Below are 113238 nucleotides of genomic sequence, written 5' to 3' on the forward strand. Positions count from 1 at the left end.
TGGCGCAGGATGTCGTATGCCGTCGTCACGTGGAAGAAGAAGTTGGGCAGCACGAAGTTCAGCAGATACGACTGGCCGGTGAACTCGATCGGGCCGACGCGCATCTTGAGCACGACCTGGCGCGCTTCGCTGCCATCGATCTGCGCGGCGTCGAAGCCTTTCAGATAGTCGATCGTCTTCTGGATGCGCGCGTGCAGTTCGTCGAACGTCTGCTCGACGTCGGGATAGCTCGGGATGTCGACGCCGGCGAGCCGCGCGGCGCAGCCCTTGGCCGTGTCGGTCGCGATATACACCTGGCGGACGAGCGGCAGCATGTCCGGATAGAGGCGTGCGCCGATGAACACCGACGGGTCGATCTGCTTCTCGGCCGCATGCGCCTGCGCCTTGCCGAGGATGTGCTGCAGGTTGGTGAGGCCGCGGATCAGGACGGGCAGCGAAGCCTGGTACATCGAGATGGACATGGGACGACTCCTGGAGGAAAAGGGGGGCAGCCGGTACGCGGCGCACCGTGTGTCGCGGCGCCGAAACCGCTGCCGTTGCATCTTAGCGCGACGGGATGACCCGTGCGCGTCGTTGGCCATCAGGTCAGGTGCCGGGCCGCACCGCCGGCTGCCATTTACCATCCAGGGGGCGGAACAGTCTGGTCAGTCCTGATGCACGCCCTGCGATGCCGACATCATCCGCTCCACATACCGCGCGATCATGTCGATTTCGAGATTGACCTTGTCGCCGGCCTTCACGTGACGCAGTGTCGTGACCTCGACCGTATGCGGGATCAGGTTGATCGAGAACTCGCAGCCGTCGGCGCGATCGTCGACCGTGTTGACGGTCAGGCTCACGCCGTTGACCGTGATCGAGCCCTTGTACGCGAGATAGCGGCCGAGCTCGCGCGGTGCGACGATCCGCAACTCGTGCGATTCGCCGACCGGCGCGAAGCGCGTCACGGTGCCGAGGCCGTCGACGTGGCCCGACACGATGTGCCCGCCGAGGCGGTCGTGCGCGCGCAGCGCCTTCTCGAGGTTCACTTCGCCCGGCTGCGCGAGACCGACCGTGCGGTTCAGGCTTTCGCGAGACACGTCGACGTCGAAACCAGTGTCGGTCTTTTCGAGCACCGTCATGCACGCGCCCTGGATCGCGATGCTGTCGCCGAGCGCGACATCGGCCAGGTCGAGCCCGCCGGCCTGCACGGTCAGCCGCACGCCCGCCTCGGGCGACGCGCCGAGCGGGTTGATCGCCTCGATGCGGCCGACGGCCGCGACAATTCCGGTAAACATCCTGACGGCTCCGTTCAAAGAGTGGCGGGGGGCGGTGCGACACGCGCCAGGATTCGCAGATCGTCGCCGATCCGCTCGACGCTGTGGAACGCGAGCCGCACGCGGGCGTCGAGGCTCGCCGGCGCGGCGAGGTCGAACATGCCGGCCGCGTCGCTGCCGAGCAGGCTCGGTGCGAGATAGACCAGCAGCTCGTCGACGCACTGCTCGCGCAGCAGCGAGCCGTTCAGCTTGTGGCCGGCCTCGACGTGCAACTCGTTGACGCCGCGCGCGCCGAGCGCCGCCAGCATCGCGGGCAGGTCGACCTTGCCGTACGCATTCGCGAGCGGCACGATTTCCGCGCCGCGCGACTTCAGCACGTTCGCGCGCACTTCGCCGGCGGCATCGAGCCGGCCGCAGAAGATCAGCAGCGGCGCGCCTTCGAGCAGGCGCGCATCGAGCGGCAGGTCGAGGCGGCTGTCGACCAGCACGCGCTGCGGCTGGCGCGGCGTGTCGATGCCGCGAACGGTCAGGAGCGGGTTGTCCTCGCGCACGGTGCCGATCCCGGTGAGGATCGCGCACGCGCGCGCGCGCCAGGCGTGGCCGTCGAGGCGCGCGGCCTCGCCGGTGATCCACTGGCTTTCGCCGGACGGCAGCGCGGTGCGCGCGTCGAGCGACGCGGCCGTCTTCATCCGCACCCATGGGCGGCCGCGCGTCATCCGCGACACGAAGCCGATGTTCAGTTCACCCGCTTCGTTCGCGAGCAGCCCGCAGCGCACGTCGATGCCCGCGTCGCGCAGCATCCCGAGGCCGCGCCCCGACACTTGCGGATTCGGGTCTTCCATCGCGGCGACGACCTTCGCGACGCGCGCGTCGATCAGCGCGTTCGCGCACGGCGGCGTGCGGCCGAAGTGGCTGCACGGCTCGAGCGTCACGTACACTGTGGAGCCGGCGACGTCATGGCCGCGCGCACGCGCGTCCTTCAGCGCCTGCACTTCCGCGTGGTCCTGGCCGGCCGGCTGCGTGAAGCCTTCGCCGATCACGTCGCCGTCCTTGACGATCACGCAGCCGACGCGCGGGTTCGGCGCGGTCGTATACATGCCGCGCGCCGCGAGCGTCAGCGCGCGCTGCATGTGGGCGAAATCGGTATCCGAGAACATGCGTGCGGACCCGGGTCAGGCGGCGAGGGCTGCGAATGCGCGGCGTGCGGCCGCGAGCGTCGCGTCGATCACCGCGTCGTCGTGCGTGCTCGACACGAAGCCGGCCTCGTACGCGGACGGCGCGAAATACACGCCCTCGTCGAGCATCAGGTGGAAGAAGCGGTTGAAGCGCTCGGTATCGCTCTTCGTGACTTCCGCGAAGCTGGTCGGCACACGCTCCGCGAAGTAGAGGCCGAACATCGCGCCGATCGAGTCGGCGGCGAACGGCACGCCGGCCGCGCGCGCTTCGGCCGCGAGGCCGTCGGCGAGACGCTTGGTCTGCGCGGTGAGCGCGTCGTAGAAGCCGGGCGCCTGGATCAGTTGCAGCGTCTTCAAGCCCGCGGCGACCGCGATCGGGTTGCCCGACAGCGTGCCGGCCTGATAGACGCCGCCGAGCGGCGCGAGGTGGGCCATGATGTCGCGGCGGCCGCCGAACGCGGCGGCCGGCATCCCGCCGCCAATCACCTTGCCGAGGCAGGTGAGGTCGGCCGTGATCCCGTAGTACGCCTGCGCGCCGCCGAGCGCGACGCGGAAGCCGCACATCACTTCGTCGAAGATCAGCACGGCGCCGTGCTTCGTGCACAGCGCGCGCAGCGCGTTCAGGAATTCGGGGGTGCCGCGCACGAGGTTCATGTTGCCCGCGACGGGCTCGACGATCACCGCGGCCATCTCGTCGCCGAACGCGCCGAACGCTTCTTCGAGCGCGGCGACGTTGTTGTATTCCAGGACGGTCGTGTGTTTCGCGATGTCGGCGGGCACGCCGGCCGACGTCGGGTTGCCGAACGTCAGCAGGCCGGAGCCGGCCTTGACCAGCAGGCTGTCCGCGTGGCCGTGATAGCAGCCCTCGAACTTGACGATGCGGCTGCGGCCCGTGAAGCCGCGCGCGAGACGCAGCGCGCTCATCGTGGCCTCGGTGCCGCTCGATACCATCCGCACCTGCTCGATCGACGGGACGAGCTTGCAGATTTCCTCGGCGATTTCGATCTCGGCTTCGGTCGGCGCGCCGAACGAGAAGCCGTCGGCGAGCACGTTCTGCACGGCCGACAGCACTTCCGGATGGACGTGGCCGACGATCATCGGGCCCCATGAGCCGATGTAGTCGATGTACTGCTTGCCGTCGGCATCCCAGAAGTACGGGCCCTGCGCGCGCGAGACGAAACGCGGCGTGCCGCCGACCGAACGGAAGGCGCGCACCGGCGAGTTGACGCCGCCCGGAATGGTCTTCTGGGCGCGTTCGAAGAGGATCTGATTGTTGGACATGGACGAAACCTGCGAGAGAAGGGCGCGGGGGCCTGTGCACGGGCCGCGGCGCCTGGGCGGAACGATCGTCTGATTGTACCGGAGACGCGCATGACGGGCCCGCCGGGCGGTCTGCGGCCTTTCGGCGCGTGAGGGATGGCGCGGGCCGGGCGGGACGAGGGTGTGATTCGGCCCCGTTATCGATCCGGCAACGGTGGCGGCTTGCGCTTGCCGGTCAGCTCGGCCCAGCGCTTCTCGAGCGGGCCTTCGACCATCGGCTTGATCACCGTGCCGGAGCTCTGCGCGTCCCAGGTCTGCACCGAGTACGGATGGACGCGCAGCGCGTCGCGCGCGATCACGACGTCCTGGTGCGCGTCGACCAGCCAGTCGTACACGAAGTCGATGCATAGCCGGTAGCCGCGCTTCGTCGACGGATCGTGCACCTCGTACGGCGCGCGCGTCACGTAGCCCGAGCCGAACACGCCCTTCGGCTCCTTCGCGACGCGGTGCAGGAACACACGATCGCCCGGCAGGATGCCGCGCGCGAAGCCGCAGCCCCACACGTCATGCACGGCCTCGCCGGCTTTCACGCGCGCGGCGACGTCGGGCAGTTCGGGCCACGGCCATTTCTTGGGGCTCCAGATCAACAGGAAGGCGGTCATCGGTTCGATCGTGTGTCGTATTGGTCAGACAAGAGGGGCGAGGAGTTGCAAGCTTAATCGAATCCCGGCGCTCGATCCCGCGCGGTGGGCGTCGCGCCGGTGTTTTCCCGCCAGCCGCCCACTCGGCCGCCAGCACGTAAAAAAGTTGCGCGTACAATCATGGGCCTGGGCGCGCCGTTCGCGGCGCGGCCTCCCGTCTTCACCGCCACGCGCGCCCCGATGCGCGCGGGCTCCATTCCGGATACCCATGTCTCACGTCATCCGACGCCGGCCCGATGCCCGGCTGATCCTGTTGCTCGGCGCGCTCGCGGCCTGCGGGCCGATCGCCACCGACATGTACCTGCCGAGCCTGCCGTCGATCGCCGACGGCTTCTCCGTCAGCCCCGGCGCCGCGCAGCGCACGCTGACGAGCTTCATGGCCGGCTTCTCGATCGGCATGCTGCTGTACGGTCCGATGTCCGACACGTGGGGCCGCCGGCCCGTGCTGCTCGGTGGCATCGCGCTGTTCACGCTCGCGAGCGTCGGCTGCTTCGTGTCGAACTCGATCGACATGCTGATCCTCGTGCGGTTCCTGCAGGCGCTCGGCGCCGGCGCGGCGTCGGTGCTGTCGCGTGCGATCGCGCGCGATGCGCACGAGCCGACCGATGCGGCGAAGGTGCTGTCGATGGTTGCGATCGTCACTGCGGTCGGGCCGCTGCTCGCGCCGCTGATCGGCGGGCAGATCCTGCGTTTCTCGGGCTGGCGCGGCGTGTTCGTCGTGCTCGCCGTGTTCGGCGCGGTGTGCGCGGCGACCGCTTACCTGCGCGTGCCGGAAACCTGGCCGAAGGAGCGGCGCAAGAGCGCGGCCGTGCTCGCGTCGTTCGCATCGTACGGGCGCATCCTGTCCGATCCGGTCGCGTGGGGGCACATGCTGTGCGGCGGGATGGCGTTCGCGTCGATGTTCTCGTACATCACCGCGACGCCGTTCGTGTACATCGAGTATTTCCACGTGTCGCCTCAGCACTACGGGCTGCTGTTCGGCCTGAACGTCGTCGGGATCATGATCGGCAACTTCGCGAACACGCGGCTCGTCGGCCGCATCGGCTCGCTGCGCATCATCTCGGCCGCGTCGCTCGTGAGCTGCATCGCGTCGCTCGCGGTCGCGCTCGTCGCGCTGACCGGGTGGGGCGGTTTGTGGTCGATCGTCGTGTGCCTGTTCTTCGTGGTCGGCGTGGTCGGGATCCTGTCCGCGAACTGCACGACCGACCTGATGCATCGCTATCCGCACAACGCGGGCGCGTCGGCGGCCGTATTCGGCGCGATGCAGCTCGCGCTCGGCGCGATCGCGAGCGTCGCGATCGGCGCACTCGCGGACGGCACGCCGTTCGCGATGGGCGTGACGATCGGCGTCACCGGCGTGCTGTGTTTCGTCGGCCGCTCCCTCGTGCTGCGCTGGCATGGCCGGCCGGTGAAAGCGGGCGCCTGAGCCGGCGCGGCAGCCGCCGCCGCGGCATGAAAAAACGCCACCGCGCGATGCGTCGGTGGCGTTTTTTTCGGGCGGGCGGAAAGCGGCCACCGTGCCGTGTCGGGCGTCAGTCCCGCGCGACGTCCTTCGCCGCCGGCGAGGCGCCGTGGCTCAGCCAGTCGAGCACGTCGGCCGTCTCGTCGTCGCTCGCCCGTGCGCGCGCCTGCGCGACGGCCTCCGGCAGTTCGCCGTTGGTGGACGCGCGACGAATCGCGACGCCGACCGCGAGGACGTCGATCATCAGCAGATGCAGGACCCGCGAGATCATCGACAGCTGCGATTCGCGCATCTCGATGTGGTCGGTCTCGAGCGCGACGGTCGCGCGCTTCGCGAGCGGCGTGTTGCTCGACGTGATCGCGATCACCTTCGCGCCAGCCTGCATCGCGACCTCGAGCACGCGCAGCAATTCCGGCGCGCGTCCCGATTTCGACACCGCGACGATCACGTCGCCCTTGCCGAGCAGCGCGGCCGATGCAGCCTGCATGTACAGGTCGCCGTACGCGATCGTCGGAATCCCGAAGCGGAAGAACTTGTAATGCGCGTCCTGCGCGACGATGTTCGAGTTGCCGAGCCCGTAGAACTCGATGCGGCGCGCGCCGTTCAGGATCTCGATCGCGTTCTCGACGTGCTCGAAGTTCAGGTGTTCGCGCAACTGCAGGATCGCGGACACCGTGTTGTCGAGCACCTTCGCGCCGAAGTCGGTGGCCGTGTCGCCGAGATGCACCTGGCTGTGGCTCATCGGAATCGTGCCGGTGAGGCCGGTCGCGAGCTTCAGCTTGAAATCCGACAGCCCCTGGCAGCCGAGCGAGCGGCAGAAGCGGATCACCGTCGGCTGGCTCACGTCCGCCTTGCGTGCGATGTCGACGATCGGGTCGTTGATGATCGAGCGCGGATGGTTCAGCGCGAGATCGGCGACGCGGCGCTCGGCCGGCGTCAGCGCGTCGCGCATCTGGCGGATCCGCTCGAACACGGCCGACGATGCGCCGCCCGACCGGTTCGACAACTGCTCCGCGAGGATCGCCGACACGCCGAGGAAGGCCGGATATTCGGCGGTGATCAGGTAGGTCGGGATGTTCTGGAGATACTGCGTGAAGCGGCCCTTCGCCTCGAAGCGCGCGCGGAACGACGAGCGCGTGAACAGATCGCCGAGCTTCAGCGCGACGCCGCCGCCAATGTACACGCCGCCGAGCGCGCCGAGCGTCAGCGCGAGGCTGCCCGCGAACGAGCCGAGGATGCCGCAGAAGCATTCGACCGCCTCGAGGGCGAGATCGTCGCCCGCATGCGCGCGCTCGACGATCTCTGCCGTGTCGACGGTCGCGGCCACGCGCTTCTTGTCGCGCGCGGCGAGCGCGCGGTAGATGACCTCGATGCCCGGTCCCGCGCACACGCGTTCGAAGGACACGTGCGGAAACTTCTTGCGCGCGTACTGCAGCACGAGATCCTCGCGCTCGTCCTGCGGCGCGAACGATGCGTGACCGCCTTCGCTGCCGAGCGCGATCCAGCGGTCGTCCGCGGGAATCAGGCCGGAGACCCCGAGCCCGGTGCCGGGCCCGAGCAGCCCGATCACGCTGTTCTGGCGGCGCGTGCCGCCACCGATCTGCACGCGCTGCGCATCGGTCAGGCCCGGCAGCGCCATCGCGAGCGCGGTGAAGTCGTTCACGACGAGCAGCGTGTCGAAGCCGAGCGCGCGGCGCGTGGCCTCGATGGAGAAGCTCCAGTCGTGATTGGTCATCGTGATCTGGTCGCCGTCGACCGGGTTCGCGATCGCGATCGCCGCGTGGTTCACGCGGCTGATCTTCACGTCCTTCAGATACTTGCGGATCGCGTCGGTGAGCGTCGGATAGTCGGCGCCGGGGTAGACGCGGATCTGCGTGATCTCGCCGGGGCCGGTTTCCAGCGCGAAACGCGCGTTGGTGCCGCCGACGTCCGCGAGCAGGCGCGGGCCGTCGGCATGCTGGGCCGCGACGACAGCCTTACTTTGCGCACCAGTAGACATCGAGCTTGGTCCCCTTGTCGTTGGCCAGTTGGGAAATCGCGTTCTTCTGCAGCGATGCGGCTGCTGCGTCGAGCACCGCGCGTTTGCGTTCGCCCGCGATCAGCAGGAACAGCCGCTCGACGCGCTTGAGCGCATCGAGCGAGAAGCTCACACGCGCATGCGGCGCGGCGCCGGGATGCACGGCGACGAAGCGCTCGGGCGTCGTGATCGCGCGATCCCATTCGGGCGCATCGGCGAAGATCGACGCGGTGTGGCCGTCCTCGCCCATGCCGAGCACGGCGACGGTCGGCACGCGGTAGTCGGCGTTCGCGTTGAGTGCGGCGACGTGCGCGTCGAGCGCCGCGCGCGTGTCGACGAGCGGCAGGAAGCGGGCAGGGGCCGCCGCGTGCTGCAGCAGCGTGTCGCGCACGAGCTGCGCGTTGCTGGCCGCGTCGTCTTCCGGCACCCAGCGGTCGTCGACCAGCGTGACGTCGACGCCGGCCCAGTCGAGCGCCGCGTGCGACAGCGTTTGCAGGAACGGGCGCGGGCTCGTGCCGCCGGACACCGCGAGCGTCGGGCGCGCGGGGCCGCCGAGCGCGGCGCGCAGCGCATCGCCGACGGCGCGCGCGAGCGCTTCGCTTTGCGCTTCCTGGGTGTCGAAAGCGTGAATCTCGATCACATCTCCTCCGGACTGCTTTGTCTGTTCAATTCGTGCGAATCATGGGGCACGTTGCCGTGTGCACACGGCAACGGTTTGCATCAGTTTTCTTCTTCGAGCCAGCAGGTGCCGTGCTGCGCAAGCATCGCGCTCGCCGCGGCCGGCCCCCACGTGCCTGCCGCATACGGCTTCGGCGGCTTCAGCGAGCGGGCCCATTCGTTCAGGATCGGCTCGACCCAGCGCCACGCGGCTTCCTGTTCGTCGCGACGCACGAACAGGGCGAGGCGGCCGTTGATCACGTCGAGCAAGAGGCGCTGATACGCCTCCATCTGCCCTTCCTTGAAGAAACGGTCGAACGCGAGGTCGAGGTGCACGCTCGCGAGGTTCATCCCTTCGCCGGGCTGCTTCGCGAGGCAGTACAGGCGAATCGTCTCGTTCGGCTGCAGCCGGATCACGAGGCGGTTCGATCCGGCGCGCAGCGCGGTCGGCCCGAGGGCCGAGTGCGGCACCGGCCGGAAGTTGACGACGATCTCCGCGACGCGATCGGCGAGACGCTTGCCGGTGCGCAGGAAGAACGGCACGCCGGCCCAGCGCCAGTTTTCGATCTCGACCTTCAGCGCGACGAAGGTTTCGGTCGGACTGTCCGGCTTCACGCCAGGCTCGGTCGCGTAGGCCGGGACCTGCGCGCCCTTGATCACGCCCGCATGATACTGGCCGCGCACCGCGACCTTGCCGATGTCGCGCGAATCGACGGGTTTCAGCGCGCGCAGCACGCGCAGCTTTTCGTCGCGCACCGAGTCGGAGTCCATCGAGTGCGGCGGCTCCATGGCGACGATCGACAGCAGCTGCAGCAGGTGGTTCTGCACCATGTCGCGCAGCGCGCCCGTATTGTCGTAGAAATCGCCGCGCGCCTCGACGCCGAGCTCCTCGGCGATCGTGATCTGGATGCTCTCGACCCATTCGCGGCGCCACAGCGGCTCGAACAGCGCATTGCCGAAGCGCAGCGCGAGCAGGTTCTGCACCGGCTCCTTCCCGAGGTAGTGGTCGATCCGGTAGATCTGGTCTTCCGCGAAGATCTCGCCGACCGCGTCGTTGATCGCGTTCGACGAGCGCAGGTCGTAGCCGAGCGGCTTCTCGAGCACGATGCGCGCGCCTTCGTTCAGGCCGACCGACGCGAGCGCCTTGCAGATCGGCACGAACAGCGACGGCCCCGTCGCGAGATAGAACACGCGGATGCCGGGAAGCTGCGCGACCGCGTCGCGCAGCACGACGTAGTCCTCCGCGCGACCGAGGTCGAGCTTTACGTATTCGATGCGTTCGAGGAAGGATTTCCACGCGGTTTCGTCGAAGGCCTTGCCGGCGGCTTTCGCCGCGTGCGGCTTCACGTGCGTGTCGACCCACTCGAGATAGCCGGCCCGATCCGATTCGTGCCGCGCGACGGCAACGATCCGGCCGCTTTCCGCGAGCATGTTGCCGCGGTGCGCTTCGAACAGCGCGGGCAGGATCTTGCGCATCGACAGGTCGCCGGTGCCGCCGAAAAGTACGAAGGTAAAGCTGGAATCGGTATGCATGTGTCTCCGCCGGTTGGGGTGCTGGGAAGCGATCCGTAGTGCGATAAAAATATTTTTGACACTGAATTGTAGTTTAACTACAATCCGCCGCAAGGGGTAGCACCTGGGTGAAGAAAAAAAGAAGTGCGGTCGATGAACTGCGCGAGCTTCGCCTTCGGGAACGCCTTGTGCCGAATGTTATCGGACATTGACGGTGCGCATCGTCCGCGCGCCGTCGCCCCCGGGCTCGCGCCGCGGCATCGCGGCGGGCCAGAAACACAAAGAGGAGACACGCCGTTGAATCTCGATTCACGCTTTCTGTAAGAGCCCGGCCGGTCATCGGCCCCGTACGCTGCATGCGTCCCGCGGCTCGATTTCCCCGTCGTTTATCAAGAAGCCGGTTCCCCGTCGGGGAACCTCACGAGTTGATTCAGTCTGGAGGAGATAAGTAATGAAAGTTCGCTCGATCATGGGCGCGCTCTGCGCCGCGGGTCTGATGGCTGGCGCCGTGGCGGCGCAGGCGGCCGAGAATGTAACCGTGCTGCACTGGTGGACCTCGGGCGGCGAGTCGAAGGCCGTCGGCGTGCTGAAGGACGACGTGCAGAAGCAGGGCTACGTGTGGAAGGACTTCGCGGTCGCGGGCGGTGCCGGCGCCGCGGCGATGACCGCGCTGAAGACCAAGGTGATCAGCGGTGACGCACCGTCGGCCGCGCAGATCAAGGGCCCGCTGATCCAGGACTGGGCCGACCAGGGCGTGCTCGTCAACATCGATTCCGCCGCTGGCGACTGGAAGCAGAACCTGCCGCCGGAAATCGACAAGATCATCAAGTACAAGGGCCACACCGTCGCGGCGCCGTTCTCGGTGCACCGCGTGAACTGGCTCTATATCAACAAGGCCGCGCTCGACAAGGTCGGCGCGAAGGTGCCGACCACCTGGCCTGAATTCTTCGCGGTCGCCGACAAGCTGAAGGCCGCGGGCATCCAGCCGGTCGCGATGGGCGGCCAGCCGTGGCAGGACCTGACGCTGTGGGAAGACGTCGTGCTGTCGCAGGGCCCGGCGTTCTACAAGAAGGCGCTGGTGGATCTCGACCAGGCGACGCTGACCTCGCCGCAGATGCTGTCGGTGTTCGACACGGTGCGCAAGATCCAGGGCTACTTCGATACCGGCCGTAACGGCCGCGACTGGAACCTCGCGACCGCGATGGTCATCAACGGCAAGGCCGGCATGCAGTTCATGGGCGACTGGGCGAAGGGCGAGTTCGAGAACGCGGGCAAGAAGGCGGGCAAGGACTACATCTGCGCGGCGGTGCCGGGTACGGCGAATTCGTACACGTTCAACGTCGACTCGTTCGTGTTCTTCCAGCAGAAGGGCCAGAAGGAAGCGACGCCGGGCCAGCTCGCACTCGCGAAGACGATCATGACGCCGGCCTTCCAGGAGCAGTTCAGCCTGCTGAAGGGTTCGGTGCCGGTGCGTCTCGGCGTGAAGATGGACAAGTTCGACGACTGCGCGAAGAAGTCGTACGCCGACGAGCAGACCGCGATCAAGTCGGGCGGCTTCGTGCCGTCGCTCGCGCACGGGATGGCGCAGGGCGACGCAACGGCCGGCGCGATCACCGACGTCGTGACGAAGTTCATGAACTCGCAGCAGGATTCGAAGAGCGCGGTCGCCGCGCTCGCGAAAGCCGCGAAGGTGAAGTAAAACGCGATAGGCGCCCGGCCGGAAGCACTTCGTCGGCCGGGCGTTTTTGCAAGTGCAGCAAACGGGCTCGCCCGCGAAGCCCGTGCCGTACCCGGCGCCGGCCCGGCCTGCGTCACCCTCGTTCCAGGAGTCGAATCAAGTGGCTGCCCCTCTTAGCGGAAACGGATCCGGCGCTGCCGCCGCACGGCGCACGTCGCCGATGTCGGCCTTCGCCGATCGCTGGATCCCGAAGCTCGTGCTCGCGCCGAGCCTCGCGATCGCCGTGGTGTTCATCTACGGCTTCATTCTGATTACCGGTTATCTGTCGCTGACCAACTCGCGGCTGTTGCCGAACTACGAATTCGACGGCTTCGGCCGTTACACGGACCTGTTCCAGAACGACGTGTGGTGGACCTCCGCCGCGAACCTCGGCTGGTTCGGGATTCCGTTCATCGCGATCTGCGTCGCGCTCGGGCTGTTCCTCGCGATCCTGCTCGACCAGCGGATCCGCAACGAAGGCGCGCTGCGCGCGATCTTCCTGTATCCGATGGCGCTGTCGTTCATCGTCACGGGTACCGCATGGCAGTGGATCCTGAACCCGGGCCTCGGCCTGGAGAAAGTGATGCACGACTGGGGCTGGACGAGCTTCTCGTTCGGCTGGCTCGACGATCCGGACAAGGCGATCTTCTGTATCGTGATCGCCGCCGTGTGGCAGTCGACCGGCTTCGTGATGGCGCTGTTCCTCGCCGGGTTGCGCGGCGTCGACGCCGAGATCTTCAAGGCCGCGCAGGTCGACGGTGCGACGCTGCCGACCATCTACCGCAAGATCGTGATCCCGAGCATGCGCCCGGTGTTCTTCTCGGTGCTGCTGATTCTCTGCCACATCACGATCAAGACCTTCGACCTGGTGGTGGCGTTGACGGCGGGCGGCCCCGGCACGTCGTCGTCGCTGCCGGCCATGTTCATGTACACGTTTTCGTTCAACCGCGGCCAGCTCGGGCTTGGCGCGGCGTCGTCGGTGATGATGCTCGCGACCGTGGTCGCCGTGCTGGTGCCGCTGATGTATATGGAATCGAGGAGCACCCGCAATGCAGCCTAAGATGACGATCAGCCGGGCAGTGATCTATGCGGCGCTGATCCTGTTCGCGCTGTATTTCCTGTTCCCGATCTACGTGATGCTGTCGACGTCCTTCAAGGATCTCGACCAGCTGCGCACCGGCAACCTGCTGACGCCGCCGACGCACTGGACCATCGATCCGTGGGTGAAGGCGTGGAGCGGCGCGTGTACCGGCGTGCGCTGCGACGGCATGAAGCCGTTCTTCCTGAACTCGCTGCAGATGGTGATCCCGGCCGTGCTGATCTCGTCGCTGATCGGCGCGTTCAACGGCTACGTGCTCACGCACTGGCGCTTTCGCGGCGCGGATGCGCTGTTCACGATGATGCTGGTCGGCTGCTTCATTCCGTTCCAGGTGATCCTGCTGCCGATGGCGCGCCTGCAGGGGATGCTCGGCCTCGCCAACACGATTCCGGGCCTCGTGTTCGTGCACGTCGTGTACGGGATCGCGTTCACGACGATGTTCTTCCGCAACTTCTACGTGAGCGTGCCGGCCGAGCTCGTGAAGGCCGCGCGTATCGACGGCGCGGGCTTCTTCACGATCTTCACGAAGATCCTGATGCCCGTGTCGCTGCCGATCTTCATGGTGTGCCTGATCTGGCAATTCACGCAGATCTGGAACGACTTCCTGTTCGGGATCGTGTTCTCCGGCGTCGATTCGATGCCGATCACGGTCGCGCTGAACAACCTCGTCAACACGTCGACGGGCGTGAAGGAATACAACGTCGACATGGCCGGCGCGATCATCGCCGCGCTGCCGACGCTGCTTGTCTACGTGGTCGCCGGCCGCTACTTCGTGCGTGGGCTGACGGCGGGCGCGGTGAAGGGGTAAGCGCGGTTTCATCCGAAACGACGAACCGGCCGCGCACGACGCGCGGCGCATCGAAACGAACCCGACGCGGCGCCGCAGTGCGCCGCGCGAGACGAGACAGAGGATTCACAGCATGGCAAGCCTTTCCATCCGTGACGTGTACAAGACCTACCCGAACGGGGTGCCGGTCCTGAAGGGTGTCGACATCGAGATCGAGGACGGACAGTTCCTGATCCTGGTCGGCGGGTCGGGCTGCGGGAAGTCGACGCTGCTCAACATGATTGCCGGGCTCGAAACCGTGACGAGCGGCGAGATCTGCATCGACGGCAAGGTCGTGAACGACCTGTCGCCGAAGGATCGCGACATCGCGATGGTGTTCCAGTCGTACGCGCTGTATCCGTCGATGACGGTGCGCGAGAACATCTCGTTCGGCCTGAACATCCGCAAGGTGCCGAAGAGCGAGCAGCAGCAGATCGTCGAGCGCGTGTCGGCGATGCTGCAGATCCAGCATCTGCTTGACCGCAAGCCGGGCCAGCTGTCGGGCGGCCAGCGCCAGCGCGTCGCGATGGGCCGTGCGCTCGCACGCGATCCGTCGCTGTTCCTGTTCGACGAACCGCTGTCGAACCTCGACGCGAAGCTGCGCATCGAGATGCGCGCGGAAATCAAGCTGCTGCACCAGCGCCTCGGCACGACGATCGTCTACGTGACGCACGACCAGATCGAGGCAATGACGCTCGGCGACCGGATCGCGGTGATGAAGGACGGCGTGGTCCAGCAGTTCGGCGCGCCGCAGGAGATCTACGATTCGCCGTCGAACCTGTTCGTCGCGGGCTTCATCGGCGCGCCGCCGATGAACTTCATCAATGGCAAGCTGGTCGAGCAGGGCAGCGGGATCGCGCTCGAGATCGACACGGGCCTCGCGCGCAGCGCGCTGAACCTGCCGTTCGACGCGAAGCGAATGAACGGTCATGTCGGCCGCGAGGTGATCCTCGGCCTGCGCCCGGAGCGCATCACCGACGTGCGCAACGCGCACCACGGCGAGACGTCGCAGCTGCAGCCGATCGACGTGCGCGTCGACGTGACGGAGCCGACCGGGCCGGACACGCACGTGTTCGCGCAGGTCAACGGCAAGCGGATCGTGAGCCGCGTGCATCCGGCCGCGAATCCGCAGCCTGGGCAGACGCAGTCGCTGCTGTTCGACGTGTCGAAGGCGGTGCTGTTCGATCCGGTGTCGGAAGAGCGGATCGCGTGAGGACGCGAATGCGCTGAACGAACGTGAAGGGGCCGTCTTGAACGGCCCCTTTTGTTCTGGCGTCCCGGCCAGGCACGGCATTGCGGCACGGCGGCGTCAGTGCGGCAACCGCACGTCGAACTTGAACGTCGCGAGCCGTGCGACGAGGATGAAGCCGGTCGCGAGCAGCACGCTGTACACCGAATCGAACTGCAGCCACACGAGCAGCAGATAGAACCAGCAACCGACGAACGCGCAGGTCGCGTACGGCCGCGAATCGCGCAGGATCAGCGGGATGTCGTTGCAGAGCACGTCGCGGACGATCCCGCCGACCACGCCGGTAATCACGCCCATCATCACCGCGATGAAGCGCGGCATCTCGGCATCGAGCGCGATCGACGTGCCCGAGATGCTGAAGATGCCGAGCCCGATCGCATCGGCGACGAGCAGCAACCGCTCGGCCGACAGCCGCGACAGCATGCGCAGCACGAACGGCGCGAACAGCGCGAGCACGAAGATCGCGATCACGTAGTCGTCGTGCACGACCCAGTAGAACGGCCGGCGCTCGAGCAGGATGTCGCGCAGCGTGCCGCCGCCGAACGCAGTGGCGAGCGCCACCACGAACGTGCCGACCGAGTCGAGGCGGTTCTTGCGCGCCTCGATGAAGCCCGAGATCGCAAAGGCCAGCGTGGCGATTGCCTCCAGTATGGCGATCGCGAGCGTCAGCCTAGGATGCGGCACGCGGCCCCCGGTCGCCCGGCGCCGCGAACGGCTGCAGCAGCACCAGCACCGCGCCCGCGCCGCCGTCGTGGCCGCGCGCCTCGCAGAATGCGATCACTTCTTCCTTCTGGACGAGCCACGCACGGACCTTGCCTTTCAGCACCGGCTCCTTGCCGATCGAGCCGAGCCCCTTGCCGTGGATCACGCGCAGGCAGCGCAGCCCTTTCTTGCCGGCTTCGCGGATGAATTCGGCGAGCGCATCGCGCGCTTCGTCGCGCCGCATGCCGTGCAGGTCGATCTGCGCCTGGACGATCCACGCACCGCTCCTCAGCTTGCGCACGACGTCGCGGCTGATGCCGGGGCGGTGGTAGTACAGCGAGTCGTCGCTGTCGAGCAGCGTCTCGGGATCGAATTCGTCGGACAGCGTCGCGTTCAGCACGGCTTCCTCGTCGCGTTGCGTCTGCTTCGGCACCGGATCGGGCGGCGTGCGTCCGGCCGCCGCGCGCGGTGGTGCGTTCAGCGGCCGGACGGCGCCGATCTCGTTGCGGAACAGGTTCGCGTCGGCTTCCGCCTTGCGCTCGGCCTTGGCCGTTTCGATGCGCTCGCGGTCGCGGCGATCGGCTTCGCCTTGCAGCGACTTGCGCAGTGCGCCGAGGCCGGCGAGCCCCTGGCCGCGCAACGCGGCGGGATCGGGCGCGGGCGGCGGCGCGGCGGGCGCGGGGTTCGCGGGACGGGCGGCGATCTGCCGCTTCGCGGGATCGCTCGGATGGGGCTGGTTCTTTGCCATGATTCGGTAACAGGGCAGGCGCGTTCGGGCGCGCGGGCACAAAAAAGCCGCTGCGCGGCGGCAGCGGCTTTCCGGTCGAGCCCGCTTCGCGGCAGCGGACGCCATTGTAGCGCCCGCCGCGGCAAGGCTCCCGGCTTACTTCTTGTCGTGCAGGCTTTCGAGGTAGCGCTGCGCGTCGAGCGCGGCCATGCAGCCCGTGCCCGCGCTGGTGATCGCCTGGCGGTACACGTTGTCCTGCACGTCGCCCGCGGCGAACACGCCCGGCACGCTCGTCGACGTCGCGTTGCCGTGCAGGCCGCTCTTCGTCAGGATGTAGCCGTCCTTCATCTCCAGCTGGCCCTGGAACAGGTCGGTATTCGGCTTGTGGCCGATCGCGACGAACACGCCCTGCACGTGCAGGTCTTCCGTCGCGCCGGTCTTCACGTTCTTGATGCGCAGGCCCGTGACGCCCGACTCCTCGCCCGTCACCTCGTCGAGCACGTGATCCCACTTGATGTCGACGACGCCTTCCTTTTGCTTCTCCAGCAGGCGGTCGATCAGGATCGGCTCGGCGCGGAACTTGTCGCGGCGGTGGATCACCGTGACCTTCTTCGCGATGCCCGTCAGGTAGAGCGCTTCCTCGACGGCCGTGTTGCCGCCGCCGATCACCGCGACTTCCTGGTTGCGATAGAAGAAGCCGTCGCAGGTCGCGCAGGCCGACACGCCCTTGCCCATGAACGCTTCCTCGGAAGCCAGGCCGAGATACTGCGCGGACGCGCCGGTCGCGATGATCAGCGAGTCGCACGTGTATTCGCCCGAGTCGCCGATCAGCCGGATCGGCTTTTCGTGCAGTTTCGCGGTGTGGATGTGGTCGAATACGATTTCGGTGTTGAAACGCTCGGCGTGTTCCTGGAAGCGTGCCATCAGTTCCGGGCCTTGCACGCCCTTCGCGTCCGCCGGCCAGTTTTCGACGTCGGTCGTGGTCATCAGCTGGCCACCCTGCGCGATGCCGGTGATCAGCACCGGGGACAGGTTGGCGCGTGCCGCGTAGACGGCAGCCGTGTAGCCGGCGGGGCCGGAACCGAGAATCAGGACTTTGGCGTGTTTGGGCGTGGACATGTGCGAATCCGTAAAAGGCGGCCGCGGCGGGTGGGGTAGGCCCGCCGTACGATCCGGGTTGACCGGGATGCCGTCATAGATGGGTATCAGACGCGCATTATAAAGGCCCCGTTGCTGCGCTGCCGAACGAGAGTTTCAATCGTGACGATAGCGTTTCGCGGCGCGCCGCCCGGGCCGGCGCGGCGGGCCGGGCGGGCGGCGGCGCGATGTCGCAGGCCCCGGCAAGGGCGCGTCCGTCCGGCTTGCGGTCGCTTGAGGCGCCCGGTTTGGCACCCCGTCCCTGTTATGTAACCGTCATTTACACTTGGCGGCCCGATGCAGCGTTTACAATAAGCGCGATCGAACGACAGGCGGGCGCGCGGCCCGTCCTCTTTATACGGATTCATGGCAAAAGCTCCTTATTCCGCCCAGGCACAGGCGTTGCCGCACCGGATGTCGAAGCTCCTCACGGAGATCCGCTGGATTCTCCAGGTCGCGCTCTGCGCTTTTCTGGTGATGGCCCTGTTGAGCTACAGCCGGCGCGATCCGAGCTGGACGCACGCCGCGCAGGTGGACCACATCTCGAACTGGGCCGGCCGCGTCGGTGCGTGGACGGCCGACATCATCCTGCTGCTGTTCGGGCTGTCGGCCTACTGGCTGATCGTGCCGCTCGGGCGGCGCATCGCGGTCAACTACCGGCGCATCACGCGTCACGAGGCCGTCGCCGACGAACCCGAGCGGCCGATCGGCTGGCTCACCGAGATCTTCGCGTTCGTGCTCGTCGTGCTCGCGTGCGACGGCATCGAGGCGCTGAGGATGTGGTCGCTGAAGGTGCAACTGCCGCGCGCGCCGGGCGGCGTGATCGGCGAGGCCGTGGCGGGCGCGATGTCGCACGCGTTCGGCTTCACCGGCGGCACGCTGCTGCTCCTGATCCTGCTCGCGATCGGCCTGTCGCTGTATTTCCGCTTCTCGTGGCTGTCGGTCGCCGAGCGCGTCGGCGGCGCGATCCTGTCCGCCGTGAACGTCGCGAAGCTGCGCCGCGAGGCCGAACGCGACCGCAAGCTCGGCGAGGCCGCGGCCGTGCGCCGCGAGGGGAAGGTCGAAGAGGAGCGCGTGCGCATCGAGGATCACGAGCCCGTGACGATCGTGCCGCCGGTCGTCACGCCGGCGAAGTCCGAGCGCGTCGAGCGTGAGCGCCAGGTGCCGCTGTTCACCGACCTGCCGGGCGATTCGACGCTGCCGCCGGTGTCGCTGCTCGATCCCGCGCCGCAGACACAGGAAGCGATTTCCGCCGATACGCTCGAATTCACGTCGCGCCTGATCGAGAAGAAGCTGAAGGACTTCGGCGTCGAGGCGAGCGTCGTCGCCGCGTATCCGGGCCCGGTCGTCACGCGCTACGAGATCGAGCCGGCCACCGGCGTGAAGGGCAGCCAGATCGTCAACCTCGCGAAGGATCTTGCTCGCTCGCTGTCGCTCGTGTCGATCCGCGTGGTCGAGACGATCCCCGGCAAGAACTACATGGCGCTCGAGCTGCCGAACCAGCGCCGCCAGACGGTCCACCTGTCCGAGATCATCGGCTCGGAAGTCTATGCGGCCGCGTCGTCGGCGCTGACGCTGAGCCTCGGCAAGGACATCGGCGGCAAGCCGGTGTGCGCGGATCTCGCGAAGATGCCGCACCTGCTGGTGGCCGGCACGACCGGGTCCGGCAAGTCGGTCGGGATCAACGCGATGATCCTGTCGCTGCTCTACAAGGCCACCGCCGAGCAGGTGCGCCTGATCCTGATCGATCCGAAGATGCTCGAAATGAGTGTCTACGAGGGCATTCCGCACCTGCTGTGCCCGGTCGTCACCGACATGCGCCAGGCCGGCCATGCGCTGAACTGGACGGTCGCCGAGATGGAACGCCGCTACAAGCTGATGAGCAAGCTCGGTGTGCGCAACCTGGCGGGCTACAACAACAAGATCGACGAAGCGGCAAAGCGCGAGGAAAAGATCCCGAATCCGTTCAGCCTGACACCGGACGATCCTGAACCGCTCGGCCGCCTGCCGAACATCGTCGTCGTGATCGACGAGCTGGCCGACCTGATGATGGTCGTCGGCAAGAAGGTCGAGGAGCTGATCGCGCGGATCGCGCAGAAAGCGCGCGCGGCCGGCATCCACCTGATCCTCGCGACGCAGCGTCCGTCCGTCGACGTGATCACCGGCCTGATCAAGGCGAACGTGCCGACGCGGATCGCGTTCCAGGTGTCGTCGAAGATCGATTCGCGCACGATTCTCGACCAGATGGGCGCCGAATCGCTGCTCGGGATGGGCGACATGCTGTACCTGCCGCCTGGCTCCGGGCTGCCGGTGCGCGTGCACGGCGCGTTCGTCGCCGACGACGAAGTGCATCGCGTCGTCGAGAAGCTCAAGGAGCAGGGCGAGCCGAACTACGTCGAAGGGCTGCTCGAGGGCGGCACCGCCGACGGCGACGAGGGTTCGGCCGGCGCGGGAACCGGCGAAGGCGGCGGCGAGTCTGATCCGCTGTACGACCAGGCGGTCGAGATCGTCATCAAGAACCGCCGCGCGTCGATTTCGCTCGTGCAGCGCCATTTGCGGATCGGCTACAACCGCGCGGCGCGGCTGCTCGAACAGATGGAACAGTCGGGGCTCGTGTCGGCGATGTCGTCGAGCGGCAACCGCGAAATTCTTGTGCCGGCGCGCGACGCGGAATGAGTCCGCGGCGCACGCAGCGCCGGCCACCCAGGGAGAAAACCGCAACATGCAGCAACTTTCGTTCGTCCCTTCCCTTCGTTCGACGCGGCGCTGGCTCGGCGCGGCGCTCGCCGGCGCATCGCTGATGCTCGCGGCGACGCACGCGTTCGCGGGCGGCACCGAGCAACTGAAGGCTTTCGTGTCGCAGGTGCATTCGGCGAAAGGCGACTTCACGCAGCAGATCGTCAAGGCGCCGGCCAAGGGCGCGAGCGCCGCACAGGCCGCGCCGAAGCCGAATGACAACTCGAGCGGCACGTTCGTGTTCTCGCGTCCGGGCAAGTTCATCTGGACGTACCAGAAGCCGTACCAGCAGGTGCTGCAGGCCGACGGCGACAAGCTCTACGTGTACGACCACGACCTGAACCAGGTCACCGAGCGCAAGCTGAACGGCGCGCTGGGCGCGAGCCCGGCCGCGATCCTGTTCGGCAGCAACGATCTCGACAAGAACTACACGCTGCGCGACGCCGGCGAGAAGGGCGGCATCGAGTGGCTGGAGATGCTGCCGAAGGCGCAGGACACGCAGTTCCAGCGGATCGGCATTGGTTTTCGCAATGGCACGCTCGCCGCGATGGAGCTGCACGACGTGTTCGGCAACGTCACGCTGCTCACCTTCACGAACATCCAGACGAACCCGCCGCTGAAGAGCGATGCATTCAAGTTCGTCGTGCCGAAGGGCGCGGACGTGATCGCGGGCTGAACGGCACCGCGCCATTTTCCCGACACGGGCCTGCCGGCGACGGCAGGCCCGTTTTGTTTTCCGGCGCGGGCACCCGGCGCGTGCACCCCGTGCGGGCATCCGGCGCGGGCACCGGGCCCGGCGGTGCCGTCGTGCGGCTGTCATAATGTCGGGTCCGGCGGCCGGTTCGGCCGCCATCGTTTGATCTGGAGCGAGGGTTCATGTCCGACCTGTTTCAAGTCGAGCCGCGCCGGCCGCTCGCCGAGGCGCTGCGGCCGAAAACGCTCGCCGAGGTGATCGGCCAGACGCATCTGCTGGGCGAAGGCAAGCCGCTGCGGCTCGCGTTCGAATCCGGCAAGCCGCATTCGATGATCCTGTGGGGGCCGCCCGGCGTCGGCAAGACGACGCTCGCTCGCCTCACCGCGCTCGCGTTCGACTGCGAGTTCATCGCGCTGTCCGCGGTGCTCGGCGGCGTGAAGGACATCCGCGAGTCGATGGAGCAGGCGAGGGACACGCTGAACCGCACCGGCCGCCACACGATCCTGTTCGTCGACGAAATCCACCGCTTCAACAAGGGGCAGCAGGATGCGCTGCTGCCGTTCGTCGAGTCGGGGCTCGTGACCTTCATTGGTGCGACGACCGAGAACCCGAGTTTCGAAGTCAACTCGGCGCTGCTGTCGCGGGCGCAGGTGTACGTGCTGCAGTCGCTGAGCGACGACGAGATGCGTCAGCTGCTCAAGCGCGCGCAGGAAATCGCGCTCGACGGCCTCGCGTTCGACGACAAGGCGATCGATACGCTCATTGGTTATGCAGACGGCGACGCGCGGCGTTTCCTGAACCTGCTCGAGCAGGCGCAGACGGCCGCATCGTCCGCCAGAGTCACGACCATCGATGCCGATTTCGTCAGCAGCGCGATGACGCTGAACGCGCGGCGCTTCGACAAGGGCGGCGACAACTTCTATGACCAGATCTCGGCGCTGCACAAGTCGGTGCGCGGTTCGAGCCCGGACGGCGCGCTGTACTGGTTCTGCCGGATGATCGACGGCGGCGCGGATCCGAAATATCTCGCGCGCCGGATCGTGCGGATGGCGTGGGAAGACATCGGCCTCGCCGACCCGCGCGCGCTGCAGGTGGCGAACGACGCGGCCGAGACCTACGAGCGGCTCGGCTCGCCGGAAGGCGAGCTGGCGCTCGGGCAGGCGGTGATCTATCTCGCGTGCGCGGCGAAGAGCAACGCGGGCTACAACGCGTTCAACCAGGCGATGGCGTTCGTGAAGCAGGACAAGTCGCGCGAGGTCCCCGTGCATCTGCGCAATGCGCCGACCAAGCTGATGAAGGAACTCGGCTACGGTCACGCGTATCGCTACGCGCACGACGAGCCGAATGCCTATGCGGCCGGCGAGTCGTACCTGCCGGAAGGGATGCGCGAGCCGCGCTGGTACAAGCCGGTGCCGCGCGGGCTCGAATCGAAGATCGCCGACAAGCTCGCGTGGCTGCGCGAACTCGATCGCGAGGCCGGCAAGAAGGACTGACCGGCTGCGCGCGGCCCGGGGCGCGTCAGCGCTTGCGGGGGCTGCCGTCGCAAGCCGCGCAACGGCGCCGCGCAACGCGCTTCGCGGCTGCACACGCGCAGCCGGCGAAGCGACATGCCCGCGCCCGTCGCGCGTTTGCGGCACTGTCCATCCGGCCAGTGCCGTGGCGGCCCTGCGGTGCGTTAGAATTCCGGTCTTACACAACGATTTTCCAAGTCCTCCCATGCTCGACATCCAGTTGCTGCGCAAAGACCTCGACGGCGTCGCGAAGCGCCTCGCCGATCGCGGCTACACCCTCGACGTCGCCGCGTTCTCCGCGCTCGAAGCGGAACGCCGTGCGATCCAGACCCGTACCGAAGAGCTCCAGGCGCGCCGTAACAGCCTGTCGAAGCAGATCGGCGCGATGAAGGGGAAGGGCGAGGACACGTCGGCCGTCATGGCCGAAGTCGGCGGGATCGGCGACGAGATGAAAGCGTCGGAGGCCAAGCTCGGCGAGATTCAGGCGCGCCTGTCCGACCTGATGCTGGGCATGCCGAACATCGCGCACGAAAGCGTGCCGGTCGGCAAGGACGAGGCCGACAACGTCGAGGTGCGCCGCTGGGGCACGCCGCGCGAGTTCGACTTCGAGGTGAAGGATCACGTCGACGTCGGCACGCCACTCGGCCTCGATTTCGAAACCGGCGCGAAGCTCGCCGGTGCGCGTTTCACGATGCTGCGCGGCTCGATCGCACGGCTGCACCGCGCGCTCGCACAGTTCATGATCGACACGCACACGCTGCAGCACGGCTACAGCGAGACGTACACGCCGTACATCGTGAACCCCGAAATCCTTTACGGCACGGGCCAGCTGCCGAAGTTCGCCGACGACATGTTCCGCGTCGAGAAGGGCGGCGCCGAAAACACGATCACGCAGTACCTGATCTCCACGTCCGAGATTTCGCTGACGAACACCGTGCGCGAATCGATCGTCGAAGGCGCCGCGCTGCCGATCAAGCTGACCGCGCATTCGCCGTGCTTCCGTTCGGAAGCCGGTTCGTACGGCCGCGACACGCGCGGCATGATCCGTCAGCACCAGTTCGACAAGGTCGAGATGGTGCAGGTCGTCGCGCCGGACACTTCGTACGCGGCACTTGACGAGATGGTCGGCCACGCGGAAGCGATCCTGCAGAAGCTTGGCCTGCCGTACCGCGTGATCACGCTCTGCACGGGCGACATGGGCTTCTCGGCCGCGAAGACGTTCGACCTCGAAGTGTGGCTGCCCGCGCAGGACACGTATCGCGAGATCTCGAGCTGCTCGAACACCGAGGCGTTCCAGGCGCGTCGCATGCAGGCACGTTTCCGCAACGCGCAGGGCAAGCCGGAACTCGTGCATACGCTGAACGGTTCCGGCCTCGCGGTCGGCCGCACGCTCGTCGCCGTGCTGGAGAACTACCAGAATGCCGACGGTTCGGTCACGGTGCCGGAGGCACTGCGTCCGTACATGGGCGGCATGGAGCGAATCGAAGCACCTGCGCAGGCGTCGTGAGATCGCTCCGCGATCGGTCTTCGAAGGCCCGAAAAAAATTTGCAAAAAGGGCTTGTGAGTTTCAAAGAGATCGTTCTATAATCTTTTCTTTCCCGGACACGACCAACCGGGAGTGAAGCAGCAAGGAAGGAGAGGTGGCAGAGTGGTCGAATGTACCTGACTCGAAATCAGGCGTACGGTTTCCCCGTACCGTGGGTTCGAATCCCACCCTCTCCGCCAAAATACGAAGCCCCGTGATCCGAAAGGATCACGGGGTTTTTCGTTTGGGTCGCGCGTGAGTGAACGCTGCGTCGATGGCGGTGTACGATAGCGCGCAGGCGTACGGGCCGGCCACACGAACCACACAAAAGCCACGATGAGAGCGAGCACGCGAATCTGGGGGATGCTGACCGGCGCGGTATTGCTGACGGTGCTTGCCGCCGGCCTGTGCGTCCTGCACGCGGATTGGGTCGTGAATCCTGGCAGCATCGTCGAGTTCGCGCAGCACGTCGCGCTCGGGTTCGCCGCAAGCGCGTTCCTTGCCGTGCTGTCTCGTGTGCGCCGCTATCGCGACATCACGCGAACGCTGCGCTGTCGCGAATTCGCATTCGCGCTACTGAGCGTGGCGCTGCTCGCAACGCTCAGCGCGGCCGTCGCCGTGCTCGACTATCTTTGCGTGGCGATCGCCCCGCCGTCGATCGAAAACCATCTCGTTCGCTTCGATGCGATGCTCGGTTTCCATTGGCCGGACCTGTACCGATGGGTGACGGCGCACGCCGGCCTGCACCGTATGCTCGACCTCGCCTACCGCAGCGGCATGCCGCAACTGTTTGCGGTGCCGTTCATCCTCGCGGCGGTCCGCCGCGTCGACGATCTGGCCGAGTTCATCGCGCAGTTCATGTTCGCGGTGATCGTGGTCGTGCTCGTCTCCGTGCCGCTCCCCGCCGCCAGCGCATTCATCCATTTCGGCATCACCGACCCGGGCACCGCATCGTCGGTGACGCACTACGACCTGTTGCGCAGCGGGCAGCTCCGTCAACTGAATCTGGCCGACGCGCAGGGGCTCGTGTCGTTGCCGTCGTTTCACGTGATGCTTGCGCTGCTGTTCGCGTATGCGGTGCGGCATGTTCGCTACGTGTTTCCGGCTGCGATCGTGCTGAATGCGGTGATGATCGCGTCGACGCCGACGCAGGGCGGTCACTATCTCGCCGACGTGATCGCCGGGATCGTGTGCGGCGCGCTGTCGATCGCCGCAGTGCGGCGCTGGATGGCCGGTCGACACGCGATCGAGGCGGCCGGACCGCACGCGGCAAGCCCGACCTGATCGCGCGACGCCGGAGTCGCAATGCTCCCTCGCTTGCAGGCGGCCCGGTTCTCACTGTCGCCGGATCGCCGTCTTCCTCGCGGCCGGTGCGCCGGATTCCCGCTGTCGATGTCCTGCTTCAGCCTTGGTTTCGCGTGCCGTTAACAGAGGGCGGCGGCAAGCGTCTTTTGCATCGTCGCCGTTTCCGTCGATTCAAGGTCCAATGAAGCTGAGCTACAAGATTCCCTTCGCATTCGCCATTGCGCTGCTGCTGATGTTCTGCGGCGCGCTGTACGGCATCCGCATCCTCAATCGCTCGATCGATACGTTCGCGAACGACGTGCAGACCCGGGTCGCCGACGAGCGGCTCGTGTCGGCGACACTCGTGCAGTTCAAGCTGCAGGTCCAGGAATGGAAGGACACGCTGCTGCGCGGCAAGCAGCCCGACAAGCTCGACAAGTACTGGCAGGCATTCCAGACGCGCGAGCGCACGGTCGATACGCTCGCCGCGCAGCTCGTGAACCAGTTGCCGCCCGGCGAGAGCCGCACGCTCGTCGAGCAGTTCATGCGCGCGCATGCGGCGATGGGTGACGGCTACCGGCGCGGGTTCGACGCATTCAAGGCCGCTGGCTTCGAGCCGACGGCCGGGGATGCGGCCGTCGCGGGCGTCGACCGTGCACCCGCCGCGCTGCTCGAGCGCGCGGCGAAGGCGATTGCCGACGAGAGCGCCGCCGTGTCAGCGCAAGCGAGCCGCGATGCGAGCCACGCCACCGCGGCGAGCGTCGTGCTGATGCTGATCGTGCTCGGCATCGCGATGATCGGTGCGTACCTGTTCAGCCGCGCGATCCTGCGGCCGCTCGATCGCGCCGTCGCCTGTGCGCAGGCGGTGGCCGACGGCGACCTGACGCGCCACGTCGATGCGGTCGGTCGCGACGAGATCGCCGATCTGCTGCGCGCGTTGCGGACGATGCAGGCAGGCCTGTCGGGCGTCGTGCTCGAGGTACGTACGCATGCCGAAGCGGTCGCGACCGCGAGCGCGCAGATCGCGGCGGGCAATCACGACTTGTCGTCGCGAACCGAGGCGCAGGCTGCGTCGCTCGAGGAAACCGCCGCCAGCATGACCGAACTGACGGGCATCGTGCGCCAGTCGGCCGAACACGCGCAGCACGCGGCGCAGCTGGCGCGGGACGCATCGGACATTGCGTCCGCCGGCGGCGGCGTGATGACCGACGCCGTCGACACGATGAGCGGGATTGCCGCCAGCGCGGCGAAGGTCGGCGAGATCATCGCGGTCATCCACGGCATTGCGTTCCAGACCAACATCCTCGCGCTGAACGCGGCCGTCGAGGCGGCGCGCGCGGGCGAGCAGGGGCGCGGCTTCGCTGTCGTCGCGTCGGAAGTACGCACGCTCGCGCAGCGCAGCGCGGCCGCCGCGAAGGAGATCAAAGCGCTGATCGAGCAATCGACGCGGCGGGTCGACGAGGGCGCGGTGTTGATCGGCCGCGCGGGCGAATCGATCCACGAGATCGTCGGCGCGGTTCAGCGAGTCACGTCGATCGTCGGCGAGATCTCGTCGGCATCGCAGGAGCAGAGCGGCGGCATCCAGCAGGTGAACGTCGCGGTCACGCAGATGGACGAGGCGACGCAGCGCAACGCGGCGCTGGTCGAACAGGCGTCTGCCGCGACGCAGGCGCTGGCCGAGCAGGCGAGCGCGCTGCGACACGCGGTCGCCGTGTTCAGGCTGCCGCAGGCCGCGTGACGATATTGCCGATCGCGACCGGACCGCACCGTCGCGTATCAGGCCGCGGTCGAATACTGCGCGAGCACGCGAGCGCGGATTGACGGCTTGATGTTCGACTGCGCCATGTTGCCGCCATAGTGCGCGACGACACGCGGATTCATCACGCGAAACCAGAGCGGCGGCACGTACGCGAACAGGATCATCGTCGCGTAGCCGGCCGGCAGTTGCGGCGAGTCGTCGAAGTGGCGCAGCGCCTGGTACGAGCGCGTCGGGTTCGCGTGATGGTCGGCGTGCCGCTGCAACTGATACAGGAACAGGTTCGTGACGACGTGATTGCTGTTCCACGAATGCTGCGGCGTGCAGCGTTCGTAGCGGCCGCTCGGCAGCTTGCGGCGGCCGAGCCCGTAGTGTTCGACGTAGTTGACGACTTCGAGCAGCGACGCGCCGTACACGGCCTGGATCACGAGGAACGGGATCACGACCTTGCCGGCCATCGCGATCGCGATGCCCCACACGAGGACGGTCATCGCCCACGCGTGCAGCACCTCGTTGCGCCAGGTCCATGGCGAATGCCCGAGGCGCTCGAGGCGCGCCGTCTCGAGCCGCCACGCCGAGCGGATGCTGCCCGTCACGGTGCGCGGCAGGAATGCCCAGAACGATTCGCCGTAGCGCGCGCTCGCCGGATCGTCGGCCGTCGCGACGCGCACGTGATGGCCGCGATTGTGCTCGACGAAGAAGTGCCCGTAAGCGACCGGCGCGAGCGTGACTTTCGCGAGCCAGCGCTCGAAGCGGTTGGTCTTGTGCCCGAGTTCGTGCGCGGTGTTGATCGAGATGCCCGTCGCGGCGCCGAGCGACAGCGCGAAGCCGACGTAGTCGTACCACGCGAGCGCATGCGTACCGACGATCCATACGCACGTGAAGAACGCGATGTATTCGACCAGTGTCGCGAGATAGACGATGTAGCGGTAGTAGCGCTCGCGTTCGAGGTGCGGGACGGCGGCTTCGGGCGGATTGTCGCGATCGTCGCCAATCAGGGTGTCGAGGACCGGGATCACGCCGAACGCGAATAGCGGGCCGAACCACCAGAACACGTGAAGGCCCGTCGACAGTGCGAGCTGGGCCGAGAGGATGGGCAGCGTGATCGTCACCGCGCCGAGCAGCCATAGATAACGTTTGCCATCCGACCAGCCCGAGGCCGATGTGTCGGTCATTGCCATTGTCTCCCTCCTTGTGGGGCCGGCTCCCGCGTGTGCGGGAGCAGCGGCCGAGTGACGCGTTTGTCGTCGTTCGAATCGTCGTGGGTCCGCGGCACCGGATCGGTCGTCCGGTTGTGCCAGTTATACGACCGTCGCGCACGCTTTCCAAACCCTGGCGCTAGGCGCGCAACTCCAAACGGTGGGCCGTGCATGACGACGGTCGGGAAGGGCCGGCACGGGGCGATTGAAACACTCAGCCTTGGGCCGATCCGCTGGCGCGACCGGCGTTCTTGTCAGATGAATGCCTGGCGTGACGCATGCTTGCGTCTATCGGCGAAGGTCGCAACGAATGTTGCGATGCAGCAGGTCTGGCGCGGCGCCGCCCGGATGCGCGGCTCGTTTGCATACATATGTAACGAACCATTACGGCCTCGATGATGAAATGCCGGACGCTCGCCGCATGCGTGCCATGCATGACAAGGCGAGCGAGGCGACGCGTCTGGTCTCGCAGTTCGGGTTGCATGCGTTGCCGCACGTCGACGCATCGATGCTGCACCTGCACACCGGCGTGTGCGCGACATCTGTTGCCTTTCGATCGGCGCTGCCGTTTGAAAATTACGATTTGACTCATGCCCCGCTTTCGGTTGAAGCTAATAGCTTGCTGTCCGAAGGGGGCTGTGCCTGCATGAGTTCGACCTTGACCGTTCGTCGTATCGCTGCCGACCAAGGCCGCGTGTATCGCGAACTCCGCGCCGCATCGCTGCGCGAGCCCTACGCGCCCGGTGAAGCGCCGGAGGCCGAATTGCTGAACGTCGATTCCGACGCGGCGGCGGCCGTCGCCGCGCTGCGCGCTGCGTCCGACGAGTCGACGACTTTCCTGCTGTATACCGAAGGTCATCCGGCCGGCATGATTGGCGCGTATTTCGACAACACGCCCGAGCGGCGCGCGTTCGTCAGCGAGCTGTGGGTCGCGCACGCGGTCCGCCACCTGCGCGGCGGCGTGCTGTTGCTCGAAACGGCCACCGCGTGGCTGGCCGAACGCGGTGCGCAGGACGTCTACGCATGGATCGCCGATGCGAACCGCAACGCGATTCGTTTCTACGAACGCGCGGGTTTCGCCAACACGGGCGAGCATGCGCCGATCGCGCGGATGCCCGGCGCGATGAAGTCGTTGTTCGTGTCGCACTTCAACACGCCCTGACGCATGAATGCGCGGGCCGCATGGTGCGATGAAGGCCCGGCCGCCCGGCCGCCCGTCCGACTACCGGCTTGCCGGTTGCGCGCTCGCCGCGACCGTCGCCGCCCGGTTCCCCAAAAATAATGGCCGCACGCGTGGACGCCTGTAAAATACGCAAAAATTTTTTGCAGAGTGTCCATGTCGCTTAAAAAATCGCCATTCTTCGAGCTGCGCAGCGGATCGGTCGATACGTTGCTGTTCACCGTGAAGACGACCGATCTCGATGCGTTGCGTACCGAACTGGTCAAGCGCTTCGAAGCGACTCCCGAGTTTTTCGCCGATGATGTCGTCGTGATCGACGTCCGCCGCCTCGCGGACGGCGAACGCGTCGCGCTTTCCGACATCCGCCAGATGCTGAACGACGTGCGGATGCGCCCGGTGGGCGTCGTGGCGCTCGCCACGCAGGGCTGGGCGGGGGAAGCCGGCCTGCCGCTGCTCGAGGCGCGCGACCGCCGCGTGTCGACCGCGAAGCCGGCCGAGGAAGCGGAGCCGGCGCCTGTCGTCGCCGCGGCGGCTGCCGTGGCGGCCGACCTGGCGCCGGAGCCTGGCCCGACGTCGATTCCGGCGGGCGGCCAGACGCTGGTGATCGATCGGCCGCTGCGTTCGGGACAGCAGATTTACGCGAAAGGGGACCTCGTGGTGCTTGCGCCGGTCAGTCACGGCGCCGAGATCATCGCGGAAGGCAACATCCACATCTACGCGCCGTTGCGCGGCCGCGCACTGGCGGGCGTGCACGGCAATCACGACGCGCGCATTTTCTGCACGTGTCTGGAGCCGGAACTGATTTCGATCGCGGGTATCTATCGAACGACCGAGAACCCGTTGCCCGCCGACATACTGGGCAAATCGGTGCAGATCCGGCTCGAAGAGGAAAAACTGATGATCGAACCGCTGCGCCTGACGTGATTCACGCGGCGCACGCCGGATCGATCGGCTCTCATTGACGAACACAGGGTATTGGGTAAATGGCAAAAATCATCGTGGTGACCTCGGGCAAGGGCGGCGTGGGCAAGACGACGACGAGCGCGAGCTTTGCGTCCGGTATCGCGCTGCGCGGCCACAAGACGGCCGTGATCGACTTCGACGTCGGCCTGCGCAACCTCGATCTCATCATGGGCTGCGAGCGTCGCGTGGTGTATGACCTCGTCAACGTGATCCAGGGCGAAGCGAACCTGAACCAGGCGCTGATCAAGGACAAGAAGTGCGAGAACCTGTTCATCCTGCCGGCGTCGCAGACGCGCGACAAGGATGCGCTCACGCGTGACGGCGTCGAGAAGGTGCTGAACGATCTGGTCGCGATGGACTTCGAATACATCGTCTGCGATTCGCCGGCCGGTATCGAGGCGGGCGCGCTGCACGCGATGTACTTCGCGGACGAAGCGCTGATCGTCACGAACCCGGAAGTGTCGTCGGTGCGCGACTCGGACCGCATTCTCGGCATCCTGTCGTCGAAGACGAAGCGCGCGACCGAGGGCAAGGATCCGATCAAGGAACATCTGCTGATCACGCGCTACAGCCCGAAGCGCGTGAGCGAAGGCGAAATGCTGTCCCTCGAGGACATCAGCGAGATCCTGCGCATCAAGCTGATCGGCGTGGTTCCGGAATCGGAAGCCGTGCTGCACGCATCGAACCAGGGTCTGCCGGCGGTGCATATCGACGGCACCGACGTTGCCGAAGCGTACAAGGACGTCGTCGCTCGCTTCCTCGGCGAGGACAAGCCGCTGCGCTTCACCGATTATCAGAAGCCGGGCCTGCTGCAGCGCCTCTTCGGCAGCAAGTAACGGAGGCCGCCCATGTCCATCCTTTCGTTTCTCCTCGGCGAGAAGAAGAAGTCCGCATCGGTCGCGAAGGAGCGCCTTCAGCTCATCATCGCGCACGAGCGGGTTGGCGGCCGGCCGCCGGCCGATTACCTTCCGGCGCTGCAGAAGGAGCTGGTCGCGGTCATCTCGAAGTATGTCCATATTTCGAACGATGACATCCGCGTGAGCCTCGAGCGCCAGGACGATCTCGAGGTCCTCGAAGTGAAGATCGAGATCCCGCAAGCCTGACGCTTGCATGTCCCCCCGCACGGCGGCGCATGCCGTCGTGCGCGTCTTACGCCCTGTTGCACTTTAGGGCTCGCCGTAACACGGCGTCTGTCGGCCGTTGGTCGACCTCCCGCATTGAACGAATACGCTCGCGTCATTTGTTAATCAGGAGGTTGTCATGGCTGTCTCTGTCGTTCGACGTCGTATCGTTTCGCTCGCACTGTTCGCCGCGGGCCTGTCGGCCATCGCCGCGCCGCTCGCCGCACGCGCGGACGAAATCCTCGTCGGTGCCCCGGTAATGGTGCAGTCGGGCCGAATGGTCGTCGCCGAACCGGCGGCCGCGCCCGTGGAGGAAATCGTCGTCGTCGCGCCGAACGCGCCGCCGCCCGTGCGCTATGAGGTCGTGCCCGACGCGCGCGTCGGCTATGTGTGGGAGCGCGGGCACTGGCACTGGGACCATGGCCGCTACGTCTGGATCGGCGGCCACTGGGAAACCGAGCGCATCGGCATGCACTGGGTGCCGGGCCACTGGGACCAGCGCGGCCCGAACTGGTTCTGGACCCGCGGCCACTGGGCCTGACGGGGGCATGCGATGAAAAGAACCGCCATTGCCATCGCGCTCGTCGCGATCACGCTCGCCGGCTGTATCGTCGTGCCGGCCCGGCCCGTCTACTATCGGCCGGCGCCGGTGGTGATCTACTGAGGGTCACGCGGGCCCGCCGGCGCCGGGCCGCTCGCACCGGATGCGGACGGGCCGGGCTTGTGCGACGTCGCCGGCGTGTGCGTGGCGACGTTGCCGGTCACAGGGGCCTCCGGCTCGCCGCCGTCCTGCTCGCGCAGCGTGTCGAGCGGATCGGCGGGCGCGGCGGCCGCATCCTGCGGCTCGACGACCGCGGCCGAAGCCGCCGGTGCCGCGGCGGGTTCCGCGGTGGCCGCGGGCGGAGCGAGATAGCGCTCGGCGAGTGTTTCGTAGAGGGGCGGTGCGAAGAAGCGCGCCATGCGACTCGATACCAGCGCGGTCGCCATCAGCGAAATCACGAGCGCGTGACCGTTGATCATCTCCATCACGATCACGAACGACGTGATCGGCGACTGCGTGACCGCCGCGAGGTAGCCGACCATCGCGAGCGCGATCAGCATCGGCAGGCTCATGTTGCCGAACACGATGTGCAGCAGGTTGCCGAACCCGGCGCCGATCGACAGCGAAGGCGCGAAGATCCCGCCCGGGATGCCCGGCAGGTACGACGCGACCATCGACACCATCTTCAGGAACGGATAAAGCACCGACAGCCGTTCATGGCCGTCGAGCAGGCCGCGTGCCTCGGCATAGCCGCTGCCGAACGTCGTCCCGCCCGACACGAGGCCGACGACCGCGATCACGAAGCCGCACAGCGCCGCGAACGCGATCGGGCGCTCGCGATACAGGCCGAGCAGGCGCGCGGGCAGCCAGCGGCCCGTATTGAGCAGCAGCCAGCTGAAAAGACCGCCCGCGATGCCCGTCACGATCGCGGTGACGAGCACGGCGACGGCAAGCATCTTCGGAAAATGCTGGCCGGCGTCGATCGTGCCGAAGTACGTGTAGTTGCCGTTCAGTCCCAATGCGACGACACCGGCGAGGATGATCGCGGTGATGAGCACGCCGCTTGCGCGGGCGGAGAAACTGCGGGTCAGCTCCTCGATCGCAAACACGATCCCGGCGAGCGGCGTATTGAATGCCGCCGACAGGCCGGCCGCCGCGCCGGCGAGCACCAGTTGCCGTTCGATCTGCGCGTTCGAGCGCGGGTAGAAGCGCCGCAGGTTGAACATCAGCGCCGCGCCGACCTGCACGGTCGGGCCTTCGCGGCCGATCGTGAAGCCGCCGAGGATTCCCAGGAACGAGATCAGGACCTTGCCGAACAGGATGCGCAGCGTCAGCAGCCGCGCACCGAATGCGCCCGGGCTCGCGTGCAGTGTCGCAATGACCTGCGGGATCCCGCTGCCCTCCGCGCCGCGGAAGAAGCGGCGCGTGAGCCATGCCGACGCGGCGGCGATCGACGGCGTCAGCAGCAGCGGCAGCCACGCGGCGTGGTCGCGCATCGTGCGAAAGGTGTCGTAGCCCCAGTCGATCAGCCGCGCGTACAGCACGGCCGCGAGGCCGACGGCGATCGCGCCGAGCCAGAACACGCCGTACTGGCGCCAGATCCGCAGCGAGCGGCGGGTGAGGGCAGGGAACAAGGCAGGAAGGGCAGGGCGTTGCATCGGCAGCGGGCCGGGAGGGCAAAGAATGCATTATAAAAAGAACCCGATGCGGCGGGGCTCGACAAATATTCACAAATGCGTCGCATTTTGTTGCAAATGTAATGTCGGTGTAATATCCGCGCACCGCAAGCGTCGATAGCATGGCGAAATGGCCAGCCATTCCTCATAACGAACGTGAAACGCATCCTCATCGTGAAAGTGACGTCGCTCGGCGACGTCGTCCAGACGCTGCCCGTCGTCGCGGACCTCCATCGCGCCTTCCCGGGCGTGAGGGTCGATTGGGCCGTGGATGAATCGTGCGCGGAGGTCGTGCGCTGGCACCCGGGCGTGAGCGACGTACTCTGCGCGCCGCTGCGGCGGTTCAAGAAGCTCCGCAACGGCGGTGACCTGAAGGCGATCTCCGCATCGATCGGCGCGCTGCGCGCGCACCGCTACGATGCCGTCATCGACCTGCACGGCGTCTACAAGAGCGCGATCATCTCGGCACTCGCGCGCGCCGCACGCCGTGTCGGCTACCAGACGCAGGATCTTGGCGAGACGGGCGCCCGTTTCGCGTACTCGCATCGCTTCGGCCCGCGGCCGGATTGCGACGCGTGGCACGGGATGCGCGTGAGCGCCGGCGAGGCGCTCGGCTATGTCCCCGAAGGCATCGCCGAGTACGGAATCGTCCCGCCGCAGGATGCGAGCCTGCCGCCCGCCGTGACCGACGGCGCGCCGTTCATGCTGCTGTTCCACGCGACGTCCAATCCGGACAAGAAATGGCCGGCCGACGACTGGGCCGCGCTAGCCACCCGGATGATGGCGCGTGGCGTGCGCGTGTTGTTGCCGTGGGGATCGGCCGCCGAGCACGACGATGCGCAGGACATTGCCGCGCGCGCGCCGGGCGCAATCGTGCTGCCCGCGATGTCGGTGCGCGAACTGGGCGCGGCCATCGGCCGGGCTGCGCTCGTAGTGGGGGTCGATACCGGGTTCGTGCACATGGCGCACGCGCTGCAGCGGCCGACCGTGATGATTTTCGTCGCGACCTCGCGCCACCATTGCGGCATCGGCGGCGCACCGAATGCACTGTCGATCGGCGAGCCCGGCGCGCCGCCGTCGGTGGCGCAGGCACTCGATGCGATCGATGCGGTCGGGGCGGCCTACGGCGCGCAGCGCGAGCGGCTGACGGCCTAGGGCCTGCACAGGGCCGCTATCGTCGTGAATGGGCACCGCGGAAACGGGGCCGGCCGGTTCAGGCGAGCAGTGCTTCGACCGTGAGCACCGCGGCGACGGCGGCCAGGTTGGCGAGCAGCGCCTCGAACAGGAGGCCGCGCCAGGTTTTCGGCCGGAAGCGGGCCGCGAGCAGCAGGGCGCCACCCAGCGCGAGCGCCAGGATCAGGACGAGGTCGGCGTTGTCGAGGCGGATGTTCATTGCGGCGGCTCCTTCGGGGATCCGGGGGCGCGCGACGGCGTCCCCGGATCGAGTATAGTCAGCGCCGCCCGCTACACAACCCGAGGCGCCCCTGAGGCTCAGACGAGCGATGCGTCGCGGGTTTCGCGCATCAGCAGCACGCCGATCAGGCTGATCGCTGCCGCGACCGACACGTAGCCGCCGACCCACGACAGGCCGCCGCGCGCGGCGAGCAGCTGCGCGATGTACGGCGCGATCGACGCGCCGAGGATCCCGCCGAGGTTGTACGCGACCCCGGCGCCCGTATAGCGGACGTTGGTCGGGAACAACTCGGGCAGCAGCGCGCCCATCGGCGCGAACGTCACGCCCATCAGGAACAGCTCGAGCGTCAGGAACAGCGCGACGAGCGGCATCGAGCCGCTGCCGAGCAGCGGCTCCATCGCGAAGCCGGACAGCAGTGCCGCGATCGCGCCGACGACCAGCACCGGCTTGCGGCCGAAGCGATCCGACGCCCACGCCGACAGCGGCGTGGCGAGCCCCATGAACACGACAGCGAAGCACAACAGGCCGAGGAAGCTCTGACGCGGAATGTGCAGCGTCGACACGCCATACGACAGCGAGAACACCGTCGAGATATAGAACAGCGTGTAGCAGACCACCATCGCGAGTGCGCCGAGCAATGTGGGGCGCCAATGTTGCGAGACGAGCGTCGCGACCGGCACGCGCACGCGTTCGTTGCGGTCGAGTGCGGCCTGGAACGCCGGCGTCTCGGTGATCTTCAGCCGCACGTACAGGCCGAGCGCGACGAGCACCGCACTGACGAGGAACGGGATGCGCCAGCCCCAGCTGCGGAATTGTTCGTCGGACAGCGACAGCGCGAGTGCGAAGAACAGCCCGTTCGACATCAGGAAGCCCACCGACGGGCCCAGCTGCGGGAACATCCCGAACCAGCCGCGCTTGCCTTGCGGCGCGTGCTCGGTCGCGAGCAGCGCCGCGCCGCCCCATTCGCCGCCGAGGCCGATCCCCTGGCCGAAGCGCAGCACGCACAGCAGCACCGGCGCGAGTGTGCCGATCGTGTCGTAGCCGGGCACGAAGCCGATCGCGGTGGTGGACACGCCCATGACGAGCAGCGACGCGACGAGCGTCGACTTGCGACCGATGCGGTCACCGAAGTGGCCGAACAGGAACGAGCCGATCGGCCGCGCGATGAATGCGATGCCGAACGTGACGAATGCGGACAGCGCCTGTGCGGTCGCGGAGCCGTGCGGGAAGAACACGGGGCCGATGACGAGTGCGGCGGCAGTCGCGTAGACGTAGAAGTCGTAGAACTCGATCGCGGTGCCGATGAAGCTCGCGAACACGATGCGCCGGTGGCTGACGGCGCCGGCCGAACCGGTTGCGTGTGCAACGGCCGGGGGAGATGCGGACATGGATGTCTCCGTTTTGTCGTTGGGGCATTCGCCTGAGCGTGCGCTCGGGCAGGCAGGTGGACGCCTGCCGGGAGAGCGCAGCCGGGCGGATGATGATGCGGTAGCGGCGTGAACGCGCGTCGTGGCGCTGACGTCACCCGCCGGTCGACGATGGAGACGGATAGGTCGCCGCCGCCCAGTGCCGGCGTGGTCGGCTCGCATGCCGGGTGCGGCGCGCGAACGCGCGCGCGGGAGGGTGGCCGCGCGATTGCGGAAAATTATAGCCAGCGCCGCGACATAGCGGCAATCGCGGGCCGGCGCGGGCTCAGTCGAGCGATTGCGCCTGTGCGGATGCGGTGCTTTGCAACTGGAAACGTCCGTCGTCGTTGAACAGCCAGCCTTCCATCATCTCGAGCCGGCCATTGCCGTCCAGCAGTTTCGACGGTGGTGGCGGCAGCGGCGCCGAGCGACGCAGCGACGCGAGCGCGAGTCCTTCCGCTTCGCTGTCGCCGTTGCTGCGATAAACGGATGCGTTGACGAGGCGGCCGCTGCCATCGACGGTGAACGCGACGACGACGAGCGAGCGCAGCATCGCCTGCGGCGTCCCGCGCGCGACGCCGGACGGATTGTGCTCGGTGACGCACCGCGCGACTTCCACGCGGTACTGGTCGCGATTCGCGTTGCGGATGACGGACGGGATCGTCTGCACCGAGCGCAGCGATGGCGGCGGCGTGATCGTGCAGGCGGCAAGCAACGAGGCGGCGACCAGCCAGGCAACACGCAGCCGGCTGGCGCCCGGGTGGGGAAGATGAGACATGGCGGACTGCCGGAGGGTGACGATAAAAAAATGATAGGCGTCCGGCCGCGACCTGTTATCGGGAGAAACGCATAGTGCGCGAAGCGGGACGTAGCGATTCGCGGATGATGGCGATCGGCGGGCCGACCGGCATGTGTTCCGATGTGACGTGACATGTGACGGCGCGGGCGCGATATGCGCACGCGCGTCGCACGCAGTGGCGGTGGGTGGGCGTGGCCCAATCTGCCCGCTTAGTAGCCGTGTGTTACGAGCGACAGAACGGACAGGTCCGGATGCGTGCCGTCGATGATGCTCTTGCCGATGTGCACGGCTTCCCGAACCGCTTCGTCGACGCTCGCGAAGCTTTCCTCGCCGTCCGCGTGGAAGGGCACCGCATGATCGGGCAGCGCGGGATTCGCGCCAGGATGGCAGACATAGCCGGTGTAGGTGTAACGCGTGTCGCTACCCGGGGCGATGCACGGCACCACATGGATCTCGAAGCCTTCGTAATCGACGTGATCCGTCGCTGTCGACAATTCGGTCATGGCGGTCTCCCTGGGCCGCACGCACGGATGGCGCGGGCGGCATCGAGTCGCGGCGGCGGTCGTGTCGCCGTGCTGATCGAATTCTAGGCGATGGCGGCCCGGCCCGTGAGGCTCGCGCGCGTCGTCGTCGGCGGACGGCGGGCGTGCCGTGGCGCGCGTTACCGCGTGCAGCGCGCGTCCTTGCGCTGCACCACGAGGATCACGGGATACTTCTGGCCGTGCTCGAGTTCCACCGGCGCGACGACCGTCAGCGTCGCCGGGTCGGAATCGTCGTACACGCTGACCTGTTCGTTGCGGATATAGGTCACGCCGGTGCAGTTCGATGCGCGCCCGTCATCCGACACCTTGCACTGGATCTCGTTTTCCTTCAGGTAGTTGTACGGCGTCGGGCTCGCGAGATATTCGCGCAGGCTGCGCGGCGAGCCGCCGACACCCTTCACGTACGCAATCGCGCATGACGGCGTTTGCGCGTCGGTGCCGGAGGCGGGATCGGCGGCCGCGGCGTGCGTGCCGACGGCGGCCAGGGCGACGAGCGACGAGGCGATGAAGGACTTCATGACGTGGTTTCCCGTTTCGCGAATCGGAGCGCCGGATTGTAACGGCATCGGGCGAGATGCGCCGGCACGCGGGGCGGGCACCGTGCGCGGCGCGGGTCGCATAAACAAAAACCCCGTCATTCGATGAATGGACGGGGTTTGGCGAACTTCCTGGCGGAAGCGGTGAGATTCGAACTCACGGACAGTTTCCCGTCGCCGGTTTTCAAGACCGGTGCCTTAAACCGCTCGGCCACGCTTCCACACGAGGCGGCATTGTAACCGAAATGCCGCCTCGTTCCGCCTCAATCGTCGCGCAGGAACAATTCCTGCAGGTCGTTGAGGAACCGTTGACCAAGCGGCGTCGGCGCGATCTGCGCAAAATCGCGCGTGATCAGTCCGCGCTGCTCCGCATCCTTGAGTGCCTGCTCGATCGTGCCGATCGGCAAACCCGTGCGTTCGACGAAGCTGTGCACGGGGAAGCCCTCGACGAGCCGCAGCGTGTTCAGCATGAACTCGAACGGCAGGTCGCGCGCACCGACTTCACGTTCTTCCTGCACCGGCGTGCCGGCCATCGCCTGTTCGATGAAGGTAGCCGGATGCTTGTAGCGTGCCTGCCGCAGGATCCGGTTCGGGAACGACAGCTTCGTGTGCGCGCCCGCGCCGATCCCGAGATAGTCGCCGAAGCGCCAGTAGTTCAGGTTGTGCTTGCACTGATGATTCGGCTTCGCGTAAGCGGACACTTCGTAGCGGCCGTAACCGGCCTCGGCCGTGCGCGCGTGGATCCATTCCTGCATGTCGGCCGATGCGTCGTCGTCGGGTACCACGGGCGGAAACTTCGCGAACAGCGTGTTCGGTTCGAGCGTCAGGTGATACAGCGACAGATGCGGCGGCGCGAACGACAGCGCGGTCTCGATGTCGGCCCGGCATTCGTCGAGCGTCTGGTTCGGCAGCGCGAACATCAGGTCGAGGTTGAAGTTGTCGAACGTCTTCGCGGCGATCTCGACGGCCGCGCGTGCCTGCGCAGTGTCGTGAATGCGGCCGAGCGCTTTCAGATGGCCTTCGTTGAAGCTCTGGATGCCGACGGACAGGCGGTTCACGCCGCTCGCGCGGAACTGCGCGAACTTCGCGGCCTCGAACGTGCCCGGGTTCGCCTCGAGCGTGATCTCGGCGTCGGCATCGAGCGGCAGCAGCGCGCGCACGTCGGACAGCAGCCGGTCGAGGCCGGCCGCCGACAGCAGGCTCGGCGTGCCGCCGCCGATGAACACCGTATGCACCTGCCGGCCCCAGACGAGCGGCAGCGCCTGTTCGAGATCGGCGCGCAGCGCGTCGAGGTACTCGGTTTCCGGAAACCGCTCGCCCTTCCACTCGTGCGAGTTGAAATCGCAGTACGGGCACTTGCGCACGCACCACGGAAAATGCACGTACAGCGCGAGCGGCGGCAGCGACGTGAGCCGCACCTGCCCGGGCGACGTGAAGGCCGCGACGACGCGCGCGCCGGTTTCCGCCGCCTGGCTCATGCGGCCTCCGGTTGCGAATGCGTGACGAAGACGATCATGCCGGTTCCTCCGCGAGCCGCGCGAGCAGTGCCTTCAGCGCGAGCGCGCGATGGCTGTGCGTGTTCTTCACGGCCGGCTCGAGCTCGGCCGCCGTCGCGCCGAGCGACGGCAGGTGGAAATACGGGTCGTAGCCGAATCCGTGCTCGCCGCGCGGCGTGTCGACGATCTCGCCTTCCCAGCGACCTTCGGCGAACAGCGGCTCGGGATCGTCCGCGTGGCGCACCAGCGCGAGCACGCAGCAATAGTATGCGCGCCGGTCGGCGACGCCGCGCAGCTGCTCGACGAGGTACGCATTGTTCGCCGCGTCGCCCTTGTCGCCGCCCGCGCGCTGCGCGTAACGTGCGGAATAGACGCCCGGTGCGCCGCGCAGCGCGCGCACGCACAGGCCCGAATCGTCGGCGATCGCCGGTAGGCCGGTGAGCCGCGACGCGTGCCGTGCTTTCGTCAGCGCGTTCTCGATGAACGTGCCGAACGGTTCGTCCGCCTCCGGCACGGCCAGGTCGCCCTGCGGCACGATCTCGATGCCGACCGTCGAAAACAGCGCGGTGAACTCGCGCAGCTTGCCGGCGTTGTTCGACGCGAGCACGATGCGCGACAGCGGCGCCAGGGTGCGATCGTCAGACATGGCCGGCGCCCAGCACGTCCTTCTGCAACTGCACGAGCTGGCCGATCCCGCTTTGCGCGAGGTCGAGCAGCGCGTTCATCTCGGCGCGCGAGAACGGCGCGCCTTCGGCGGTGCCCTGGACTTCGACGAAGCCGCCGGCGCCCGTCATCACGACGTTCATGTCGGTGTCGCAGCGCGAATCTTCCGCGTAGTCGAGGTCGAGCACGGGCGCGCCTTCGTACACGCCGACCGAGATCGCGGCGACGTGGTCGGTGATCGGCGAGTTCGCGAGCTTGCCGGCCGCGATCAGCTTCGACACGGCGTCGTGCGCGGCGACGAAGGCGCCGGTGATGCTGGCCGTGCGCGTGCCGCCGTCGGCCTGGATCACGTCGCAGTCGATGTGGATCGTGCGCGGGCCGAGCGCTTCGAGATCGAACACCGCGCGCAGCGCGCGGCCGATCAGGCGCTGAATTTCCTGCGTGCGGCCCGTCTGCTTGCCGCGCGCGGCTTCACGGTCGCTGCGCGTGTGCGTCGCGCGCGGCAGCATCCCGTATTCCGCCGTCAGCCAGCCCTGGCCGCGATCGCGCAGGAATTCGGGCACGCGTTCGGCGACGCTCGCGGTGCAGATCACCTTGGTATCGCCGAATTCGACGAGTACCGAGCCTTCGGCGTGTTTCGTGTAATGGCGCGTGAGGGCGACCTTGCGCAGTTCGTCGGCGCGGCGGCCGCTCGGGCGGGACAGGGAAGACGTCATGGGGAATCGTGGACGGAAGAGGAAACCCCGATTTTAGCGCCGAACGGCGGCCTTGCCCGGCGGGGTGGGGCGCAAAAATGGGATAATGCGCGCTTCCCGCCCCGCGCCTTGCAATGCGCCGGGCGCCTCGACATATTCCCGCCCGAGAAGGGCACCCAGACGGCGAGACGAACCATGATCTACAGCATGACGGGCTACGCGAGCGCGACGCGCGAACTCGCGACGGCCACCGGCAACGGCGGCACCAGCGTGTCGGTCGAACTGCGCACCGTGAACTCGCGCTTCCTCGACCTGAATTTCCGCATGCCGGACGACGTGCGCGCGTGCGAGCCCGCGCTGCGCGAAATGCTGATGAACAAGCTGTCGCGCGGCAAGGTCGACGTGCGCATCAACCTGCAGCGCGGTGAGCAGAGCATCGGTGCCGGTGCGCTGAACCAGACGGCTCTCGGCCAGCTTGCCGAGCTCGAGCGCTCGGTGCTCGATTCGTTCCCGGGTGTCGGTCGCCTGCGTGCGGGCGAGATCCTGCGCTGGCCAGGCGTCCTCGCCGAGAGCGGCGTGTCGGCGGAAGCGATCCGCGACGCGGTGCTCGCGTGCGGCAAGGAAGCGATCGGTGAACTCGTCGTCGTGCGTTCGCGCGAAGGCGCGCAGCTGGCGACGATGCTGCTGTCGAACGTCACCGAGATGGAGGCGATCGTCGCGCGCATCACGCCGCTCGTGCCGGAGCTGATCGCGAAGCATCAGCAGAAGATCGTCGAGCGGCTGCAGGAGGCGCTCGGCATCGCGGCGCCCGAAGGCAGCGCGCCGATCGTCACGCGCGAGGAAGCCGCGGAACGCATTCGTCAGGAAGTGACGATGTACGGCATCCGGATCGACATCGCGGAAGAGCTGTCGCGACTCACCGCGCACCTGAACGAAACGCGTCACGTGATCGAGAAGGGCGGCCGCGTCGGCAAGCGTCTCGACTTCATGATGCAGGAACTGAATCGAGAAGCAAACACGCTCGGCTCGAAGGCGGCGGCGAAGGAACTGGCCGACGCATCGATGGCGCTCAAGCTGTTGATCGAGCAGATGCGTGAGCAAGTGCAAAACCTGGAGTAACGCAACATGACCCATCCCACTCACGACGGCCACGCGTCGCATGCGCTGCACGGCGGCGTCTATCCCGGCAACCTGTTCATGGTCATCGCGCCGTCGGGCGCCGGCAAGTCGACGCTCGTGAACGCGCTGCTGTCGAAGGACAGCGACATCTGCCTGTCGATTTCGTACACGACGCGCAAGCCGCGCCCGGGCGAGCAGGACGGCCAGCACTACCACTTCACGACCGTCGAGGATTTCCGCGCGCGCCACGCCGCGCACGAATTCCTCGAAAGCGCGGAAGTGCACGGCAACTACTACGGTACGTCGCGCGTCTGGATCGAGGAGCAGATGATGAGCGGCCACGACGTGCTGCTCGAGATCGACTGGCAGGGCGCGCAGCAGGTGAAGAAGCAGTTCCGCAACGCGGTCGGCATCTTCATTCTGCCGCCATCGCTCGACGCGCTCGAGGAACGTCTGAAGAAGCGCGGCCAGGACGAGCCGAACGTGATCACGCGACGCCTGCTCGCCGCGGGCAGCGAGATGGCGCACGCGTCGGAAGCGGAATACGTCGTGATCAACGAAAATTTCGATCGTGCACTGGCCGAGCTCGAATGCATCGTCGCGGCGACGCGCCTGCGCTTTGCTTCGCAGTACGCGCGACATACCGAGCTGTTCATCGAGCTCGGCATCCATTTGCCCCACGCGGAATGACGCGGGGGTAGAGGGACATAAGGTAGAATAGGGACTATATTCAGAAGGAATTACCAACATGGCTCGCATTACCGTCGAAGACTGCCTGAAGCAAATCCCCAACCGCTTCGAACTGGCGCTCGCCGCCACTTACCGCGCGCGGCAGCTCGCGCAAGGCCATACGCCGAAGATCGAGAGCCGCGACAAGCCGACCGTCGTCGCGCTGCGCGAGATCGCTGCCGGCCAGGTCGGCGTCGAGATGCTGAAGAAGGTGCCGGTGTAACGCGCATCCGGCCCGTTCCAGCCATGTAGTCCACGCGCGCAACGACTCGACCTGGAGGCGAATATGAGCACCACCCCATCGTCCGCCTCCGCGGATTCGACCACCGAAGCCACGGCCCAGTCGCCTGCGCGCCAGTACATCGACGCGGTCCTCGAACAGTCCTTCCGGCATCTGTTCGGGCCGACCGCCACGCCGGAGCAGCCGCGCAAGCACGGCGTCGTTTCGATCGCGAAACTGACGGCCGCGCTTGCCGAGTATCTCCCTCCGGAAGAAATCAAAGAGGTCAAGGCGGCGTTCCACTTCAGTGACGAAGCCCACCTCGGTCAATATCGCCAGAGCGGCGAACCCTACATCACCCATCCCGTCGCCGTCGCGGAAATCTGTGCCGGCTGGAAGCTCGACGCGCAAGCCGTGATGGCCGCGCTCCTGCACGACGTGATGGAAGACCAGGGCGTGACCAAGAGCGAGCTGGCCGAACGGTTCGGCCCGAAGGTCGCCGAACTGGTCGACGGCCTGTCGAAGCTCGACAAGATGGAGTTCCGCAGCCGCGAGGAAGCGCAGGCGGAAAACTTCCGCAAGATGCTGCTCGCGATGGCGCGCGACGTGCGGGTCATCCTCGTCAAGCTCGCCGACCGTCTGCACAACATGCGCACGCTCGGCGCGGTGCCGATGGAAAAGCGCCGGCGCGTCGCACGCGAGACGCTCGACATCTACGCGCCGATCGCGCACCGCCTCGGGTTGAACAACACGTATCGCGAGCTGCAGGACATGAGCTTCGCGAACTTCAACCCGCATCGCTACGCGACGCTCGAGAAGGCCGTGAAGGCCGCGCGCGGCAACCGCCGCGAAGTGATCAGCAAGATCCTCGAGGCTGCTCAGCGCGCGATGAGCGACGCGAAGCTCGACGCGGAGATCACCGGCCGCGAGAAGACGATCTACAGCATCTATCGCAAGATGCGCGACAAGCAGCTGTCGTTCTCGCAGGTGCTCGACGTATACGGCTTTCGCGTCGTCGTCGAGAGTCCGCTCGACTGCTACACGTGCATCGGTGCGTTGCACGCGTTGTACAAGCCCGTGCCCGGCAAGTTCAAGGACTACATCGCGATCCCGAAGATCAACGGCTATCAGTCGCTGCACACGACGCTCGTCGGCCCGTTCGGCGCGCCGATCGAGTTCCAGGTGCGCACGCGCAAGATGCACGAGATCGCCGAGGCCGGCGTGGCCGCGCACTGGCTGTACAAGAACGGCGGCGCGGATCTGAACGACGTGCAGAAGCGCGCGCATCAGTGGCTGAAGTCGCTGCTCGACATCCAGAGCGAAGCCGGCGATTCGAGCGAATTCCTCGAGCACGTGAAGATCGACCTGTTCCCGGATGCGGTCTACGTGTTCACGCCGAAGTCGAAGATCATGGCGTTGCCGCGCGGCGCGACGGCGCTCGATTTCGCGTATTCGATCCACAGCGATCTCGGCAACCAGTGCGTGGCCGTGAAGATCAACAACGAGTTGCTGCCGCTGCGCACCGAGCTGAAGAGCGGCGACATCGTCGAGGTCATCACCGCGCCGTATTCGAAGCCGAACCCCGCGTGGCTCGGTTTCGTGCGAACCGGCAAGGCGCGTTCGGCGATTCGTCACTACCTGAAGACGATGCGCCTGAACGAGTCGGTGCAGCTCGGCGAGCGGCTCGTCGATCAGAGCCTGAAGGGTTACGGGCTCGCGCTCGCCGATGTCACACCGGAGGTGTGGGAGAAGCTCGTCCAGTGGACGGGCAACAAGAGTCGCCAGGAAATCTTCGCGGACATCGGCCTCGGCCGCCGCGTCGCCGCGGTGATGGCCAAGCGCATCGAGGTGCTGATGACCGGCCGCGATGCGGACGACGATCTGCCGAAGTCCGAGCGGCATCCCGCGCACAATGCGCCGCCGGTCGTGATCACCGGCACCGAAGGGATGTCCGTGCAACTGTCGGCGTGCTGCCGGCCGATTCCGGGCGATGCGATCATGGGCTATATCGGCATCGGCCTCGGGATGGCGATTCATACGACCGATTGCCGGGTCGCGCAGCGCATCCATCGCCGCGATCCGGGCCGCTGGATCGACGTCGAGTGGGCGCCGCAGCCGGGTCGTCTGTTCGACGTCGCGGTGAAGGCGCTCGTGAAGAACACGAAGGGCATCTTCGCGCGCGTCGCGGCGGACATCACGTCGGCCGACGCGAACATCGTTCACATCGCGATGGACGAGGATCTGACGCACGAATCGACGGTGCTGCGGTTCGTGATCCAGGTCAGCGATCGCGTGCATCTCGCGAACGTGATGCGGCGCGTGCGGACCAATCCGGACGTGATGCGGATCATGCGCGAGCGCTCGACCGACGACAGCGTGCATGCGCGTCACGACGGCGGCATGCGCATCGAGCGCGAGCGGCAGGATTACTGACGCCGCGCGGTGGTTTGCGGCGGGATGCGACGGCGGCCACGGGCCGCCGTTTTCATGTGTGCAGCGGGTCGGGCGGTGTCGTGAAGTGGCAACCCGACTCGAGCGGGCGGTGGCCGAACAAAAGAGGGGGGGCGGAAAAGAAAAAAGGGCCTTCCCGGAGGAAGGCCCTTCTGAGGTGGCGCGGCTGGCAGGATTCGAACCCACGACCCCTTGGTTCGTAGCCAAGTACTCTATCCAACTGAGCTACAGCCGCACGCAAAAACAAAACGCTACAACATCGAACTGAAAGGGCCTTCGGTTTGGAAGGCCCCCAAAAAGGTGGCGCGGCTGGCAGGATTCGAACCCACGACCCCTTGGTTCGTAGCCAAGTACTCTATCCAACTGAGCTACAGCCGCACGCAAAAACAAAACGCTACAACATCGAACTGAAAGGGCCTTCGGTTTGGAAGGCCCTCGAAAAAGGTGGCGCGGCTGGCAGGATTCGAACCCACGACCCCTTGGTTCGTAGCCAAGTACTCTATCCAACTGAGCTACAGCCGCACGCAGAAGCGGAAGTATAGCAGGGTTGTATAAAAAGGGAAGCCTTATTCGCAAAAAATGTCACCCGATCCTGGGCGGTCGCGTTCGTGTACCCTTGATGCATCAGTCATCCAAGTGTTGAATCTGCATCATGAACAAGGCGTTTGTCAAAGAGTCGGACGGCGACGACGACGATCTCGACCCGAGTCAACCCGCGATTCCGGCGGGCACGAAGAACTACATCACCCCGGCCGGCCACAAGCAGCTCAGGGACGAACTCCTGAACCTGATCGACGTCGAGCGTCCCGAAGTCGTGCGGTTGGTGTCGTGGGCCGCGTCGAACGGCGATCGATCGGAGAACGGCGACTACATCTACGGCAAGCGGCGGTTGCGCGAGATCGACCGCCGGATCCGCTTTCTGACGAAGCGGCTCGATCTCGCCGAAGTCGTCGACGCGAGCCGGCAGGAGAATGTCGATCAGGTGTTCTTCGGCGCGACCGTCGATTACGCGACGCCGGACGGCGAGGATCACACCGTCACGATCGTCGGGATCGACGAGGTCGATCTCGATCGCGGCTGTGTCAGCTGGATTTCGCCGGTCGCGCGAGCCCTCATCAAGGCGAAGATCGGCGACACCGTCACGCTGATGACGCCGGGTGGTCCCCAGCCGATCGACGTGCTCGACGTTCGCTATCCGGCACCGGGCAGCGCGTGAGCGGGGAGCGGTGCATTCGCACAGCGCAGCGCTGAAACGACGAGCGCCCCGGGTGGGGCGCTTCGTCATGACGGTCCTTGCCGGGCGGGGACCGATCGCATTGCTCAGAAGCGGTGGCGCATGCCGGCCGTGACCGCGATCTGCTTGTTCGTCGACGACGCGGTGCCGAGCCCGTTGATGTTCGCGCCCACAGCCAGGCCGTCCGCATTGACCCGCTGGTACTCGCCCTGCAGATACAGGTCGGTGCGCTTCGACAGCGCATAGTCGGCCTGCAGGTTGAACTGGTGCCAGCTGGGCGTCTGGCCGTCGAGGCGGGCGTCGGTGTACGTGTACGAACCCGCGAGCGAGAATGCCGGTGTCAGCGCGTAGCGGCCATTCACTTCGTAATTGTTGAAGCGCGTGCCGCCGGTGAGCGGGATGCCGCCCGACACGCCGGACTGGCCGGCGCTGATCCTGGCCGAATCGGTCAGGCGCGTCTGCGTGAACACGAAGCCGGCCGTCGCGGGCCCGAACGTGTAGTTGAGGCCCGCGCCCCAGGTGCGCTGACGGCTGGCGGCGAACGTCCAGTCGCCGGCCACCGCGCCGGGGTCGCTGGCTGCGAGCGACAGCGCGTTGATGTTGTTGTTGAGTTGCATGTACGCGGCCGCGACGTTGAAGCCCAGATAGCTGTACGACGCGCCCACGCTGTATGCGCGGTTGTTCGAGAAATCGCTGGAATTCGAGAAGCCATACAGCGCGCCGAACTTCAGGCCGCCGTAATTGGCACTCTGATACTTGACCGAGTTGTTGATCCGGAACGAGTTGTTCAGATTGTCATTGTCGAACGGGTGCGCGAACTGCGTGCCGCCGTATTGGGTGCCGGTCAGCGACAGCGGGCCGAGGAAATCGACGACGCTGTCGTACTGGCGGCCGAGCGTGAGCGAGCCGTAGCTTTGGTGCGCGAGGCCGACGAAAGCCTGGCGGCCGAATTCGCGGCCGTTCTGCTTGAGCGAACCGTTGTTGATGCCGAAGCCGTTTTCCAAGGTGAAGATCGCTTTCAGTCCGCCTCCGAGATCCTCGGTGCCGCGCAGGCCCCAGCGGCTGCCGTTGATCGAGCCGCTGGTCTCCTGCCACGCGCTGTGACCACCCTGGTTGTTCGTATAGGTGATGCCTGCATCGATCAGGCCGTACAGCGTGACGCTGCTTTGCGCATGGGCGGCAGTGGCACACACGCCGGTCAATGCGGCGACGATCAGGGGCTTTTTCATGATCTGTCTCCAAACAGGATGATGTCGATCGAACCTGCTGCGGGCATCGGCGGCGTCGCGTGTCGGCGACGCCGTGCGCATTGAGCGCGGCGCCTTCGTCGGAAATCCATTTGCAGTGTACGGATTGGTCCGGGTGCAAAAGGAAATTGCTTCTGGCAATACTGTATTTTGAATCCCGCAAGAATGAGTGTATGCGCCGGGAGCCCCGGCCATCAAGACTTTGCGGCAGCGCAGCAGGCGGAGAATGTGATCAGGACTGCATAACGGGTGTCGAGGGCGTTGCGCGATCGCGACAGGCAATCAGTGGCGGGCGGGGCAGACCTAGCGCGATTATTGACACATCGGCAATAGAGGTTTGTGTGGAGCATGGATAATGAAAGGATGTTCTCTCGCTATACTGCGATCTCTGCTTTCCGAAGCAGACTTTTTCGTTGACGGAAAAGATCTCCAAACCTTTGTCGGCGCGACTTCCCAGTCGCGCTTTTTTTTGCCCGTCTCCCGGATCCCTATTGCTTGTACGAGCGTCGCTTGCGCTTGCCTGTCGGCTGCGTGTCATCGGCCTCGGCCAGCGGCGGCGTGTACGTCCAGTCTTCCATCACGTAGTGACGGGCGTCCAGCGGTGAAGCCAGCAGGTTCTGCCAATGATCGCCGTGCCAGGTCGGGTCGAACTCGGTATCGCATGGCGTTTCACGAGACTCGGCCAGCGCGCGGGACTTGCGGCGTACGCGTGCGAGCCGGCTCGCAAGGCGTTTGATTCCGTCCAGCCACATGACCTTCTCCTTCCAATGCCTTGCACCAGCATCGCTACGTCCTTCGTTCTTGGCAATCCGGAAAAAACCCGATGATTTTACCGGCCCGATTTGTCCCCGGTAGGTTTTTCATGTTTTTGATTATCGGTGATTCGCTCCCGGTAATATTGACAGGTTTTTGATGCAAATCAATTAATAAAAGACGATGGTGTACCGATTCCAGTGGTATTGACGTTTTTTTGATAAAGAAGGCGCCAAAAATTCCCTTGACGCACCCGGATTGTCCAATTTATAAAGTCAGCACTCCGTCCCCGGGCGGAGCGCTGGGGGTGAGTGTCGGCGCGCCGTTGCGGGATTTCGGGAAGCGGCTATAAACAGTAGCTTTTTTGATCTAATCGAGTGGGGAACGAAGGTATGGATACCGGTATCGTAAAATGGTTTAACGATGCTAAAGGTTTCGGCTTTATTACGTCCGACAATGGTGGCGAAGATCTGTTTGCGCACTTTTCAGAAATCCGGATGGACGGCTTCAAAACGCTGAAGGAAAACCAGCGCGTTTCCTTCGATGTGAAAGTCGGGCCGAAAGGCAAGCAGGCAGCGAATATCCAGGCGGTCTGACGCGCCACGCATTGCCGATCACGTCCGGCCCCCGCATCGCGGGGGCTTTTTGCTTTTTGGGGCACGAAAACCCGTGACCGGCGAATCGAATCCGCTTCGGACTGGTCGCGAACACGCCTGCCGGTGCATACTCACGGAAGCATTGTCTCTCCCGCCTTTTCATGTCCGATTTCCGTCCGTCCGATCCCGCCTGCGAACAGCCGCTCGTCTTCGTCGATCTCGAAACCACCGGTGGTTCGTCCGCCGAGCACCGCATCACTGAAATCGGCGTGGTCGAAATCGGCCCGCTGGGCGTATCGACATGGACGACACTGGTCAATCCGGGGCAATCGATTCCGCCGTTCATCCAGCAACTGACGGGCATTTCCGATGAGATGGTGCGTGACGCGCCGTCGTTCGCGTCGCTCGCGCCCGTGCTGTTCGAGCGGCTCGACGGCAAGCTGTTCGTCGCGCACAACGCGAGCTTCGACCGGGGCTTCCTGCGTGCCGAATTCGAGCGCGCCGGCTTCGCATTCAATCCGGACGTGCTGTGCACGGTGCGGTTGTCGCGCGCGCTGTTTCCGCGGGAGGCGCGACACGGACTCGATGCGCTGATCGAGCGGCATGGCCTCGTTCCCGCCGCCCGCCACCGGGCGCTCGCGGATGCCGATCTCCTTTGGCAGTTCTGGCGGCAATTGCACGAGATCGTGCCGCTCGAGCGTCTGCGCGACCAGATTGCGCGCACGACGCGCCACTTCCGTCTCGCGGGCGGCATGACCGAAGCGTGGCTCGATACCGCGCCGGCCGGATGCGGCGCGTACGCGTTGTTCGGGGAGGGCGACGTAGCGCTGTACGTTGGCCGCAGCGTGCGCGTGCGGCAGCGCTTGCGCGCGCTGCTGACCGGCGAGCGGCGTTCGTCGAAGGAAATGCGGATTGCGCAGCAGGTGCGGCGCGTCGAATGGCGGGAGACCGGCAACGAACTCGGCGCAATGCTTGCGGAAGCGCAGTGGATCGCTCGTCTGCGTCCGTCATACAACCGGCGTCCCGCGGCCGAAAGCGCCCGTGCCGGCAATGTGCCCTGGCCGTTCGACGGCCCGGTCGCGTTCGAGGCGAGCGGCGAGCGCCGCCTGTTTCATGTGATCGACGGCTGGCGCTACCTCGGTGTGGCCGAATCGCTCGATGCGGCGGCGCGGCTCGTGGCCGATGGCGCGGACGGTGCAGTCGAGCCGCATACCCATCGCCTGCTGCAGACGCATCTCGCGCGCGGCCTGCAACTGATTCCGATAGCGGCGCTCACGCCTGCCGACTGAGCACCGCCGGCTGCAGCGCGTAATGGCCGCGCGTCATCAGCCGATCGCGCTGGCGCCGCCGGCCGAGCAGACGTGCGACAGCGCGATGCCGAGTGCCTGCGTCTGGGTGCGGTCGTAGCGCGTAAGCGTTTTCCAGTTCGCGATGCTGCGTGCGAGCCGCGCCTGGCAATCGGGTGCGTCGCGCAGCGGTGCGACTTGCGCGAGGCCGGCCAGCATCTTTTGCGTGAGCTGGTCGAGCGCCGGCCGCGTGCTGGTCGCGAGGTCGGGCGGCGAGCCTTCCGGCGGCCGCGTCGCGCGCCACGTTGCAAAGAGCGCGTTCTGCACGTCCTTGCTCGCGGCGATCTGATCCTCGAAGAACGTGCGCGCGAACGCGGGATCCACGCCGGACTGTGCGGCACGCTTCTCCACCGATGCGAGCAGGGCCGCTTCGCGCGGCCGGTCCTCGATCGCCTGGTGGTTCGCCCATTTCCATCGCGCGACGGGTTCAGCAAGTGCGAGCCGCTGCGATGCGAGCGCGACGAGATTGGTGAGCGCGGTGTCGTCGCCGTCCGCGCGTGCGACGTGCGGTGACGTAAAAATGGCGACGCCGAGCGCGGCGACAGCGACGCTGGCACGAATGGCTTGTTTCATCGGAACGATCGGGAGGACCGGGCTGGCCGGAGGTGGAAAACCAGAAGAATAGACGAAGACAGTCGCGCGGCGGAACGACGCGACAGAAGAATCAGCGGACGCGCTGATCCGGCACCGTCAGGCCATTGCAGCCCGGGTGCGAAGCGATCTGCGCCGAAAACGCAGCGATGAACCGCACGATATCGATCGACACGTGGCGGTTACAGAACGGAACGTAGGTTCACTTCGGCGAGTACAGCTTGTGCTGCTCGTCGAAGAATGCCCGGACATGCTCGGGCAACTCGGCGAGGAATTCGACGCCGACGGGTTCCGGATCCGGGCTCATCACTTGCTCGGGCGGGGGCATGCGGGTTGGTCTTTCGTCCATGGTCATTTCTCCAGCAGGTTCAATAATTATCAACCTCGCGCTTGGATTTATGCCAGTGGCGAATCGTTAGATTTTGTCTCTGTTGTATTAACGGCACATGCGCAGCTGCGCACCGTGAGATGCCGACTATTGCACCTCGCACGTCGGCAACGATCGGGCCGCTTGTTATACTTGCGCGCTCTTTTTCCTGGACCGCGATGAAACGAACGACGCGATGGATCGGCCTCGTATGGTTGGCGCTCGTACTGAACGTACTGTCGCCCGTCATCGGCTACGCGCGTCTCGCATCGAGCGGTTCCGGCGAGCTCACGCTCGAATTGTGCAGTGCGGCAGGCGTGCGCCACATCGCCCTCGCGCAGTCGGGCGACGACCGCGGCACATCGCCGTTCGACCATGCCGGCGTGCCGCACTGCGTGTACTGTCCCGGCTTCGCGGCGAACGTGGCGCTCGGCACGAGCCTGCCTGCATTGCCGGGCTTCGTGCGCGCATTCGCGTACCGGGCGGCCGCCCCGGCCGTTCCCGTTTTTCCCCGCAAGGGCATCCGTCTCGCGCAGCCGCGCGGTCCGCCTGAAAACGTCCTGATCTGATTGATATCGTCCGCGCGCTCCGGAGGCGCGCGTGCCGCCCGCGGCCCGGTCCGCGCGCCGCGCCATGTGTGCCGCGCGTCGGCTCGCGCACGGCGGCGTCCGGTCACGTTTTCAGGAATTCATCCATGTCGTTCACCTTCCCCGCGCGGCCGTCGCGCGGCCGGCTCGCGCTCGCCTGCGCGGCAGTTTTTGTCTGGCCTGCCGCGCAGGCGGCCACGATCGATGGCCCATCCGCGGACCCCGTGCCCGGCGGCCCGGGCAACCCGGCCGGCCGTGCCGCACCGGTTGCCGCGCCCGCGCCGACGGGCGACACGCTGACCGCCGTCAGCGTCTCCGCCCGGCGGCAACCCGTCGATCCCGATACGCCGGCCGTCGTCGAGTCGATCACGCGCGAGCAGATCGACGCGCACACCAACGTCACCACCGAGGACGCGCTGAAGTACGCACCCAACCTGATGGTTCGCAAGCGCTACATCGGCGACCGCAACAGCGTGTTCGCCGGCCGCGACTTCAACGAGTTGCAGAGCGCGCGCGGGCTCGTCTACGCCGACGGGCTGCTGCTGTCGAACCTGCTCGGTTCGAGCTATGCGTATCCGCCGCGCTGGTCGCTGATCGCGCCCGACGATATCGCGCGCGTCGACGTGCTGTATGGTCCCTTTTCCGCGCTGTATCCCGGCAACGCGATCGGCTCGACCGTGCTGCTGACGACGCGGCGCCCCGACGCGCTCGAGGCGTCGCTGTCGACGCAGTTCTTCACGCAGCGCTATCACGACGGCTACGGGTTCGCGGACAGCTTCGGCGGCAATCACCAGACCGCGCGGATCGCGAACCGCGTCGGCAAGTTCTGGTTTTCGCTGTCGCTTGACCGGCTGGAGAACGACGGCCAGCCGATGCAGTATGCGAGCCCCAATTCAGCCTACAACCCGAAGCTCGGCACCGCGGTGCCAGTTACGGGAGCGGCTACCGACATCGGGCCGAACGGCAAGCCGCGCACGATCGTCGGCGCGCAGACCATCGAGCGGACCGAGCAGCTCAACGAGACGGTCCGGATGGGCTATGCGTTGACGGACCACGTCGACGCGACGCTGACACTCGGACACTGGGAAAACCATTACCGGCAGCACGGCGAAACCTTCCTGCGCGATGCGGCCGGCAATCCCGTCTACGGTGGCAACGTGTCGATTGGCGGCCGGAACATGACCGTCGCGCCGAGCGCGTTCGCGCCGCAACGCGGCGACCAGGAGAATTGGTTGTACGCGCTCGGCCTGAACGGTCGGCTCGATTCGGGCTGGCGGCTGTCGGGCGTCGTGTCGGCGTACGACGTATCGCGCGACGTGCTGCGCGCGGCGTCGACCGTGCAGGGCGGGGCGGGCACGCTGTTCCAGGGCGACGGCACGGGCTGGCGCACGTTCGACCTGAAGGCCGAGGCGCCGGAAGTGAAGGGCCATGCGTTCACGTTCGGCTATCACTACGACAACTATTTCCTGCGCAACGTCACGTACAACACAGCCGACTGGCTGGCCGGGCCGACTACGTCGCTCGCGAGCGTCTACCGGGGCGACACGCGCACGCAGGCGCTGTTCGCGCAGGACGCGTGGCGTTTCGCGCCCGGCTGGCTGGCGACCCTCGGCCTGCGCTACGAGCGCTGGGATGCGTACGGCGGCGCGCTTGGCAACGCCAACGGCATGCTCGGCTACGCGGACCGCAACGCGAATGCGCTGTCGCCAAAAGTCGCGCTGCAATGGGACGCGACGGACGTCTGGCGCTTCCGGCTGTCGTTCGCGACCGGCACGCGCTTCCCGACGGTCGGCGAACTGTTCCAGGGCACGATCTCGAACAACGCGATCGTCAACAACAACCCGAACCTGCGGCCGGAAAAGGCGATCGACTGGGACTTCACGGCCGAGCGCGACGTGGGCGTCGGCGTCGTGCGCGCGAGCGTATTCCAGAGCGACCTGCGCGATTCGATCTACAGCCAGACGACGGTGTCGGGCGCGTCGACCGTCACCAACATCTCGAACGTCGATCGCGTGCGCGTACGTGGCGTCGAACTCGCATTCAGCGGCCAGAGCGTCGGGCTGCGCGGGCTCGACATCGACGCGAACGTGTCGGCGAGCAATGCGCAGATTCTGGCCGACGCCGCGAATCCGGCTTACGTCGGTTCGCGCTTTCCGCGCATCCCGCGCATGCGCGCGAACCTGCTCGCGTCGTACCGCTTCGACGAACATTGGCTCGCGAGCGTCGGCGTCCGCTACTCGGGCCGCCAGTTCAATACGCTCGACAACAGCGACGTCAATCCGGACGTGTACGGCGGCACGAGCACCTTCACGGTCGTCGACCTGAAGGCACGCTACCGGTTCGACCGTCACTGGGTCGCGTCGGTCGGCATCGACAACCTGACTGACCGCCGCTACTACGTGTTCCACCCGTATCCGGGCCGCACTTTCTTTGGAGAACTGAAATGGTCGCTGTGAAATCGTTCGCGGCAGGCTGCGCGCTGTGGCTCGCGGCGCTGTCGCCCGCAGGTGCGCACGACGCGCCGAACGCCGTCGATCCGCATGCGGCGCACATGAGCGTGCAGGCCGCGCCGGCACAGCAGAAGCAGCCGCTCGCGACCGGCGCCGCATTCGACGTGCGGCACAGGCTGTGGGTCGCATGGGTCGAAGGCGCGCACGTCGTCGTCGCGCACTCGGATGACGCGGGCCGCACGCTGTCCGCACCTGCGACCGTCAACGCGATGCCCGAGCCGATCTACACGAGTGCGGAGAATCGCCCGAAGCTCGCGACGAGCCCGGACGGTAGCGCGGTGTACGTGTCGTGGTCGATGCCGCTCGATGCGCCGTACACCGGCATGGTGCGCTTTTCGCGTTCGCTCGACGGCGGCGCGACCTGGAGCGTGCCCGTCACCGTGCATCGCGACCGGCAGGCGATCACGCACCGCTTCGACATGATGGCAGTCGATCCGGCGGGCAACATCGCGATCGCGTGGATCGACAAGCGCGATCTCGTTGCGGCGAAGGCGGCGGGGCGGGCGTACGACGGCGCGGCCGTCTACTACGCCGTGTCGCGCGACGGCGGCGCGTCGTTCGAGCCAGAGCGCAAGGTGACCGATCACACATGCGAATGCTGCCGCATCGCGATGGCGATCGATCCGGCCGGACATATCGAAGCCGTGTGGCGCAACGTATTCCCGGGGCAGATCCGCGACCATGCGCTCGCGGTGCTGCCCGTGTCGGCGTCGGAGCCCGTCGCGCCGGTGCGCGCGACGTTCTCGAACTGGCACGTCGAGGCGTGCCCCGAGCATGGGCCGGCGCTCGCGATCGCGCCGGACGGCACGCGCCACATCGCGTGGTTCGGCGTCGTCGACGGCCGTGCCGACGTGTTCTACTCGCGCATCGGCGCCGATGGGGGGCCGCTCGGCACACCCTGGGCGTTCGGCGCGAATCCGGCGGTACCGGCCGAGCAGGCATCGCATGCGGCGCTCGTCGCGCGTGGTGATGTCGTCTGGCTCGCATGGAAGGCGTTCGACGGCGACACGATGCAGATCAAGTTGCGCCGCTCGGACGATCGCGGCGAGCACTGGTCGGCGCCGCGCGTGATCGCGTCGACGTCGGGTGCGAGCGACAACCCGCAACTGCTCGACGATGCAGGACGCCTCTACCTGTCGTGGCGTACGCGTAACGACGGCTATCGGCTGATTTCCGTGGAGGGTGCGCAATGAAACGGCTGCTGGTGTCGATCTGCGCCGTGCTTGCGAGTCTGCCCGCATGGGCCGGTGAACTGCAGCCGCTGCGCGCGTCCGAGGTCGCGAAGTTGTACGCGACGGCGCTCGAACGGCCGCTCGCGGTCGAGATCTGGTCGCTCGATTGCGGCTACTGCCGCGAGAACGCCGCGCATCTGGTCGCGTGGCAGCGCCGGCATCCGGACGTGCGCCTCGCGATGGTCTCGATGGACGCGTACGACGACAACGGTGCGGCGATCGCGCAGGCGCTCGCGCAAATGAACCTGCCGCCGCAGGTCGCGCAGTATGCGAACGCGGAGCCGATGCCCGAGCGTCTGCGGGCGGCACTCGATGCGGGATGGCGGGGAGAAATGCCGCGTACCGTGTGGATCGGACGCGATGGCGCACGCGAGGCGCGCAGCGGATTGCTGACGACCGACGTGCTTGACGGCTGGTTTCGGCGCGGCAAGCGCCAGTGAAACCGGAAGGCGGCGCGCGGGCAATGCCGCGCGCCGCTTCGATGCAACTACGAAACGAATGCGCGCCCGAAGGTGCGCGAGAAGATCGTCAGGCCGCGCGCCTGAACAGGCGGATCACGAACAGCAGGATCACGGCGCCGATGACCGCGACGATCACCGAGCCGATGAAGCCGCTGCCGAGGCTGATGCCGAGCACCCCGGCCAGCCAGCCGCCGATCACCGCGCCGACGATCCCGACGATGATATCGACGATCAGGCCGAACCCGCCGCCCTTGACGAGCAGGCCCGCCAGCCAGCCGGCGATCGCGCCGATGATGAGCCACATAATCAAGCCATGAGTCATGGTGATCCTCTCCTAGTGTTGAGTCGAAATGACCGGACGTCGGCTGTTTCGCCGCAAGCTGCATGAAGGCGGCATGCGACCCGCCGTGCCGCCCACGCAATGTAACGCGATAGACGGGTCGGAATCGTTAAGTAATGTTATGCACCCTTATCGGGATTTTCCAGGGGATTCGTCTGCCTACGAAATGAATCTGTAAGAAATGGATGGTGGTACGCAATCGGTGCGTCATGCGTCACATCGTCCATGCGTCGCCGCCGGTGCACCCGTGTCGGGCAGGCCGTCGCCGGCGTCCGCGATCAGGCGGGTGATGGTCGCCGCGTCGCCGATCGCCTCGATCGCCAGCAGCGCGAAGCGGGCGAGAAAGAGCGACGCGTCGGTTTCGCCGATGCGGGTCATCGTGCGGCACAGGTTGGTGTAGAGGACGTCGCGTTCGGTGTCGGTCATCATGCGTTCTCCTGAGGATCGGCTGACGTGTGCGGGTGAAGTGCGCGTTCGAGTGCGGCGCTCAGGTCGGTGGTGCGCGCATCGTGCCAGCGGCCGAGCACGTGTCCGTCCGGACGCACGAGATAGACGGTGCCGTCGCGCGCGCCGTACAGGTTGAACAGCCGGCCGTCGACATCGTAGCCGCCGCCTCCTGGGTGTTGCGGTGCCGCATGCCGCGCGAGCGTGACGAGCGCGAACGGGATGCCGGTGTCGTGCAGGCGTCGTTCGAGATCGACGAACGACGGATCGGGCGCACCGTCGCGTGTAAAGCGGAACGCGGTGAAGCGCGAGCCGACGAGATCGGTCAGGTGGCCGCGACGCGCGCCGTTGTCGTTGCCGATGTCGCTCGACGTCTGCAGCATCAGCGGGCATTCGGCGAGTACCATGCCGGGCGCCGGCCCAGCCGAGAACGCATCGCGTTCGTCCGCATTGAGCGGCGACGCCGTGTAAGCGATGGCCGATGTCTGACGCGGATTGATCAGCGAACGCAACGCCGGATGCCGGACCGCGAGCGTCAGCACGGCCTTGCGCATCAGGTCGAACGCAAACGACGGCGGCGCCATGAACTCGGTGCTCTTGGTGCCGTAGCGCAGGTTCTCGTACGTTGCGAACACGCGCTCGTCCGAATAGCTGTCGAGCAGTGCGTCCGACGCGAGCCCGCGAATCACGTACGCCAGTTTCCAAGCGACATTGTCGGCGTCGTCGATGCCCGAGTTCGCGCCGCGCACGCCGAAGATCGGCACGAGGTGCGCGGCGTCGCCGCAGAACAGCACGCGGCCGTGCCGGTAGCGTTCGAGCGTCAGCGCGTTCGCCTTGTAGATCGTGATCCAGATCGGCGACCAGTCGCCGCGCTCGCCCATCATGTCGAGCAGGCTCTGCACACGCGGGATCACGTTTTCGGGTTTGACAGCCGCTTCGGGATCCTCATCGTCGCGCAGCTGGTAGTCGATCCGCCACACGTTGTCGGGCTGTTTGTGGACGAGCACGGTCGAGCCCGGGTTCGACGCCGGGTCGAAGTAGGCGAGCCGCTCGGTCGGCCGATCGCTGTCGAGCGCGATGTCGACGATCACGTAACGGCCTTCGTAGCTGGTGCCCTGGAGCGACAGGCCGAGCGCATCGCGCATCGTGCTGCGCCCGCCGTCGCTCGCCACGGCCCAGTCGGCATCGAGTGCGTATCCGCCGAGTGGCGTATCGACGTCGAGACGCACCCCGTCCGGGCGCCGCGTGACGCCGGCGACCTTCGTCTGCCAGCGGATTTCGATGAGCTCGGGGCGGCGCAGCGCGGCATCGAGCAGGAACTGCTCGATGTGATACTGCGCGAGGTTCACCATCGGCGGCAGCTTCTGGTTTTCGTCCTGCGGCATCGTGAAATGCAGCACTTCTTCGTGACGATGGAAGCTGCGTCCGCCGCTCCACGGCAGTCCGACGCTGAGGAAACCGTCGAGTGCGCCGAGCCGCTCGATGATCTCGAGGCTGCGTCGCGAGATGCAGATCGCGCGGCTGCCGTGACAGACCGAATCGTCGGCTTCGAGCAGCACGCTGCGGATGCCGTGATTGGCGAGGCCGAGCGCGACCGCGAGGCCGACCGGCCCGCCGCCGACGATCGCGACGCGGTGCCGCTGCATGTCGACGCCGTCGCTGCAGGTCGGCAGGTGCGCGGGATGGCGCGCGGCGACGAACGGATATGGCTTGAATTCGATGCCCATCGTTGGCTTCCAGGTTGCACTGTTTGAATGCGCACGCTCGACGACGCGATGCGTGCGGCAGGCTGGATGCAGTATGGAAGCCGTACCGAACACCGCTGTCCCCATTCCGGGTACAGCGCTCGGCCGGCGGCGGGCCGGGACTTACCCCGACGCGCTCAGGATCGGCAGTCGACGTTCAGGGCTGCAGGCACAGCGCGAACAGCTGGCGCTGGCTCGAGATGCCGAGGCGTCGGTACGCGCGTTTCTGGTAGGTGACGACGCTGGAGGCCTTCACGCCGATCGTCTCACCGATCTCCTGCGCGGTCTGGCCTTCGAGCACACCGCGCAGCACGTCGAGTTCGCGCTTGGACAGTGCCGGGCATGCGCCGCGCAGCCGCGCGAGCATCAGTTGCGGGATGCCGATCTGCGCCGCGCCGGCGAGCGCATAGTGATGCCGCGCGGCCTGCGCAATCAGCGGTGCGAGCGTTTCGATGGCCGCGATCTCGCGTGGCTGGAACGCGCCGCTGCGACGCGCGCGATACAAGTTGATCGACAGCCAGGTCGAGTCGTTCGGCTGCATCAGCAACGCGACGCGTTCGGACACGTCGGGGCCGCGGTAGCAGGCCGCGCGATATGCGTCGTGGCAGATCTCGTCGCCGGCCTGCTGATGCAGCACCACGTCGTGGCGGTGCGTGCCGCGACCGGCGGCCGAGACGATCTTCTGGTTGCCGTCCAGTGCATAGAAATGCCGCGCGTAGGTGTCGGCGACGTCACGCAGGTAGCGGCCGCCGCGATGATCGGCGACCGAGATGGTGCGTGGACGGTTGCCGAATTCGTACGCGAAGATCGTGCACTGCGTGACGGACAGCGCATCGTCGAACAGCTTCAGGATTTCCGCGGCGAACGCATTCGGCTCGCTGCCGCCGATCACGGTAACGAGACCAGTTGCGCGGGACACGTCCAGTTGCCCGCCGAGGTTCGGTCGCTCGAGGCGCCAGATGCGCATGATGCGGAGGGGGGGGAGGGCCAGGTGATCCGGCGATTGTAATCGGCGGCGCGCGGTGCGGGAGTCGGGGGATGCCCGCAAGCGGAAATGATGCGGCGGGTGGTGCAGGACTTCGTGTATCGGAAATCGTGGCCGCAAAAGAGAAAAGGCCTGATAAGCGATGCTTATCAGGCCTTTATATCTTGGTGCCGGAGATAGGAGTCGAACCTACGACCTTCGCATTACGAATGCGCTGCTCTACCAACTGAGCTACACCGGCAGCAGAGAAATGAAATTATATGGTCAAATCCGAGATCTTGGCAATAGGTTTTGCGAAATTTTTTCAGCTTGCTGCTGCTGTTTCGCGAAACCATCGATCCGGCGGACTTCCCGCTTTCACTTCACTGCGATGCAGCCTGTCAGGGCCACATCGCGAAGGCGCGATTGTACTGGCGTCTCGCACCTCCGTCTAGTGCTGCAGTGCAAATTTATTTGCCTTCGCCTTCGTTGTGATAGCCGGTCACGCGCTCGACTTCGTTCTTCGAACCGAGGAACACCGGGACGCGCTGGTGCAGGCCGGTCGGCTGCACTTCCATGATGCGCTGCGTGCCGGTCGTCGCGGCGCCGCCGGCCTGTTCGACGATGAACGACATCGGGTTCGCTTCGTACATCAGGCGCAGCTTGCCCGGACGATCGGGCGTACGCTTGTCGGCCGGGTACATGAAGATGCCGCCGCGGTTCAGGATCCGGTGCACGTCGGCCACCATCGACGCGATCCAGCGCATGTTGAAGTTGTCGCCGCGCGGGCCTTCCTTGCCGGCGTTCAGCTCGCTGACGTAGCGCTGGACCGGTTCGTACCAGTGGCGTGCGTTCGATGCGTTGATCGCGTATTCGCGCGTATCGGCCGGGATCTGCATGTTGCTTTGCGTGAGCACCCACGAGCCGACTTCGCGGTCGAGCGTGAAGCAGTTCACGCCGTTGCCGGTCGTCAGCACGAACACCGATTGCGGGCCATACACCGCGTAGCCGGCCGCGACCTGCTCCGTGCCCGGCTGCAGGAACGATTCCTCGGTGGCCTGCTTGCCGTCCGGGCAACGCAGCACCGAGAAGATCGTGCCGATCGACACGTTCACGTCGATGTTCGACGAGCCGTCGAGCGGGTCGAACACGAGCAGGTATTCGCCGCGCGGGTAGTTCGCGGGGATCGGGAAGAACGTTTCCATTTCTTCCGACGCCATCGCGGCGAGGTTGCCGCCCCATTCGTTCGCGTCGAGCAGGATTTCGTTCGACAGGATGTCGAGCTTCTTCTGCACTTCGCCCTGGACGTTCTCGCTGCCGGCGGTACCGAGTGCATCGCCGAGCGCGCCCTTCGACACGTTGTAGCTGATCGCCTTGCACGCGCGGGCGACCACTTCGATCAGCAGGCGGAGGTCGGCGGGGAGGTTGTTGGTCTCACGCTGCTGCTCGATCAGGAACTTGGACAGCGTGGTGCGGCGGGCAATGGACATGACAGACTCCGAAAGGCCAAAGAATCCTTGAATTGCCGCAATTTTACCCGGCGCGCCTCCCGACCCGCCGCCTTTTTTCGTCCGGTTACATGGTCGGTCGGCTGACTCGGCCGGGTTCCGGCGTGCGTGACGCGGCGGATCGGCGCGGAAGCGGCGGGAAAACCGGGCGCCACGAACGCGTGGTCTGGCTCCGACCCCGCCAACTTTCAGACGACAAAAAAGCCGGCGCCGCAACGGGGCGGCGCCGGCTTCGTCGCACGCGAGGCGAATCGCGTGCGTGACGTTACGCAAGTGCCTTTTCGACGATCTCGCGCACGTCGCGCGATTTCGCGCCGGCGGCGACCTGCTCGAGCGCATCGCGCATCCGGTCGCGCAGCGCCGGCGTGAAGCGGCGCCACAGTTCCAGCGAGCGGGCGAGGCGCGCGGCGACCTGCGGGTTGATCGCGTCGAGCGCGAGCACCTGTTCGGCCCAGAACGCGTAGCCCGAGCCGTCCGCCGCGTGGAATTGCGCCGGATTCGCCGCGCAGAAGCTGAAGATCAGCGAGCGTGCGCGGTTCGGGTTCTTCAGGTTGAACGCCGGGTGGGCCATCAGCGTGCGGACCTTCGCGAGCGTCGGCTGCGCGGCCGTGCCGCGCTGCGCGGCCTGCATCGCGAACCACTTGTCGATCACGAGCGCTTCCTTCTCGAAGCGACGGTAGAAGTCGTCGAGCGCGCGCGCGGCCGCGTCGTTCGCGCCCGATGCCGCAGCGGACAGCAGCGCGCCGAGCGCGGCGGCACGATCGGTCATGTTGTTCGCCGCGTCGTACTGCGCGGTCGCGATGCGCACGGCGTCGGCCGGATCCTCGAGTTCGGCGAGATACGCGAGCGCGAGGTTCTTCAGCGCACGGCGGCCGGATGCGTCGGGCGTCGGCTCGTACGCGCCCGGCGTCTCGTGCTGCGTGTACGCGGCGAGCCACTCGGCGCGCAGCGCGGTCGCGAGCTGGCGGCGCACGAACTGGCGCGCGCGATGCACGGCGGCCGGATCGGCTTCCGCCATCTGGTCGGCCAGATAGGTTTCCGACGGCAGCGTCAGCGCGAGTTCGCGGAACGCGGGCGACAGGTTTTCATCGGTCAGCACGCGGCGGAACGCGGCGACGAAATTCTCGCCGAGCGTGAGCGGCTCTTTTGCGGCGGCACGCGCGGCGAGCGTCAGCAGCGCACGCGTCGCGAGGCGCTGGCCGGCCTCCCAGCGGTTGAACGGGTCGCTGTCGTGCGCGAGCAGGAATGCGAGGTCGTCGTCGCTGTAGTCGTACTCGACGATCACCGGTGCCGAAAAATTGCGCAGCAGCGACGGCAGCGGTTGTTCCGGCACGTCGACGAACGTGAAGGTCTGCTCGGTATCGGTGAAGTCGAGCACGCGCGTCGTGCCTGCCGCCGTGGCTTCGCCGTCGAGACGCAGCGGCAGGTCGCGGCCGTCGCGGCCGATCAGGCCGATCGCGAACGGGATCAGGAGCGGCCCTTGCTGCGTTTCGCGCGCGGCCGGCGACGCATCGCCGTAGCCCTGCGCGAGCGTGAGCGTGTAACGGCGCGTGGCGGGGTCGTAGGCGGCCTTCACCGACACGCGCGGCGTGCCGGCCTGGCTGTACCAGCGCTCGAACTGCGCGAGGTCGCGCCCGTTCGCGTCGGCCATCGCGTGACGGAAGTCGTCGCACGTCACGGCATGACCGTCGTGGCGCTTGAAGTACAGGTCCATCCCCTTGCGGAAGCCGTCGCGGCCGAACAGCGTCTGGTACATCCGCACGACTTCCGAGCCTTTCTCGTAGACGGTCATCGTGTAGAAGTTGTTGATCTCGACGTAGCTTTCCGGGCGCACCGGGTGCGCCATCGGGCCCGCGTCCTCGGCGAACTGCAGCTGACGCAGCACGCGCACGTCCTCGATGCGCTTGACCGCGCGGGCCGCGGATGCGACGTCGTCGCCCGCGGCCATGTCGGCCGAGAATTCCTGGTCGCGGAACACCGTCAGCCCTTCCTTCAGGCTCAGCTGGAACCAGTCTCGGCAGGTCACGCGGTTGCCGGTCCAGTTGTGGAAATACTCGTGGCCGACCACCGATTCGATGTTCGCGAAGTCGGTGTCGGTCGCGGTCTCGGGGTTCGCCAGCACGTACTTCGTGTTGAAGATGTTGAGCCCCTTGTTCTCCATTGCGCCCATGTTGAAGTCGCCGACCGCGACGATCATGAAGCGGTCGAGATCGAGCTCGAGGCCGAAGCGCTTTTCGTCCCAGCGGATCGAGTGGATCAGCGAATCCATCGCATGACGGGTCTTGTCGAGGTCAGCCGGCTCGACCCACACCTGCAGCAGTTTTTCCTTGCCCGAGCCGGTTGTGATTTTCTCCTCGATCGCGACGAGCTTGCCCGCGACCAGCGCGAAGAGATAGCTCGGCTTGCGGAACGGGTCTTCCCATTTCGCGAAGTGGCGGCCGTCGGGCAGCTCGCCCGAGTCGACGAGATTGCCGTTCGACAGCAGCATCGGATACGCCGTCTTGTCGGCGCGCAGCGTGACCGTATACGACGCCATCACGTCGGGGCGGTCGAGGAAGTAGGTGATGCGGCGAAAGCCTTCGGCCTCGCACTGCGTGAAGAAGTTGCCGCTCGACACGTACAGGCCGGACAGCGTCGTGTTCTGGTCCGGCGCGCACGCGCTGTCGAGCGTGAGCTCGAACGCATCAGGCACGTTTTCGACGGTCAGCCCGTGCTCGTGCGCGCGCACCGCGCCGTACGGCGCGCCATCGAGCTGCGCGCCGAGGAATTCGAGCGCTTCGCCCAGCAGCTCCAGATGCGGGGTGGGCGCCGCGTCCGGATTGCGGCGCACGCGCATCGTATTCCTGACGATCGTGCGGGCCGGCGCGAGATCGAATTCGAGCGCGACGGAATCGATGAGGAAGGCCGGCGGCGTGTAGTCGGCGCGGCGGATCACGGTGGAAGAGGCGTTGTCGGACATGGTCGTCGAGATCGGTGGAATGGGGATCGGGCCCGCGACGCGGGCCGGGCGAACCGGGTCATTGTACAAAGGCTGGCGGCTGCGTGCCGGGCGAACTTTTTACCGGTTCCGGGAGTCCGCGTATTATCGGCATCCCGTGCGGTTCGCGCGTTGCGACGCACGGGTGACGGATCGACGAGGATCGACATGAAACACGATTGGATTTTTCGCGGTGCGGGCTGGGCGGCGGTGCTGTGCATGACGCTGCTGACGGGCTGCACCAGCTACGTGACGACGCAGGTCACGGCATTCTCCGACTGGAGCGGCAGCGACGCGACACGCACTTATGCCTTCACACGCACGGATGCGCAGAAGCACAGCATCGAGCAGTCGACCTACGAGCCGATCGTCGCGAACGAACTGTCCGCGTATGCATTCAGGCAGGTGCCGGCCGCGCAGGCCCGCTATCTGGTCGGGCTGGCCTACGGGGTCGGCAGCGATCTGGTGACGGTGCCGCAACCGGTTTACTACGACCCGTGGTTGATGGGGCCGGGGCCGTACTGGCGGGGCGGGCCGTGGGGCCCGTGGGGGCCCTGGGGGCCGATGCCGGCAGGCTACGTCGCGCAGACCTACCAGGTCTTCGACTACACGCTCGGCATCCGGATCACCGAGCGCGCGACCGGCAAGGAAGTCTACAACGTGACCGCGCGCACCACCGGCGACAACGGGGCGCTGCTGTATGCGATGCCGTTCCTCGCGCGCAGCGCGCTCACCGATTTCCCGTTGGCGAACGGTGCGATCCGCACGGTGCGGCTGCCCGTCGACAAGCGCGGCGGGCCGGCCGCACCGGCCGCCAACGAGCGTGCGGTGCCGGCCGTGCCGGCATCGGGCGCGGCGGTCGCGAAGTAGCGCGGTATCGACACCGGCGCGGCCGCCCGGTCGCGCCACTTGCTGCGTGCGTCAGGCCCCGACGCCCAGCAGCGCCAGCGCGCCGAGCACGACGAACAGCACGGCCGCGATGCCATGCACGAGCTTCGTCGGCAGGCGGTACGCGAAACGGTCGCCCAGCAGGATCGCGGGCACGTTCGCCAGCATCATCCCGAAGGTCGTGCCGGCCACCACGCCGATGTAATCCTGGAAGCGCGCGGCGAGCGCGACGGTCGCGATCTGCGTCTTGTCACCCATTTCCGCGAGGAAGAACGCGACGAGCGTCGCGCCGAACACGCCGAGCCGCGAGCGGTTGGCATTGGCTTCGTCCGCATCGAGCTTGTCCGGTACGAGGATCCACAGCCCCATCGCGATGAACGAGAACGCGAGCGCCCAGCGCATGATCGATGGCGTGACGAGCGCGCCGAGCCATTCGCCGAGCGCACCGGCGAAACCGTGGTTCACGAGCGTCGCGACGAGCACGCCAAGAATGATCGGCACGGGCTTGCGGTAGCGCGCGGCCAGCACGAGAGACAGCAGTTGGGTCTTGTCGCCGATTTCAGCGAGGGCGACGGCGCCGGTGGAGATCAGGAAGGCTTGAGACACGTATGGGGTTCCACGGGCCGGTGTTGTGCGTGCGAGCGACGATCCGCCGCGCGCCGGGCCCTGATGCGGCGCGCAGTGAACCATCGGTCTCGCCAGGCCTTGGTGGCTGCGTCCGCCATGGCCGAAAGGCCAAGTCTGTTGACGGACGCCTCCGTCACGATGCGCGCCGTTGGCGCGGGACATCGAGCGGAGCGGCTACTCCCCAATGAGCGGCGAATTCTAGCACGGCGTGCGGCGCGCGCGGTGCGAATCCGGTTGCTCCGGCCTGCCTCGCGACGCACGCCGGGGCAGGCATGGGCAAGCGCGCGTCAGTTACGCGGCGGCGGTGCGGCGCGCGGCACCGCGCTCGTGCACGAGTTGGCCGGCCGCATAGGTGCGGTACACCGCACGGTCGTCGCCGAGCAGCGCGAACGCGAACAGCAGTTCTTCCAGCGACTCCGCGCGTTTCGTGCGGCGTGCGAGCAGCGGCGTGGCCTGCGGGTCGAGCACGACGAAATCGGCCTCGGTGCGCGGCGCGAGCGTGCCGACCGTATCGACGAGATCGAGCGCCTGGGCGGCGCCGGCCGTCGCGAGCCAGAACATCCGCGTCGCCGTCAGGTGGTGGCCCGACAGCCGCGCGACCTTGTGCGCCTCGTTCATCGTCTGCAGCATCGAGAACGACGTGCCGCCGCCGACGTCGGTGGCGAGCGTGACGGGCACGTCGAATTCGCCGGCCTTGTCGAAGTCGAACAACCCGCTGCCGAGGAAGAAGTTCGACGTCGGGCAGTGCGCGACGACGGTGCGCGTCTCGGCCATCCGGCGGCGGTCCTCGTCGTCGAGGTGGATGCAGTGGCCGTACACCGCGCGCGGGCGCAGCAGCCCGTAACGGTCGTAGATGTCGAGATAACTGCGGTGGCCGGGGAACAGCTCGGCCACCCATTTCACTTCATCCACGTTTTCCGCGACGTGACTCTGCACGAACACGTCCGGATGGCGGCGCGCGAGTTCGCCGCATGCCTCGAGCTGCGCCTCGGTGGATGTCGGCGCGAAGCGCGGCGTGAGCGCGTACATCTGGCGGCCCTTGCCGTGCCAGCGGCCGATCAGCTCGGCGCTGTCGTCATAGCCCGATTGCGCTGTGTCGCGCAGGAACTCGGGGCAGTTGCGGTCCATCAGCACCTTGCCCGCGATCATCCGCAGGTCGCGCGCGTCGCTCGCCGCGAACAGCGCGTCGGCCGATTGCTTGTGCACGGTGCAGTAGACGAGCGCGCTCGTCGTGCCGCAGGCGAGCAGTTCGTCGACGAAGAAGTCGGCGACTTCGCGCGCATGTTCCCGATCGCCGAACTGGCGCTCGGTCGGGAACGTGTACTTGTCGAGCCAAGGCAGCAGGCCGGGCGCCGGCGACGCGATCATGTCCGTCTGCGGATAGTGGATGTGCGTGTCGATGAAGCCGGGCACGATCAGCTTGTCGCGCAGGTCGTGGACGACCGCGTCGCGCGCGAGCGTCGCGGCGAGCTGCGCATACGGGCCGGTCGCGACGACCTTGCCGTCGTCGACGATCAGGAGACCGTCGGTCTCGTGGTTCGCGGCCTGGCTCGACTGCGCCGGGTCGCCGTTGAAGGTGAGCAGTTGGGAACGGAAAGCGGTTTGCGTCATGACGAATGGTCCTGCATCAAGGTAAGGCGAACAGAAGAAAACGGTCGGCGCCGCGCGGGCGACGGCATGGCGGGCGCTGCTCGGGCATGCGCAATGCGGCGAAGCGCGAAGGCCGGGGCGCGGCGGAAGGCGATCGCGGTGGCATTAGCGACCGGCGCGGCGGCGAGCTGCATGACGAGCCGCAACGACAGGCTTCGGCGCGCGACGCCGCACAACGCCGTCGCCACGCGGGCGACTGGCGCGACGCGCGCGTGCGTGCGCGGTGCACGCACGCGGCCGACGTGGCGCAGGGCCAAACCGGTCGCCACGAAGCGGATGCCGTCGATGTGTTTCATCTGTCTAGCGAACCTCGATGCCAGCCGTCACGCGGCCTGCCAGTACGAATCGAGACGCGCGATCAGCGCATCGCGCTGCGCGGCGTCGACGAACGACGCCTCGAAGCCGTTGCGGATCACGGTGTGCACTTCGGCGTCCGTCAGCTGCAGCCCGTCAACCGTCGCGAAGTAGTTGTCGTTCACGTAGCCGCCGAAATAGGCCGGATCGTCGGAGTTGATCGTCACCGCGACGCCGCGATCGAGCAGTGCCTTCAGCGTGTGCTTCGCCATGTCGTCGAACACGCACAGCTTCAGGTTCGACAGCGGGCACACGGTCAGCGCCGTGCGCGTGCGCGCGAGGCGTTCGACGAGCGCTGCGTCCTCGATGCTGCGCACGCCGTGGTCGATCCGGTCGACCTTCAGCACGTCGAGCGCTTCGTAGATGTAGGCGGGCGGGCCTTCCTCGCCCGCATGTGCGACGAGCTTCAGCCCGAGCGCACGCGCCTTCTCGAACACGCGCGCGAACTTCGTCGGCGGATGGCCCAGCTCGGACGAATCGAGACCGACGCCGATCAGCCGGTGGCGATAGCGTTCGAACAGCGGCAACGCGGATTCGAACGTCGCGAGCGCATCGTCTTCGGACAGGTGGCGCAGGAAGCACAGGATCAGCTTGCTCGACAGCCCGCGCTGCTCGGCATCGGCGAGCGCGCGGTCGATGCCGGCAACGACCGTCTCGATCGGCACGCCGCGTTCGGTGTGCGTCTGCGGGTCGAAGAACAGCTCGGTGTGGACGACGTTGTCGGCGAGTGCGCGTTCGCAGTATGCGGCCGTCATGTCGTAGAAATCCTGCTCGGTCAGCAGCACGCTCGCGCCGGCGTAATAGATGTCGAGGAACGACTGCAGATCGGTGAACGCATACGCGGCGCGCAGCGCGTCGATCGACTCGTACGCGAGCTTCACGCCGTTGCGCTGCGCGAGCGCGAAAATCAGTTCGGGCTCGAGCGAGCCTTCGATATGGATGTGCAGCTCCGCTTTCGGGGCGCGGGCAATCTTGTCCTTGAAGGTCGGGGTCATGGCGTTGTTCTTGGTCGGTCAGAATGTAGGGGAAGCCTGGGCGGGTGCGTTCGCCTCGACGGCCTGCAGCAACTGCGCGGCCACCGAGATCGCGATCACTTCGGGCGCCTTGTCGATGATGCCTTCGACGCCGATCGGGCAGCGCATCCGCGCGACCTGGGCCGGGTCGATGCCGATCGCCGCCAGCCGGTGATCGAACTGCACGCGCTTGGTGCGCGAGCCGGTCATCCCGAAGTATGCATAGTCGCCGCGCCGCAGGATGCGCTCGGCCAGCACGAAATCGAGTGCGTGGTCGTGCGTCATCACGACGAAGTACGCATGCGGCGGTGCCGTATCGACGGCATCGGCCGGGCTGGCCACCGCGTCGATCGCGAGATTGCCGATCCCGGCGAGGGCGTCGGCCGGCGGGAACACCGCGTCGGGCCCGTCGATCCAGTGCACGTGGCACGGCAGCGTCGCCAGCACCTTCACGAGCGCGGTGCCGATGTGTCCCGCGCCGAACAGCACGACGGGGAACGCATACGGCGCGATCGTTTCGGTCATCAGCGACACGCCACCGGTTTCCCACAGCAGGCAATCGGCGCGCGCCGCGGGCGATTCGGGCTCGCTCAGCAGCGGCGCGCCCGGCGAGGGGCCGAATGATACGCTACGCACGGTTGCGGCGCCCGCCGCGACGCGCTTGGCGAGCGACATGATCCAGCCGAGGTCGCCGACGTCGAGCCGCTCGAACGCGAGCACGACCGCGCCGCCGCAGCACTGGCCGAGGCTCGGGCCGAGCGCGAGCCGTTCGAGCCGGCGTGCGTGGGGCACGTGCGCGCCGTCCTTCAGCAGGTGCCGCGCGATCTCGATCGCCTTCCATTCCAGATGACCGCCGCCGATCGTATGGCGGGCCGTGTCGCGCGTGACGAGCATCTTGGTGCCGGCCTCGCGCGGCGCGGAGCCGTCGGTGCGCGCCACCGTCACCAGCACGGCCGCTTCGCCGTGCGCGAGCAACTGCTGCAGTTCGCCGAGCCAGGCTTCCATCAGCACGCTCCGGTCGGGACGACGCGGCGCGACGCGCGGCGCGGGGTGGCGGGCGCCGCGGCAACGAGGGCGGACGAAAGCGACGCGGGCCGGCTGCCCGACTGCGAATTCGGTGCGGTGGCCGTGCGCCGAAGGCGCGCGTGAACGACGCCGCGGGACGTGCGGACGCCATGAGGGTGACGGATGCGGATGGTTTGCGTTGTCATGATGAATCCAGTCGACATTGCGGATCGGGCGCGCGTTACGCAGGAGGTGAGGCAACTGGCCTCGCGCACGTAGATCGCCATCCAGTCGCGAAGATAGCACCGCAAGGCGGCGGAAACATTGCCGGGCGGTGATCCGGGCTATCAGACGGCGATCATGTCGATCATAGGCCCGCCGTGCGGGATCGGGGCGCCGATGCACGGGCATCGGGCCGAAACGCATGCGCGGCGGGGCGTGCGCGCGGCTGTCGCGTGAGGTGCGTTCGCCCTGAAATCCGGGTTGCGGCGGGGTAGGTGTTTACGCGCGGCCGGCATGTGCGGCCGCGTGGGGCTGCGCCGGTGCAGCCGGGTGAGCAGCGCGAAGCGCCTGCGCGGCCTCGACCGGTCGGCCGGAACGTGGCGCGTCCGGTCAGCCTGCCAGCTTGCGGCGATGGCGCCAGAGGCTCGAGGCGACGGGAATCAGGATCGCGGCGAAGCCGATCAGCGCCCAGCCGGGCAGCAGGATGCCGAAGATCGGCGGGTAGACGGTCTCGCACAGGCCGGCGACCTTGAACATGCCGGGGAACCACTGGGCGGGCGGCAGGCTGTCGACGATCGGCTGCAACGTGTCGAAGCCGCAGCTGAAGCCCGGATTCATCTGGATCGAAAGGTGCCGCGCGGCGGTGCCGACGCCGCCGGCCGCGGCGATCGCGATCAGCAGCTCGAGCACCCAGATGCCGCGCCAGTTGCGCATCCCGGCCGCCAGGAACGCGAAGATCCCGATCGCCGCGAAGAAGTAGCGCTGGATGATGCACAGCGGGCACGGATCTTCGTTCTTCACGTACTGCAGATAAAGCGCGCCGGCCAGCAGGGCGATGCACACCCATCCGAGCAGCATCAGCAGGCGGCGTTCACGGCGGAGTGCGAGCGTGGAGTCGTTCATGTCGGCGGGATTCCTGTCGTTGGTCGGTCCGATAAACAATCGCGCGATTTTAGCGCGAACGATCTGGCACGAAACTGACAGCGCGCATGCGGCACCCCGCCGCAGCCACTTCGTCCGGGGCATCTTCCGCCGTCATTGCGTCCGTGCGGTCACCGGATCGTGTTCAGCACGGCTTCGACCGCCTGGCCGATCGCGAGCAGCGCGTCGTCGCGATGCGGCGCGGCCGCGAGCATCAGGCCGACCGGCGCCGTGTCGCGCGGATGGCACGGCAGCGACAGCGCGCAGGCGTCGAGGAAGTTGAACGCGCTCGGGTTGCGAAGGATCAGCGCGTTGGTGCGCGTAAAGGCAGCGTCGTCCGCTTCGAGTTCGGCGATGCGCGGCGGCACGACGGGCACCGTCGGCGCGACGAGCGCGTCGAAGCGCGACCAGACCGTGTGCGCCGCTTCCTCCAGCATCGCCTGGCGGGCGGCGAGCAGGTCGAGATAGTCGGCCGCGCTCGCCGGCTCGCCCTTCAGGATCCGCGAAAGCACGCGCGGGTCGTATTGGTCGCGGTGCTGCGCGAGCAGCGGGCGATGCCACGCGTATGCCTCGATCGGCGAGAAGCCGAAGCGGTTGATGTCCGGCAACCGGTCGAGCGCGGAAAAGCGCACTTCCGTGACGATCGCGCCGGCGGCTTCGAGGTGCTTCAGCGAGGCGTCGAGCGCGGCGGCGACATCGGCATCGACGCCGTCCGTCACATAGTTGGTCAGCACGCCGAGCCGCACGCCTTCGAGCGGCCGCGCGGCCGGTACGTGCGGCTCGAGGCCCGCGAGCATGCGGTCGACGAGCGCGCAACAGGCGACCGTCAGGCCGATCGGGCCGAACGAGTCGAGCGTGGTCGACAGCGGCACGCCGCCTTGCGTCGGGATCCGGCTCGCGGTCGGCTTGAAGCCCGTGAGCCCGCACAGTGCGGCCGGAATGCGGATCGAGCCGCCGGTGTCGGTGCCGAGCGCGACGGCCGCCATCCCGTCGGCGACGGACGCGGCCGCGCCGGACGACGAGCCGCCGGCAATCCGCGCGTCGCCCGGCACGTCGCGGCGGTATGGTGAGCGCGGCGTGCCGAAGTGCGGATTCAGGCCGAGCCCCGAGAACGCGAACTCGCTCATGTTGGTGCGGCCGACCAGCACCGCGCCCGCGCGCTTGAGTCGCGCGACGGCGACCGCGTCGGCCTTGGCGGGCGGTGCGCCATCGAGCACGCGCGAGCCGGCGCGCGTCACCTGGCCCGCGACATCGAACAGATCCTTGACCGACACGGGGATGCCCGCGAGCGGCGACAGCACGGTGCCCGCGGCACGCAGGCGGTCGTGGGCATCGGCGGCCGCGCGCGCGTTGTCGGCGTCGACTTCCGTAAACACGGCGGCACCCTGGCCGGACGGATCGGCGATCCGGTCGAGCGCGACGTCGACGAGCGCGCGGCTCGTGGTCCGGCCGGCGGCGAGGTCGGCGGCGAGCTGGGCGAGCGGAGGGAAGGGCGTGAAGGTGGTCATGGGCGGTTCAGGGGCGAAGACGTTGGACAAGAGTGGCGCGAAACGAATCGATATGGCGTTCGACGGCCGTGCGCGCGCCGGCGGCATCGCGCGCGGACAGCCGTTCGAACAATTCGAGGTGTTCGCGCTGGACGTCGGACAGGTGGTGCGGCTCGGACAGCGTGACGAACCAGAAGCGCAGCGAGCGTTCGTGCAGCGCGCGCAGGATCTCCGCGAGCACGGTGTTGCGTGCCGCGGCGGCGATCGCCTGATGAAACGCGCGGTCGAGCTCCATCATGCCCTCGACGTCGTGCGCGTCGACGCAGGCCTGCCCGTCGTCGAGCAGCGCGGCCATGCGCGCGAGATCGTCGGGCGTCGCATGGCGGGCGGCGAGTTCGACGCAATGCGCTTCGTTGATGCGGCGCACGTCGATCACCGCGACGATGTCGTCGAGCGACAGCGGCTGCACCATCAACCCCTTGCGCGGCATCACGGACAGCAGCCCTTCGAGCACCAGCCGGTGGACGGCCTGATGGACGGGCGTGCGGCCGATGCCGGTGCGGGCGACGAGGTCGGCTTCGTTGAGCGCGGCGCCGGGCTTGAGGCGCATCGTGATGATGTCGCGCTGAATCAGCGCGTACGCGCGGTCGGCGAGGCTGACGGCCGATGCGGCGGGCCGGTCGTGGAGGACGTCGGTCAGGGCGTTCATGCGGGCGGCGGCGCGGTGGCCGGGCAGGGCGCGATCATGGCGCGGGCGATCGGTAGCGTGGGCGATTCGTGAATATTATTGTGATATATCACTGATGTCCAGTGTGCCCGGGCGACGATCGATATCGTCGAATGAGTTCGGTGACACGCCTGGCGGCGGATGCGACGAGTTGCAACAATATCGACAGGATGTTGCTCGTTTACCGCGCGATCGTGCACTGAAGCATAATGAATCCTCGTCAATCCACCACGCGCGAGCGACGTACCAGACCATCGTCATGAGCGAAATCACGCCTTCCCCGGCCGGTCTGCCCGGCACCTCTTCCGCTTCTACCGATTTCCCCCGTTCCAGGCCGGCGCACACGCCGGAGGCGTCTGCGACGCAGGCTGCCGCTGCGCAAGTCGTCGCGGCGGACGGTGCGTCGCCGGTCACTGCGGCGTCCGAGCCGGGCGCCGCAGGCACGACAGGTGCTGCAGCCGAAGGCGCTGCAGTGCCGCCGAAACCCGGTGCCGCGCCGCCCGGTTTCGGCGCGCAGCCCGATTTCGACACGCCGCGTCCGCCGCCCGCGAGCGCGCAGAACGCGCCGCCGGCATACCTGAAGCAAAGCGACACGCCGTGGTCGGTGTTCGGGCGGATCATCGCGGCACGCGCACGCCGGATCTTCGATCGCGCCGGCCAGCGGATCACGCAGCGTACGCTGCGCATCGGCGTGTCGGCGCGGATCTTCCATCCGGAGCCGGGCGCGAAGGGACTGCGCGGCAAGACACTGCAGTATCTCGAGGAATCGATCGCGCACTGGGTGATGTCGCGCGACGTGCTCGTGTTCATGATCCCGACCGTCGGTCACCAGGGCATGCTGCATCCGAGCAACATCCGCCTGCGCGACTACGCGAAGCATCTCGACGGCCTGCTGCTGCAAGGCGGCGCCGACGTGTCGCCGCAAACCTACGCGGCGTCGGATGCGCGCCCCGAATGGCCGGGCGACCGCGTGCGCGACATGTACGAGCTCGAGCTGTTTCACGAGTTCGTCGAGTCCGGCAAGCCGGTGCTCGGCGTGTGCCGCGGCTGCCAGCTGATCAACGTCGCGTTCGGCGGGTCGCTGTACCAGGACATCGCGACGGACGTGCCGACCGCGAATGCGCACGTGAGCGAGCATTACGACCAGCATCGCCACGCCATCCGCTTCCCCGACTCGTCGACGCTCGCGAGCATGTTCCCCGGGCGCAGCGAAGCGATCGTGAACTCGATTCACCATCAGGCGATCCGCGATCTCGGCCGCGATCTGAACATCGAGGCCGTGTCGGCCGGTGACGGGATCATCGAAGGCATTCGCTACCGGCGTGCACCGTTCGTCGTCGGCGTGCAATGGCACCCGGAGTTTCATCGTGCTGGCGGCGCCGAGTTGCTCGACTGCACGCCGCTGCTCGATGCGTTCCTGCGAGCGGCTCGCGATACCCGCCTGTAAGCCGCTCTTGTATCGCCGCGCAGGAAGGCTGGCCGCATCCCGATAAATTCGAGATGCGGCCGTTTCGTTTTGAACGATAATCGCGACTCCCGATTCGTTCGCCGGAGTCTGACGTTGGTCTTCCGAGATTTTTCCCCTGCACGATGCGCAACGTGGATCGTTGCGCTGGCCGCCTGCGCGCACGCGGGCGCAGCGTGGTCCGACGCGACCGCGCCCGTCGCGGGCACGCGCCCCGCGGTGACGAGCCTGAGCGGCGATGTCGCGACTGCGGCACCGGCATCCGCGGCATCCGCCACGGATGCCACCGCGCAAGGCAACGTCGCCGAACTCACGCAGATGCTGCATGACGGACGAATCGTCGAGATGCGCACCACCTACAACGGCAGCTATGGCGCAAGCCTGATGTTCGATCCGCGCGAGATGACGTATTACGTCGCGCTGTTTCAGGACAAGCATCTGTGGCGCGTGATCAGGTCGCAGGAGAAAAGTCGTGCGGAGATGGTGTACGCGAACTTCGTCCAGCAGACGGTGCAGCTCGCGAACGTCGAAATTCGTCGCACCGAACTCGAGGCGCAGAAGACGTTCCTCGAACGCGTGATCGCGCTGCAGGCGAATCGCGCGCAGCAACTGCAGGCCGATCTGAACGTCGCGCGCGGCCAGCAGGCCGCGGTGGCGCAGCGGCAGAAGGCGGCGCAGGAGCAGACGCGGGCGCTGCAGATCGAGAAGCGGGCCGCGCAGGTGCAGTTGCGTGATCTGCAGGAGCAGGTGCGGCAACTCGAGCGGCAGTCGGAAACGGGGTTGCCCGCGCACAAGTGACGATTCGGTGCGATCGACCGACGGACGGACAAACGAAAACCCGGCGAAGCCTGCTTCGCCGGGTTTTTTGTTGGGCGCGTGTCAGCGGATGAGCGTATCCGGTCCGTCGGTCAGGCGGCGGTGGGACAGTTGTGCTGTCCAGTCGAAACCGGCGCCGGGCGCGTCGGCCGCCGGTGCCGCGCGATCGGGGTGCAGCGCGTTCACCATCGCGATAAGCGTGAGCGGGTCGTCGAGCGGATCGAGCGGGGCTCCGGGAGGCGCAGGCGAACCGACGCGATCGGGCGTCGGCGTGCGCGACGCGTGGCGCGTGACCGATGGGCGCGCGGTGAGTCGCGGCGCGGAAGGTGCGTGCACGCGTGCCGTTGTCGTGCGCCTGTGGGCCGGTCGATGCGGCGTCGGCGGCGCTGCGATGGCGACGCGCTGAACGTTCGGTGTCATCTCGGAGCGTCGCGGCGCTGGATGGGTCGTCGCGCCGCGTGTGACGGGCGCGCCAGTGGAAGGCGTCGCAAACGGCCGCGCTGCGACGGGCTGCGCCGGTGCGACGGTCGGCATGGCGGGCGCCACCGCTGCCGTTTGCACGGCACCCATGGACTGCACGGCATGCTCCGGCACGACGCCAACGATCTGCGTCGCGGGCGCAGGCGCGAAACCCGGTAACGGCTCGTGCGCGGCGATCAGCCAACCGATGATGCCGAGTGCGCCGATGCTCCAGCAGGCGGCGTGCCGCGCACGCCGGTCATGAGCGCGACCGGCGGCATGCTCGATGTGCTGGCCGGCGGCGCGCGCCGCAACGTCCGGTACGCCGGCAGACACCGGGCGCGTGGCGGGCGGCGATTGCCAGCGGCACGCGCGATGCGGTGCTCCGACGTCGATGCATGAGGTCTTCAGGATGGCTGCGCAGCGCGTGCCGAGTCGGGTGCCGGGCGCGCCGCTGAACGTCCATTCGCGGCCGAACGGCGGCACGCCGTCGAGCGGTGCGACACGAGGGCGGGCAAGCGGACCTTCGACGGAAACGAGGAGCGTTGGGATCATGAGGGCGGTACGCGATGCGACACAGGCAACGATGCCGGCCGCGGCGCGAATAGCGTGGCAAGTTGTGAAATTGTGGTCAGTCGACGGCGACCGGTCGATCAGATCAATCTGATTTTTAGTACGCGTTTCGAGGCGATTCGTACCAGACGAACGCGGCGACGGTGATCGCGGGCCCGGCCCAAGGCAATTGTCGGCTTCGCGTGGCATCATTTGCCGTCCATGCCGGCGTGTGCATCATTGGGCTGCGTGCCTCCGGCTGGCAGCGATGTTCGTGCGTGCCGGTCCGGTGCCACACGCATCGTCGGATCCACACGGCGCCGATGTCGCGCCATCCGAGCCGAGAGAACAACATGTCCACAGCAACACACGCCGTCGCGCAGGAATCGAAGGTTCGTACCGTGTTCCGGGTCGTCAGCGGCAACTTCCTGGAAATGTACGACTTCATGGTCTACGGGTATTACGCGTCGGCCATCGCGAAAACCTATTTTCCGAGCGGCAACGCGTTCGCGTCGCTGATGCTGTCGCTATCGGTGTTCGGCGCGGGCTTCCTGATGCGCCCGGTCGGCGCGATCGTGCTCGGCGCGTACATCGACCACCACGGCCGCCGCAAGGGGCTGATCCTGACGCTCGGACTGATGGCACTCGGCACGCTCACGGTGGCCGCGATACCCGGCTATGCGACGATCGGCGTGCTCGCGCCGGTGCTCGTGCTGCTCGGCCGGTTGCTGCAGGGCTTTTCCGCGGGCGTCGAACTCGGCGGCGTGTCGGTCTACCTGTCGGAGATCGCGACGAAGGGTAACAAGGGGTTCTATACGTCGTGGCAATCGGGCAGCCAGCAGGTGGCGGTCGTGTTCGCCGCGTTCGTCGGCGTGCTGCTGAACCGCGCGCTGCCAGTCGAGGACATGACCGCGTGGGGCTGGCGCATTCCGTTCCTGATCGGCTGTCTGATCGTCCCGTTCCTGTTCCTGATCCGTCGTTCGCTGAAGGAGACCGACGAATTCCTTGCGAAGCGTCATCGTCCGACGATGGGCGAGATCATGCGTTCGATGCTCGAGAACTGGGGTGTCGTGATTGCCGGCATGGGAATGGTGATCATGACGACGGTGTCGTTCTACATGATCACGGCCTACACGCCGACGTTCGGCAAGGAAGTGCTGCACCTGTCGTCGCTCGACGCACTCGTCGTAACCGTCTGCGTCGGCCTGTCCAATCTCGTCTGGCTGCCGCTGTCCGGCGCGCTGTCGGATCGCATCGGCCGCCGCCCGGTGCTGATCGCGTTCACGGTGCTCACGCTGCTATCGGCCTACCCGGCCGTGCTGTGGCTCGTGGCCGATCCGTCGTTCCTGCGGCTGCTGGCGGTCGAGCTGTGGCTGTCGTTCCTGTACGGCTCGTACAACGGCGCGATGGTCGTCGCGCTGACCGAAGTAATGCCGGCCGACGTGCGCACGGCTGGCTTTTCGCTCGCGTACAGCCTCGCGACGACGATCGGCGGTTTTACGCCGGCGATCTCGACGTTGCTGATCCACCAGACCGGCAACAAGGCGGCGCCGGGGCTGTGGCTGAGCGTCGCCGCGATTTGCGGGCTGATCGCGACGCTCGTGCTGTATCGCACGCCCGAGGCGCGCAACCAGTACAAGGCGGCTTGACACCACCTTCGTCGCATCACGTCGAACGAAAAAAGGAGCGCGCCGCGCTCCTTTTTTTTCTGCGTTCGGCCACTCAGGCGTCGCGCAACGCGTCGGCGACTGCCGCCGCCACGTCGAGCCATTGCCCCGGTGCGGACTGGCGGGCGAGCTTCGCGTGCGGATACCAGGGGCAGTCGTCGCCGGTGAACCAGCGCCAGTCGGGTGCGAACGGCAGCATGATCCACAGCGGCTTGCCGAGTGCGCCCGCGAGGTGCGCGACCGCCGTATCGATCGTGACGACGCCGTCGAGTCGTTCGATCAGCGCGGCCGTATCGGCGAAGTCGTTCAGCCGCCCATCGAGGCGATGCACGCGCGGATGCGCGTCGACGCGCGCCCGTTCGTCTTCGTCGAGCGCCGGCTGCAGCACGACCCAGTCGATGTCCGGCAGTGCGAGCAGCGGTGCGAGCGCGTCGAACGGCATCGAGCGGTTTTCCTGCGCTTGCCGGCGCCCTGACCACGCGAGACCGAACTTGCGCTTCGACTGGCCACCGAGCGAGCCGCGAAAGCGCCGGCGCGCGCTGTCCGGCGCGTCGAGGTAACGCTTGCCCGCGACGATGTCGGCTGGCTGCAGGCCGAGCAGGAACGGCAGGCTCATCAGCGTGCACGCGACGTCCGCCGCCGGCGGCTTCGCGGCGCCCTGTGCGACGAGCGTCACGCGCCAGCGTGCCGCGGCCGGCGTGAGCAGCGCGACGAGTTCCGGCTGCACTTCGAGCACGACGCGCGCGCAGCGTGCGCGCGCGAGCGGCACGAAGCGGACGAACTGCAGCGTGTCGCCGAAGCCCTGTTCCGCGCGGATCAGCAGCGTGCGCGACGCAATCGGCTCGCCTTGCCAGCGCGGCAGCGTGCCGAGCGGCGTTGCGCCCGGCGTGTCGTGACGCGCTTCGTATGCGGGCAGGCCGCGGGTGAAGTCGCCCAGCGTAAGCAGCGTGACGGCGCGATGCAGGTGCGCGAGTTTGAGGTCGGGAGCGACGCGCAGCGCCTGGTCGAACGCGCGCAGCGCCATCTCGTGCGCGCCGAGTGCGTGATGTGCGTTGCCGAGGTTCAGCCACGCGAGACTGAACGACGGATCGAGGCCGACCGCCCGTTCGTAGTAGGGCAGCGCTTCGCGCTGGCGTGCCTGCGCGCACAGCGCGTTCGCGAGCCCGAAAAGGGCGAGTGGGAACGGCGGGTGCAGCGCGAGCGCGGCTTCGAATGCGGCGGCAGCTTCGCCGTGACGGCCGACCGCCTCGAGCGTGTTGCCGAGATTGAAATGCGCGGCGACGAAGCGGGGCTGCGCGGCGATCGCCGCCTGGAAGTGCGCGATCGCGTCGTCGGCCCGGCCCATCGCGTTCAGGGCCATCGCGAGATTGTTGTGCGCACCGGCATGCCCGGGCCGCAGCTCGAGGGCGCGATGGAATGCGGCGAGCGCGTCGTCGTGACGGCCGAGGGCATTCAGCGCGTTGCCGAGGTTGTTGTGGATCGATGCGTCGTCGGGCGTGAGCCGAAGTGCGCGGCCGAACGCATCGACGGCATCCTCGTGGCGCTGCAGCGCCGCATACGCGTTGCCGAGGTTGTAGTGCGCGAGCGGAAATTCGGGCGCGAGCGTCAGCGCGTTGCGAAAGCGGTCGATCGCTTCGTCGAGTCGGCCGAGCGCCTTCAGCGCGTTGCCGAGATTGAGCTGCAGCGCGGCATCGTTCGGGCGCAGCTCGACCGCACGCCCGACGAGATCGGCCGCCTCGGCATGCTGGCCCTGCTGATGCCGCAGCACGCCGAACAGATGCAGTGCGTCGGCGTCGGCGGGATTGGTGGCGAGTGCGGTGCGATAGCCGTGCTCGGCCTCGGCGAGGTGGCCCGCGCGGTGCGCGGCATACGCTCGGTCGAATGCAGAATCCATGACGCGAAAACTGACGGAAAGCGCGTATTTTCCCACACTGCGCGGGGGTACCCCAGATCGGCCGATTGGCATATGGCCCCGTCACGCGGAGCGGCGTAGACTTGCACAATCGCGTGTCATCGAGGTTCTCATGGCTGACACACCGCTCGATATCCCGCCCGTGCTGATCGTCGGCGCGGGCCCGACTGGCCTTGCCGCCGCGATGGCGCTCGCGCGTGCCCGCGTGCCGGTGCGCATCATCGACCGGCTCGCCGCGCCCGCACCGTATTCGCGCGCGATCGGCATCCAGGCGCGCACGCTCGAACTGCTGGAGCAGCATCGCGCGGTCGAACCATTTCTCGCGTTGGGCCATCGTGCGCATGCGGCCGTACTGCACGCGGACGGCCGCGTGATCGCGCGGCTCGATTTCGATCCGCTGCAAACGCGCTATCCGTATTTGCTGTTTCTCGACCAGAGCATCACCGAGCGGCTGCTCGCCGAGCACCTGGCCGGGTTCGGTGTGACGGTCGAACGCGGCGTCACGTTGACCGCGTGCGACGCGGGCGGTACGTCGCTCGACGTGACGATCCGCGGCGCCGACGGTCGTGAAGAGGCGTTCGCACCGTCGTACCTGATCGCCGCCGACGGCGCGCACAGCACGGTGCGCCATCTGCTCGGCCTGGGCTTCGCCGGGCATGCGTTCGAGCAGACCTTCCTGCTTGCCGATTTCGCGGCGATACCCGACTGGCCGGACGAGGAGATCCACCTGTTCACGACGCCGGACGGCATCGCGGGGCTGTTTCCGATGGGCGGCGGCCGCTACCGGCTCGTCGCCGATCGGCCGCCCGGCGGCGACGCATCGCCCGATGCGCCGGCCACCCCGACGCTCGACGAATGCGAGGCGATCGTGCGCGCTCGCGTCGGCGCGTCGATCGCGCCGAGCGATCTCGCGTGGTCGGCGTATTTCCGCCTGCATAGCCGGATGGTCGACCGGCTACGTCACGGGCGCGTGTTCTTCGCGGGCGACGCCGCGCACGTTCACAGCCCGGCGGGCGCGCAGGGCATGAACACGGGTATCCAGGAAGCGTTCAATCTCGGCTGGAAGCTCGCGCGCGTGCTCGTCGCAGGCACGCCGGAGCGGCTGCTCGACACGTATCACGCGGAGCGCCATCCGATCGAGCGTGACGTATTGCGGCAGACCGGCTTCATCACGCAGATCGTCGAAGCCGACCACGGCGCGATGAAGCTGCTGCGCGATCATGTCGTGCCGCTGCTGGCGTCGTTCGGGCCGGTGCGCGACGCGGTGCGTCGCACTGTCAGCGAGCTCGGCGTGCAATACCGGAAAAGCCCGCTCTCGCTCGAACGCGTGCTCGATGGCGGGCCGCGCGCGGGCGAGCGTGCGCCCGACGCGCTCGTGCACGTCGTCGACGGGCCGCTCGGCCGGGCGCCCGGGACCGCGAGACTATACGACCTGCATGACCCGGCGAGCTTTACGCTGCTGCTGCTCGAGGAGCCGGCAAGTGCCGACACGGGCGACACGGGCGATGTAGCGCCGATGCCTGCGGACGCGCAGGCGCTTGCGCAGGGGCTGGAGCGGATCATGCCAGGTGCCGTGCGAACGTGGCGCGTCGCCGATGCCGAAAGCGACGGCGACGATGGGCTCGCGCAGGTATACGGCCGTTCGAGGCCGTCGTTCTACCTGCTGCGTCCCGATGGCTACATCGCGGTGCGCGGCCGTACCGCCACCGACGCGAACGCGCTGCTGCGCCATTGCGAAAGCTGGTTCGCGGGCATGCCGGTGCCCGCGTAGCGCGGCGCTCAGGCGGTGGCCGCGGCCGGCACGAGCGATGCGCGGTGCGCGGCGATCGCGTCGCGCACGATCGGCGCGGCGCGTTGCGCGGCTTCGCTCGACGGATCGTCTAGCGCGGCGAGTAGCGCGCGCCGCATCCGCGGTTCCCAGAAGCGCCGGATGTGATCTGCGATTCCGGCCAGCGCTTCTTCGCGATCGGGCATCGATTCGAAGAACGCGCCGATCTGGTTGGCCATGTCGATCAGGTGTCCGTTGTCCATCGCGTCCTCACTTGCCCGTCGTCGCGGCAGCCGGCGTGGCGGCGCGGCGCTCGAGCAGGTCGAGCTGCTCCGAGTTGAAACGTGCATACGCGCGCTGCCAGTCCGACGGCTGCGCAACCGGCATGACCTGCACGGCCGTGACCTTGTATTCCGGGCAGTTCGTGGCCCAGTCGGAGCTGTCCGTCGTGATCACGTTCGCGCCCGACTCGGGGAAGTGGAACGTCGTGTACACGACACCCGGCTGCATGCGGTCGGATACGAGCGCGCGCAGTACCGTCTGGCCGGCCCGCGATTCGATGCCGACCCAGTCGCCTGTCCGGATCCCGCGATCCTCCGCATCGTGCGGATGAATCTCGAGGCGATCCTCTTCGTGCCACCGGACGTTCTCGGTCCGGCGCGTCTGCGCGCCGACGTTGTATTGCGACAGGATGCGGCCCGTGGTCAGGATCAGCGGATAGCGCTGCGTGACCTTTTCCGGCGTCGGAATGAACTGCGTAATCACGAACCGGCCTTTGCCGCGCACAAACGCGTCGATATGCATCGTCGGCGTGCCGTCCGGTGCATCTTCGTTGCACGGCCACTGGATGCTGCCGAGCGTGTCGAGCTTCTTGTACGACACGCCCGAGAAGGTCGGCGTGAGCCGCGCGATCTCGTCCATGATTTCCGACGGATGCGTGTAGTGCATGTCGTAGCCGAGCGCCTGCGACAGCAGCAGCGTCACTTCCCAGTCGGCGTAACCCGCGAGCGGCGGCATCACCTTGCGTACGCGAGAGATGCGGCGCTCCGCGTTCGTAAACGTGCCGTCCTTCTCGAGGAACGTCGAACCCGGCAGCAGCACGTGCGCGTATTTCGCGGTTTCGTTCAGGAAGATGTCCTGCACGACGATGCATTCCATCGACGACAGCGCGGCCGCGACGTGCTGCGTGTTCGGGTCCGACTGGACGATGTCCTCGCCCTGGCAGTAAAGCCCCTTGAAGCTGCCGTCGAGCGCCGCGTCGAACATGTTCGGGATGCGCAGCCCCGGTTCCGGTTGCAGCGTGGCCGACCATGCTTCCTCGAACTGGCTGCGCACGATTGCGTCGCTGATGTGCCGGTAGCCGGGCAGCTCGTGCGGGAACGAACCCATGTCGCACGAGCCTTGCACGTTGTTCTGGCCGCGCAGCGGATTGACGCCGACGCCTTCGCGACCGATGTTGCCAGTCGCCATCGCGAGGTTCGCGATGCCCATCACCGTCGTCGAGCCTTGCGCGTGTTCGGTCACGCCGAGGCCGTAGTAGATCGCGGCGTTGCCGCCGGTTGCATAGAGGCGTGCGGCCTCGCGCACCAGTTCGGCCGGTACGCCCGTCACGTCCGCGGTGGCCTCGGGCGAGTTGTCGGCGCGCGACACGAAGTCGCGCCATTGCTCGAACGCGCGCGTGTCGCAGCGTTCGGCGACGAATGCCTCGGCGACGAGCCCTTCGGTGACGATCACGTGCGCGAGCGCGTTGACCATCGCGACGTTGGTGCCGGGGCGCAGCTGCAGGTGGTGCGTGGCCTTCACGTGCGGGCCGTCGACCACGTCGATGCGGCGCGGGTCGATCACGATCAGCTTCGCGCCTTCGCGGATGCGACGCTTCATGCGCGAGCCGAACACAGGGTGGCCGTCGGTCGGGTTCGCGCCCATCACGACGATCACGTCGGCCTGGCCGACCGACGCGAAGGTCTGCGTACCGGCCGATTCGCCGAGCGTCGCCTTCAGGCCATAGCCGGTCGGCGAGTGGCACACGCGTGCGCAGGTATCGACGTTGTTGTTGCCGAACGCGGCGCGTACCAGCTTCTGCACGAGGTAGGTTTCCTCGTTCGTGCAGCGCGACGACGTGATGCCGCCGATCGAATCGCGGCCGTATTTCTGCTGCAGCTTGCGGAATTGCGTCGCCGCGTACGTGAGCGCTTCTTCCCAGCTGACTTCGCGCCACGGGTCGGTGATCTTCTCGCGGATCATCGGTTTCGTGATGCGGTCCTTGTGCGTTGCGTAGCCCCACGCGAAGCGGCCCTTCACGCACGCATGACCTTCGTTCGCGAGGCCGTTCTTGTGCGGCGTCATGCGCACGACCTGCGTGCCCTTCATCTCGGCCTTGAGCGAGCAGCCGACGCCGCAGTACGCGCAGGTCGTGACGACCGAGTGCTCGGCCTGGCCGAACTGGATGACGGACTTCTCCTGCAGCGTGGCGGTCGGGCACGCGGCGACGCAGGCGCCGCACGATACGCATTCCGATTCCATGAACGATTCGCTTTCGCCGGCGGCGACGCGCGATTCGAAACCGCGCGCGGCGATCGTCAGCGCGAACGTGCCTTGCGTTTCCTCGCATGCGCGCACGCAGCGGTTGCAGACGATGCACTTCGACGGATCGTACGTGAAATACGGATTCGATTCGTCCTTCTGCTCGCGCAGGTGATTCGCGCCGTCGAAACCGTAGCGCACTTCGCGCAGCCCGACCACGCCGGCCATGTCCTGCAGCTCGCAGTTGCCGTTGGCGGGGCAGGTGAGGCAGTCGAGCGGGTGGTCGGAGATGTACAGCTCCATCACGTTGCGGCGCAGCGACTGCAGCCGGTCCGACTGCGTGCGCACCTTCATCCCGGCTTCGGCGGGCGTCGTGCACGATGCCGGATAGCCGCGCCGGCCCTCGATTTCGACCAGACACAGGCGGCACGATCCGAACGGTTCGAGCGAATCGGTCGCGCAAAGCTTGGGCACGTTGACGCCGGCTTCGATCGCGGCGCGCATCACCGACGTGCCGGCCGGCACCGTCACCGGCTGGCCGTCGATTTCGAGCGTGACGTCGGTATCGGCATGCCGTTGCGGCGTGCCGTAGTCGGTTTCGTCGAACGGATCGCGCACGCGCGCCTGGGCGGCGCTCTTGCACGCGCATTGGCCCGAGCCGCAGCCGCCTTGGCGGACGTTGTTCGTGTCGAGGGACATTCAGGGCTCCTTCTGGGTCAGGCCGCAGCCTTGACCGGACCCGACGCGGCTTGCTTGCCGGCGGCGAGCCCGAAATCTTCGGGGAAATGGTCGAGCGCGGACAGCACCGGGTAAGGCGTCATCCCGCCCATCGCGCACAGCGAGCCGGCGAGCATCGTGTCGCACAGGTCGCGCAGCAGCGTGACCTGTCGCTCCGACTTATCGCCCTGGCGAATGCGTGCGATCGTCTCGACGCCGCGCGTCGATCCGATCCGGCACGGCGTGCACTTGCCGCACGATTCGATCGCGCAGAACTTCATCGCGTATTCGGCGAGCTCCGCGAGATTCGACGTGTCGTCGTGCAGCACGATGCCGCCGTGGCCAACGACCGCGCCGATTGCCGTGTACGCCTCGTAGTCGAGTGGCACGTCCCACTGGTGATCGGGCAGATAGGTGCCGAGCGGGCCGCCGACCTGGGCGGCGCGCGCGGGCCGGCCGCTTGCCGTGCCGCCGCCGTAGTCGAACAGCAGCTCGCGCAGCGTGACGCCGAACGCGAGCTCCACGAGCCCGCCGTAGCGGATGTTGCCCGCGAGTTGGAACGGCAGCGTGCCGCGCGAGCGACCCATCCCGTAGTCGCGATAGAACGCGGCGCCGCGCGCGAAGATCACCGGCGCGGTCGCGAGCGTGATCACGTTGTTGATCACGGTCGGCTGGCCGAACAGGCCGGCGAGCGCGGGCAGCGGCGGCTTCGCGCGTACGACGCCGCGCTTGCCTTCGAGCGATTCGAGCAGCGCCGTTTCCTCGCCGCACACGTAGGAGCCCGCACCCTTCGCGACGTGCAGGTCGAACGCATGCGCGGAGCCGAGCACGCGTTCGCCGAGCCAGCCGGCTTCACGGGCGCGCTCGATCGCGGTTTCCAGTGCCGCGATCGCGTGCGGGTATTCACTGCGCACGTAGATGTAGCCGAGCGTCGCGCCCGTCGCGATGCCCGCGATGATCATTCCTTCGATCAGGCAGTATGGATCGCTTTCCATGATCAGGCGATCGGAGAACGTGCCCGAATCGCCTTCGTCCGCGTTGCAGACGATGTACTTCTGCGTCGCGCTGGCCTGCCGGACGGTGCGCCACTTGATGCCGGCCGGGAAGGCTGCGCCGCCGCGGCCGCGCAGCCCCGATTCGATCAGCAATTCGCACGCGGCGCCGCCGTCGAGCGTGAGCGCGTTCTTCAGGCCGGCGAGGCCGTCGTGCTTCAAGTAATCGTCGATCGACAGTGGATCGGTCAGGCCGATGCGCGCGAACGTGAGGCGCTGCTGGCGCGCGAGATAGGGCAGGGCGTCGACTACGCCGACGCCGCTCGGATGCGCGCCGCCGTCGAGCCAGTTCGCGTCGAACAGGGCGGGCACGTCTGCGGCTGACAGGTTCGCGTAGCCGACGCGACCGGCGGCCGTGCCGACCTCGACGAGCGGCTCGAGCCACAGCAGCCCACGCGAGCCGTTGCGGATCAGTTCGATCGCGACGCCGCGCCGCTCGGCTTCCGCAACGATCGCGGCGGCGAGCGCGTCGGCGCCGAGCGCCAGCGCGGACGAGTCGCGCGGAACGTAGATGCGGGTCGTCATGCTGCCTCCGAAGTGTGCGCGGTCGCGTCGGCGAGCAGGGCGTCGAACTTTTCCGGCGTGACCTTTGCGTGCAACACGCCGTTGACCGTCATCGACGGCGATTGCGCGCACAGCCCGAGGCAGTAGACCGATTCGAGCGCGATGTCGTCCGGCGCGTGCGCGTCGGCGCCATCGCCGTGCGCCGCGTCGAATCGACAACCCGTGCGCGCTTCCGCGTGCGCGGCCAGCGCTTCGCAGCCCATGCTGCGGCACGCCTCGGCGCGGCACATCTGGATCGTCACGCGCGCGGGCGGCGCGGTGCGGAAGTGGTGATAGTAGGTGAGCACGCCGTGCACTTCGGCGCGCGACAGATTCAGCGCCTTCGCGAGCGGCGCGACGCAGCCTGCCGGCACGTAGCCTGCATCGTCCTGGATCGCATGCAGGATCGCGACGAGCGAGCGGCCGGCACGCGCGTGGCGCTCGACGAGCGCGTCGGGCGCAGGGGAATTCGGGGACATCGGTTATGCTCCTCCAAAGTCTCATATGTGCCGTCAATTCATATAGTGCACATCGGGACTTCGTCCTGATTGATTTTAAGCAACGATAAGCGGAAGATTTCGCAGTCGCAATAGGAAATCGGAGTACATAATTGATTCGAATCGAATGCGACGCGTATCTGACCGTACGCGACACGGAGGGCCGGACGGCGAGCCTGTCGGACGTCGCCCCGTTGCTGGAGCTCGTGGCCGATACGGGCAGCATCGCGCAGGCCGCGCAGGCGAAAGGTCTGTCGTATCGGCACGCGTGGGGCATGCTGCGGGCGCTTGAGGCGTGCGTCGGCGGCGAGTTGATCGAGACGGCACGCGGCAAGGGATCGACGCTGTCGGAGCTGGGGCAGGCGGTCGTCGACGCGCAGCGGCTCGCGCGCAACCGTCTCGACGGGAACCTGCGCGCGCTGGCAGCCGAGGTGGCGAGCGACCTGAACCGGCGCCTCGCGCAGCGCGACGGCGCCGTGCGCATCCATGCATCGCACGGCTACGCGGTTGCGACGCTCGTCTCCGCGCTTGTCGATTCGCAGGCAGCCGTCGACATCAAGTATCGCGAGAGCGTCGAAGCCGTGCAGGCGCTCGCGCGCGGTGAATGCGAGCTGGCCGGTTTTCATCTGCCACGCGGCGCGTTTCGCGAACAGTGCGCACAGATCTACCGGCCGTGGCTCGACGACACCCGTCACGTGCTGATTCATCTGACGCGTCGCCAGCAGGGGCTGTTCGTGCCGCGCGGCAACCCGAAGCAGGTCAGCGGGCTCGCCGATCTCGCCCGCAACGACATCCGCTTCGTCAACCGGCAGCCGGGGTCGGGCACGCGCATGCTGCTCGATCTTGCATTGCGCGCGATCGGCATCGATCCCGAGCGTATCGACGGCTATGCGTCGGCCGAACTCACGCACTCGGCGATCGCCGCGTTCGTCGCGAGCGGGATGGCGGATCTCGGCTTCGGCGTCGAGCCGGCCGCCCATCACTTCGGGCTCGATTTCATCCCGGTCGTCGACGAGGACTATTACTTTGCGTGCGAACGCGCGCAGCTCGACTCGCGACCGCTCGCCGGCGTGCTCGCCTTGCTGCGCGATGCGCGCTTCGTCGACCGCGTCGCGCATCTCGACGGCTACGATCCGGCCGCGTGCGGGACGCTGACCGGCGTCGCGAACGGATTCGCCGGCATCGCCGGGGGCCGTATGCCGGACGGCAATGTACGGTAACGGGGACGCGCGCGAACCGCGCTGCAGCAGCGAGGGATTTGCGCTACGCTTGCCGCTTGATCAACGTTCCAACAAGCACGCCGTTCAGGCGTCATCCCGCCATGAAACTATCCGTTCCTTTCTCCGCGGCAGCGTTGACCGCAGGGCTTCTTGTTGCCGTTTCGCCATTGGCGCTCGCGCAGAATTCACCCGGCCTGCCCGGCGGGATCCTGAGCGACCAGTTCCGCCTGAACGAGCATCCGCAGATGCCGTTCGCGGCGTCGGCGCCGTCGCAGAAATACCAGAACGGCAAGAAGTCGGCATTGCGCCGCAAGGGCGATTTGGGGGACCCGAACGGCTGCAACCTGAAGTGTCCGATGGACACACAATAAGCAGGCGCTGACGCGCCGGGTTGTCGACGCCGCGATCGTTTGTCCAACCCGCGCCGTTGCCGCGCGGTTCCTTTCGAGCCCCGCAGGGTGTGCTGCCCGGCGGGGCTTATGCTTTGTGGCTCGGCCTCGCATAGTGTGATCGTGCGGGGGCTGGACCAGATCCGTACCATCCTAGGGTTAACCCTTGTTTCGGGAAGGATGTCTTCCTGAAACCTGCCTTATTCTTAAGCACGCGCCTACATAAACTTCGGTTTGTCAGCGATGAACGGGTGTTCACCGCGAAATCAGACAAATCTGGAGGTAGGTCATCATGAAGTCGCTCGTTCAAGCCGTTGTCGTTGCTGCTGCTCTCGTTGCCCCGGTCGTGTCGTTCGCGCAGTCCGGCTCGGCACTCACCCGCGCACAGGTTCGTGCCGAACTGGTTCAGCTCCAGCAGGCCGGTTACAACACCGCCCGCGGCGAAGATCCGCATTATCCGGAAGCGATCCAGGCCGCCACGGCGCGTGTCGCAGAGCAACAGCGCAGCGCGCTCGCCCAGGCGCAAGGCGCCGACGCCAGCGGTTATGGCGCGCAGGTGCAAGGCGCATCGGCAGCGGGTTCGCGTGCGATCGGCGTGCGTCCGGCCAGTGCAGAAGAAATGAAGTCGCTGTATCGCGGCAGCTAAGCTGCTCATCGCCCGGTGAGGCCGTGCTGCGCGTGCGATGACGCGTCGCGTGCCGGGCAGGGTGCCGTCCGCCGCGGTCGATCACCGTGCGGGCGACGCCGAACATCCGTCACCTCCTGCCGTCGGAATGCTGGCGGCATTCCGCCCGGCCCGTCCGGGGCTGGGCGCTTTTTCGGAAGGCACGGGACGTTCGGCTTCCCCGGCAACAAAAAACCCCGCAGACTCGCGTCGTGCGGGGTTCGTGCGTCAAGCGCGAAATTTGGTGGAGGCGGCGGGAATCGAACCCGCGTCCAGAAGCGCTCCACGACTAGTTCTACATGTTTAGTTCAGTCATTTGATTTAACCGCAGCGACGCGGACGAACACGCTGCACTACGGCGATTCGCTAGATTTTCGACCCTGGCGTCGCGACGCCGACAGGGCTTAACTGACGTAAATGACCTCTGGCGGTATTGCTACCGGTCTTGCGACACTAGCCCGTCAGTGAACTAGGCAGAGGACGGCGGCCGTTAGGCTGCCAGTGCGAACGTATCGTCGTTTGCAGTTACGATTTTCCCATTGATTAACGAGGTGACGGGTCCTCGACATGCCCTAGCCGCTTCACAACCCCTGTCGAAACCAGGTCGCCCCCGCGGATAAGATTCACCATTATAGCCCAACATGGCGCAGCAGTTCGCGCAGTTCCTGCGTCGTGCCGACGAGATGCTGCGCCTGCCAATCAGCCGGCGCGACGCCCTCACCGCAGTAGCCGTACGCGGCCGCGACCGTCGCCATCCCCGCCGCGCTGCCAGCCTGGATGTCGCGAAGATCGTCGCCGACGTAGACGATGCGCTCCGGCGCGAGCGTCATTTGTTCCGCCGCATGCAACAGCGGGGCCGGATGCGGTTTCGAGTGCGGCGTTGTGTCGCCCCCGACGATGCAGGCCGCGCGCGGCGCGAGGCCGAGCAGGTCGGCGAGCGGCGCGGTGAGACGCATCGCCTTGTTCGTGACGATGCCCCAGCGCACGCCGCGTCCATCGAGTTCGTCGAGCACGTCGCCGATGCCGGGGAACAGCACTGTGTGCACGCAGATGTCGGTCGCGTAATTGGTCAGGAACTCGTCGCGCATCGCATCGTAGCCGGGCGAATGCGGATCGATTCCGAATGCGCCGCCGAGCAGGCCCCGCGCACCGGCCGATGCCAGCGGCCGCAGCACGTCGAGCGACGTTTCGGGCAGGCCGCGCACGCGCTGCATCTTGTGGACTGCAGCGGCGAGATCGGGCGCCGTGTCGGCGAGCGTGCCGTCGAGGTCGAACAGCACGGCATCGCAGTGCAGCAGGCGCGGCGCGTCGAATGCGGGCCGCTCGGTCGAAAGGGGAATCGTCATGCCGGTCGGAGGGTCACGCGCCTCGGCGGCACGCGACGAGATAGTTGATGTCGGTGTCATTCGACAGCGCGAAGCGCTTGCCGATCGGGTGATATGTAATACCCTTGATCTCCACGATGTGCAGATCGGTCCCGCGCACGAAGCTCGCCAGTTCCGACGGGCGGATGAAGCGCGCGTAGTCGTGGGTGCCCTTCGGCAGCATCTGCGCGATGTACTCAGCGCCGATTACCGCGAACAGGTAGGACTTCAGGTTGCGGTTCAGCGTGGAGAAGAACACCCAGCCGCCCGGCTTCACGAGCGTCGCGCACGCGGCGACGACGCCGGCCGGCGAAGGCACGTGCTCGAGCATCTCCATGCAGGTGACGACGTCGTAAGTGCCCGGCTCGCGTTCGGCGATCGCTTCGGCGGCGATCGCCTCGTAGTCGACCGTGATGCCGCTTTCGAGGCTGTGCAGGTCGGCGACGCCGAGCGCTTCGGTCGACAGGTCGATGCCTTTCACCTGGGCGCCGAGCCCGGCCATTGATTCGGACAGGATGCCGCCGCCGCAGCCGATATCGAGTGCGCGCTTGCCGGCGAGGTGCGCATGCGAATCGATCCAGCCGAGCCGGACCGGATTCAGGTCGTGCAAGGGCTTGAATTCGGCATTCGGGTCCCACCACCGATGGGCGAGGTCGCTGAATTTCTGGAGTTCGTGCGGATCGGCGTTGGTCATGTCGGCAAACGGGCTACGGAAGGAGGGCGGTGCGTCGGTACGTCAGCCCCGAGTATATAAGGGGGCGCACAACGAGGCCAGCGAGCGCCTGGACGGGCGTCAAAGAAAAAGCCCCGCCGGAGCGGGGCTTTGAAGCAGTCGAAAACCGCGGCTTACTGCGCCGGAACGGTCGTCTTCTGAACTTCTTGCGTACCGACCACTTCGACTTCCACGCGGCGGTCCGGTGCGAGGCAGGCGATCAGTTGCTTGCGGTTCTTCTGGTTGCAGCCGGTCGTGACCGGGTTGCGCTTGCCCTTGCCTTCCGTGTAGATCTTGTTGGCCGGGACACCCTTGCTGACCAGGTACGACTTGACGGCTTGTGCGCGGCGCAGCGACAGGCGGTCGTTGTACTTGTCCGAACCGATGCGGTCCGTGTAGCCCGTAGCGACGACCACTTCCGTGTTCATGCCCTGGATCTTCGAAGCCAGTTCGTCCAGCTTTTGCTTGCCCAGCGGCTTGAGCGTTGCCTTGTCGAAGTCGAACAGTGCGTCGGCTTGGTACGTGATCTTCTGGCTCGTGATGGCCGGAGCAACCGGAGCGACCGGCGGCTGCGGTGCCTGGGCGACCAGTGCGCCATCGCACTTCGCGTTGGCGGTGGCCGGCGTCCAGAACGCGTCACGCCAGCAGAGCTCGTTCGTGCCGTTCATCCACACCCATTCGCCCGTGCCGTTCACCCAGTTGTCGTTGACGGCTTGACGCGACGCCGGCACCGACTGTGCCGAAGCGGATGCAGCCATAACTGCGGTAGCTGCAATGAACGCGAGCTTTGAAAGTTTATTCATATTTCTCCTCTCGAAATTGAGATTACCGCAGGTTTACTGCGAGCCTGTTGACGGTGACAAGTCATACATTGCTCGAAGTATAACATTGGTGCGGCACAAAAAACGCGGCACCGCTCTGTGTAGACTTCGAGCAGCGTCTAACTTTCAGTGCGTTGGCATTTTGCCATATCGTTCCCTTCCTACGAAAAAAAATCCTCCCCACCCCAAGATCGCTTCAACTTTGTGGTGCATGCGCAACACCTGCCTGCCGCAACTTTCAGGGATTGTCAAGAGTGTGTCCGCGAAATTGCATGAAGGGCCGCAAGGGTTTACGCGCATGCGTGACAAGGGTCCGAGCGCCCTGGGCTTCCTGAATGGGGCGCAATCATGGCCGGTCCGGGATGCCTTTGCCATGGGCCGTGATTTTTGCTGTTTACATATAGAGGGGGTGGCGAATTGGCGGCTGATGCGTGCATGTTAGAATCTCGCGTTGCGTTGCGCATGCAGCGCCCACGCGAAAGGCGTTCGCCGTCTTCGCTCCGAAACGATACGGATACATGGATCAATTCGCCAAAGAGACCCTGCCCACCTCCCTAGAGGAGGAAATGCGCCGTTCGTATCTCGATTACGCGATGAGCGTGATCGTCGGACGTGCCCTTCCGGATGTCCGCGATGGCCTGAAGCCCGTGCACCGGCGCGTACTGTTCGCGATGCACGAACTGAACAACGACTGGAACCGCGCGTACAAGAAATCGGCGCGTATCGTCGGTGATGTGATCGGTAAGTATCACCCTCACGGCGATACCGCGGTGTACGACACGATCGTGCGGATGGCGCAGGACTTCTCGCTGCGCTACATGCTGATCGACGGACAGGGCAACTTCGGCTCGATCGACGGTGACAATGCCGCGGCGATGCGTTACACCGAAATTCGCATGGCGAAGATCGGTCACGAGTTGCTCGCCGACATCGACAAGGAAACGGTCGACTTCGAGCCGAACTACGACGGTAACGAGATGCAGCCGTCGGTCCTGCCGTCGCGCATCCCGAACCTGCTGATCAACGGCTCGTCGGGTATCGCGGTCGGCATGGCGACCAATATCCCGCCGCACAACCTGAACGAAGTCGTCGACGCGTGCCAGCACCTGCTGAACAACCCGGAAGCGACGATCGACGAGCTGATCGAGATCATCCCGGCGCCGGACTTCCCGACGGCCGGCATCATCTACGGTGTCGCCGGCGTGCGCGACGGCTATCGCACCGGGCGCGGCCGCGTCGTGATGCGCGCGGCCACGCACTTCGAGGAGATCGACCGCGGTCAGCGGATGGCGATCATCGTCGACGAGCTGCCGTACCAGGTGAACAAGCGCTCGCTGCTCGAGCGTATCGCCGAGCTCGTCAACGAGAAGAAGCTCGAGGGCATCTCCGACATCCGCGACGAGTCCGACAAGAGCGGCATGCGCGTCGTGATCGAGCTGAAGCGCGGCGAAGTGCCCGAAGTGGTGCTGAACAACCTGTACAAGGCGACGCAGCTGCAGGACACGTTCGGCATGAACATGGTCGCGCTGGTCGACGGCCAGCCGAAGCTGCTGAACCTGAAGGAAATCCTGCAGTGCTTCCTGTCGCATCGACGCGAAGTGCTGACGCGCCGCACGATCTACGAACTGCGCAAGGCGCGCGAACGCGGCCACGTGCTCGAAGGTCTCGCGGTCGCGCTCGCGAACATCGACGAGTTCATCGCGATCATCAAGGCAGCGCCGACGCCGCCGATCGCGAAGCAGGAGTTGATGGCGAAGCCGTGGGATTCGTCGCTCGTGCGCGATATGCTGACGCGCGCCGAGGCCGAGAACGCGTCGGCGGGCGGCCGCTCCGCGTACCGTCCGGAAGGCCTGAACCCGGCGTTCGGGATGCAGGCCGACGGGCTGTACCGTCTGTCCGACACGCAGGCGCAGGAAATCCTGCAGATGCGTCTGCAGCGCCTGACCGGTCTCGAGCAGGACAAGATCATCGGCGAGTACCGCGAAGTGATGGCGCAGATCGCCGACCTGCTGGACATCCTCGCGCGCCCCGAGCGGATCACGACGATGATCGGCGAGGAGCTGACGGCGGTGAAGGCCGAATTCGGCGACGCACGCCGTTCGAAGATCGAGCTGAACGCGACCGAACTGAATACCGAAGACCTGATCACGCCGCAGGACATGGTCGTCACGATGTCGCACGCGGGCTACGTGAAGTCGCAGCCGCTGTCCGAGTATCGCGCGCAGAAGCGCGGCGGCCGCGGCAAGCAGGCGACGCAGATGAAGGAAGACGACTGGATCGAGACGCTGTTCATCGCGAACACCCACGACTACATCCTGTGCTTCTCGAACCGCGGTCGCGTGTACTGGGTCAAGGTCTATGAAGTGCCGCAGGGCTCGCGCAACTCGCGCGGCCGTCCGATCGTCAACATGTTCCCGCTGCAGGAAGGCGAGAAGATCAACGTCGTGCTGCCGGTCAAGGAGTTCTCGGCCGACAAGTTCATCTTCATGGCGACGTCGCTCGGCACCGTGAAGAAGACGCCGCTCGAAGCATTCAGCCGTCCGATGAAGAAGGGCATCATCGCGGTCGGCCTCGACGACGGCGACTTCCTGATCGGTGCATCGATCACCGACGGTGCGCACGACGTGATGCTGTTCTCCGACGCCGGCAAGGCCGTTCGCTTCGACGAGAACGACGTGCGTCCGATGGGTCGCGAAGCGCGCGGTGTGCGCGGCATGCAGCTCGAGGACGGGCAGCAGGTCATCGCGATGCTGGTCGCGGGCAGCGAGGAGCAGACCGTGCTCACCGCGACCGAGAACGGCTACGGCAAGCGCACGCCGATCACCGAGTACACGCGCCACGGCCGCGGTACGAAGGGTATGATCGCGATCCAGACGTCCGAGCGCAACGGCAAGGTCGTGGCCGCGACGCTCGTCGACGCCGAGGATCAGATCATGCTGATTACGACGGCCGGCGTGTTGATTCGCACCCGCGTATCCGAGATTCGCGAGATGGGGCGTGCCACGCAAGGTGTTACACTCATCAGTCTCGATGAGGGTACCAAGCTTTCTGGCCTGCAGCAGATCGCGGAGGCCGAAGAGGGCGATGGCGAGGCCGACGAGGCGTCGGACGGCGAAGCCTGAAGAACGGATGAGACTCTGGCCGCCGCGGGCGTGAAGCGCCGCGGCCGGCGAGCAACCATTCATATTTCCAAAAGGGAGTGATGATGCAAAAGCAATTCAAGCAACTGGTTCTGCTGGCTGCACTGGTGCCGACGTTCGCGATGGCGCAAGCGCTGTCGAATTCCGCACCGGCTGCGACCGCGGCAGCTGCGCCGATCGACGCCGACAAGAAGGCGGCGATCAAGGATCTGCTCGACGCGATCGACGCGCCGAAGCTCGTGTCGGCAATCGGCAACAGCGCCGAGATGCAGGCAAAGCAACTCGTGCCGGCGATCCTGTCGGACGCGCTGTCGGAAAACAAGACGCTGAACGACAAGCAAAAGCAAGCCGCCGTGCCGACGCTGCAGAAGAACGCGGTGCCGAAGCTGGTTGACGGCGCGGGCAAGGTGTTCGGCACGCAGCAGTTCCAGAACGACGCGATGTCGGCTCAGTACGACGCTTACGCGAAGTACTACAGCACGTCGGAGATCAAGGATCTGACGACGTTCTACAAGAGCCCGACGGGCCGCAAGTTCATCCAGGTTCAGGATCAGGTCGGTCGCGACGTGGTCAACGGCCTGATGCAGAAGTACATGCCGCAAGCGATCCAGGCAACGCGTACGCAGGCTGACAAGGAAGTCGCTGCAGTCAAGCCGGGCAAGTAAGCCGTCCGGGCACGCCGCCCGGCCGTTCGGCCGGGTTTGGCGGGAGCCTGATGACAGTGCGATAATGGCCGTTTGCGCGCGAGCGCAAGCGGCCATTCCTTTTCTGGCGCGGTTCTTTCTGCCGGCGGCAAGCCGGTCGCGTCCCTCCCGAGGTTTTCACGATGCGCGTCTTTAATTTCTCCGCCGGTCCTGCGGCGCTCCCCGAGGAAGTGCTGCGGCAGGCCGCCGACGAAATGCTCGACTGGCACGGCAGCGGCATGAGCGTGATGGAGATGAGCCATCGCGGCAAGGAATTCATGTCGATCCACGAGGCAGCGCTGACCGACCTGCGCGAGCTGCTCGATGTGCCGGCCAGCCACCGGATCCTGTTCCTGCAGGGCGGCGGCATTGCCGAGAACGCGATCGTGCCGATGAACCTGCTTGGTTCGCGCAAGACCGCCGACTTCGTCGTGACGGGTTCGTGGTCGCAGAAGTCGTTCAACGAAGCGAAGAAATACGGCACGCCGCATCTGGCCGCATCCGGCAAGACGGCCGACGGTTTCACGCGCGCGCCCGCCCGCGCCGAATGGCAGCTGTCGGACGATCCGGCCTACGTGCATCTGTGCACGAACGAGACGATCGACGGCGTCGAGACGTTCGAGATTCCCGACCTCGGCGACGTGCCGCTCGTCGCGGACGTGTCGTCACACATTCTGTCGCGTCCGATGGACGTCGCGAAGTACGGCGTGCTGTTCGGCGGCGCGCAGAAGAACATCGGGATGGCCGGCGTGACGGTCGTGATCGTGCGAGAGGATCTGCTCGATCGCGCGCTGTCGATCTGCCCGTCCGCATTCGAATGGAAGACCGTCGCCGCGAACAACTCGCTGTACAACACGCCGCCTACCTATGCGATCTACATCGCGGGCCTCGTGTTCCAGTGGCTGAAGCGGCAGGGTGGCCTCGAGGCGATCGAGGCGCGCAATATCGAGAAGGCGAAGCTGCTCTACGACACGATCGATGCGAGCAGTTTCTATCTGAACAAGGTCGAGCCGGCGGTGCGGTCGCGTATGAACGTGCCCTTTTTCCTGGCCGACGAAACGCGCAACGAAGACTTCCTTGCCGGCGCAAAGGCGCGCGGGCTGCTGCAGCTGAAGGGCCACAAGTCCGTCGGCGGCATGCGGGCGTCGATCTACAACGCGGTGCCGCTCGAGGGCGTGAAAGCGCTCGTCGAGTACATGAAGGACTTCGAACAGCGCGGCGCCTGAGCGCGCGCTGTTCAAACAGCACGGCAACTACGCATGGACGACGAACTGAATTCCCGCCTGAAACCGCTGCGCGACCGCATCGACGCGATCGACGCGCAGCTGATCGCGCTCCTCAACCAGCGCGCCGCGGTGGCGCTCGAGGTGGGCGAGGTCAAGAAGCATTTCAACGCGCCGGTGTTCCGGCCGGAGCGCGAGCTGCAGGTGATCGCGCGCCTGCAGGACATGAGCGCGGGACCGCTCGCGAGCGAGCACATTAGCGCCATCTGGCGCGAGATCATGGCCGCGAGCCGCGCGCTCGAACAGACGATCCACGTCGCGTTCCTCGGGCCGGTCGGCACGTACAGCGAACAGGCGATGTTCGAGTACTTCGGCCAGTCGATCGAAGGGCTGCCGTGTCCGTCGATCGATGAGGTATTCCGCTCGGTCGAGGCAGGCGCGTCCGCATTCGGCATCGCGCCGGTCGAGAACTCGACCGAAGGTGCGGTGTCGCGCACGCTCGACCTGCTGCTGCAGACGCAGTTGCTGATCAGCGGTGAACTCGCGCTGCCGATCCATCACAACCTGCTCACGCAGAGCGGCACGCTCGACGGCGTGACGCGCGTCTGCGCGCATGCGCAGGCGCTCGCGCAATGCCAGCAGTGGCTTGCCGCGAACGCGCCGCAGCTCGAGCGGCAAGCGGTGTCGAGCAATGCGGAGGCCGCGCGTCTCGCGGCGGCGGATCCGGGCGTCGCGGCGATCGCAGGCGACCGCGCGGCCGCGCACTATGGCCTGCAGATCGCGTTCTCGCTGATTCAGGACGATCCGCACAATCGCACGCGCTTCGTGATCGTCGGCAAGCAGCCGGCCGGGCAGAGCGGTCACGACCAGACGTCGCTGATCGTGTCGGTGAAGAACGAGCCGGGCGCGGTGTTCAAGCTGCTCGAACCGCTCGCGCGGCACGGTGTGTCGATGACGCGCTTCGAGTCGCGCCCGGCGCGGGTCGGCACGTGGGAGTATTACTTCTACATCGACATCGAAGGGCACCGGGACGAGCCAGCCGTGGCCGCCGCGCTCGCGGAGCTCGGCCAGAAGGCCGCGTTCCTGAAGATACTCGGTTCGTATCCGCGCGCGCGCTGACGCGCAGCGGCCCGTCGCCTGCACTGAGCAGGCGGCGCGGCGAAGCGGGCGGGGCAGGCCGGGCGGCGCTGCCCAAGGCGGGTTCGGGCGGTATCCGGTGCAGGTCGCGCCGGGTGCGGGCCCGTTGCCCGGAATCTGGACTTCCGTGCGCGGGGCGTCGTTCCGCGCGCGTCACTTGGCTCTTGTCGTGTCAGGCTTTGCATTCAACAAACTTGTCATCTTCGGCGTCGGCCTGATCGGCGGATCGCTGGCGCGCGCGCTGCGCGAGCGCACACCGGGTGGCGCGGGCGAAGTCGTCGGCGTCGGTCGTTCGCGTGCAACGGTCGATCGCGCGCTCGCGCTCGGCGTGATCGATCGCGCGGTGGCGCTCGACGACGATGCGCAACTGCGCGACGCACTTGCCGGCGCCGATCTCGTATTGCTGGCTGCGCCCGTCGCGCAAACGGGCCCGTTGCTCGCGCGCATCGCGCCGTGGCTTGACGCTGCGACGATCGTCACCGACGCTGGCAGTACCAAGTCCGACGTCGTTACGGCGGCACGCGATGCGCTCGGTGCGCGGATTGCGCAATTCGTGCCGGGCCATCCGATCGCCGGGCGCGAATCGAGCGGCGTCGAGGCCGCGCTGCCGGATCTGTACGTCGGTCGCAACGTCGTGCTGTGTCCGTTGCCGGAGAACGCGCCCGAAGCGGTCGCGCGGATCGACGCGATGTGGCGGGCGACCGGCGCCGACGTGCGCACCATGAGCACGGCGCAGCACGATCGCGTGTTCGCGTCGATCAGTCATCTGCCGCACGTGCTGTCGTTCGCGCTCGTAGAGCAAATTCTCGGCGAGACGGATGCCGAACTGAAATTCTCGTACGCGGCGGGCGGCTTCCGCGACTTCACGCGGATCGCGGCGTCGAGCCCGGAAATGTGGCGCGACGTGTGTGTCGCGAACCGCGCGGCGCTGCTCGATGAACTCGACGGCTACACGCGCGTGCTCGCCCGGCTGCGTGCGGCGATCGACGCCGGCGATGGCGCGGCGCTCGAAGCCGTGTTCACTCGCTCGCGTGCTGCACGCAAGGCCTGGCAGGAACGTGGCGCGCAGCCCACTGCCGAACCGGTCAAGAAATAACAGGAAACAGGACGATTCCCATGGACTATCTCGATCTCGGCCCATATTCCAGCGCGTCGGGTACCGTGCGCCTGCCCGGCTCGAAAAGCATCTCGAACCGCGTGCTGCTGCTCGCGGCGCTTGCTGAAGGCGATACGACGATCACCAACCTGCTGGATTCCGACGACACGCGCGTGATGCTCGACGCGCTCGGCAAGCTTGGTGTGAAGCTCGCGCGCGAGGGCGACACCTGTGTCGTCACCGGCACGCGCGGCGCGTTCACCGCGAAGACCGCCGATCTGTTCCTCGGCAACGCGGGCACCGCGGTGCGACCGTTGACGGCGGCGCTCGCAGTCAACGGCGGCGACTATCGTGTGCACGGCGTGCCGCGCATGCACGAGCGGCCGATCGGCGACCTCGTCGACGGCCTGCGGCAGATCGGCGCGCAGATCGACTACGAGCAAGACGAAGGCTTTCCGCCGCTGCGGATCAAGCCTGCCGCGATCACGGTCGACGCGCCGATCCGCGTGCGCGGCGACGTGTCGAGCCAGTTCCTCACCGCGCTGCTGATGACGCTGCCGCTCGTGAAGGCGAAGGACGGCAGGATCGTCGTCGAAGTCGACGGCGAATTGATCTCGAAGCCGTACATCGACATCACGATCCGGCTGATGGCGCGCTTCGGCGTGACCGTCGAGCGCGACGGCTGGCAGCGCTTCGTCGTGCCGGCCGGCGTCCGCTACCGTTCGCCGGGGCGCATCATGGTCGAGGGCGATGCATCGTCGGCCTCGTACTTCCTCGCGGCCGGCGCGCTCGGCGGCGGCCCGCTGCGCGTCGAGGGCGTGGGGCGCGCGAGCATCCAGGGCGACGTCGGCTTCGCGAACGCGCTGATGCAGATGGGTGCGAACGTATCGATGGGCGACGACTGGATCGAAGTGCGCGGCATCGGCCATGACCATGGCAAGCTCGAGCCGATCGACATGGACTTCAACCTGATTCCCGACGCGGCGATGACCATCGCGGTCGCGGCGCTGTTCGCGAGCGGCACGAGCACGCTGCGCAACATCGCGAGCTGGCGCGTGAAGGAAACCGACCGCATCGCCGCGATGGCGACCGAACTGCGCAAGGTCGGCGCGATCGTCGAGGAAGGCCCGGACTATCTGGTCGTTACGCCGCCGCAACGGCTCACGCCGAATGCAGCGATCGACACGTACGACGATCACCGGATGGCGATGTGCTTCTCGCTCGTCAGCCTGGGCGGTGTGCCCGTGCGGATCAACGATCCGAAGTGCGTCGGCAAGACGTTCCCCGACTATTTCGACCGCTTTGCCGCGCTCGCCAAAGCCTGACCCGACAGTTCCGATGAAATCGACCCGACCCTTTCACCCGACCCCCGTCATCACGATCGACGGTCCGACCGCTTCCGGCAAGGGGACCGTCGCGGCGCTCGTCGCCGCGCATCTCGGCTTTCACCTGCTCGACAGCGGCGCGCTGTACCGGCTCGCCGCGCTCGCGAGCGTGCGCTACGGCATCGCGGCGGAGGATGTCGACGCGCTCGTGAAGCTGATCGACGATCTTCACATCACGTTCCGCGAGGGCTGCGCGCAGCTCGACGGCGTCGACGTGTCGAACGACATCCGCGCCGAAGCGGTCGGCAACCGCGCGTCGGCCATTGCCGTGCACGGGCCGGTGCGTACCGCGCTCGTCGCGCGCCAGCGCGCGTTCCGCAAGACGCCGGGCCTCGTTGCCGACGGCCGCGACATGGGCACTGTGATCTTCCCGGACGCCGTGCTGAAGGTGTTCCTGACGGCCAGTGCCGAGGCTCGCGCGACCAGGCGGCATAAGCAATTGATGCAAAAAGGTTTTTCTGCTAATATTGATAACTTGCTCCGGGATCTTCGTGAACGTGACGCGCGCGACAGCAATCGCGCAGCCGCGCCGCTGAAGCCTGCGGCAGATGCCAAGCTGCTCGATACGTCGGCGCTTTCGGTTGATGAAGCAGTCGACCAGGTGCTGCAGTGGTACCGAACGCTCGGTCAGCCCGCCTGAGAAGGCGGGCAGCAGTAGGTGCTTTGCGCGAGAAGCGCGGAGCGTGTTTCGAACCCTTAACCCCGTGTGGCTTCGATCTGGCCCTTTCAGCCTGCCATTCCGGCCGGCGTGGCACAGCGATCCATGCACAATCAGATTTTTATGTCCGACCTGCAAACCTCCAACCCGAATACTGAATCTTTCGCGGCTCTGTTCGAAGAGTCGCTGACCCGCCAAGACATGCGCGCCGGCGAAGTGATTTCCGCCGAAGTCGTGCGCGTCGACCACAACTTCGTGGTCGTCAATGCAGGCCTGAAGTCCGAGGCTTACATTCCGATCGAGGAATTCCTGAACGATCAGGGCGAGGTTGAGGTGCAGTCGGGCGATTTCGTGTCCGTCGCGATCGACGCACTCGAAAACGGCTACGGCGACACGATCCTGTCGCGCGACAAGGCGAAGCGCCTTGCATCGTGGCTGTCGCTGGAAAAGGCTCTCGACAACAACGAACTCGTCACCGGCACGATCACCGGCAAGGTGAAGGGCGGCATGACCGTGATGGTCAACGGCATCCGCGCGTTCCTGCCGGGTTCGCTGGTCGACACGCGTCCGGTCAAGGACACGACCCCGTACGAAGGCAAGACGCTCGAGTTCCGCGTGATCAAGCTCGATCGCAAGCGTAACAACGTCGTGCTGTCGCGTCGTGCAGTGATCGAAGCAACGCAAGGCGAAGAGCGCGCAAAGCTGCTCGAGACGCTGAAGGAAGGCGCGATCGTCAACGGCGTGGTCAAGAACATCACCGACTACGGCGCGTTCGTCGACCTCGGCGGCATCGACGGCCTGCTGCACATCACCGACATCGCATGGCGTCGTGTGCGTCACCCGAGCGAAGTCCTGTCGGTTGGCCAGGAAGTCACCGCGAAGATCCTCAAGTTCGATCAAGAAAAGAACCGCGTCTCGCTGGGCATCAAGCAACTGGGCGACGATCCGTGGGAAGGCATCTCGCGCCGTTACCCGTCGGGCACGCGCCTGTTCGGCAAGGTCACGAACATCACCGACTACGGCGCATTCGTCGAAGTGGAATCGGGCATCGAAGGCCTCGTCCACGTGTCGGAAATGGACTGGACCAACAAGAACGTTGCTCCGTCGAAGGTTGTCCAGCTGGGCGACGAAGTCGAAGTCATGGTCCTCGAGATCGACGAAGACCGTCGTCGTATCAGCCTCGGCATGAAGCAGTGCAAGCCGAATCCGTGGGATGACTTCAGCCGCAACTTCAAGAAGGGCGACAAGATCACGGGCGCAATCAAGTCGATCACCGACTTCGGCGTGTTCATCGGTCTGCCGGGCGGCATCGACGGCCTGGTCCACCTGTCGGACCTCTCGTGGAGCGAAGCCGGCGAAGAAGCCGTTCGCAAGTACAAGAAGGGCGACGAAGTCGAAGCGATCGTGCTCGGTATCGACGTCGAGAAGGAGCGTATTTCGCTCGGCATCAAGCAGCTCGAAGGCGACCCGTTCAGCAACTACGTTGCAATGAACGACAAGGGTTCGATCGTCGACGGCGTGGTGAAGTCGGTCGATGCGAAGGGTGCGGTCGTCACGCTGACGGGCGACATCGAAGGCTACCTGCGCGCGTCGGAAATCTCGCAGGATCGCGTCGAAGACGCACGCAACGTGCTGAAGGAAGGCGACAAGGTCAACGCGATGGTGATCAACATCGATCGCAAGTCGCGTGGCATCAACCTGTCGATCAAGGCGAAGGATTCGGCTGAACAACAGGAAGCGATCCGCGGCCTGCAGTCGGACACCAGCGCTGCTGCGACCGGTACGACCAACCTCGGCGCGCTGCTGAAGGCGAAGCTCGACGGCCAGAACCAGTAAGCCTCACGAGGTCTGCTGAAGTATGACCAAATCCGAGTTGGTCGCGCAGCTGGCACTGCGATTTCCGCAACTTGTCCTCAAGGATGCGGATTTCGCGGTGAAAACGATGCTCGATGCAATGTCCGACGCTTTGTCGAAAGGGCATCGCATCGAAATTCGGGGTTTCGGCAGCTTCGGCCTCAACCGTCGCCCGGCGCGCGTTGGGCGCAACCCGAAGTCGGGGGAGAAAGTGCAGGTGCCCGAGAAGTTCGTGCCTCACTTCAAGCCCGGCAAGGAATTGCGTGAACGCGTCGACGGCCGCGCCGGCGAGCCGCTGAAAGCTGATGATCCGGACGACGAGCGTTGAGCGTCGTGCGGCTTGCCCGGAATCCGTCCAGCGAAGGCTGAAGAAAAAAGCGCCCCTTGCGGGCGCTTTTTTCATTTCCGGCGGCCGCGTGACAACGTGTACCCGCAGGATGTGCGGTGACGCGGAAACGCTTCCTTTACAATACGGGTCGATTCGGCGCCGCGAAGGGGAGTCGCGCGCCACGGCAAACCTCAACAAAGAGAGGGCTACATGAAGTTTATCGTCTGGCTGATCCGGGTATTGGTGTTCGTGCTGTTGCTGGTGCTCGCGCTGGCCAATACGCAAACCGCGACGCTGAATTTCGTTGCCGGCTACGCATGGCAAGCACCGCTGATCCTGATCGGCCTCGCGTTCTTCGTCGTGGGGCTGCTGGCCGGCCTGCTGTCCGCGCTGCCGGCGATCTTCCGCATGCGCCTCGAGAACGGGCGCCTGAAGCGCGATCTGCGTACGGCGCGCGAAACCCCGGCCGTCGTCGACCAGCCGCCGATGCCGCCCGTCATTTAACACGGACGCCGCGCGACCCTGGCGCGGTATTCGTCTCTGCTTCGATATTTCGCATGGATCTGGATTTTTGGTGGTTGCTCGCGATTCCGGTGGCGTTCGCGCTCGGCTGGGCGGCGTCACGCTATGACCTGAAGAACCTCCTGTCGGAGAGCGCCAACCTGCCGCGATCGTATTTCCGCGGCCTGAACTTTCTGTTGAACGAACAACCGGACAAGGCGATCGACGCGTTCATCGAGGTCGCGAAGCTCGACCCCGAGACGGTCGAGTTGCACTTCGCGCTCGGCAACCTGTTTCGCCGCCGTGGCGAAACGGACCGTGCGATCCGCGTGCACCAGAACCTGCTGAGCCGCACGGACCTGCCGGTGAACGAGCGCGACCACGCGCTGTACGAGCTCGGCCAGGATTTCCTGAAGGCCGGCCTGCTCGATCGTGCGGAGGAGACCTTCCACCGGCTCGCCGATGGCGATTACGCGCTGGGCGCGCAGCGGGCGCTGCTGACGATCTACGAGATCGAGAAGGACTGGAACAAGTCGATCGATACCGCGAAACGCATCGAATCGATGAGCGACAAGCCGCTCGGCACCGAAATCGCGCAGTTCCATTGCGAACTCGCGCAGGAGGCGCTGCAACGCAAGAACGCCGCGGCTGCGGCCGATCAATTGAAGCTCGCGCTTGCAGCGAACCCGCAGAACGTCCGCGCGACGATCCTGTCCGGCGACGCCGCGCAGGCGGCGGGCGATCACGCGGCCGCGATCGAGCACTGGAAGCGTGTCGAAGCGCAGAATCCGGCGTATCTGCCGCTCGTCGCCGACAAGCTGATGAAGGCCTACGTCGCGCTCGGCAAGCCGGTCGAGGGTGCCGAGCTGCTGATGGGCTACGTCGATCGTTATACGTCGAACGACCTGCTCGATATTGCTTATCAGCACATCGCCGGGTTGAGCGGCCAGGAAGCGGCGCACACACTCGCGCGCACGCAGATGGAGAAGTCGCCGAACCTGTCGGGCATGCTGCACCTGCTCGATGCGCAGATCGCGGCCGCCGACGAGCCGCGCCGTAAGGAACTTGAAATGATGCGTGCGCTGATCAAGCAGCGCACCAAGAATCTGCCACGCTATACGTGCCAGAATTGCGGTTTCCGGGCACGGCTCTTCTACTGGCAGTGCCCCGGATGCAGCGGCTGGGAAACCTATGCGCCGCGCCGCGTCGAACCTGCGATGCCGGGCTGATCCCGGCGTTCGACGCGTTAGCGCTGCGGTTGTCGCCGGGCCCGCTCCGGCGGCCAAGTTAGTCATTTACCGGGACGTACCGGAACATCTATGAAAATCACCATCATCGGCACTGGCTATGTCGGTCTCGTCACGGGCTCCTGCCTCGCCGAGATCGGCCACGACGTCTTCTGTCTGGATGTCGATCCGCGCAAGATCGAGATCCTGAACAACGGCGGGATGCCGATTCACGAACCGGGCCTGCTGGACATCATCGCGCGCAACCGCGCGGCAGGACGTCTGCGCTTCTCGACCGACATCGAGGCGAGCGTTGCCCACGGTGAGATCCAGTTCATCGCGGTCGGCACACCGCCCGACGAGGACGGTTCGGCCGACCTGCAATACGTGCTCGAGGCGGCGCGCAACATCGGCCGGTACATGACCGGTTTCAAGGTGATCGTCGACAAGTCGACGGTGCCGGTCGGCACCGCGCAGCGCGTGCGCGCAGTGGTCGACGAGGCACTCGGCGCGCGCGGCCTTGCGGGCAGCGTCGCGCACCGTTTCTCGGTCGTGTCGAATCCGGAATTCCTGAAGGAAGGCGCGGCAGTCGAGGACTTCATGCGCCCTGACCGAATCATCATCGGTGTCGACGACGACGAGACGGGCACGGTGGCGCGCGAGAAGATGAAGAAGCTGTACGCGCCATTCAACCGCAATCACGAGCGCACGATCTACATGGACGTGCGTTCGGCGGAATTCGCGAAATATGCGGCGAATGCGATGCTCGCAACGCGCATTTCGTTCATGAACGAAATGTCGAATCTCGCCGACAAGGTCGGTGCCGACATCGAAGCCGTGCGCCGCGGGATCGGTTCCGATCCGCGCATCGGCTATCACTTCCTGTACGCGGGCGTTGGTTACGGCGGCTCGTGCTTCCCGAAGGACGTGCAGGCGTTGATTCGCACCGCGAGCGAAAACGGTCAGCCGCTGCGCATCCTGGAGGCCGTCGAAGCGGCCAACTCCGCACAGAAGGACGTGCTGATCGGCAAGATCGAGCAGCGCTTCGGCGCAGACCTGAACGGTCGCGAATTCGCGGTCTGGGGCCTCGCGTTCAAGCCGAACACGGACGACATGCGCGAGGCGCCGAGCCGTCGGCTGATCGCCGCGCTGCTCGGGCGTGGCGCGACCGTGCGCGCGTACGATCCGGTCGCGATCGACGAGGCGCGCCGTGTGTTCGCGCTCGATCTCGGTGAGGCTCCCGACGCGCTTGCACGCCTGCACTTCGTCGATACCCAGGACGCGGCCGTGACCGCCGCGGATGCGCTCGTGATCGTCACCGAATGGAAGGAATTCAGGAGCCCGGATTTCACTCGCCTGAAGGCCGAACTGAAGGCGCCGGTGATCTTCGACGGACGCAATCTGTACGAGCCGGACGCGATGGCCGAACTGGGCATCGACTACCATGCGATCGGGCGTCCGCATGTCGACCCCCAGTCCTCTCCCCGTGGATGAACGCACGATGACTACCCTTCGCGAAGTGGTGCCGGTACCGCGCGCGCAGCTCGCGCGTTCGCGCGTGCTCGTGGTCGGTGACGTGATGCTCGACCGCTACTGGTTCGGCAACGTCGAGCGCATTTCTCCGGAAGCACCGGTTCCTGTCGTGCACGTGCGGCGCCAGGAAGAGCGGCTTGGCGGTGCGGCCAACGTCGCGCGCAACGCGGTGACGCTCGGCGGTCAGGCCGGGCTCCTGTGCGTGGTTGGCTGCGACGAGCCGGGCGAGCGCATCGTCGAATTGCTCGACAGCAGCGGTGTGACGCCCCATCTCGAACGCGATGCGTCACTGCCGACGACGATCAAGCTGCGCGTGCTCGCGCGCCAGCAGCAGCTGCTGCGCGTCGACTTCGAGGCGATGCCGACGCACGAGGTGCTGCTCGCCGGGCTCGCGCGTTTCGATGCGCTGCTGCCGCAGCACGACGTCGTGCTGATGTCGGATTACGCGAAAGGCGGTCTGACGCACGTGACCACGATGATCGAGAAGGCGCGCGCGGCCGGCAAGCCGGTGCTCGTCGATCCAAAGGGCGGCGACTGGGCGCGCTATCGCGGCGCATCGCTGATCACGCCGAACCGTGCCGAGTTGCGCGAGGTCATCGGCCAGTGGCAATCGGAAGACGACCTGCGCGCGCGTGTCGCGAAGCTGCGTGCGGAGCTCGATCTCGACGCGTTGCTGCTCACACGTTCGGAAGAGGGGATGACGCTTTTTTCCGCAGCGGGCGAACTGCACGCACCGGCGCTCGCGCGCGAGGTGTATGACGTGTCCGGCGCAGGCGATACCGTGATCGCGACGGTCGCGACGATGCTCGGTGCCGGCGTGCCGCTCGTCGATGCCGTCGTGCTCGCGAACCGTGCGGCAGGCATCGTGGTCGGCAAGCTGGGTACGGCCACGGTAGCCTACGACGAGCTGTTTCACTGAGCGCATTCGGCGGCGCGCCGAGCGGGCCGCACGTATTTCTTGCAGTTTTTCAGGCAGAACGACCATGACCATCATCGTCACCGGCGCAGCCGGTTTTATCGGCGCGAACATCGTCAAGGCGCTCAACGAGCGCGGCGAGTCGCGCATCATCGCGGTCGACAATCTGACGCGCGCGGACAAGTTCCGCAATCTCGTCGATTGCGAGATCGACGACTATCTCGACAAGACGGAATTCGTCGAGCGCTTCGCGCGCGGCGATTTCGGCAAGGTACGCGCGGTGTTCCATGAAGGCGCCTGTTCGGACACGATGGAAACCGACGGCCGCTACATGATGGACAACAACTTCCGCTACAGTCGCGCGGTGCTCGATGCGTGCCTCGCGCAGGGCGCGCAGTTCCTGTACGCGTCGTCGGCCGCGATCTACGGCGGCTCGACGCGTTTCGTCGAGGAGCGCGAAGTCGAGGCGCCGCTGAACGTCTACGGCTATTCGAAGTTCCTGTTCGACCAGGTGATCCGCCGCGTGCTGCCGAGCGCGAAGAGCCAGATCGCCGGGTTCCGCTACTTCAACGTGTACGGTCCGCGCGAGACACACAAGGGCCGCATGGCGTCGGTCGCGTTCCACAACTTCAACCAGTTCCGGGCGGAAGGCAAGGTCAAGCTGTTCGGCGAGTACAACGGTTATGCGCCGGGTGAGCAGACGCGCGACTTCGTGTCGGTCGAGGACGTCGCGAAGGTGAACCTGTTCTTCTTCGATCATCCGGAGAAATCGGGCATCTTCAACCTCGGCACCGGCCGGGCACAACCGTTCAACGACATCGCATCGACGGTCGTGAACACGCTGCGCGCGCTCGACAACCTGCCGCCGCTGACGCTCGCGCAGCAGGTCGAGCAAGGGCTGATCGAGTACGTACCGTTCCCGGATGCGCTGCGCGGCAAGTACCAGTGCTTCACGCAGGCCGACCAGACGAAACTGCATGCTGCCGGCTACGATGCGCCGTTCCTGACGGTGCAGGAAGGTGTCGATCGCTACGTGCGTTGGCTATCCGGCCAGGTTTAAGCCTGCGCGTCGCATCGCTAGACTGGGTCTCACGGTCGGCAGCCGCCGACCGTTTTCATCGGAGATCCAGTACATGATCAGGAAATGGTTTGCCGCCGCCGCCATGTTCGGCGCGATCGCGTCGGCCTGGGCGGCCGTCGACGTCAACACCGCGAACGAAGATGCACTCGTCGGCATCAAGGGCATCGGTCCCGCGCGAGCGAAGGCGATTCTCGACGAGCGCGGTGCACGGGGGGCTTTCAGGAATGCAGACGATCTCGCATCGCGCGTGAAAGGCATGGGCGGCCATACGGTCGAGCGCCTTCAGCGGGAAGGGTTGACGATCGGTACGGCCGGCCCAGGTGCTGCGGCACCGGCCGCGGGCAAGCCCGCGGCGGCGACGCCGGCTGCGGCACCTGCCCGCACCGCGCAGAAGTAACGCACGCAAGACAAAGGGCTCCTTCAGCCGCCGTCGTTGCGACGGCTTCCCGCGGCATGCCGCGGGTTTTTTGCGTGCATGCTGCAAATGCACACTCGTCAATCGTGCGGCACATCTATTCCATCGTCACAATGGGGTTGCCGGCGCGAGCCCCGGTGCTGGTTTACAATCAATCGATTGATCGGCCTCGCACTCACGGTATCTCCATGGCTTACAAAACTATCGAAGACACGATCGGCAACACGCCGCTCGTGCAACTGGTCCGCCTGCCGGACGACGAGATTCGCGCACGCAACAACGTGCTGCTCGCGAAGCTGGAAGGGAACAATCCGGCCGGCTCCGTGAAGGATCGCCCTGCGCTGTCGATGGTCAGCAAGGCCGAGGCGCGCGGTCGCATCAAGCCGGGCGATACGCTGATCGAGGCGACGAGCGGCAACACGGGCATCGCGCTCGCGATGGCAGCGGCGATCCGTGGCTACAAGATGGTGCTGATCATGCCGGAAGATCTGTCGATCGAGCGTCGCCAGAGCATGGCCGCCTACGGCGCCGAAATCATCCTGACGCCCGTAAAGGGCGGGATGGAACTGGCGCGCGACCTCGCGGAGCAGATGCAGCGCGAAGGCAAGGGGGTGATCCTCGATCAGTTCGGGAACCCCGACAATCCGATCGCGCACTACGAAGGAACAGGCCCGGAGATCTGGCGCGACACCGAGGGGCGCGTCACGCACTTCGTGTCGGCGATGGGCACGACGGGCACGATCATGGGCACGTCGCGCTTTCTGAAGGAACAGAATCCGGCGATCGAGATCGTCGGCGCGCAGCCGGAAGAAGGGTCGCGTATTCCGGGCATTCGCAAGTGGCCGGAAGCCTATATGCCGACGATCTTCGATCGCAGCCGCGTCGATCGCGTCGAGAGCGTGAGTCAGGCCGCGTCCGAAACGATGGCGCGTCGGCTCGCGGCCGTCGAAGGCATCTTTGCCGGCATCTCGTCGGGTGGCGCATGCGAAGTCGCGATGCGTATCGCGCGTCAGGTCGAGAACGCGACGATCGTGTTCATCGTCTGCGATCGCGGCGACCGCTACCTGTCGACCGGCGTATTTCCTGCCTGAGCCTGAACGGCATCAGCAGCGTCACGCGATAAAAAAGCGCCGCATGAGCGGCGCTTTTTCTTTGCGCGGACCGTGCTTACTGCGCCGGCGCTTCCGTGTCCGCCGCAGGCAGCGGCAGCGCGCCGTTCGCTTCCATCTGCGCCTTCACGGCTTCGCCGAGCTGGTACACGGCGAGTGCGTAGAAGAAGCTGCGGTTGTAGCGCGTCAGCACGTAGAAGTTCTTGAGGCCGAGCATGTATTCGGTCGCGCTTCCCGGCGACGGCAGATCGACCACGGTGACTGGCGTGCCAGCTTCGGTGGTGATGTTCACCATCGGCTCGTTGAGCGTCATGCCGGCGCGCAGAAGTTGCGACAGTGCCCAGTGCGGTTCGGGCTGACCGTCCGCGGCCGCCTGGGCAATGCCGAGGCTGCCCGTGTCGGGCGTGATTCGCCAGACTACCGGGCGATCGGTTTCCCAGCCGTGCTGCTTCAGGTAGTTCGCGACGCTGCCGATCGCATCGGCAGGACTGCTGCGCAGATCGACGTGGCCGCCGCCGTCGTAGTCGACCGCATACTCGCGGATGCTGCTCGGCAGGAACTGCGGGATGCCGATCGCGCCCGTGTACGAGCCGAGCACGGTGGTCGGGTCGAGCTGGTTGTCGCGGGTCCAGACGAGGAAGTCCTCGAGATTCTTGCGGAACGTTGCCTGGCGACTGTCGCGATTCGGCGTGTCCGGGTAGTCGAACGTGAGCGTCGTCAGCGCATCGAGCACCCGGAAGTTGCCCATGTAGCGGCCGTAGATCGTTTCGACGCCGATGATGCCGACGATCACTTCGGGCGGCACGCCGAATTCCTCGGACGCGCGCTGCAGCGTCGCCTGGTTCGCCTTCCAGAATTTCACGCCCGCGTTGATGCGGATCGGTTCGATGAAACGCGAACGATAGACGCGCCAGTTCTTTACCGAAGGCGTCGGAGCCGGCTTCACGAGCTTCACGGCGGTGGCCGAGTAGCTGATGCGCGAGAACAGCGCATGCAGGCTTGTGGAATCGAAGCCGTTGCGGCTCACCATCTCGTCGATGAACGCATCCACTTTCGCGTTGTTCGCGTAGCGCTGCGGAACGATTTCCTCTTCGAAGGTCTGGCCTTGCGGCGCCGGCTGCTGCGGTTGCGCCTGCGCGACGCGCGTGCCGGGAGACTTCGCGGGCTGCGTCTGCGCGACGGCGGGCGCGGCTGCCACGGTAGCGGCGACGGCAGCAGCAACGAGCGGAACGCGAACGCTAAACAGTGCGGAGAGAAGGGCGGCAGGCTTGCTGGAATTCATGTCGAAGCGGCGGACAGGGCGATGGGGTTCGGCGCAGTATACCCGACGCATCCTGCGTGCCGGGGCGAAGCAGCGTACCGTTGTGGTAAGTTAGCGGCGAATTCGCGGCAGACGATGGACATTATTGATGGAGACCTGCGGCGCACCCCGCGTCGCGGATGACAGATTATGGCAACCGCCTTCTATACGCACCCCGACTGCATGCTGCACGAGATGGGGGAATGGCATCCGGAATGCCCGGCCCGCCTGTCGGCGATCCAGGATCAACTGATCGCGAGCCGCATCGACGACCTGATCGTGCACGAAACCGCGCCGTTCGCGAGCGAGGTGGCGCTGGGCCGCGTGCATACGCAGGCCCACATCGACTACATCCGCAGCATGACGCCCGTCGACGGCTACGTCGAGATCGATCCCGACACGCTGATGAACCGCGACACGTGGCGCGCCGCGCTGCGTGCGGCCGGCGCGGCGATCGCGGCGACCGACGCCGTGATCGAAGGCCGCTACGCGAATGCGTTCTGCAGCGTGCGGCCGCCCGGCCATCACGCGGAGCCAGCGCGCGCGATGGGTTTCTGCTTTTTCAACAACGTCGCGATCGCCGCGCGGCATGCGCTCGACGTCCACGGCCTCGAGCGCGTCGCGATCGTCGATTTCGACGTGCACCACGGCAACGGCACCGAAGCCGCGTTCGCGAACGACGAGCGGGTGCTGATGTGCAGCTTCTTCCAGCATCCGCTATACCCGTTCTCGGGCGTCGATCACCAGGCGCCGAACATGGTCAACCTGCCGATGCCTGCGCGCAGCAACGGGATGGCGATCCGCGAAGCGGTCGACATGTTCTGGCTGCCGCGTCTCGACGCATTCAAGCCGCAGATGCTGTTCGTGTCGGCCGGTTTCGACGCGCATCGAGAGGACGACATCGGCAGCCTCGGTCTCGTCGAGGCCGATTTCGAATGGCTGACCGCGCAGATCGTCGACGTCGC

At 66.6% G+C, this 113238-nt stretch carries 102 protein-coding genes, 6 tRNA genes, 1 other RNA gene and 1 riboswitch (1 of these 110 only partly in view); of the genes, 54 read left to right on the forward strand and 55 right to left on the reverse strand.

Annotated features, from left to right (window positions below; genetic code table 11):
* The 5 genes from DIE08_RS25905 to DIE08_RS25925 all read right to left on the reverse strand — a co-directional run.
* Positions 1-461: DUF1993 family protein (locus tag DIE08_RS25905; RefSeq protein WP_148096084.1), on the reverse strand; the 461-nt coding region annotated here is incomplete at its 3' end.
* 183 nt (positions 462-644) lie between these two features.
* Positions 645-1274 (reverse strand): riboflavin synthase, encoded by a 630-nt coding sequence (locus DIE08_RS25910; protein ID WP_124904331.1) that lies wholly within the window; start codon positions 1272-1274, stop codon positions 645-647.
* A gap of 14 nt (positions 1275-1288) precedes the next feature.
* Entirely contained in the window at positions 1289-2410 is a 1122-nt protein-coding gene (gene ribD / locus DIE08_RS25915) for a bifunctional diaminohydroxyphosphoribosylaminopyrimidine deaminase/5-amino-6-(5-phosphoribosylamino)uracil reductase RibD (protein WP_124623558.1), read from the reverse strand.
* 15 nt (positions 2411-2425) lie between these two features.
* Positions 2426-3709, reverse strand: a complete 1284-nt coding sequence (gene hemL / locus DIE08_RS25920; RefSeq protein ID WP_124904333.1) for a glutamate-1-semialdehyde 2,1-aminomutase — start codon at positions 3707-3709, stop codon at positions 2426-2428.
* Positions 3710-3885: 176 nt separating this feature from the next.
* Positions 3886-4350: a hypothetical protein gene (locus tag DIE08_RS25925; protein WP_124904335.1), complete on the reverse strand. Its 465-nt coding sequence runs from the start codon at positions 4348-4350 to the stop codon at positions 3886-3888.
* 247 nt (positions 4351-4597) lie between these two features.
* Between DIE08_RS25925 and DIE08_RS25935 the strand changes: the two genes are divergently transcribed.
* Positions 4598-5815: a Bcr/CflA family multidrug efflux MFS transporter gene (locus tag DIE08_RS25935; RefSeq protein ID WP_059605354.1), complete on the forward strand. Its 1218-nt coding sequence runs from the start codon at positions 4598-4600 to the stop codon at positions 5813-5815.
* Positions 5816-5921: 106 nt separating this feature from the next.
* On the opposite strand, the gene DIE08_RS25940 is transcribed toward DIE08_RS25935, so the two are convergent.
* The 3 genes from DIE08_RS25940 to zwf form a co-directional block, all read right to left on the reverse strand.
* Positions 5922-7850 (reverse strand): bifunctional transcriptional regulator/glucokinase, encoded by a 1929-nt coding sequence (locus tag DIE08_RS25940; RefSeq protein WP_124904337.1) that lies wholly within the window; start codon positions 7848-7850, stop codon positions 5922-5924.
* Positions 7828-8508, reverse strand: a complete 681-nt coding sequence (pgl, locus tag DIE08_RS25945; protein WP_124904339.1) for a 6-phosphogluconolactonase — start codon at positions 8506-8508, stop codon at positions 7828-7830. Before pgl ends, DIE08_RS25940 begins: the two co-directional genes overlap by 23 nt.
* A gap of 80 nt (positions 8509-8588) precedes the next feature.
* Positions 8589-10058: a glucose-6-phosphate dehydrogenase gene (gene zwf, locus DIE08_RS25950; protein WP_124904341.1), complete on the reverse strand. Its 1470-nt coding sequence runs from the start codon at positions 10056-10058 to the stop codon at positions 8589-8591.
* Positions 10059-10488: 430 nt separating this feature from the next.
* Here zwf and DIE08_RS25955 point away from each other — a divergent pair, with 430 nt between their 5' ends.
* The 4 genes from DIE08_RS25955 (at position 10489) to DIE08_RS25970 (ending at position 14892) form a co-directional block, all read left to right on the forward strand.
* Positions 10489-11736, forward strand: a complete 1248-nt coding sequence (locus DIE08_RS25955) for an ABC transporter substrate-binding protein (RefSeq protein ID WP_124623547.1) — start codon at positions 10489-10491, stop codon at positions 11734-11736.
* A gap of 139 nt (positions 11737-11875) precedes the next feature.
* On the forward strand, positions 11876-12814 hold the full coding sequence (locus DIE08_RS25960) for a carbohydrate ABC transporter permease (protein WP_059509685.1): 939 nt from the start codon (positions 11876-11878) through the stop codon (positions 12812-12814).
* Positions 12804-13661 carry a carbohydrate ABC transporter permease gene (locus tag DIE08_RS25965; RefSeq protein WP_124623544.1) on the forward strand — a complete coding sequence of 286 codons (858 nt, stop codon included), beginning with the start codon at positions 12804-12806 and terminating at the stop codon, positions 13659-13661. Before DIE08_RS25960 ends, DIE08_RS25965 begins: the two co-directional genes overlap by 11 nt.
* 112 nt (positions 13662-13773) lie before the next feature.
* A complete protein-coding gene (locus DIE08_RS25970; RefSeq protein ID WP_124623541.1) occupies positions 13774-14892 on the forward strand; it encodes an ABC transporter ATP-binding protein in 1119 nt (372 codons plus the stop codon).
* 96 nt (positions 14893-14988) lie between these two features.
* Here the strand turns inward: DIE08_RS25970 and DIE08_RS25975 are convergent, their stop codons facing one another.
* The 3 genes from DIE08_RS25975 to trxB all read right to left on the reverse strand — a co-directional run bounded on the left by DIE08_RS25975 (position 14989) and on the right by trxB (position 17476).
* A complete protein-coding gene (locus DIE08_RS25975; protein WP_059605334.1) occupies positions 14989-15612 on the reverse strand; it encodes a trimeric intracellular cation channel family protein in 624 nt (207 codons plus the stop codon).
* A complete protein-coding gene (locus DIE08_RS25980) occupies positions 15599-16378 on the reverse strand; it encodes a Smr/MutS family protein (RefSeq protein WP_059605331.1) in 780 nt (259 codons plus the stop codon). Before DIE08_RS25980 ends, DIE08_RS25975 begins: the two co-directional genes overlap by 14 nt.
* Before the next feature lie 135 nt (positions 16379-16513).
* Positions 16514-17476 carry a thioredoxin-disulfide reductase gene (trxB, locus tag DIE08_RS25985; protein WP_059605329.1) on the reverse strand — a complete coding sequence of 321 codons (963 nt, stop codon included), beginning with the start codon at positions 17474-17476 and terminating at the stop codon, positions 16514-16516.
* A 384-nt stretch (positions 17477-17860) separates the two neighbouring features.
* Between trxB and DIE08_RS25990 the strand changes: the two genes are divergently transcribed.
* The 7 genes from DIE08_RS25990 to DIE08_RS26020 all read left to right on the forward strand — a co-directional run bounded on the left by DIE08_RS25990 (position 17861) and on the right by DIE08_RS26020 (position 26983).
* Positions 17861-20170 (forward strand): DNA translocase FtsK, encoded by a 2310-nt coding sequence (locus tag DIE08_RS25990; RefSeq protein ID WP_124623535.1) that lies wholly within the window; start codon positions 17861-17863, stop codon positions 20168-20170.
* Positions 20171-20216: 46 nt separating this feature from the next.
* Positions 20217-20906, forward strand: a complete 690-nt coding sequence (gene lolA, locus DIE08_RS25995) for an outer membrane lipoprotein chaperone LolA (protein ID WP_124623532.1) — start codon at positions 20217-20219, stop codon at positions 20904-20906.
* A gap of 200 nt (positions 20907-21106) precedes the next feature.
* The gene (locus tag DIE08_RS26000; protein WP_059605319.1) at positions 21107-22417 is read left to right on the forward strand and encodes a replication-associated recombination protein A; all 1311 of its coding nucleotides are present in this window, start codon (positions 21107-21109) and stop codon (positions 22415-22417) included.
* Positions 22418-22640: 223 nt separating this feature from the next.
* On the forward strand, positions 22641-23942 hold the full coding sequence (gene serS / locus DIE08_RS26005) for a serine--tRNA ligase (protein ID WP_124904343.1): 1302 nt from the start codon (positions 22641-22643) through the stop codon (positions 23940-23942).
* A 128-nt stretch (positions 23943-24070) separates the two neighbouring features.
* Positions 24071-24161, forward strand: a tRNA-Ser gene (locus tag DIE08_RS26010).
* A 136-nt stretch (positions 24162-24297) separates the two neighbouring features.
* Positions 24298-25245 (forward strand): phosphatase PAP2 family protein, encoded by a 948-nt coding sequence (locus tag DIE08_RS26015; protein ID WP_260436566.1) that lies wholly within the window; start codon positions 24298-24300, stop codon positions 25243-25245.
* 202 nt (positions 25246-25447) lie between these two features.
* Positions 25448-26983 (forward strand): methyl-accepting chemotaxis protein, encoded by a 1536-nt coding sequence (locus DIE08_RS26020; protein ID WP_124904345.1) that lies wholly within the window; start codon positions 25448-25450, stop codon positions 26981-26983.
* Positions 26984-27021: 38 nt separating this feature from the next.
* On the opposite strand, the gene DIE08_RS26025 is transcribed toward DIE08_RS26020, so the two are convergent.
* Positions 27022-28182 carry an alkane 1-monooxygenase gene (locus DIE08_RS26025; protein WP_124904347.1) on the reverse strand — a complete coding sequence of 387 codons (1161 nt, stop codon included), beginning with the start codon at positions 28180-28182 and terminating at the stop codon, positions 27022-27024.
* Between the two features lie 526 nt (positions 28183-28708).
* Here DIE08_RS26025 and DIE08_RS26030 point away from each other — a divergent pair.
* From DIE08_RS26030 to DIE08_RS26050, 5 genes are all read left to right on the forward strand, one after another.
* A complete protein-coding gene (locus tag DIE08_RS26030; RefSeq protein ID WP_226114236.1) occupies positions 28709-29362 on the forward strand; it encodes a GNAT family N-acetyltransferase in 654 nt (217 codons plus the stop codon).
* 174 nt (positions 29363-29536) lie between these two features.
* Positions 29537-30304 carry a septum site-determining protein MinC gene (gene minC, locus DIE08_RS26035; protein ID WP_124904349.1) on the forward strand — a complete coding sequence of 256 codons (768 nt, stop codon included), beginning with the start codon at positions 29537-29539 and terminating at the stop codon, positions 30302-30304.
* 59 nt (positions 30305-30363) lie between these two features.
* A complete protein-coding gene (gene minD, locus DIE08_RS26040; protein ID WP_034182973.1) occupies positions 30364-31179 on the forward strand; it encodes a septum site-determining protein MinD in 816 nt (271 codons plus the stop codon).
* A 12-nt stretch (positions 31180-31191) separates the two neighbouring features.
* Positions 31192-31446 carry a cell division topological specificity factor MinE gene (gene minE, locus DIE08_RS26045; protein ID WP_006486661.1) on the forward strand — a complete coding sequence of 85 codons (255 nt, stop codon included), beginning with the start codon at positions 31192-31194 and terminating at the stop codon, positions 31444-31446.
* 157 nt (positions 31447-31603) lie between these two features.
* On the forward strand, positions 31604-32005 hold the full coding sequence (locus DIE08_RS26050; RefSeq protein WP_124904351.1) for a YXWGXW repeat-containing protein: 402 nt from the start codon (positions 31604-31606) through the stop codon (positions 32003-32005).
* A gap of 116 nt (positions 32006-32121) precedes the next feature.
* On the opposite strand, the gene DIE08_RS26055 is transcribed toward DIE08_RS26050, so the two are convergent.
* Positions 32122-33663, reverse strand: a complete 1542-nt coding sequence (locus DIE08_RS26055; RefSeq protein WP_124904353.1) for a chloride channel protein — start codon at positions 33661-33663, stop codon at positions 32122-32124.
* A 174-nt stretch (positions 33664-33837) separates the two neighbouring features.
* Here DIE08_RS26055 and waaC point away from each other — a divergent pair, with 174 nt between their 5' ends.
* On the forward strand, positions 33838-34836 hold the full coding sequence (waaC, locus tag DIE08_RS26060) for a lipopolysaccharide heptosyltransferase I (protein ID WP_124623512.1): 999 nt from the start codon (positions 33838-33840) through the stop codon (positions 34834-34836).
* Positions 34837-34894: 58 nt separating this feature from the next.
* On the opposite strand, the gene DIE08_RS26065 is transcribed toward waaC, so the two are convergent.
* From DIE08_RS26065 to rph, 9 genes are all read right to left on the reverse strand, one after another.
* On the reverse strand, positions 34895-35074 hold the full coding sequence (locus tag DIE08_RS26065) for a hypothetical protein (RefSeq protein ID WP_059605294.1): 180 nt from the start codon (positions 35072-35074) through the stop codon (positions 34895-34897).
* 98 nt (positions 35075-35172) lie between these two features.
* Positions 35173-36483: an MFS transporter gene (locus DIE08_RS26070; protein WP_124904355.1), complete on the reverse strand. Its 1311-nt coding sequence runs from the start codon at positions 36481-36483 to the stop codon at positions 35173-35175.
* 304 nt (positions 36484-36787) lie between these two features.
* Positions 36788-37279: an energy transducer TonB gene (locus DIE08_RS26080; protein WP_124623506.1), complete on the reverse strand. Its 492-nt coding sequence runs from the start codon at positions 37277-37279 to the stop codon at positions 36788-36790.
* A 230-nt stretch (positions 37280-37509) separates the two neighbouring features.
* Positions 37510-37803 carry a hypothetical protein gene (locus DIE08_RS26085; protein ID WP_124904357.1) on the reverse strand — a complete coding sequence of 98 codons (294 nt, stop codon included), beginning with the start codon at positions 37801-37803 and terminating at the stop codon, positions 37510-37512.
* A 158-nt stretch (positions 37804-37961) separates the two neighbouring features.
* Entirely contained in the window at positions 37962-38360 is a 399-nt protein-coding gene (locus DIE08_RS26090; RefSeq protein WP_124904359.1) for a hypothetical protein, read from the reverse strand.
* Between the two features lie 151 nt (positions 38361-38511).
* Positions 38512-38599: transfer RNA gene (locus tag DIE08_RS26095), tRNA-Ser, on the reverse strand.
* A gap of 42 nt (positions 38600-38641) precedes the next feature.
* Complete coding sequence (hemW, locus tag DIE08_RS26100) at positions 38642-39856, reverse strand: radical SAM family heme chaperone HemW (RefSeq protein ID WP_124904361.1); 1215 nt, start codon at positions 39854-39856, stop codon at positions 38642-38644.
* A 34-nt stretch (positions 39857-39890) separates the two neighbouring features.
* Positions 39891-40520, reverse strand: a complete 630-nt coding sequence (gene rdgB / locus DIE08_RS26105) for an RdgB/HAM1 family non-canonical purine NTP pyrophosphatase (RefSeq protein ID WP_059598966.1) — start codon at positions 40518-40520, stop codon at positions 39891-39893.
* The gene (gene rph / locus DIE08_RS26110; protein WP_124904363.1) at positions 40513-41253 is read right to left on the reverse strand and encodes a ribonuclease PH; all 741 of its coding nucleotides are present in this window, start codon (positions 41251-41253) and stop codon (positions 40513-40515) included. Before rph ends, rdgB begins: the two co-directional genes overlap by 8 nt.
* A gap of 174 nt (positions 41254-41427) precedes the next feature.
* Between rph and DIE08_RS26115 the strand changes: the two genes are divergently transcribed.
* The 4 genes from DIE08_RS26115 (at position 41428) to DIE08_RS26130 (ending at position 45733) form a co-directional block, all read left to right on the forward strand.
* Positions 41428-42351 (forward strand): YicC/YloC family endoribonuclease, encoded by a 924-nt coding sequence (locus DIE08_RS26115; RefSeq protein ID WP_059598967.1) that lies wholly within the window; start codon positions 41428-41430, stop codon positions 42349-42351.
* Positions 42352-42357: 6 nt separating this feature from the next.
* Positions 42358-43041: a guanylate kinase gene (gene gmk / locus DIE08_RS26120; RefSeq protein WP_059598968.1), complete on the forward strand. Its 684-nt coding sequence runs from the start codon at positions 42358-42360 to the stop codon at positions 43039-43041.
* Between the two features lie 58 nt (positions 43042-43099).
* Positions 43100-43303 carry a DNA-directed RNA polymerase subunit omega gene (rpoZ, locus tag DIE08_RS26125; protein WP_006025620.1) on the forward strand — a complete coding sequence of 68 codons (204 nt, stop codon included), beginning with the start codon at positions 43100-43102 and terminating at the stop codon, positions 43301-43303.
* Between the two features lie 63 nt (positions 43304-43366).
* The gene (locus DIE08_RS26130) at positions 43367-45733 is read left to right on the forward strand and encodes a bifunctional (p)ppGpp synthetase/guanosine-3',5'-bis(diphosphate) 3'-pyrophosphohydrolase (RefSeq protein WP_059598969.1); all 2367 of its coding nucleotides are present in this window, start codon (positions 43367-43369) and stop codon (positions 45731-45733) included.
* Positions 45734-45909: 176 nt separating this feature from the next.
* Here the strand turns inward: DIE08_RS26130 and DIE08_RS26135 are convergent.
* The 3 genes from DIE08_RS26135 to DIE08_RS26145 all read right to left on the reverse strand — a co-directional run bounded on the left by DIE08_RS26135 (position 45910) and on the right by DIE08_RS26145 (position 46273).
* Positions 45910-45986 (reverse strand) — tRNA-Arg (locus DIE08_RS26135).
* Positions 45987-46052: 66 nt separating this feature from the next.
* Positions 46053-46129 (reverse strand) — tRNA-Arg (locus tag DIE08_RS26140).
* A 67-nt stretch (positions 46130-46196) separates the two neighbouring features.
* Positions 46197-46273: transfer RNA gene (locus tag DIE08_RS26145), tRNA-Arg, on the reverse strand.
* 130 nt (positions 46274-46403) lie between these two features.
* Between DIE08_RS26145 and greB the strand changes: the two genes are divergently transcribed.
* Complete coding sequence (gene greB, locus DIE08_RS26150; protein WP_124904365.1) at positions 46404-46967, forward strand: transcription elongation factor GreB; 564 nt, start codon at positions 46404-46406, stop codon at positions 46965-46967.
* 104 nt (positions 46968-47071) lie between these two features.
* Here the strand turns inward: greB and DIE08_RS26155 are convergent, their stop codons facing one another.
* Positions 47072-48214: a porin gene (locus DIE08_RS26155; protein WP_124904367.1), complete on the reverse strand. Its 1143-nt coding sequence runs from the start codon at positions 48212-48214 to the stop codon at positions 47072-47074.
* Between the two features lie 506 nt (positions 48215-48720).
* On the reverse strand, positions 48721-48984 hold the full coding sequence (locus DIE08_RS26160) for a hypothetical protein (protein ID WP_059680768.1): 264 nt from the start codon (positions 48982-48984) through the stop codon (positions 48721-48723).
* Positions 48985-49377: 393 nt separating this feature from the next.
* Here DIE08_RS26160 and DIE08_RS26165 point away from each other — a divergent pair, with 393 nt between their 5' ends.
* Positions 49378-49581, forward strand: a complete 204-nt coding sequence (locus DIE08_RS26165; RefSeq protein WP_006476615.1) for a cold-shock protein — start codon at positions 49378-49380, stop codon at positions 49579-49581.
* A 161-nt stretch (positions 49582-49742) separates the two neighbouring features.
* On the forward strand, positions 49743-50870 hold the full coding sequence (locus tag DIE08_RS26170; RefSeq protein WP_124904369.1) for an exonuclease domain-containing protein: 1128 nt from the start codon (positions 49743-49745) through the stop codon (positions 50868-50870).
* A 36-nt stretch (positions 50871-50906) separates the two neighbouring features.
* Here DIE08_RS26170 and DIE08_RS26175 read toward each other — a convergent pair whose 3' ends face one another.
* Together DIE08_RS26175 and DIE08_RS35740 are read right to left on the reverse strand one after the other, a co-directional pair.
* The gene (locus tag DIE08_RS26175) at positions 50907-51500 is read right to left on the reverse strand and encodes a chorismate mutase (RefSeq protein ID WP_124904371.1); all 594 of its coding nucleotides are present in this window, start codon (positions 51498-51500) and stop codon (positions 50907-50909) included.
* Between the two features lie 220 nt (positions 51501-51720).
* Positions 51721-51867 carry a hypothetical protein gene (locus DIE08_RS35740; RefSeq protein WP_009690993.1) on the reverse strand — a complete coding sequence of 49 codons (147 nt, stop codon included), beginning with the start codon at positions 51865-51867 and terminating at the stop codon, positions 51721-51723.
* Positions 51868-52064: 197 nt separating this feature from the next.
* Here DIE08_RS35740 and DIE08_RS26180 point away from each other — a divergent pair, with 197 nt between their 5' ends.
* From DIE08_RS26180 to DIE08_RS26195, 4 genes are all read left to right on the forward strand, one after another.
* Positions 52065-52454 (forward strand): DUF2946 domain-containing protein, encoded by a 390-nt coding sequence (locus DIE08_RS26180; protein WP_124904373.1) that lies wholly within the window; start codon positions 52065-52067, stop codon positions 52452-52454.
* A 125-nt stretch (positions 52455-52579) separates the two neighbouring features.
* The gene (locus tag DIE08_RS26185) at positions 52580-54928 is read left to right on the forward strand and encodes a TonB-dependent receptor (RefSeq protein WP_124904375.1); all 2349 of its coding nucleotides are present in this window, start codon (positions 52580-52582) and stop codon (positions 54926-54928) included.
* Positions 54916-56175, forward strand: a complete 1260-nt coding sequence (locus tag DIE08_RS26190; protein ID WP_124904377.1) for a sialidase family protein — start codon at positions 54916-54918, stop codon at positions 56173-56175. The genes DIE08_RS26185 and DIE08_RS26190 overlap by 13 nt, the downstream gene beginning before the upstream one ends.
* On the forward strand, positions 56172-56654 hold the full coding sequence (locus DIE08_RS26195) for a TlpA disulfide reductase family protein (RefSeq protein WP_124904379.1): 483 nt from the start codon (positions 56172-56174) through the stop codon (positions 56652-56654). Before DIE08_RS26190 ends, DIE08_RS26195 begins: the two co-directional genes overlap by 4 nt.
* A gap of 88 nt (positions 56655-56742) precedes the next feature.
* On the opposite strand, the gene DIE08_RS26200 is transcribed toward DIE08_RS26195, so the two are convergent.
* The 7 genes from DIE08_RS26200 to pepN all read right to left on the reverse strand — a co-directional run bounded on the left by DIE08_RS26200 (position 56743) and on the right by pepN (position 64635).
* The gene (locus DIE08_RS26200) at positions 56743-56997 is read right to left on the reverse strand and encodes a GlsB/YeaQ/YmgE family stress response membrane protein (protein WP_059530096.1); all 255 of its coding nucleotides are present in this window, start codon (positions 56995-56997) and stop codon (positions 56743-56745) included.
* 225 nt (positions 56998-57222) lie between these two features.
* Positions 57223-57444: a hypothetical protein gene (locus DIE08_RS26205; RefSeq protein WP_124904381.1), complete on the reverse strand. Its 222-nt coding sequence runs from the start codon at positions 57442-57444 to the stop codon at positions 57223-57225.
* Positions 57441-59186 (reverse strand): FAD-dependent oxidoreductase, encoded by a 1746-nt coding sequence (locus tag DIE08_RS26210; protein WP_124904383.1) that lies wholly within the window; start codon positions 59184-59186, stop codon positions 57441-57443. The genes DIE08_RS26205 and DIE08_RS26210 overlap by 4 nt, the downstream gene beginning before the upstream one ends.
* Positions 59187-59361: 175 nt before the next feature.
* Positions 59362-60171 (reverse strand): LuxR C-terminal-related transcriptional regulator, encoded by an 810-nt coding sequence (locus DIE08_RS26215; RefSeq protein WP_124904385.1) that lies wholly within the window; start codon positions 60169-60171, stop codon positions 59362-59364.
* 183 nt (positions 60172-60354) lie between these two features.
* Positions 60355-60430 (reverse strand) — tRNA-Thr (locus DIE08_RS26220).
* A 208-nt stretch (positions 60431-60638) separates the two neighbouring features.
* Positions 60639-61658: a class 1 fructose-bisphosphatase gene (locus tag DIE08_RS26225; RefSeq protein WP_059598981.1), complete on the reverse strand. Its 1020-nt coding sequence runs from the start codon at positions 61656-61658 to the stop codon at positions 60639-60641.
* Positions 61659-61941: 283 nt separating this feature from the next.
* The gene (gene pepN / locus DIE08_RS26230) at positions 61942-64635 is read right to left on the reverse strand and encodes an aminopeptidase N (protein WP_124904387.1); all 2694 of its coding nucleotides are present in this window, start codon (positions 64633-64635) and stop codon (positions 61942-61944) included.
* 186 nt (positions 64636-64821) lie between these two features.
* Here pepN and DIE08_RS26240 point away from each other — a divergent pair, with 186 nt between their 5' ends.
* Positions 64822-65523, forward strand: coding sequence for a DUF4136 domain-containing protein (locus DIE08_RS26240; protein ID WP_124904391.1), 702 nt, complete (start codon positions 64822-64824; stop codon positions 65521-65523).
* Positions 65524-65574: 51 nt separating this feature from the next.
* Here DIE08_RS26240 and DIE08_RS26245 read toward each other — a convergent pair whose 3' ends face one another.
* From DIE08_RS26245 to DIE08_RS26290, 8 genes are all read right to left on the reverse strand, one after another.
* Positions 65575-66147 (reverse strand): TMEM165/GDT1 family protein, encoded by a 573-nt coding sequence (locus DIE08_RS26245; protein ID WP_124904393.1) that lies wholly within the window; start codon positions 66145-66147, stop codon positions 65575-65577.
* 78 nt (positions 66148-66225) lie between these two features.
* Positions 66226-66363, reverse strand: a riboswitch (yybP-ykoY riboswitch).
* 96 nt (positions 66364-66459) lie between these two features.
* A complete protein-coding gene (guaD, locus tag DIE08_RS26255; protein ID WP_124904395.1) occupies positions 66460-67779 on the reverse strand; it encodes a guanine deaminase in 1320 nt (439 codons plus the stop codon).
* Positions 67776-68114 carry a hypothetical protein gene (locus tag DIE08_RS26260; RefSeq protein WP_124904397.1) on the reverse strand — a complete coding sequence of 113 codons (339 nt, stop codon included), beginning with the start codon at positions 68112-68114 and terminating at the stop codon, positions 67776-67778. Before DIE08_RS26260 ends, guaD begins: the two co-directional genes overlap by 4 nt.
* A 27-nt stretch (positions 68115-68141) precedes the next feature.
* Positions 68142-69167, reverse strand: coding sequence for an adenosine deaminase (locus DIE08_RS26265; protein ID WP_059598985.1), 1026 nt, complete (start codon positions 69165-69167; stop codon positions 68142-68144).
* A gap of 18 nt (positions 69168-69185) precedes the next feature.
* Positions 69186-70190 carry a xanthine dehydrogenase accessory protein XdhC gene (xdhC, locus tag DIE08_RS26270; RefSeq protein ID WP_124904399.1) on the reverse strand — a complete coding sequence of 335 codons (1005 nt, stop codon included), beginning with the start codon at positions 70188-70190 and terminating at the stop codon, positions 69186-69188.
* Positions 70191-70802: 612 nt separating this feature from the next.
* Entirely contained in the window at positions 70803-71315 is a 513-nt protein-coding gene (locus DIE08_RS26280) for a disulfide bond formation protein B (RefSeq protein ID WP_059598988.1), read from the reverse strand.
* Positions 71316-71464: 149 nt separating this feature from the next.
* Positions 71465-72841, reverse strand: a complete 1377-nt coding sequence (locus DIE08_RS26285) for an amidase (RefSeq protein WP_059598989.1) — start codon at positions 72839-72841, stop codon at positions 71465-71467.
* A gap of 7 nt (positions 72842-72848) precedes the next feature.
* The gene (locus DIE08_RS26290) at positions 72849-73529 is read right to left on the reverse strand and encodes a GntR family transcriptional regulator (RefSeq protein WP_059598990.1); all 681 of its coding nucleotides are present in this window, start codon (positions 73527-73529) and stop codon (positions 72849-72851) included.
* A gap of 277 nt (positions 73530-73806) precedes the next feature.
* Between DIE08_RS26290 and DIE08_RS26295 the strand changes: the two genes are divergently transcribed.
* Both DIE08_RS26295 and DIE08_RS26300 read left to right on the forward strand, forming a co-directional pair.
* Positions 73807-74994, forward strand: coding sequence for a gamma-glutamyl-gamma-aminobutyrate hydrolase family protein (locus DIE08_RS26295; RefSeq protein WP_124904403.1), 1188 nt, complete (start codon positions 73807-73809; stop codon positions 74992-74994).
* Positions 74995-75108: 114 nt separating this feature from the next.
* Positions 75109-75810 carry a DUF2968 domain-containing protein gene (locus DIE08_RS26300; RefSeq protein ID WP_124904405.1) on the forward strand — a complete coding sequence of 234 codons (702 nt, stop codon included), beginning with the start codon at positions 75109-75111 and terminating at the stop codon, positions 75808-75810.
* An 81-nt stretch (positions 75811-75891) separates the two neighbouring features.
* On the opposite strand, the gene DIE08_RS26305 is transcribed toward DIE08_RS26300, so the two are convergent.
* Positions 75892-77052 carry a hypothetical protein gene (locus DIE08_RS26305; RefSeq protein ID WP_260436567.1) on the reverse strand — a complete coding sequence of 387 codons (1161 nt, stop codon included), beginning with the start codon at positions 77050-77052 and terminating at the stop codon, positions 75892-75894.
* 140 nt (positions 77053-77192) lie between these two features.
* Between DIE08_RS26305 and DIE08_RS26310 the strand changes: the two genes are divergently transcribed.
* Complete coding sequence (locus tag DIE08_RS26310) at positions 77193-78488, forward strand: MFS transporter (RefSeq protein WP_124623434.1); 1296 nt, start codon at positions 77193-77195, stop codon at positions 78486-78488.
* Between the two features lie 73 nt (positions 78489-78561).
* On the opposite strand, the gene DIE08_RS26315 is transcribed toward DIE08_RS26310, so the two are convergent.
* Complete coding sequence (locus tag DIE08_RS26315) at positions 78562-80400, reverse strand: tetratricopeptide repeat protein (RefSeq protein ID WP_409360408.1); 1839 nt, start codon at positions 80398-80400, stop codon at positions 78562-78564.
* 130 nt (positions 80401-80530) lie between these two features.
* On the opposite strand from DIE08_RS26315, the gene DIE08_RS26320 reads away from it, so the two are divergent.
* Positions 80531-82189 (forward strand): FAD-dependent monooxygenase, encoded by a 1659-nt coding sequence (locus DIE08_RS26320; protein WP_124904409.1) that lies wholly within the window; start codon positions 80531-80533, stop codon positions 82187-82189.
* Between the two features lie 8 nt (positions 82190-82197).
* On the opposite strand, the gene DIE08_RS26325 is transcribed toward DIE08_RS26320, so the two are convergent.
* From DIE08_RS26325 to DIE08_RS26340, 4 genes are read right to left on the reverse strand one after another with little or no spacing between them, the layout of a single operon-like run.
* Positions 82198-82449: a formate dehydrogenase subunit delta gene (locus DIE08_RS26325; RefSeq protein ID WP_059598996.1), complete on the reverse strand. Its 252-nt coding sequence runs from the start codon at positions 82447-82449 to the stop codon at positions 82198-82200.
* 7 nt (positions 82450-82456) lie between these two features.
* Positions 82457-85408: a formate dehydrogenase subunit alpha gene (gene fdhF / locus DIE08_RS26330; RefSeq protein WP_124623425.1), complete on the reverse strand. Its 2952-nt coding sequence runs from the start codon at positions 85406-85408 to the stop codon at positions 82457-82459.
* A gap of 17 nt (positions 85409-85425) precedes the next feature.
* Positions 85426-87003 (reverse strand): NADH-quinone oxidoreductase subunit NuoF, encoded by a 1578-nt coding sequence (locus DIE08_RS26335; protein ID WP_124904435.1) that lies wholly within the window; start codon positions 87001-87003, stop codon positions 85426-85428.
* Positions 87000-87500, reverse strand: a complete 501-nt coding sequence (locus tag DIE08_RS26340) for an NAD(P)H-dependent oxidoreductase subunit E (RefSeq protein WP_124623570.1) — start codon at positions 87498-87500, stop codon at positions 87000-87002. Before DIE08_RS26340 ends, DIE08_RS26335 begins: the two co-directional genes overlap by 4 nt.
* A 131-nt stretch (positions 87501-87631) precedes the next feature.
* On the opposite strand from DIE08_RS26340, the gene DIE08_RS26345 reads away from it, so the two are divergent.
* The 3 genes from DIE08_RS26345 to DIE08_RS26355 all read left to right on the forward strand — a co-directional run bounded on the left by DIE08_RS26345 (position 87632) and on the right by DIE08_RS26355 (position 89773).
* Complete coding sequence (locus DIE08_RS26345; protein WP_124904411.1) at positions 87632-88738, forward strand: substrate-binding domain-containing protein; 1107 nt, start codon at positions 87632-87634, stop codon at positions 88736-88738.
* A gap of 101 nt (positions 88739-88839) precedes the next feature.
* Positions 88840-89109 (forward strand): hypothetical protein, encoded by a 270-nt coding sequence (locus DIE08_RS26350; RefSeq protein WP_124623574.1) that lies wholly within the window; start codon positions 88840-88842, stop codon positions 89107-89109.
* 310 nt (positions 89110-89419) lie between these two features.
* A complete protein-coding gene (locus DIE08_RS26355; protein ID WP_059599002.1) occupies positions 89420-89773 on the forward strand; it encodes a DUF4148 domain-containing protein in 354 nt (117 codons plus the stop codon).
* A gap of 260 nt (positions 89774-90033) precedes the next feature.
* Here DIE08_RS26355 and ssrA read toward each other — a convergent pair.
* The 4 genes from ssrA to ompA form a co-directional block, all read right to left on the reverse strand.
* Positions 90034-90403: a transfer-messenger RNA gene (gene ssrA / locus DIE08_RS26360) on the reverse strand.
* Positions 90404-90420: 17 nt separating this feature from the next.
* Complete coding sequence (locus DIE08_RS26365; RefSeq protein ID WP_124904413.1) at positions 90421-91137, reverse strand: HAD-IA family hydrolase; 717 nt, start codon at positions 91135-91137, stop codon at positions 90421-90423.
* Positions 91138-91150: 13 nt separating this feature from the next.
* Positions 91151-91849, reverse strand: a complete 699-nt coding sequence (ubiG, locus tag DIE08_RS26370; protein ID WP_044844843.1) for a bifunctional 2-polyprenyl-6-hydroxyphenol methylase/3-demethylubiquinol 3-O-methyltransferase UbiG — start codon at positions 91847-91849, stop codon at positions 91151-91153.
* A gap of 152 nt (positions 91850-92001) precedes the next feature.
* Positions 92002-92670, reverse strand: a complete 669-nt coding sequence (ompA, locus tag DIE08_RS26375; RefSeq protein WP_006400736.1) for an outer membrane protein OmpA — start codon at positions 92668-92670, stop codon at positions 92002-92004.
* A 536-nt stretch (positions 92671-93206) separates the two neighbouring features.
* On the opposite strand from ompA, the gene gyrA reads away from it, so the two are divergent.
* The 16 genes from gyrA to cysM all read left to right on the forward strand — a co-directional run bounded on the left by gyrA (position 93207) and on the right by cysM (position 110955).
* Positions 93207-95810 carry a DNA gyrase subunit A gene (gene gyrA, locus DIE08_RS26380; protein WP_059599005.1) on the forward strand — a complete coding sequence of 868 codons (2604 nt, stop codon included), beginning with the start codon at positions 93207-93209 and terminating at the stop codon, positions 95808-95810.
* An 83-nt stretch (positions 95811-95893) separates the two neighbouring features.
* A complete protein-coding gene (locus tag DIE08_RS26385) occupies positions 95894-96493 on the forward strand; it encodes a DUF2059 domain-containing protein (RefSeq protein WP_011883810.1) in 600 nt (199 codons plus the stop codon).
* Positions 96494-96654: 161 nt separating this feature from the next.
* A complete protein-coding gene (gene serC, locus DIE08_RS26390) occupies positions 96655-97737 on the forward strand; it encodes a 3-phosphoserine/phosphohydroxythreonine transaminase (RefSeq protein ID WP_059530019.1) in 1083 nt (360 codons plus the stop codon).
* A gap of 33 nt (positions 97738-97770) precedes the next feature.
* Entirely contained in the window at positions 97771-98853 is a 1083-nt protein-coding gene (gene pheA, locus DIE08_RS26395) for a prephenate dehydratase (RefSeq protein WP_124904415.1), read from the forward strand.
* A gap of 187 nt (positions 98854-99040) precedes the next feature.
* Entirely contained in the window at positions 99041-99967 is a 927-nt protein-coding gene (locus DIE08_RS26400; RefSeq protein WP_124904417.1) for a prephenate dehydrogenase/arogenate dehydrogenase family protein, read from the forward strand.
* Between the two features lie 20 nt (positions 99968-99987).
* On the forward strand, positions 99988-101292 hold the full coding sequence (gene aroA, locus DIE08_RS26405) for a 3-phosphoshikimate 1-carboxyvinyltransferase (protein ID WP_124904419.1): 1305 nt from the start codon (positions 99988-99990) through the stop codon (positions 101290-101292).
* Positions 101293-101305: 13 nt separating this feature from the next.
* On the forward strand, positions 101306-101992 hold the full coding sequence (gene cmk / locus DIE08_RS26410; protein WP_059599008.1) for a (d)CMP kinase: 687 nt from the start codon (positions 101306-101308) through the stop codon (positions 101990-101992).
* A 141-nt stretch (positions 101993-102133) separates the two neighbouring features.
* Positions 102134-103846, forward strand: coding sequence for a 30S ribosomal protein S1 (gene rpsA / locus DIE08_RS26415; RefSeq protein ID WP_059599019.1), 1713 nt, complete (start codon positions 102134-102136; stop codon positions 103844-103846).
* 22 nt (positions 103847-103868) lie between these two features.
* Entirely contained in the window at positions 103869-104192 is a 324-nt protein-coding gene (locus DIE08_RS26420) for an integration host factor subunit beta (protein ID WP_006750752.1), read from the forward strand.
* 210 nt (positions 104193-104402) lie between these two features.
* Entirely contained in the window at positions 104403-104696 is a 294-nt protein-coding gene (locus tag DIE08_RS26425; RefSeq protein ID WP_059530004.1) for a lipopolysaccharide assembly protein LapA domain-containing protein, read from the forward strand.
* Positions 104697-104749: 53 nt separating this feature from the next.
* On the forward strand, positions 104750-105922 hold the full coding sequence (gene lapB / locus DIE08_RS26430; protein WP_124904421.1) for a lipopolysaccharide assembly protein LapB: 1173 nt from the start codon (positions 104750-104752) through the stop codon (positions 105920-105922).
* Positions 105923-106012: 90 nt separating this feature from the next.
* Entirely contained in the window at positions 106013-107413 is a 1401-nt protein-coding gene (locus DIE08_RS26435; protein ID WP_124623408.1) for a UDP-glucose/GDP-mannose dehydrogenase family protein, read from the forward strand.
* 7 nt (positions 107414-107420) lie between these two features.
* Positions 107421-108371, forward strand: coding sequence for a D-glycero-beta-D-manno-heptose-7-phosphate kinase (gene rfaE1 / locus DIE08_RS26440; RefSeq protein WP_185715895.1), 951 nt, complete (start codon positions 107421-107423; stop codon positions 108369-108371).
* Between the two features lie 64 nt (positions 108372-108435).
* Positions 108436-109428, forward strand: coding sequence for an ADP-glyceromanno-heptose 6-epimerase (gene rfaD / locus DIE08_RS26445; RefSeq protein ID WP_124904425.1), 993 nt, complete (start codon positions 108436-108438; stop codon positions 109426-109428).
* Positions 109429-109501: 73 nt separating this feature from the next.
* Positions 109502-109846, forward strand: coding sequence for a helix-hairpin-helix domain-containing protein (locus tag DIE08_RS26450; RefSeq protein WP_059599012.1), 345 nt, complete (start codon positions 109502-109504; stop codon positions 109844-109846).
* Between the two features lie 206 nt (positions 109847-110052).
* Positions 110053-110955: a cysteine synthase CysM gene (gene cysM / locus DIE08_RS26455; protein ID WP_124904427.1), complete on the forward strand. Its 903-nt coding sequence runs from the start codon at positions 110053-110055 to the stop codon at positions 110953-110955.
* Between the two features lie 76 nt (positions 110956-111031).
* Here cysM and mltB read toward each other — a convergent pair whose 3' ends face one another.
* Complete coding sequence (gene mltB / locus DIE08_RS26460; RefSeq protein ID WP_059599014.1) at positions 111032-112255, reverse strand: lytic murein transglycosylase B; 1224 nt, start codon at positions 112253-112255, stop codon at positions 111032-111034.
* A 168-nt stretch (positions 112256-112423) separates the two neighbouring features.
* Between mltB and DIE08_RS26465 the strand changes: the two genes are divergently transcribed.
* On the forward strand, positions 112424-113238 hold the 5' portion of the coding sequence (locus DIE08_RS26465; protein ID WP_124623400.1) for a histone deacetylase family protein. It continues 109 nt past the right edge of the window; the window shows 815 of its 924 coding nt (coding positions 1-815); the start codon lies at positions 112424-112426; the stop codon falls past the right edge of the window.

This window comes from Burkholderia sp. Bp9004 (assembly GCF_003858025.1).
In the GTDB taxonomy this organism is placed as follows: Bacteria; Pseudomonadota; Gammaproteobacteria; order Burkholderiales; family Burkholderiaceae; genus Burkholderia; species Burkholderia diffusa.

What these genes read in the sequence shown, in the direction of transcription:
- DIE08_RS26310 (WP_124623434.1), top strand. Translation starts at nt 77,193, where the DNA reads ATGTCCACAGCAACACACGCCGTCGCGCAGGAATCGAAGGTTCGTACC.
- rpsA (WP_059599019.1), top strand. Translation starts at nt 102,134, where the DNA reads ATGTCCGACCTGCAAACCTCCAACCCGAATACTGAATCTTTCGCGGCT.
- DIE08_RS26225 (WP_059598981.1), bottom strand. Translation starts at nt 61,658, where the DNA reads ATGTCCATTGCCCGCCGCACCACGCTGTCCAAGTTCCTGATCGAGCAG.
- DIE08_RS26215 (WP_124904385.1), bottom strand. Translation starts at nt 60,171, where the DNA reads ATGCGCATCTGGCGCCTCGAGCGACCGAACCTCGGCGGGCAACTGGAC.
- DIE08_RS26320 (WP_124904409.1), top strand. Translation starts at nt 80,531, where the DNA reads ATGGCTGACACACCGCTCGATATCCCGCCCGTGCTGATCGTCGGCGCG.
- cysM (WP_124904427.1), top strand. Translation starts at nt 110,053, where the DNA reads ATGGCTTACAAAACTATCGAAGACACGATCGGCAACACGCCGCTCGTG.
- minE (WP_006486661.1), top strand. Translation starts at nt 31,192, where the DNA reads ATGTCCATCCTTTCGTTTCTCCTCGGCGAGAAGAAGAAGTCCGCATCG.
- ompA (WP_006400736.1), bottom strand. Translation starts at nt 92,670, where the DNA reads ATGAATAAACTTTCAAAGCTCGCGTTCATTGCAGCTACCGCAGTTATG.
- xdhC (WP_124904399.1), bottom strand. Translation starts at nt 70,190, where the DNA reads ATGGAAGCCTGGCTCGGCGAACTGCAGCAGTTGCTCGCGCACGGCGAA.
- DIE08_RS26295 (WP_124904403.1), top strand. Translation starts at nt 73,807, where the DNA reads ATGAGCGAAATCACGCCTTCCCCGGCCGGTCTGCCCGGCACCTCTTCC.
- rfaE1 (WP_185715895.1), top strand. Translation starts at nt 107,421, where the DNA reads ATGACTACCCTTCGCGAAGTGGTGCCGGTACCGCGCGCGCAGCTCGCG.
- DIE08_RS26025 (WP_124904347.1), bottom strand. Translation starts at nt 28,182, where the DNA reads ATGGCAATGACCGACACATCGGCCTCGGGCTGGTCGGATGGCAAACGT.
- guaD (WP_124904395.1), bottom strand. Translation starts at nt 67,779, where the DNA reads ATGACGCAAACCGCTTTCCGTTCCCAACTGCTCACCTTCAACGGCGAC.
- DIE08_RS26305 (WP_260436567.1), bottom strand. Translation starts at nt 77,052, where the DNA reads ATGATGCCACGCGAAGCCGACAATTGCCTTGGGCCGGGCCCGCGATCA.
- DIE08_RS25925 (WP_124904335.1), bottom strand. Translation starts at nt 4,350, where the DNA reads ATGACCGCCTTCCTGTTGATCTGGAGCCCCAAGAAATGGCCGTGGCCC.
- pepN (WP_124904387.1), bottom strand. Translation starts at nt 64,635, where the DNA reads ATGTCCGACAACGCCTCTTCCACCGTGATCCGCCGCGCCGACTACACG.
- lolA (WP_124623532.1), top strand. Translation starts at nt 20,217, where the DNA reads ATGCAGCAACTTTCGTTCGTCCCTTCCCTTCGTTCGACGCGGCGCTGG.
- ubiG (WP_044844843.1), bottom strand. Translation starts at nt 91,849, where the DNA reads ATGACCAACGCCGATCCGCACGAACTCCAGAAATTCAGCGACCTCGCC.
- DIE08_RS25910 (WP_124904331.1), bottom strand. Translation starts at nt 1,274, where the DNA reads ATGTTTACCGGAATTGTCGCGGCCGTCGGCCGCATCGAGGCGATCAAC.
- rfaD (WP_124904425.1), top strand. Translation starts at nt 108,436, where the DNA reads ATGACCATCATCGTCACCGGCGCAGCCGGTTTTATCGGCGCGAACATC.
- DIE08_RS25935 (WP_059605354.1), top strand. Translation starts at nt 4,598, where the DNA reads ATGTCTCACGTCATCCGACGCCGGCCCGATGCCCGGCTGATCCTGTTG.
- rdgB (WP_059598966.1), bottom strand. Translation starts at nt 40,520, where the DNA reads ATGTCTGACGATCGCACCCTGGCGCCGCTGTCGCGCATCGTGCTCGCG.
- DIE08_RS26055 (WP_124904353.1), bottom strand. Translation starts at nt 33,663, where the DNA reads ATGCAACGCCCTGCCCTTCCTGCCTTGTTCCCTGCCCTCACCCGCCGC.
- rpoZ (WP_006025620.1), top strand. Translation starts at nt 43,100, where the DNA reads ATGGCTCGCATTACCGTCGAAGACTGCCTGAAGCAAATCCCCAACCGC.
- DIE08_RS26015 (WP_260436566.1), top strand. Translation starts at nt 24,298, where the DNA reads ATGAGAGCGAGCACGCGAATCTGGGGGATGCTGACCGGCGCGGTATTG.
- DIE08_RS26350 (WP_124623574.1), top strand. Translation starts at nt 88,840, where the DNA reads ATGAAACTATCCGTTCCTTTCTCCGCGGCAGCGTTGACCGCAGGGCTT.
- hemW (WP_124904361.1), bottom strand. Translation starts at nt 39,856, where the DNA reads ATGAGCCAGGCGGCGGAAACCGGCGCGCGCGTCGTCGCGGCCTTCACG.
- DIE08_RS26130 (WP_059598969.1), top strand. Translation starts at nt 43,367, where the DNA reads ATGAGCACCACCCCATCGTCCGCCTCCGCGGATTCGACCACCGAAGCC.
- DIE08_RS26165 (WP_006476615.1), top strand. Translation starts at nt 49,378, where the DNA reads ATGGATACCGGTATCGTAAAATGGTTTAACGATGCTAAAGGTTTCGGC.
- DIE08_RS26290 (WP_059598990.1), bottom strand. Translation starts at nt 73,529, where the DNA reads ATGAACGCCCTGACCGACGTCCTCCACGACCGGCCCGCCGCATCGGCC.
- DIE08_RS26280 (WP_059598988.1), bottom strand. Translation starts at nt 71,315, where the DNA reads ATGAACGACTCCACGCTCGCACTCCGCCGTGAACGCCGCCTGCTGATG.
- DIE08_RS26000 (WP_059605319.1), top strand. Translation starts at nt 21,107, where the DNA reads ATGTCCGACCTGTTTCAAGTCGAGCCGCGCCGGCCGCTCGCCGAGGCG.
- serS (WP_124904343.1), top strand. Translation starts at nt 22,641, where the DNA reads ATGCTCGACATCCAGTTGCTGCGCAAAGACCTCGACGGCGTCGCGAAG.
- DIE08_RS26115 (WP_059598967.1), top strand. Translation starts at nt 41,428, where the DNA reads ATGATCTACAGCATGACGGGCTACGCGAGCGCGACGCGCGAACTCGCG.
- DIE08_RS26160 (WP_059680768.1), bottom strand. Translation starts at nt 48,984, where the DNA reads ATGTGGCTGGACGGAATCAAACGCCTTGCGAGCCGGCTCGCACGCGTA.
- DIE08_RS26190 (WP_124904377.1), top strand. Translation starts at nt 54,916, where the DNA reads ATGGTCGCTGTGAAATCGTTCGCGGCAGGCTGCGCGCTGTGGCTCGCG.
- DIE08_RS26205 (WP_124904381.1), bottom strand. Translation starts at nt 57,444, where the DNA reads ATGATGACCGACACCGAACGCGACGTCCTCTACACCAACCTGTGCCGC.
- DIE08_RS26210 (WP_124904383.1), bottom strand. Translation starts at nt 59,186, where the DNA reads ATGGGCATCGAATTCAAGCCATATCCGTTCGTCGCCGCGCGCCATCCC.
- DIE08_RS26450 (WP_059599012.1), top strand. Translation starts at nt 109,502, where the DNA reads ATGATCAGGAAATGGTTTGCCGCCGCCGCCATGTTCGGCGCGATCGCG.
- cmk (WP_059599008.1), top strand. Translation starts at nt 101,306, where the DNA reads ATGAAATCGACCCGACCCTTTCACCCGACCCCCGTCATCACGATCGAC.
- ribD (WP_124623558.1), bottom strand. Translation starts at nt 2,410, where the DNA reads ATGTTCTCGGATACCGATTTCGCCCACATGCAGCGCGCGCTGACGCTC.
- DIE08_RS26090 (WP_124904359.1), bottom strand. Translation starts at nt 38,360, where the DNA reads ATGAAGTCCTTCATCGCCTCGTCGCTCGTCGCCCTGGCCGCCGTCGGC.
- aroA (WP_124904419.1), top strand. Translation starts at nt 99,988, where the DNA reads ATGGACTATCTCGATCTCGGCCCATATTCCAGCGCGTCGGGTACCGTG.
- rph (WP_124904363.1), bottom strand. Translation starts at nt 41,253, where the DNA reads ATGACGTCTTCCCTGTCCCGCCCGAGCGGCCGCCGCGCCGACGAACTG.
- DIE08_RS26420 (WP_006750752.1), top strand. Translation starts at nt 103,869, where the DNA reads ATGACCAAATCCGAGTTGGTCGCGCAGCTGGCACTGCGATTTCCGCAA.
- fdhF (WP_124623425.1), bottom strand. Translation starts at nt 85,408, where the DNA reads ATGTCCCTCGACACGAACAACGTCCGCCAAGGCGGCTGCGGCTCGGGC.
- DIE08_RS26175 (WP_124904371.1), bottom strand. Translation starts at nt 51,500, where the DNA reads ATGAAACAAGCCATTCGTGCCAGCGTCGCTGTCGCCGCGCTCGGCGTC.
- DIE08_RS26435 (WP_124623408.1), top strand. Translation starts at nt 106,013, where the DNA reads ATGAAAATCACCATCATCGGCACTGGCTATGTCGGTCTCGTCACGGGC.
- DIE08_RS26070 (WP_124904355.1), bottom strand. Translation starts at nt 36,483, where the DNA reads ATGTCCGCATCTCCCCCGGCCGTTGCACACGCAACCGGTTCGGCCGGC.
- DIE08_RS25990 (WP_124623535.1), top strand. Translation starts at nt 17,861, where the DNA reads ATGGCAAAAGCTCCTTATTCCGCCCAGGCACAGGCGTTGCCGCACCGG.
- DIE08_RS26185 (WP_124904375.1), top strand. Translation starts at nt 52,580, where the DNA reads ATGTCGTTCACCTTCCCCGCGCGGCCGTCGCGCGGCCGGCTCGCGCTC.
- DIE08_RS26355 (WP_059599002.1), top strand. Translation starts at nt 89,420, where the DNA reads ATGAAGTCGCTCGTTCAAGCCGTTGTCGTTGCTGCTGCTCTCGTTGCC.
- DIE08_RS26085 (WP_124904357.1), bottom strand. Translation starts at nt 37,803, where the DNA reads ATGACCGAATTGTCGACAGCGACGGATCACGTCGATTACGAAGGCTTC.
- DIE08_RS26315 (WP_409360408.1), bottom strand. Translation starts at nt 80,400, where the DNA reads ATGGATTCTGCATTCGACCGAGCGTATGCCGCGCACCGCGCGGGCCAC.
- pheA (WP_124904415.1), top strand. Translation starts at nt 97,771, where the DNA reads ATGGACGACGAACTGAATTCCCGCCTGAAACCGCTGCGCGACCGCATC.
- greB (WP_124904365.1), top strand. Translation starts at nt 46,404, where the DNA reads ATGAACAAGGCGTTTGTCAAAGAGTCGGACGGCGACGACGACGATCTC.
- DIE08_RS26155 (WP_124904367.1), bottom strand. Translation starts at nt 48,214, where the DNA reads ATGAAAAAGCCCCTGATCGTCGCCGCATTGACCGGCGTGTGTGCCACT.
- DIE08_RS26080 (WP_124623506.1), bottom strand. Translation starts at nt 37,279, where the DNA reads ATGTCTCATCTTCCCCACCCGGGCGCCAGCCGGCTGCGTGTTGCCTGG.
- DIE08_RS26180 (WP_124904373.1), top strand. Translation starts at nt 52,065, where the DNA reads ATGAAACGAACGACGCGATGGATCGGCCTCGTATGGTTGGCGCTCGTA.
- DIE08_RS25940 (WP_124904337.1), bottom strand. Translation starts at nt 7,850, where the DNA reads ATGTCTACTGGTGCGCAAAGTAAGGCTGTCGTCGCGGCCCAGCATGCC.
- DIE08_RS26050 (WP_124904351.1), top strand. Translation starts at nt 31,604, where the DNA reads ATGGCTGTCTCTGTCGTTCGACGTCGTATCGTTTCGCTCGCACTGTTC.
- DIE08_RS26195 (WP_124904379.1), top strand. Translation starts at nt 56,172, where the DNA reads ATGAAACGGCTGCTGGTGTCGATCTGCGCCGTGCTTGCGAGTCTGCCC.
- DIE08_RS26365 (WP_124904413.1), bottom strand. Translation starts at nt 91,137, where the DNA reads ATGACGATTCCCCTTTCGACCGAGCGGCCCGCATTCGACGCGCCGCGC.
- DIE08_RS26020 (WP_124904345.1), top strand. Translation starts at nt 25,448, where the DNA reads ATGAAGCTGAGCTACAAGATTCCCTTCGCATTCGCCATTGCGCTGCTG.
- gmk (WP_059598968.1), top strand. Translation starts at nt 42,358, where the DNA reads ATGACCCATCCCACTCACGACGGCCACGCGTCGCATGCGCTGCACGGC.
- DIE08_RS26285 (WP_059598989.1), bottom strand. Translation starts at nt 72,841, where the DNA reads ATGACCACCTTCACGCCCTTCCCTCCGCTCGCCCAGCTCGCCGCCGAC.
- DIE08_RS26030 (WP_226114236.1), top strand. Translation starts at nt 28,709, where the DNA reads ATGCTGCACCTGCACACCGGCGTGTGCGCGACATCTGTTGCCTTTCGA.
- mltB (WP_059599014.1), bottom strand. Translation starts at nt 112,255, where the DNA reads ATGAATTCCAGCAAGCCTGCCGCCCTTCTCTCCGCACTGTTTAGCGTT.
- DIE08_RS25955 (WP_124623547.1), top strand. Translation starts at nt 10,489, where the DNA reads ATGAAAGTTCGCTCGATCATGGGCGCGCTCTGCGCCGCGGGTCTGATG.
- DIE08_RS26425 (WP_059530004.1), top strand. Translation starts at nt 104,403, where the DNA reads ATGAAGTTTATCGTCTGGCTGATCCGGGTATTGGTGTTCGTGCTGTTG.
- DIE08_RS25980 (WP_059605331.1), bottom strand. Translation starts at nt 16,378, where the DNA reads ATGGCAAAGAACCAGCCCCATCCGAGCGATCCCGCGAAGCGGCAGATC.
- DIE08_RS26335 (WP_124904435.1), bottom strand. Translation starts at nt 87,003, where the DNA reads ATGACGACCCGCATCTACGTTCCGCGCGACTCGTCCGCGCTGGCGCTC.
- DIE08_RS26340 (WP_124623570.1), bottom strand. Translation starts at nt 87,500, where the DNA reads ATGTCCCCGAATTCCCCTGCGCCCGACGCGCTCGTCGAGCGCCACGCG.
- zwf (WP_124904341.1), bottom strand. Translation starts at nt 10,058, where the DNA reads ATGCATACCGATTCCAGCTTTACCTTCGTACTTTTCGGCGGCACCGGC.
- gyrA (WP_059599005.1), top strand. Translation starts at nt 93,207, where the DNA reads ATGGATCAATTCGCCAAAGAGACCCTGCCCACCTCCCTAGAGGAGGAA.
- DIE08_RS26065 (WP_059605294.1), bottom strand. Translation starts at nt 35,074, where the DNA reads ATGAACATCCGCCTCGACAACGCCGACCTCGTCCTGATCCTGGCGCTC.
- minC (WP_124904349.1), top strand. Translation starts at nt 29,537, where the DNA reads ATGTCGCTTAAAAAATCGCCATTCTTCGAGCTGCGCAGCGGATCGGTC.
- minD (WP_034182973.1), top strand. Translation starts at nt 30,364, where the DNA reads ATGGCAAAAATCATCGTGGTGACCTCGGGCAAGGGCGGCGTGGGCAAG.
- DIE08_RS26200 (WP_059530096.1), bottom strand. Translation starts at nt 56,997, where the DNA reads ATGACTCATGGCTTGATTATGTGGCTCATCATCGGCGCGATCGCCGGC.
- DIE08_RS26325 (WP_059598996.1), bottom strand. Translation starts at nt 82,449, where the DNA reads ATGGACAACGGACACCTGATCGACATGGCCAACCAGATCGGCGCGTTC.
- DIE08_RS35740 (WP_009690993.1), bottom strand. Translation starts at nt 51,867, where the DNA reads ATGGACGAAAGACCAACCCGCATGCCCCCGCCCGAGCAAGTGATGAGC.
- DIE08_RS26170 (WP_124904369.1), top strand. Translation starts at nt 49,743, where the DNA reads ATGTCCGATTTCCGTCCGTCCGATCCCGCCTGCGAACAGCCGCTCGTC.
- serC (WP_059530019.1), top strand. Translation starts at nt 96,655, where the DNA reads ATGCGCGTCTTTAATTTCTCCGCCGGTCCTGCGGCGCTCCCCGAGGAA.
- DIE08_RS26265 (WP_059598985.1), bottom strand. Translation starts at nt 69,167, where the DNA reads ATGACCCCGACCTTCAAGGACAAGATTGCCCGCGCCCCGAAAGCGGAG.
- lapB (WP_124904421.1), top strand. Translation starts at nt 104,750, where the DNA reads ATGGATCTGGATTTTTGGTGGTTGCTCGCGATTCCGGTGGCGTTCGCG.
- hemL (WP_124904333.1), bottom strand. Translation starts at nt 3,709, where the DNA reads ATGTCCAACAATCAGATCCTCTTCGAACGCGCCCAGAAGACCATTCCG.
- DIE08_RS25970 (WP_124623541.1), top strand. Translation starts at nt 13,774, where the DNA reads ATGGCAAGCCTTTCCATCCGTGACGTGTACAAGACCTACCCGAACGGG.
- DIE08_RS25965 (WP_124623544.1), top strand. Translation starts at nt 12,804, where the DNA reads ATGCAGCCTAAGATGACGATCAGCCGGGCAGTGATCTATGCGGCGCTG.
- DIE08_RS26260 (WP_124904397.1), bottom strand. Translation starts at nt 68,114, where the DNA reads ATGAAACACATCGACGGCATCCGCTTCGTGGCGACCGGTTTGGCCCTG.
- trxB (WP_059605329.1), bottom strand. Translation starts at nt 17,476, where the DNA reads ATGTCCACGCCCAAACACGCCAAAGTCCTGATTCTCGGTTCCGGCCCC.
- DIE08_RS26385 (WP_011883810.1), top strand. Translation starts at nt 95,894, where the DNA reads ATGCAAAAGCAATTCAAGCAACTGGTTCTGCTGGCTGCACTGGTGCCG.
- DIE08_RS26240 (WP_124904391.1), top strand. Translation starts at nt 64,822, where the DNA reads ATGAAACACGATTGGATTTTTCGCGGTGCGGGCTGGGCGGCGGTGCTG.